The sequence below is a fragment of the Pseudoalteromonas sp. BSi20495 genome, assembly GCF_000241185.1.
GTDB lineage: Bacteria > Pseudomonadota > Gammaproteobacteria > Enterobacterales > Alteromonadaceae > Pseudoalteromonas > Pseudoalteromonas fuliginea.
The window spans coordinates 1-106,916 of sequence record NZ_BADY01000111.1; the positions used below are offsets into that span (position 1 = coordinate 1).

The window sequence follows — 106,916 nt, forward strand, 5'->3', positions numbered from 1 at the left end:
ATATTAAATAACACCGTTTAAAATAAAAACCTCAAGGCACAAAAAAGCGCGAGTAAAACTCACGCTTAAATCATTTAAATTGAACTATCAACACCTTTTCGCTTCACTGACAGCTCAACGCGATTATTAATCACCTTTTACTTCTAGATTAATAAACTTAACGAGCTCTTCAGGTTGCCCTACTAGCATCATAATGTGTTGATTAACTTCCATCATGGTTTTACCTTCAGGTAATTTTGCAGATACGCTAAATGAATTCAAACCTTTAGCAAAGCTAGTTAAAGCCTCAGCTATGTCTTGCGTTACGGGAGCTTGTTGTAACTGCTGCTGTAGCATAAGTTCCATTTTCTCTAACGTCATGCCTTGCTTTTCAAGCTCACTTGATAATAAATCTTTTAGCTTACCTTGATTATTTAAGGCAAAACTAACATTGCGCGGCTCCAGTTTGCTCATTGCTTGCATAACAAGTGTTTGCTGCTGTAACTCTTGCTCGTAAGTCAGAGGTTGATTACCGGCTTCTTGTTGCGCCTTACTAATAGCCAATGACGCATCCATTAATGCTTTTGAATTAGCTAAGCCCATATCCATATTAAAACTAACAATATCTTTTGCATCTAATTTAACAACCACATCACTGTTGCCCGACTGTTCATCGTAATCAAGCGATGAGTGTAAGTCATAGCTTGCCGATGCTAACATTTCGTTCGTATCTGCTGGTAATTTTGCGGCAAAGTCTTTATCAAACTGGAAGCTTTTTACATCAAACGATGTATGAGGCGAAATATTATCCGGATCGTAACCCGTTATTTCAATACTTTGAATCTTAGCAACATTGTCACCCTCAGGGCTTATTACTTCCATATTTGTTATTTCTACGCTTTTTGAAATAACACTTGCTGATAAACCAGCATATTTAAATATAGCGCCCGTTTGCTCACTTACTAAAGCAAGTTGCTTATCTACTTCTGCACGCACTTCTTGTGTTGCTACGTAATTTGCATAACTTACACCACCAACACCTGCTGCAACAATAGCCGCAACTATAACTAATTTTTTCATGTTATCTCCTTATTTAATTCTTAATATAAAATGCTCTTAACTCAAGAGTAACACTGATGAACATTACCGGTTAAGCGTTTTTGCTGGCTAGTTAATTAAACTAAGTAACTCATGCACTGTTTTTACTGGGGTAATTTTAGCACCCAACCCTTCCATGGATTTATGATAATTACGAAATGGAATAAATATTTCAGTAAAACCATGTTGTGCTGCTTCTTTAACGCGCGGTACACCACTATCAATTGGACGTACATCGCCGTTCAAGCTAAGTTCCCCCATAATACACGTGGTACGAGGTACAACAAATTCATTTAAACTACTAAGTAATGCGGTAACTAACGCCAAATCAATACAGGTTTCTGATTCATCAATTCTTAAACCACCTACTATATTGAAAAACGTATCGTGAAATATTTTAGTTTTAGTGTGCTTGCGCAATATACCGGTCAGCATTTTTATACGATTCATATTTAAACCAACGCAAACACGCTGCGGAAATTCCGCCTCAGTTTCGGTGGTTAAACATTGAATTTCGAGTAATAAATTACGATTTCCTTTACGAATACAAGTAATTGTAGACCCAGGTGAATCGGTGGTTGAACCCGATAAAAATATTTCGCTTGGGTTATCAACACTTAACATACCGCGTTCGCACATTTTAAAAATGCCCACAGTATCAATATCACCAAAGCGATTTTTATTGGCTCGCAAAGTACGAATTTGCCCATCGTTGGTGTCAATATGTAAAAGCGCATCCACTATATGCACCAAGGTCTGCGGGCCAGCTATTTCGTTATTCTTATTTACATGAGCAATAATGAACATGGTTACATCATTTTGCTTACAATATTGAGTCAATGCTTGTGCGGCACTCTTTACTTGCGAAGGCGAGCCTGGGCTACCATTAGCGGTATCGGTTACAACAGCTTGAATAGAGTCGATTACAGCAAACTTAATTTTATTCTTCTCAAGCTCATCAATAATTGTTTCAACGCTTGTTTCTGAAAGTAAATAAAGTTCATCAGGGTTGTAGTTTAACTTTAAACGGTTAACCCTGTTTTTAAACTGTGATAAAGACTCCTCTGCCGTACAGTAAAGTGATGGCATACGCTGTGACATCCTAGCCACTAAATCAGACAGCAATGTAGTTTTACCAGCGCCAGGGTCGCCAGAGATTATATTAACCGACCCAGTTGTGACACCACCGCTTAATACACGATCGAGTTCGCCGATTTCAGTTAGCTGTTTTTCAGCCTCTGTTGTAGTAATGTCATTAATTTTTTTAGAGCCGCCACCAATACCACCAGCATAACCGCCTACACTTGCTCGCACTGCCGCTTTTTTACTGTGCCCTGCTGAAGGTTTAAATTCTGCTAATGTGTTCCATGCACCGCAGCGGCATTGACCTTGCCAACGTTGGTAGTTCATGCCACATTCAGTACAAACAAACTCTACTTTTGCCGCTTTTGCCATTAATAACCTTACCTACTATTCTTTAATTTTTAAAATGCTTACTATTAAATGATTATCTTGCCATTCCACGCTTTTTCTCAGCAACGATTTTTACCTGTGAAAAACCTAGCATCACAATCATTAAATACAATTCTGTTTTTATTCCCTGTAATTTAGGGCATACTTTTTGCTTTGAAATAATTTAAAGTAACTTGCCAACAAAATGGCATTTAACACATAATAACAAGAGCTAAACTGTAGTTACTCAAATAACCGTACCTATATTAATAACATAGAATGGTTTAACGTTTATTTTTTCTAATAAATAGACTCAACAGTATACCTACTTTTTCAATTAGACGGTGATGGTTTTATAAATGGCTGATGACATAATGCTCAAACACGAAGACCTCGTGAATGAGCTAAAACAATATTTAGGTAACACCAAGTTTGACATGATTTTCAAATCAAAAACGGCAGAGCTTACAAAGCCTGAACAATTTTTGATGAAAATGGAGATGTCACGCTTATCTCAGCCTGTTGCCCGATTTGTTGATTTACGCGGTTTAGTTACCGGACATGTAAAGCCCTATGAACACAATGGCAAACAGCATTTTATGGATGATACTGCCATTGAGGTTTTTGAAAAAGCTTTAGAACAACATGGTGAGTACACGTTAGCCGTTTACGAAGCAGTAATGAATACTGAGAATAATCATCGTGTGTTACAAAAAAAGGCTATAGAAAAGGCTGAATTACCAGAACTAAATGACTCGTTAGATACCGATGTCATTAAATTTGCCTCTTATGAGAGTCGCCGTGAAGAGCGGATGAACTACTCAATAAAAGTCACTATTGCCTACGATGACAAGAAAAACATTGCGGCAAGTACCTCTGACATTTCTCTTAGTGGCTGTAAAGTAAAGCTCGTTACCCGCCATATTTTAAAGAAAGGTCAACTCATCGCAATGCGTTTAGTCGGGCTTGAGCAAGACTTTGAGCTAGGCTTAAAAAACGGTATTCAATACGAAGTAGTGGCTGTGGAAAATATATCTCGTGAATACAACCACATTCGTTTAAAGCGTACTTATGTAGAAAATAATGAAGCATTTGATCGCTTTTTAAAGAGCTTTATTCATGGCAATAAACGCCGTTATAAAGTCAACCTTGATAACACTCTTGATGCTGTCGTTTCAAAAGGCTATGAGCAATATTACATTCCGCGAGTAACTTCTTTATATGTATTTTTAAGCAAAAAAGATGATCACTATTACCCAAGCTTGAGCTTAACAACAGAAAATAATATTTTTATTCAGCGCTATTTTACTGACGAAAGAGCAATCCCTTGCTTGTACAATGTACTCAATCACCAGCGTATAACCCAATTGCTAACGCAAACAACGGCCGTTAAAGAAGATTATCTATATACTTTTACGCATGTATCCTCAGGTAAAATTTACTATTATTCTGCAACACGTAGTGAACTTGAAAAAACGCCTGAGTTGAGCAGTTTATTTTTAAGTTTTGGCAGTCAAAAAGAAAGTTGGCAATGTTTTAAACTTCAAATCATGCCTACTCACCCAGACGATTCGTACATTCCACTTTCTTTACCCAATAGTGCTGGTGAAAACATTGAAAAGCTTAATAAGCCGCCTTCGCCTCGCGTTGAAGGGCTAGTAAAAGATGTAAAGTACATTGTTGTTTTAACAAGTATTGGTAATGCTGTAGAACAAGAGCAGTATAAAAAATTAAATTATGATAAAGCACTTGTTAATCAGCTTAAACATTTTGGTCATGCTAAACATCAAACACCACCTTATTTAGATATTGTTGCACTTGAATATGTAAATTTACGTTCGCATAAGCGCTATCTATATAAAACAGCAGCAAAAGTAACCTTAGGTGACATTACCTTTAGTGGCTACACGCGTGACTTTTCTGTAATGGGCTTACAACTTGAGTGCGAGCAACCCATCACCTTTAAAAAAGGTGACATTATTTTATTATCATTTCCTGACTTGCAAAAAATAACTAAAAAGCACCAACTTAGTGAATTAAAATATGAAGTAATGGCAATTGGTAAATCGTTTACTACCATTAACTTAAAAGCAAGTCGGGTATCTGACTTCCCTCATGCTGGCGTTACCTTTTTCACTCAGTTAATTGAAAACAACAAAGACAAACTTAAAGTATCTGAAGAAGCACCTAAAGTAGAAGGCTTATCTACCGCGCTTAGAAACATGGTTACAAAAAGCGTATGTCAATTTCCATTATACTTACATAAAGAAGCTGCTCATTTTAAAACGGGAGCCATTGGTTTTGGTTTATACGCTAGCCCGTTACATGTGATTTTACAAAACTTTGGGCTGCTGAGTAATAAAACAGACTTATCTAGTATATTGACCGATGAGCAAATAATTAATGTAATTTCGCCGCATATTAAAGATAGAAGCCGCCAAGATCCTCCTCTGGCATTTACAATCGCTATTAATTTTGATCCCCGCAAAGGAGATATCAAAGAGGCTATTACAAGCCAATGTGTTCTAGGTGAAGACTACAGCGGCTTTGAGAAACAAATTAGCCAAGGTATTAAATCGGATCTAATTTTTGTGATGCGTTTATATTTATCACGTACGGGACGTCCTGATACCGATTACTTATCTAACGAATTAAAATATGTAAGCCAATACGCTATGCATAAAGCAAAAGATTTGGAAAAAGCATTATGGTCTGTAGCAGGCGTAGGTGACGTAGTAGATATTACTGAAGAAGCGCTTAGCCACCTAGACCTCAATCAACAACAAATTGAGCAAATGGGACGTCGTAAACTTATTTGGTTAAACCGCTTACGTTAACCGGTTTAACCTAATCTATTTAAAAAGTAGGCTCTTCTCCCAACGGAATAGCCAACATATATAAAAGCTGTAGTAATGATCCTTGGCAAATAGCAGCTTGTGCCTGCTCAACTACCTTAGGTTTACCATGTACGGCAACACCTAGACCCGCTTTAGCCATCATGACTAAATCATTTGCACCATCACCGATAGCAACCGTTTGTATTTTTTCAAGTCCTAGCTTTTGCTGAAGCATCTCTAAAACAACCGCTTTTTGCTGTGCATCTACAATTGTACCCAGTACTTTACCCGTTAGTTTATCGCCTTCAAATTCAAGTACATTAGCGTGAACTTCATCTAAATGAATAAGCGCTTGTACACGTTCTGCAAACGGTACAAAACCACCAGATGCGATAGCTAAGTACCAGTTATGTTGTTTTAAAATTTGGCAAAGTACTTTAATACCTGGCATGAGTGGTAATGTATTTTTAAGCTCCTCAATTAAGCTTTTTTCAATACCAGCCAGTTTAGCGACACGTTGATTTAAGCTTTCGCTAAAGTCGAGTTTACCTGCCATCGCGAGTGCTGTAACCGACGCTACTTCGTCATACACATTAGCCAAACGCGCTATTTCATCAATACATTCAATGGTAATCGCCGTTGAGTCCATATCCATAACCAACAAACCAGGCTCATAAAGGTTAGGAGGTGTGGCTACTTGCACTAACTGGAAATCAAGCGTACTTGAAAACGTTTGAAGCTCTAACGGGTTTATAGCTTGCTCTGCATTTTGCGTATAAAAGCACAGTGCGGGGGCTAGCCCTAAATCAGGTTGGTACTGACATATAGCTGTAACTATTTGGTTATGCTTAGCTAAAAAATCAATAATGCTAGTCACATGGCTTGTGTTAAAGTCACCTGCAAATGCGATACTAAATAATCCCAGCTGTTTATTTGGAACATTATTAAGCGGTAAAAAAATACAATCCTGATAACTAAACCATTGATTTAAAGTTAACATTGATAATGATTGCTCAGTATTAAACTGTGCCATGCTCGTTTGCGCCATGAGATCTCCGTATTTATTTTTATTTTCCTGATATAAACTAATTGATGTAGGTATTATTAGCGCTAAATTCGCCATCAGGTGAGGTTTAAGGTTATAGTGCTAGTTGTAACATCAAATCAAAATCCTGTCAGCAGCATATACGGTGACTATGAAAAATAACCATCTTAAAAATCCTATATCGGCTTCTCAAAGAAAGCGGCTTGTGCGCCTGTTACTTGCGGCTGCCTGTTTTGTGTTGCTAAGTTGGGTTGCTGTTAGTAGCAGTTTCCAAAGCCACCAACTGCTTTATGATAGTGCCGATAGCACTGCAAAAAGTTTGACTAAGTTTATGGCTTTGAATGTAAAAACACCTTTAATCGAAAAAAACAAACCACAGCTAAATACAATTTGTAACGATATAAGCAAAGATGAATTTGTACTTTCGGCAACTATTTACGATCAACAAGGTATTTTAATAGCCAGTAGCGATAACTGGCAATCGCATCATATTTTTGGCCAACTTCCTGATTCAACACCAGGTATTAGCAAATTAAAAACCCCCTTTGTAGAGCCTGTGATAAGTGATGATGATCGTCCACTTGGGTTTGTGTCAGTTACGTATTTAACACGAGCAGCAATTGCCGACAGTCATAATCATTTTCATGATTTAGGTCGCCAAGTACTTTTAATGCTAGTGATTGCCTGCATTTTCACGTGGCAATTAGGGCGAGGCTTAAAACGTTGGCAGGTTAATCGCTACATGCAAAAAACATCTGAGCAAGAATCATAAAGTAGCTTAGCAAGCGTCTCTCTCTTACTGTGTGGCTTTAAATCACACAATGCATTAAATACATCGGGTATATGCAATGGCGTGTTAACTTCACCTTGATAGCCGCTTAAAGGCATTGAGGGAGAATCTGTTTCTAGCACTAAATTTTCTGGCTCGATAGCAGCAATAACGGCGCGTGTTTTTACTGCGCGCTCATAGGTAATAACACCACCTACTCCTAGCTTAAAGCCCTGTTTGATATAGTACTGCGCTTGTTGGATTGAACCTGAAAATGCATGAATCACTCCCCCATTTTTTGGCTTACAACGTTTAAACGATTGCGCAATTAAATCATGGCTTTGCCTATGATGCACAATGAGCGGCAAGTTAAGCTCGTTTGATAGCTCTATTTGCTGTTCAAATAAATAAGTTTGTTTGGATAGGTTTTCAATACTTCTATCAAGCCCACACTCACCAATGGCCACCAGCTGATGCGTATTTGTAGTTGCAAACTCAAATAATGCTTCTATGTGCGATTCTTTATGTTGCTCTAAAAAATAAGGGTGTAGCCCTGCCGCTATTTTTATACTTGGATAGGTTGCTTTGAGCTCTATGAGGGCATGCGATTGAGCAAGGGTAATGCCTGGCACAATAAACTGATTAACTCCCTTTGCTACACACTCTCTTATGAGAGATTCACGATTTGAATCAAACTCACTAAAATCGAGATGGCAATGAGAGTCAATAAATTGCACAGTTACTTACTCATCTATTTATTAAGGATTTAAGCGCGTAATTTGCCAGCTATTATCTGCTTGGCGCTGATATATAAAGCGGTCATGCAAACGATGCGCTCCACCTTGCCAAAACTCAATTTTAGTGGGCACTACACAATATCCGCCCCAAAAATCGGGAAGTGGAATTTCACCTTTAGCAAACTTGTTTTTCATATTGGCAAAGGTTTCCATTAGTACTTTACGTGATGACACCGGACGACTTTGCGCTGATGCCCACGCGGCTAATTGGCTTTCTTTAGGACGAGATAAAAAGTACTTTGCCACAGCAGAAGTTGGTAATGGTTTAGCCTCGCCATAAACAATAACTTGGCGCTCCATGTGATGCCACGGAAAATGCAAGGAAATTTTGTTATTACCTTTAAGCTCTTGCGCTTTACGCGAACCTGTATTGGTAAAAAACACAAAGCCGTTATCATCCAAATGCTTTAAAAGCACTATGCGCTGTGAAGGTTGACCGGTTTCATCAACAGTTGCTACAACCATCGCTGTTGGATCAGGTAATTGGCTTGCTACTGCATGCTTAAGCCATGTTTCAAACTGCTTAAACGGATCATCTTGCAAGTTATCTTCGCTTAACGCGTCTTGCAGGTATTCACGGCGGATATCTTCGAGTTTCATAACAAATCCTTTAAATAAAGCCTTAGAAAAGAGCTTAGAGTAGCGAGCTTAAAACATTAGATGTTGAGCAGTAACAAATATTAAGATTCAGGTGTATCGTTGGGTTTCGTTTCACTCAACCCAACCTACAACGTAAACTACACAACTCAGATATCTGCAAGTGTAGGAGTGCTAGCAAGGCGGTAAAACTATTTATGCCAAGGAGCATACGGTTTGTATGTGACTTAGGCTAAATAGTTTTACCAACGCAGCTAAAGCGAACTACACGCAGCAGATTACATTTGCTCCATGACTTCAATGCCTAGCAAATCTAATCCCGTTTCTAATGTTCTTGAAACCAAATTACACAACACTAAACGGCTATCGCGCACGCTTGGCTCTACGCCTTCTTTAAGTACTGGGCAGGCTTCGTAAAATGTCATGTATAAGCTTGCTAACTCATATAAGTAACCACATAGTACGTGCGGTGTTGCTTCGTTGATCATTAAATCAAGGACTTCTTCAAGCTGTAGTAGCTTAAGTGCTAGTGCTTTTTCTTGAGGCTCAACAATTGCAACATCTGAATTTAATGTAGTTGCATCAACGCCTGATTTACGGAAAATACTGCGTATACGTGTATAAGCATATTGTAAGTAAGGAGCGGTTGCACCTTCAAAGCTTAGCATGCTGTCCCAGTTAAAAATGTAATCGCTGGTGCGATGCTTAGAAAGATCGGCGTATTTAACTGCACCAATACCTACTTTACGGGCAATCTCGCTGCGATCGTTATCACTTAAATCAGACTCACGTTCAGCTAGTTTTGCGGCTGCACGGTTAATTGACTCTTCTAATAAATCAGCAAGTTTTACTGTGCCGCCAGTACGTGTTTTAAATGGTTTGTTATCGGCGCCCATCATGGTGCCAAACGGGCAAAACTCGTAGCTTGTTTCGTCTCGTAATAAACCAGCTTTACGCGCTGTTAGCTCTACTTGGTTAAAGTGTAGATTTTGACGTGCATCTACAAAAATTAAGATGCGATCAGCACCTAATTTATTTGAACGGTAGTCACATGCAGCTAAATCTGTTGTTGCATATAAAAAACCACCGCCAGATTTTTGTACGATAAACGCTGATGGCTCGCCATCTTTGTTGGCAAGCTCATCTAAAAATACCACTTGCGCGCCTTGCGACTCAACGGCAATATTTTTATCTTTAAGTAGGCTAATAATATCGTTAAGCTCTGCGTTATATGCGCTTTCAGCCATAATATCGGCTTGAGTAAGCGTTACATTTAAGCGCTTGTATACTTCTTCAGAGTGTTTAACTGAGGTGGCTATAAATAGTTTCCAAAGCTTTTCACAGTGCGTATCGCCGCCTTGTAGTTTAACAACATAGTCACGTGCTTTATCTGCAAAGCCTTCTTCATCGTCAAAACGTTTTTTAGCATCGCGATAAAAGGTTTCTAAATCAGCAAGTGCTACAGAATCTAAATCAACACCTTGGCTAATTTGATCTTCTAAATGCGCGATTAACATACCAAATTGCGTGCCCCAATCACCCATGTGATTTTGACGTACAACCGTATCGCCTCTAAATTCAAGCGCACGCACAATTGAGTCACCAATAATGGTTGAACGTAAATGGCCTACGTGCATTTCTTTAGCTAGGTTTGGTGATGAGTAATCAACAACCACTTTTTGTGGATTAGCATGCTCATTTACAGCAAGCTTTGCATCACTGTTAGCGGCTTGTACGCTTTGCGCTAAAAACTCAGGCTTTAAATGAATATTAATAAAACCTGGGCCTGCAATTTCAGTCTTTTGAGCAATATCGCTTACATCAAGGTTATCTATAATTTTTTGCGCAAGCTCACGTGGGTTGCTTTTCATTTTTTTAGCCGCGCCCATTGCTGCATTAATTTGGTAATCACCAAATTGTGGACGCGTGCTTTGCGTTACTGCCGGGTTTGTATCTTCAGGTAAGCCTGCACCAACCATAGCTGCAACGGCTTTTTCGATTAAAATAGTACGAATATTCATATTTTTTACCTTTGTAAGCCCGCCAAAGCAGACTTTCAGTTAACTGTAGTCAGTCGATTCTAGTTTTCGCGTGTATGGCTAAACGTTACTTCAGGGTAGCGCTCTACCGATAAGTTAAGATTTACACGGCTAGGCGCAATGTAAGTTAAGTTATCACCGCCATCGAGTGCTAAATTACTTTCGCACTTGCGCTTAAAGTCTTCAAACTTTTTCACATCATCGCTACTTACCCAACGCGCTGTATTTACGTTTACACCTTCGTAAATAGCATCTACGTTATATTCGGCTTTTAAGCGCGCTACAACTACATCAAACTGAAGTACACCTACCGCGCCCACAATTAAATCGTTGTTTATAAGCGGTCTAAATACTTGCACAGCACCTTCTTCAGAAAGCTGCACTAAGCCTTTTAATAATTGCTTTTGCTTAAGCGGATCGCGAAGACGAATACGGCGGAATAATTCAGGCGCAAAGTTAGGGATACCACTAAATTTAAGTTTTTCGCCTTGCGTGAATGTATCACCAATTTGAATAGTTCCGTGGTTATGCAAACCAATAATGTCGCCGGCGTAAGCGTCAGCTGCGCGCTCGCGGTCGCCCGCCATAAAGGTTACCGCATCAGAAATGCTCACTTGCTTGCCAATTCGCACGTGATTCATTTTCATGCCTTGGCTGTACTTACCCGATACAATACGCATAAATGCAATACGGTCACGGTGCTTTGGATCCATGTTGGCCTGAATTTTAAATACAAAACCAGTAAAGTTTTCTTCAGTTGCAACAATAAGTCTGTCTTCGGTTTCGCGTGGTAATGGCGTTGGCGCCCATTTAGTTAAACCATCTAACACGTGGTCAACACCAAAGTTACCAAGTGCTGTACCGTAATAAACTGGCGAAAGTTCACCGGCTAAAAACCGATCTAAATCAAATTCGTTTGATGCGCCAATAACAAGCTCAAGCTCATCGCGTAATTGCGCAGCTAAATCTTCACCAATGGCAATATCAAGCTCTGGGTTATCAAGACCTTTAATGGTACGAACTTCTTGAATCTTATGACCCTGACCTGTTTTGTATAAAACAGCTTCGTCATTATGAATGTGGTAAACACCTTTGAACTCTTTACCACAGCCAATTGGCCAAGTGATGGGGGCACAAGCAATATTTAGCTCTGTTTCAACTTCGTCCAGCACTTCCATTGGGTCGCGAATATCACGATCACATTTGTTCATAAAGGTAACAATAGGTGTGGTACGCAGGCGTGTAACTTCCATTAACTTGCGGGTACGGTCTTCTACACCTTTTGCTGCATCAATAACCATTAAACACGAATCTACCGCTGTTAATGTGCGGTAAGTATCTTCAGAGAAGTCTTCGTGCCCTGGAGTATCAAGTAAGTTAACAAGTGCGTTGTTATATGGAAACTGCATTACAGAGGTAGTAACAGATATACCACGCTCTTTTTCCATTTCCATCCAGTCAGACTTAGCATGCTGGTTAGAACCACGGCCTTTTACAGTACCAGCTCGTTGAATAGCTTGTCCGAATAACAATACTTTTTCGGTGATGGTTGTTTTACCAGCATCTGGGTGAGAGATGATAGCAAAGGTTCGTCGTTTATTAATTTCGCTAAGGAGATTTTGATCTGCCATTAAAAAGTTCTTTTAGTTTGTATACGGATATTATCCACTTTAAGTATGCTGAGCTTTCAAGGCTTAAATAATAACAATTGCATTAAATTAGTGATCTATTATAGCGATAAGTAAATAGTGTAATAACAAGGCGAAAATTATCACATAGAGTTGTTCTCTATGAATAATTTTTTAACCTAGTTAGTGAGTTATTCAATACGCTAGAATGATCATGTTTTTAATAAAATTGGTATAAAGCAACCTCGAAAGCTCAACACACCATCAGAAAAGCCCTAAATTGGCTCTTCACATGCGATCCGTTATGTTAATCGTAATTGAAGACTATTTTCGCTGATCTTGGCCTTATAAACAATCAATGGTTAGTTATTAACTGATCTTTTTATTAAAGGCTGTTGAGTTCTAAAATAAAATGCAAAGCTCGCCTCCCCATCCCCTTATTATTTTACGTAAGTTTCTTTGGTTGGTTACAGAAATTAGCCATCAAGACACCTACAGGCTTGTGTAATATAGCGGTTACGCATATTATTGATAAATTGCATGGAGGATAAGTAGTTTGGTCATGAAAACCAGTAAGTTAAGCATTCGATTATTATGGTATATAACGCCGCTTGTTATATTGCCTCTATTATTTTTAGGGGGCTTCACGCTCACGAATGTAACTAACTCCACTCAAAAACAAGCCGATCTAATAATGAGTCGTTTTGTTGAGCAACAACAACAAAAAGTATTTAACTATATAGACTCTTTTCACTCAACTACAAAGCTGCTCTCGACTTCTCCTGTACTGAGTGACTTTTTAGCAAATGATGTACGAGCTAATGGCAGTTATACACGCCAACTAGGTGCCTTAATGGATGTATTTGCCAGTTATAGCGAAGCCTACCCAGATATAGTCAGTATTAATTTAGTCTCTGCAAGCGGAAAAAGCGACGCTTATTATTCAAACAATCTGACTACAGCCCCTAAAAGCTATCCCTTTTTAAATAAAGTACTGCAAAGTAATTTAAGCCAGCAACAGTTCATGGATCAAAAATCAGACGGAACAACCAGTTTGTATTTTATTCAGCGAATTTATAGTGTTGACTACTATTTAAAACGCCCTCAACAGTTAGGCTTTATCGTTGTCCATGTTGAGCCTTCAATACTCAATACCAGTATTTTAGAGGCGCCTTATAACAATACACTTAATTTACTACTCACCAAAGATGGTAAAATTTTATTTAGTTCCGATTACAGTATGCGCGGCCAATACATTAGCGAATACGAACTAAACCGAATACATGATTTAGCTGATATTGGCACCTTGTCGACTATCGAACTATCAAGTATAGATAAAATAGAGCGCATGATTTTTGCGGTGCAAATGAGTGGCGGTTATTATTATGTTTCTACTATTCCTAAAGCTGTACTTTATCAATCTGGTAAGGCTATTAGTTTAATAACAGGCTTAATTGTTCTTATTTCGGTGATCACCCTGCCTATATTAATTTTTGTGGTTGTGCGTAACTTACTACTCAACCCTATCGAGTTATTAGGTGCAGCAAGCCACCGCGTTGGGGATGGTGATTTATCGGTGAATTTACCTGCGCATACAAATGATGAAGTAGGCATTTTATTTAACGATTTTAATCACATGGTTAACCAGATAAGACACTACCAACAACAGCTGGAAGATTATAAACATCACTTAGAAGATAAAGTAGAAAGCCGTACCAAAGCACTTGAAGCAATGAACAGCCAACTAGAGCTGGCGATTGCTCAAGCTGAACAAGCGAATCAACTTAAAAGTCGTTTTTTAGCAAATATGAGTCACGAAATACGTACACCGCTCACTGCTATTATGGGCTTTACAGAACAATTACTACACAACGATAAAATAGCGAACGATAAACAGCACCTCAGTACTATTTTACGAAATTCAAAACACTTGCTAGAACTAATCAATAACATTTTGGACTTATCTAAAATTGAGGCCGAAAAGCTTGCAGTAGATCAAGCGCCTATCAATGTAGTACAGCTCGTACATGATATTGAATCTATTATTGAACCCTTAGCAAAAGAGAAACAGCTTACTTTAAATATAAACTATGAATTACCACTGCCTCGTACCATATACAGTGATATTACGCGTTTAAAACAAATATTAATTAACGTTGCGAATAATGCAGTTAAATTTACAGAGCAAGGCAGCGTTTCTATTTGCGTACACTTTCATCAAAAAAGAAAAATGCTTGAATTTGTTGTCACAGACACCGGCATCGGAATGTCTGAAAATCAAATAAAGCGTGTATTTAAACCATTTGAGCAAGCTGATGCAACGACTACCCGTCGATTTGGCGGTACAGGGCTTGGTTTATGTATTTCCAAAAACTTGGCGCAACTACTCGGTGGTGACGTAGTACTAAAAAGTGAAATAGGTAAAGGAAGTAAGTTTTCTATTAGCGTGTCGTGTCATTTAACAGGCAGAAAACCCGCACTACAATTACTTACAGATAAAAGTCAATTAACGCCAGAAAGAGATCCACTACTATCGTTTGCAACCAACCACTTTGATGCCAATATTTTAGTGGCTGAAGACAACCCTGATAATCAATTACTAATAAAACTGCTTCTGCAAACGTGGGGCCTAGAACCCGATATAGCAAGTAATGGCGCACAAGCAGTAGAAATGGCGCTAGTTAACGACTATCAGTTAATTATTATGGATATGCAAATGCCAGTTATGGGCGGGTTAGAAGCAACTAGAATGCTACGCCACGCTGCGTACGACGGCCCTATCATCGCATTAACCGCAAACGTAATGAACCATGATATTGGCACTTATTTAGAGGCTGGTTGTGATAAAGCACTTGGTAAGCCGATTGATAAAGACGCATTAGAAAACGTACTCGTGAGTTATTTACACCTTGAAAAAGATAACCAAAATAAATGGGATAACTTATTAAAAAGTGAAAAATTCCAACAAATTGCAGACAACTACTTAGCTAATTTGCCGACTTACTTAGATGAAGTAAAAACATATCAACGTTCTGATGACTGGGAAGCACTACGAAATGTTGCCCACAGTATTAAAGGAAGTGCTGGGTGCTTTAACTTTGACGATATTTATCACAGCGCAGGCGCACTCGAAGATTCATTAAAAAGTGATAACAAAATAGTTCGCGATGATCTTATAGCCGACTTAATTACCGCTATTGAAAACTCTATAAATAATAAGCAAGTATAAACAACACATGCTCGCTGTTATTGGAAACCTAAACTTAATGCCATCCCCATTAAAATGGCATCTTCAAAGCCATTTTTAGCTGGGTTGTCGCTTGGGTAGTAGTTTTTACGCACTGACATTTCTATAAAGCCAGCGTACTCATACAGCGCAATTGCTCGCGTGTTAGATTCGCGTACCTCTAAAAATAAGTTTTCAGCGTTTTGTTGCTCACCGTATTCAATAAACTGAGCTAACAACTGCTTAGCAATGCCCTTGCCTTGATAACTTGGTGTTACGCAAATATCCATAAGCGTAAAATCAGGACCTGCTTTTTCACCAATATAAAAACCAACCATAGTCTCATTTTCAAACGCGGCTACATTAAAATAGCGCCCACCTAAACACGAACTCATTGTATTTAACGTCCACGGATGGCTATGGCATGCTGTTTCTATTGCCATTAATTGAGGTATTGCGGTTTCGTCTACTGGTTTAAAGTTTATCAAGGTGTTCACTCATTAAAGCCCATAAAGCGCGCTTATCGGCCGTGCTGAGCTGTGGTGTTGTAAGTACTAGCTGATCGTCATTTAATTGCATCTCAGCGCTTTGTACAACGCTGTTAATAGCAATTGGTAATGCTGCACGTTTAATATCTGCAAATAATTGTTCACAAAGCACTATAGGCTCAAGTACATTGTTTTTTGATGCAGTATCAGGAGCATGACTACTTGCCGCAACACTATCTATTAAAAGATTATCTGCAGGAAGGCTATCCGCTGGAAATTTATCGGCTGGTTTAAAGTGTTTATTTAATTCGAGGTTTTCAATACCAAAAACAGCTGCGTACCGTGAATGCATAACGACTCGATGAAATTAGTAAGTAAGGTAATATAAGAATTAATAAATACGATGTAAAGAAGAAATGGCAGGGGCGGAGAGACTCGAACTCCCAACCATCGGTTTTGGAGACCGCTGTTCTACCAATTGGAACTACGCCCCTGCAATGACGACGAATTATAGAGAAGTTTCGCCAAAGGTAAAGAGAAAAATCACACTTTTAGTTTAACTGCTTTTTAAATAAACAAAACGGCGAATTAGCATGCTAATCCGCCGTTTTTATAGTCACTTACCTAAACTAGGATAAGCCTTTATATATATCCATGCTCAGCATTTTTACTTTTATGCTACTCGTCGACGTTTTAGCTCAGCTTTGGCCCAGACTGAGGGTTCGACCATATAACAACGAAGCCCATGCTTCTCTTCAGTAGTAAGCGCGGTTAAGTTCAATTCTGTTCACTTTTCATACTCAATTTATTATCCACTTTTAAAGCGTATCAAGTCATAGTAAGTGGTGCATATTTTTGTTGTTAAAACTCATAACTCGCTTTTGCCCCAAAGTTATTTAACGCTCGTCGATATGACAATATCCTTACTATTTTTTTCTTATTATTTCTTAAGCGAAACTTTGTTGTTTATGCATGTACATGAAACCTTTCAGGTTGCTTAATAGCATCGGTAGTACGATCAATGCGAAGGCAATGTTAGATAAAGGGACGGCTAACCAAACACCATCGATACCTAGATATTTAGGCAAGATGAATAGGAAAGGAAACTGTATCAACATATTGCCGACGGAAACAAACAAGGCTTGTCCGCTTTTACCAACGGCGACGAAGTAGATGGACGCCATGAATAAGAAGCCATCTAAAAATAATGCCATTAAGTGTAAACGAATACCGTTTTTGCTTGCTTCAAATAATCCATCATTACCTGTGGTAAATATGCTAATAAAAACTTCTGGAAAAGCGTTAAACAGTATTACCAAAGCTATACCGGACCCAACGGTAACAGAAAAAGCCAGTATTACGGTTTCGCTAATGCGTTTGTATTGCTTGGCGCCTAAGTAGTAACTCACTGGTGGCTGCAACCCGCTCACTAAGCCTTCAGCGAAGAAGTAGTAACAGCTAGCTAAGTAGCCAACAATCGCGAAAGCGGCTAACTGCGTATTGCCTCCGTAGGCCATAAATTGCATGTTATGGAACGTCATGACGAAGCTGAAGTAGATAAACATAATTAAGTTTGACGACCCTAATTGCACGATACGAATTGCGATGAGCTTATCAAGTTGTTTAAACGATAGTTTGGTTTTAGCTTTTGACGACATAAAGTAACGTAAACACAATATACAAGTGGCTAATTGAGCAATTAAGGTAGCAATAGCAGCGCCTTTTAGTCCCATATCAAGATGGCCTAAGAAAACATAGTCCAAGACAGTATTAGTCAAGGCACCAACAATAATGAAGACCGTCGCAAAGTTTGGACTATCGTCGTTTCGAACTAACATCGGCATAGCACTGGCACCAACCGAAATAAGCGCCCCGAACGACATGATCTGCACATACCCCCAACTCTTCTCTAAGGTTACGCCGCTCGCACCTTGAATATTGAGCAGACTCGGACCAAAAACGATAAACACAACTGTGGCCAATAAGCCGATCAAAATAATCAAGAAAAGCGCTGTGATGAGTGTTGCTTGAGTGGCTACGAGGTTATTCTCGCCACGATATTTAGACAATACGCTGCCGCCTCCCATACCAACAAGCAAACCAAAGCCCATGATTAAACCAAGCAATGGAATTGCCATGTTGATACCTGCAAGTCCGTTTGCACCAACATAGTGACCAACGAAGAAACCATCAATGATCTGATATAGACCACTGACTAACATAGCGACGATGGAAGGAATGGCAAAACGCCAAAACATGCCTGCGACTGATTGTGACGGTTGAACTTGTTGGGCAGCTTGCACTTAAATATCCAGAAGGTAATAATGCAGGCATAATATATTTATTTGAGATATAAGAAAGTTAGTTACCATCCGCTTAAAGGATGGATTGAAAAGGTTAACTAGCCGCTAAATGGCCGTTTAGGAGATAGGAATGAATTGGACATTGGATCAATTACTGGCTTTTGTTACCGCCGCCGAGCAGGGTTCTTTTTCTGCAGCGGCAAGGCAATTACAAAAGGCACAATCGCGAATTAGTAGCGCCATAGCCAATTTAGAATTGGATTTAGGGTTTGAGTTATTTGATCGCAGCTCTAAATTCCCCGTATTAACGCCTCTGGGTAAAGAGATGCTTCCCGAAGCGCGAGCTGTGCTTAACCAATGCCTTCGATTAGATTCAAGAGCACTTACAGCTGCAAACAAAGAGCCAATTTCGTTACGAATAGCCCTCGATGAAGCCTTGCCACTGGAAACCATCCACTCTATTTTTTCTCAAGTAGGCGATTTGTTTCCTAATACTCATTTGGTTATTACCAATGGCTCACAAGACGACATTACCAATGCGATTGTTAATCAAAATGCTGACATTGGTTTTATGATTAGCAACAGTGCTTTGCCAACCAAATTATCCTTACATTCTCTAGGGTATTTTAGAAAAATCCTGATTGTCGGTAAAAAGCACGTTCTCGCTAAAGAAGATGTATTGACTCTTGCGCAACTACAACAATATCGTCAGTTCGTACTCTGCAACCGCTCAGGAGAAAACCGTGAAAATGCCCTAAGCCCTGATCATTGGGATTTAGACAGTTATTATTTGATTTGTGAATTGGTAACGCAGAATCAAGGCTGGGCCATCGTGCCTGAGCATATCGCCAAGGCGCATTGGTTTTTTGAACAAATAAAAATAGCTCAAGCCGACTTCTTAACGGAACAATTAATTGAAATAGGCATAGTAAAACGACTCGATAGCCCAAACAATAAATTAACAGATTGGATTACTGAGCAAATGCGCCACTTAATGAACAACCACGCTATATAATATCTTCATGCGCAATCGAAAGGCTCTGACATTACATTTTGAATTATAGAAAAAAGTGTCTCAGCATTTATTCAGTGATGTTCCGAATAAAAACAAAAAAAGTCCGCAATTACACGGACTTAATTAAGATTTAATGCTTATTAATGCCAGATATTTCAGGCCTAAAAATTATTCCCATTCGATAGTTGCAGGTGGTTTACCTGAAATATCGTAAACAACACGAGAAATACCATCAATTTCGTTAATGATACGGTTTGAAACCACACCTAAGAACTCATACGGTAAATGTGACCAGCGCGCTGTCATAAAGTCGATTGTTTCCACACAACGAAGTGATACAACCCAATCGTACTTACGTGCATCGCCCATAACCCCTACCGATTTAACCGGTAAGAATACAGTAAACGCTTGGCTTACTTTATGGTAAAGCTCTGCTTTGTGTAGCTCTTCGATGAAAATCGCATCGGCGCGGCGTAATAAATCACAGTATTCTTTTTTGATTTCGCCAAGTACACGCACACCTAAACCTGGTCCAGGGAAAGGATGACGGTAAAGCATGTCGTACGGTAAACCTAGTTCTAGGCCAATTTTACGTACTTCATCTTTGAATAATTCACGTAATGGCTCAACAAGGCCCATTTTCATGTCATCTGGTAATCCGCCCACATTGTGGTGAGATTTAATAACATGCGCTTTGCCTGTAGCAGATGCCGCTGATTCAATTACATCTGGGTAAATTGTACCTTGCGCTAACCATTTTGCATTTTTAAGCTTTTTGGCTTGCTCATCAAACACATTAATAAACGTGTGACCAATGGCTTTACGTTTATCTTCTGGGTCTGATTTACCCGCTAGATCATTTAAAAACTGCTCTTCAGCTTCAACTTTAACAATGTTTAAGCCAAATTTATTACCAAACATGTCCATTACTTGTTGGCCTTCGTTTAAACGAAGTAACCCATTATCAACAAATACACATGTTAGCCTTTCGCCAATTGCACGGTGAATAAGCATAGCCACAACCGATGAATCAACACCACCAGAGAGGCCTAAAATAACTTCGTCATCGCCAACTGTTTCTTTAATACGCTCGATAGCATCATCGATAATTTTTGCAGCAGTCCACAATTTTTCACAGCCACAAATATCAATAGCAAAACGCTCTAATAAGCGCTGACCTTGATGCGTATGTGTTACTTCTGGGTGAAACTGTACACCGTAAAAACGTTTTTCTTCGTTAGACATTGCAGCATGTGGACAAGTAGATGTTTTAGCTGTTGTTGCAAAACCAGCTGGAATATCCATTACTTTGTCGCCATGGCTCATCCATACGTCGAGTATGCCGTTGCCGCCATCGGTAATGCTGTCTTCAATTGCATCAAATAATGCACAGCTGCCTACTTTTTCTACTTGTGCGTAACCAAACTCTTTTTTATCAGAGCTGTGGACACTTCCGCCAAGTTGAGCTGCCATTGTTTGCATACCGTAGCAAATACCTAGCACAGGCACGCCTGCATTAAATACATACTCAGGAGCGCGCGGGCTGTTTTCAAGTGTTGTTGATTCTGGGCCACCAGAAAGAATGATACCTTGTGGGTTAAACTCGCGGATTTGCTCTTCAGTCACATCCCATGCCCACAGTTCACAGTAAACACCAATTTCGCGTATACGGCGCGCGATTAGTTGAGTGTATTGTGAACCAAAGTCTAAAATGAGAATTCGTGAATCGTGAATATCTTTGCTCATGGAGTATCTCGTAAAGTAGATGCTAATGCTAAATGCCGCTTTGAATACCAATTTTATTAAACATTACTAATTCTTGCAGGCTAAATAACTCTCTAACCACGTTAAAAACTTCTTATTTAGAAGAAACTAAAAGTCGAAGTTTTTGCCTCGTTATTGAGCCATTTATCTGTCGCAATAATTGACCACTTTATTAATGCAATTGGTATTTATATAAACGACTAAAAAGAGGGCTTGCAAAGCAAGCCCAGTATATTAAATTAATTACGCTGCTTAACCTAAGCGGTAATTTGGTGCTTCTTTAGTGATTTGCACATCATGAACGTGCGACTCACCCATACCTGCTGAAGTAACACGTACAAATTGTGGTTTTGTATTTAGCTCTTCAATTGTTGCACAACCCGTTAAGCCCATAGCGCTTCGTAGGCCGCCCACTTGCTGATGAATAATTGTTGCAATAGGGCCTTTGTAAGCTACGCGACCTTCAATACCTTCAGGTACTAACTTGTCTGCTTCGTTTGATTTTTGGAAGTAACGATCTGATGAACCTTCTTTTTGATCCATCGCGCCCAATGAGCCCATACCACGGTAAGATTTGTAATAACGGCCTTGGTACAATTCAACTTCACCTGGTGCTTCTTCAGTACCAGCAAGAAGAGAACCCACCATTACACACGATGCACCAGCAACAAGTGCTTTAACAATATCACCAGAAAAACGAATGCCACCATCAGCAATAACAGGAATGTCGCGACCTTTTAAGCCTTCAACAGCATCTGAAATAGCGGTAATTTGTGGAACGCCACAACCGGTAACAATACGTGTAGTACAGATAGAACCTGGGCCGATACCTACTTTAACTGCATCCGCTCCCGCATCAGCTAGTGCAATCGCACCTTCAGCTGTTGCAATGTTACCTGCAATAATTTGTAAGTCTGGGTACTCTTTACGCGTTTTAGTAACACGGTCAATAACGCCTTGAGAGTGACCATGCGATGTATCGATAAGTAAAACATCAATACCCGCTTCAACTAATGCAGCAATACGCTCATCAGTACCCGCGCCAACACTTACAGCAGCACCTACACGTAAACGACCTTGGTCGTCTTTACATGCGTCAGGTTTGTCTTGGGCTTTTTGATAATCTTTTACTGTGATCATGCCTTTGAGTTTAAATTCATCATCAACAACAAGGATTTTTTCAATGCGGTGTTCGTGCATTAAGCCTAAAATTTCTTCGCGTGCTGCGCCTTCTTTAACGGTAACAAGCTTTTCTTTTTTAGTCATAACGGTAGAAACAGGCTGTTCAAGCTTAGTTTCAAAACGCATATCACGGCTAGTAACAATGCCTACAAGTACATTATTGCTGTCGGTAACCGGAAAGCCTGAAAAACCTTTTTCGTGCGAAAGCTCAACTGCATCAGCAATTGTTAAATCGGCAGTAACCGTTACAGGGTAAGAAACAATACCTGCTTCGTAGGTTTTAACTTTACGTACGTTTTTCGCTTGTTCTTCGATAGTCATGTTTTTATGAATAAAACCAAGACCACCCTCTTGCGCAAGGGCAATAGCTAAACGAGCTTCTGTAACAGTATCCATAGATGCTGAAATAAGCGGCAAGTTAAGTTTGATACCACGCGTTAAGCGAGTTGAAATGTTTGCCGTGTGTGGCAAAACAGTAGAATGACCAGGTACTAAAAGTACGTCATCAAAGGTAAGAGCTTCTTTAGCGATTCTAAGCATTTTGGCAACTTCTCACATGTGGAACTACGATAAGGAATTGCGGCCAAATTTTAACAGCGTTGTTGGCATGAGTAAATAATATTTCGTAAATATTTATGATAAACTTACCTTATAACTTGCCTCATAAATAGTTTTAGGTTGTTTTTTATGTTTTCGAAGCCTTCGCAGACGGTTTACACCGTGTCACGCCTTAATAGAGAAATTCGCACATTACTTGAGCAAGGCTTTGCCTCATTAGTATTAACAGGCGAAATTTCTAATTTCATTACCCCTGCATCCGGTCATTGGTATTTTTCGCTAAAAGACGATAAAGCACAAATTAAAGCCGCAATGTGGCGCGGCAACAACCGCAACCAAAGCTACCGCCCTGCAAATGGCGCGCAAGTTACAGTAAAAGCGCGTGTATCACTTTATGAACCTCGCGGTGACTACCAGCTTATTGTTGAGCATATGGAACCGGCCGGCGAAGGTCAGCTAAAACAAGAATTCGATGCACTTAAAATGCGTTTGGCCGCCGAAGGATTATTTAGCTCTGCTCACAAGCAGCCATTACCGCAAAATATTAATCGTATTGGTGTTATTACCTCAGCAACCGGCGCTGCTATAAAAGATATTTTAACGGTACTTAAACGCCGTGCGCCGCAATTAGAAGTCATTATTTACCCTGCGATGGTGCAAGGCAAAGAAGCACACCTACATTTAATTAATCAAATTGAATTAGCTAATGCTCGTGATGAAGTAGACGTACTTATTTTAGGACGAGGCGGCGGATCACTTGAAGATTTATGGTGTTTTAATCACGAACAGCTCGCCCGCGCTATTTTCAAAAGTGAATTACCCATAGTAAGTGCGGTAGGCCACGAAATAGATACCACTATTAGCGACTATGTTGCCGATGTTCGTGCAGCAACCCCATCAGCGGCAGCTGAGCTTGTAAGCCCAAATACGCAAGAATTACACAACAAAGTAACACAATTAGTTAATCGTTTATCTAACGCGTTTAAGCACGGCATTGCCGACAAGCGCGCATTAGCAACGCAGTTACAACACCGCCTTAATTTATGTCATCCACGCAATCAGCTTAATCAAAAAACGCAACGTTTGGATGAGCTAAGCATTGCACTGCAACAAGCTATGCGTAATCGCTTATACCAGCAAGAACGCACACTTAATAACTTAACGCCGCGTTTAATGCGCCAATCGCCTGACAAAAAACTCGCTACAGCAAACCATATACTCACGCAATTACACGCAAGACTAAACCAAGCTATACAGCATCAATTGCAGCAAGCAAATAACAACTTGGCACTACAGGCAAGTAAATTAGATTCGGTAAGTCCGCTAAATGTTTTAGCACGCGGTTACAGCATTACAAAAAATGAAAAAATAAAGTGGTTAAGTCAGTAAGTGATGTGAAAGCCGGTGATGCACTTATTACCGAACTTGTTGATGGTGTTATACATTCTAAAGTAGTGAGCTAGCACGCTTAACTAAAATAGGAGCACTTACTCTTTGGTGCTCACTATAAATTCTATTCGCTCGTCGTTTGAGCTTGATGAGGTGATTTTAAACTGTTGCCACCAAGGTGTCGTTGCCAACTTATCATTAAGTTCACGCCACTGTGCATGGCCTTGTTCATTATTCTTATCGGCTAGTAATTCAAATTTACAGATAGTTTGTTTACAAGTTAAATAGCTTAGCTGCGCCGTATTACTTAAATCACTGATGATTAAAAAGTCAGTAAGTGCCGTTTCTATTTCGAAGCTCCACTGCGTATTTTCACTTTCACTATCAAATTTTTCATCAAGCTGCTTAGCAAAATCAGTGCCTTCTAAGCGAGTTCGCTTTAACTGCTGCTGAGCAACTTTCAGCTGTTTTGTAGCTACTGACAATTCGTTATTTAGCGCACTTATTTTCGTAATGTACTCTTTTTCCAGCGGTTGTTGAAGTGCTTTAGTTGTAGTGTTTATAGGTGATTTTTGAACTGATTTATTACCGCTTACTTCAATAATAACATCTTGGCTAGCATGTATAAATTGAGCCGTTTTATCGTTAAACGGTTCATACAAATGCAAAAAGTAACCACTTGTTAATCCTACCCCCACAAAAAAGCTGAGTATCATTGCAAATAAGTTACTTTTATATGGCATTTATTTTCGCCTACTTTTATAGCATTGCACTTGTATGTGAAGCATTTTCAGGCTCAGGATTTGCTAAAAAGTTTTGGTTCATACTTTGCGCCGGACACTCACAATCCGGTCGACCAATAATTTTAGCGGGTACGCCAACAGCGGTTGTGTGTGCTGGAACATTGCTAAGTACAACAGAGCCTGCACCAATTCGTGCGCCCTCGCCCACTTCAATATTACCAAGTACTTTAGCACCAGCGCCTATTAACACACCGGCTCTAATTTTAGGATGACGATCCCCCTGCTCATTACCCGTACCGCCAAGCGTTACAGATTGCAAAATTGATACGTTATCTTCTATTACCGCTGTTTCACCAATAACAATACCGGTTGCATGGTCAAACATAATACCTTTACCCACTTTACATGCTGGGTGAATATCAACCCCAAACACTTCAGATGTTCGGCTTTGTACAAAGCGCGCTAACTCTTTACGGTTTTGTTGCCATAAGCAATTTGCTAAACGGTGCGCTTGAATAGCATGAAAACCCTTTAAGTTTAATATCACCGTAAGGTAAGTTTCGGCTGCGGGATCTCTGTCTTTTACCGCTTTAATATCCTCAGCTACATAAGTAAGCATACGATCGCACTTTACAAATGCTTGATCGAACAACTCACGAATAGTAAACGCAGATACCACCGCGTCCGCCAATTTATTAGCAACAATAAAGCTCAATGCTGAACCCAAACACTCATGATTCAAAATACATGAATACACATGACTCGCTAAAAGAGGTTCACGGGTTACGACTTCATTTGCTTCACTACGAAGCTGTTGCCAAATTTCATGACGCATAATACTGCACTGCCTTAAATTGATATAAAAGAGCCTTTTATCAAGTCTAACGGATTTAAAGCCTAAGGTGTTAACCCCTTAGTTATTTGTTCTGGTTATTAGGTATAACCGTTTATTAAGTTTCATTATTAAATAACCTGAACTGTGGATGATAAATCTATCTCGAGCAGCTATTTTCAGCGCTAACTGCGTTGAATTTACTGAAAATCTCTGGCTAGAGAAAATAAATTTAAATACCACCATGATTCAATACGCTAGTAAATCTCTTAACCAGAGTTCAGGTTAAATAATAAAAAAGCCCCAATACTTTAAGCATTGAGGCTTTTTCTAACACTTAAAAACCACTTAAATTATTGAAATACTTTATCGACTTTCATCACTTCAATATTTTTTACAGGAATTGCTAATTTATAATCAGCAATTACTTTATCCTCAGCAACCAACTCAGCAGGTTTATTCGTGTTGTAAACCATTGGCGATGTTTGCTGCGATGCTAAACGTTTTTGCATATCAGCGCCGTCACCAGTAATAAATACATAGTGAACATTGTCTGTTTGTAAGTTTTCTTTAATAACGCGATTTACATCAGCAAGCGTTAGCGTTTTAAGTTTGTTAGTTACGTAACTTACAAAGCTATCTGTGTTGTAAAATTCGCTATCAAGCGCGTAACCTAATTGGCGGTTTTGACTTGCCACCATTTGCGGCACAAAGTTAATTAAAAAGTTACGCGTTGCTTCAAAGTCGTCTTCGCTCATACCATTTTTAATGAGCTTATCTAGTTCAAACAAGGCGGTACGTGTTGCAAAGTGCGCATCGTTATTAGAGCGAAGCGGGCGTAACCACACTTGAAATATTTGCTCTGAGCGCCCTAGGTTTGCATCTGGCTTGGTTTGAAACATACCACGTGGAAAGTATTCAATGTATGCGTAATCGCCATAGTTCATGCCGCGAGTTTCACGAATGCGCTCATATAAAAAGCTGTTAGAACTACGGTGCTCACCAAAGTACGAACGCACAAGCCAAAGGGTTGTCCAGTCTTCGCTACTTCTTATTGTATCAATAGGGAAACCAAATGATACCGCAGTCGATTGCGCTGACTTTTCTACAATAGTTGCATGATGACCTTTAAGCGCTGGCGCATCAGGAATACTTAAACGGCTTTGCTCACCTTTTGGTAGCGTTGCAAAGTCGCTCATCATTTTAGCTTTAAGTTTTGCAGGCACAGCCCCAATTAAGCCAACCGTGAGTTTAGATTGCGTAAGCTCGCTGTTATAAAACGCTTTAACATCATCTAGCGTCAGCGCTTCTAAATCCGAAATATCACCATAGTTGTAGCTTTCGTAAGGGTGATTTTTGTAAAGCGCACTGTATAGCACTTCTTTGCCTAGCTCTTCATCGTTAGATGCTTTTAAGCCTGACTTAATGCCATCGATCATTTCTTTTTTAAGGCGTTTAAAGTCGTCATCTCTAAAGCCTGGATTTAATAATTGATCGCTCACAAGTGTATACCACTGCGCTGCATTGTCTTTATGAATACGCCCTTGAAATGACAGCATTTCTTTATCTATTTGATAGCCAAAGCTACCCGCAAGCGGATAAAGTGCTTTTTGAATATCTTTATAGCTTGTCGCCTCTGAGCCACCTTGTGCAAGCATAGCCGCAGTTAACGCAGCAACACCTTTTTTGCCTTGTGGGTCGGCAGCCGCACCGGTATTGAATAAAAAGTTAACATCGATTAATGGCGAGCCATTGGTTTTATCAAGTACTTTAAATGCAGGCTTCGCAGGTGCTTGTTCAAGCTTTGCAGTAAGCGCATTTAAATCAACTTCTTGCTCAAAACCTGGGGCTTTATCAAGTGCCGACATTGTTAATGTGGTACGTGCGTTATCAGTAAAGTATTTATTAGCAACGGCTTTAATATCTGCGCTGGTGATGTTATCTGCCGATTTATACAGCTGGTTTATAACCTCAGGATCGCGCTCAAAATGCATGTAGCTGGCAAGGGTTGATGCAATCGCTTGCGACGAATCTAAGCCATTAATAAAGCTGTACTTAAGGTTCGATTTTAAATCACTTAGCTTTTGCTCATCAACAAGCTCAGTGCGTGCTTTTGCATAAGTGCGGTTAATAGCATCGCGTGCAGTGGCTAAATCATCTGCGTTTTCTACTTTAACAAATACGTGTAATAAACCCGGATCTTTAGTCTCTGGGTTATAGGTAAACATTTGGCTGGCAATTTGTTTGTCGACCACTAGCTCTTGATATAAATCTGAATTACTAGAAAAATAAAGCTGTGAGATTAAATCAAGTGCTGCTCTGTCTTTTTTAGCAGGCTCCCACGCAGCGCCTTTGTACGATACAAGTAACCAATGCCCTGGTAGCGCTTCATCTTGCTGGTGCAAATATTTTGGTGCTTGTTGAACAGGTTCTGCTTTAATGTCAGCAACATAGTTACCCTTTTTCCAGCTGCCCCAATGCTTTTTAACCATTGCCATTGTTGCTTGTGGGTCTACATCGCCCACGATGACAAGTGACACATACTCAGGCTTATAAAACTTAGCAAAAAATTCTTTACCGTAGGCCATTTGATCTGGCATGGCTTCTATGTCTTTAAAAAAGCCCATAGTGGTGTGTTTATACGTGTGCTTATCAAACGCTTCTTCGCGTACAGCGCTTAATAATTTACGAATTGGGCTCGCGTTGTTTTTTAAGTACTCACCTTTTACCGTTTGTGCTTCTGTTCTAAATTGCTCTTCGGTGTAGGTTAAATTTTGAAAAATATCAGCTTCAAGCTCAAGTACTTTATCAAGGTGCTGCTTTGAAAAGTTTAAATGGTAATTTGTGTAATCATTTGTTGTATAAGCGCGGTTATCAACACCTGAATTTTTTAATATGTCTGAGTAAACATCTTCAGGGTATTTTTGTGAGCCTTTAAACATCATGTGTTCAAAAAAATGAGCAAAACCTGTTTTGCCCTCTTCAACTTCGTTACGCGACCCAACCGATACCGGAATTTGCAGCGACACTACATCAGGGTAATCGGTTTTAACAACCATGACACGTAAGCCGTTTTCTAGTTCTTCAATTAAGTAATCTTGTGAAAAAACACGATCATCAGCTTTATTTACTTGTTCTTGTTGTGCTGTTGTTTGCGTGCTTTGGTTTTGTTGCATGGCGCAACCTGTTAACGCCAGCGATACCGCTAAGCTGGTTGCTAATAATTTAAATTTCATTGTTGTCCCTTTTTAAATTGAGCAAATTTGTTGTCAGATGTATTACTAACTCACCCTCGATTATGCCCCAAAGCCAATAAATATAAGACCCCCAAGGGGATTTATTATGTAAACAACTGTGTCAATTATAAATTATGGGAACAAGCCCTATGAATAAACATCATGTTAGTTGAAAAACTTTCATTAAATAAATCTATCTAGACGTCTAAATGGCTGCTATATTAAATCCATCAAAACAAACTTAGCTGGAATGAGGATTATGGCTTTATCACTAAAAGAGAAGATAGTGGACACCAATCAAGGTGTTTATCTTATTGGTACTACCCCGCCTAAAATTGGCACCGATAAAGCGCAATTAAAAACCATTGCAGAAAAGCTATTAGGTCGCTTACACGAAATTGAATACGACGGCGTGATAATTTACGACATTCAAGACGAAAGCAGCCGAACTAACCAAGACCGCCCATTTGCGTTTAAACAAACCGTTGATCCGCGTGAATACAGCCATTTACTTCGTAATTTATCTGCACAAGATGTGATTACTTATAAAAGTGTGGCGCAGCGTGGCGTAGGCGAATTTAAAGATTGGCTAAGTGAAACTAAAAACGACTACGATTTACAAAATGTTGTTTTAGTAGGTAGCCCATCATCGATAGGCGATATAAAGCTAAGCCTGCCAGATGCGTATAAAGCGATGGCTGAGCAATCCGATGATTTCTTTTTAGGTGGCGTTACGATTGCCGAGCGCCATTCAAGTAAACGAAATGAGCACGAACGATTAATAGAAAAAACAGCACAAGGTTGTCAGTTTTTTATATCGCAAGCTGTTTACGATGCACAAGCTACTATAGAGCTAATCACTAGCTACGCACGTACTTGTAAAGCACAGGGTATTACACCTCAACGTATTATATTAACGTTTACCCCGTGCGGCGGCGAAAAAACCTTAGAGTTTATGCAATGGTTGGGTATCTCAGTGCCAGAGGCAACTAAATGGCGCATGCTTGATGCAGACAATACATTAAGTGAATCCGTCCGTATTTGCCGCGAAAACCTCGACTTAATACTTAAAAGCTGTGCGCACCTAGACGTGCCACTGGGCTTAAATATTGAAAGCTTAACAAACCGTAAAGAAGAAATTGACGCGTCAATTAACTTATACCGTTTATTAAAAGCCATTATGGAATTAAACCTTGCGGAAAAGCTAATAGCTTAAAGGCTAGGTAAGAGCTAATTAACACCCTTCTTGGCGAGCCTCATGGCTTGCTTTTTTATGTCCGTTCTTTGAAAAATTAATTAATAAATACAAGTAAAGATTTGCAGCTTAAGCTATCAATGAAAGCTATTTTTGGTTATTACTCTCAAGCCTTTTTAAGGCAACCCCATCGATGAGCACATAACACCAAAAATTATTCCCTCATTAGATATAAATCTAATGCTAGGGAACGTTTCAAATAAGCTTATTATTGCTAAGGAAAAAATAAAACCTATCGCAGAAAAAACTAGCCAAGTTTGTGTGGCATGAACCTCCTTTTATAATTGTGCTTTTTTAGCGAGCTTATACGCTTGTTTATTTTTATACATTGCCTGGTCTGCATCATTTAATAGTTTTTCAAATGACTGCCTTTGTTTGTCAGTAAAGCTATAACCAATACTGAGCGATAAATCGCAAACGTCTTCTTTGAGTAAGGCTTTTGAATACTCAGTCGAAATTTTATCCATAATGTAGCCAATCTTACTTTTATCGCTTACTTGCATTACCACAACAAACTCATCACCTCCGATACGCCCGACTATATCAGCATCTCTTAAATGGGTTTTTAGCGTATCTGCCAATATAATTAAGGCTTTGTCACCCACTTCATGACCAAAGGTGTCATTTAATTTTTTAAAGTCGTTTATATCAATAAATAAACAACATACATCAAAACCTAAGCGTAGCGCTAAATTAAGCTTTTGCTGAGCGAGTAAACTAAGTGCTCGGCGGTTATAGATATTAGTTAGCGCATCGAGCATGGCTATTTCGCGCATTTGTTCATAACTATAAATAAGCGCTAAGTCGTCTTCAATTAAATCGCGTAGTTGTTCTATAAGCTCAAAATATTCATTGGTATAAGTTGTTTTTTTAGTGTCTTTTAAGCATAGCGTGCCAAATACTTCGCCTTCAGGCCAATGGATTGGTAAACCTAAGTAGGATTCAACACCATCTTCAACAACCTCAGGTAGAGTGTTCCATGCATCATTATTACATGCATTATTAACGTATAAGGTATTGTTATTCTCTGCTACGTACTTACAAAAAAGAGGTGTTTGGGGGGGAAGGATAGGATTGGTCTCAAAGTTAGAGCCACCTTCGTTATTTCTAATAACAACGCGATAGCCTTTGCTTGTCGCCTGAACTATATAACCTGACGGGGCTGAAAAAAGCCCCGTTATAAGGTCGATTGTTTTTTGCCATTTATGCAAAGATATTTGGCCATCAATACCAGAAAATGCCCATTGATCGATTTCAAACATTACTTTACCTCAGCTACTTATTAGCCCCAGTATAGGCAATAAAACAAAGGAAAAGCTATTATTTACGACGCCTACTTGGCTCTCTTTTACCGGTAATACGCTTTTTATCGCGATCTTTTCGCGACTTGTTGGTGTTTTTACGATTATCTTTTGGCTTTTTATTAGGATCTGGCTCGTAGCCTTCTAACCACTGCGGTGTTAGACGCGTATCGAGTAGTACTTCAATTTCTTCTAGCAGCCATTGCTCATCAAGACTTACCAGCGACATAGCAAGTCCTTGTTCACCAGCACGACCTGTACGGCCAATACGGTGCACGTAATCCTCGGCAATGTAAGGTAGTTCAAAGTTAATTACGTATCTAAGTGTAGAAATATCTAAACCACGCGCAGCTACATCGGTTGCAACAAGTACGCGCGTAATACCTTCTTTAAAGTTTTGCAATGCACGGTCGCGTGCGCCTTGCGATTTGTCGCCATGGATTGATTCGGTTTTTAAACCGTCTTTACACATTTCTTTAGCAAGCTGATCAGCCATTTGTTTTGTGCGAGTAAAAATAAGCACTTGGCGCCAGTTTTTCATGCCTATCATGTGCGATACAAGTTCGCGCTTACGATCCTCATCTACAGCGTAAATAACTTGCTCTACTTCCACTGCGGCTGAGTTACGTTTATCAACTTCAATTAGCTCTGGATTTTTAAGTAGTTTTTTACTGAGTTCAAACACGCTGTCATCAAACGTAGCTGAAAATAGCAAAGTTTGGCGATCGCCCGGGATATGTCGCAATATACGTCTAATTTCATCAATAAATCCCATATCAAGCATGCGGTCAGCTTCGTCAAACACTAAAGAGTCTACGCTTGAAAGTACCACACTGCCTTTAACTATATGATCGAGCAGACGCCCTGGTGTGGCCACGATAACTTGTGCTGTTTTAAGTGCTTTTATTTGAGGGCCAATACTTGCGCCACCATAGGCTAAAGCGCCATTGATATGAGTGCCTTGTGCGTACTTTTCAAAGCTTGCAAATACTTGCTGAGCAAGCTCACGGGTTGGCGTTAAAATGACTACACGTGCAAGGCCTTGCTCATCTTTTTTAGGGGTATTTAAAAGCTTATGTAACAGCGGTAAAACAAAGGCGGCTGTTTTACCCGTACCTGTTTGCGCGCTGCCCATTACATCACTTCCGGCTAAAATAGGCGGAATGGTTTTAATCTGAATTGCGGTAGGTTGAGTGTAATTATTTTGCTCAATCGCTGTTAATAATAACGGGTCGAGATTAAGTGATGAGAACGTAGTGGCAGACATAGGCTTAGCTTTAAAATAACAAAGAGCGCTATTGTACGCATATTACTGTACTGCGTAAATTAACCAGCCCAGAAAAGTATTTAATCGTGATTGCTCTTTTTAGCTTTAGCGCTAAAACAATAAAAAAGGCGCTAAATCACCGTTGTATTTAGCGCCTTTTATAATTTGCTGTAGCTTTAAGCTGGCTTTAGTGTCGCTTTACGTTCGTTGTAAAACGCGATTAAATCGTCAACTGTTGCTTGGCAGTATTCGCGAATACCCGAAACCACCATGTGCTTTTCACCACTGCCCACTTTAACGCCGTTTTCTAACAGGTTAAAACGTAGTGTAATTTTTCCGCGCTTACCAGTGTACTCAAAGCTTGGCTCTGCAAATTCAAGTATTGGCGCTGTTATATCAAGGTTATCAAGATTAATAAGCATTGATTCGTAAATTACCATCGGACGAGCAGGGTTTATCATTACCTCTTGCTTGCCCATTAATGGGATAATTACATGCGGAAAAGTAGTACCAGAAAACTCAACATAATTTTTTATTAGACTATTAGTTAGTGCTGGGCATTGGCTGGTTTTACCGCTGCGCTTTACCTTTAAAATAACTTTTTCGCCATTGGTAACATCAAACTCATCGGCTCCCTCAGGGAAGTTAAGTTTGGTGTTTTCATCAACCATACCAGCAAAAGTAAATTCCATTTGTTCACTAATACCGTAGCGGTCTAGTACCAATGAAAAAAGTAAGTCTCCTGGCGCGCAAAACTTTTTGGCATCTTTGTCATGAAGTGGATTGTAATCATCAGCAACGCATTTAGCGAATCGACAACCCTGCTCACGAGAGATAGAAACATAATCAGCATGCTGCTGAAAAAAAGGACTTAACATAGTGTGTTCACTGCTTAAACTGCTTATAACCTGTCCATACTACCAGAAAAAAAATACTGAGAGGTCGAATCTGTTAGATTAGTTACTAAATAAAACAGAGCAATAAAAAACAATGACCTTTTATTTATTAGCGCTATCAATTATATGTGTTTTTCCGTACTGCAAAATATCAATAATGCGACAACCCCTTTGGCACTACTTACTAGCTTTAGGTGTTGTAAGAAAGAAATTAGCTGGACAGCCACTTTAACTGTACTAAGAGACGGTGTTTTATGGGAAGCGCCAAAAGTTATAAATTAACTATTAACGCCATAGTCTCTTGTTATGAATTTTCGTGCTTCCAGTTTAGATATTTACAAAGCCCTTCCAAGTCAGGAAATAAAGTATGGCTGTTAACACCGTGCCTATCTAATGCTTTTAGCATTGTTTTAAAATGGCAAGGATCTGACTGTCTGTAAAATGTGCTTTTTTCATAATTTTCTCCTGTGTTTACAATAAGAGAAAATTCTACGTTTGGCATCTATTATTTTTCGGGGGGATTACCAATACAGCCTAATCGCTTACTGTATTGTCGTCGCCCTATGGGGCTATCTATTTTTACTTTCATTTTGTCTACATAGCTCAGCTTTTTGCGTGATTCATTATTTATAAACTGCACCTGTCGCCCTGTTTTAATAGGCGGCTTTCGCATACATTGCTGTTGTAGCGGGCACGCTTTACAGTCTTTTAAGTAACCGCAGAATCGCGTGTATTGCTGATTGTGACTTTTTACATTTATACCACTTCGCCACATATCATTACCTGCTGGGCAGCGGCATGTTTGGGTTGCTTCATCATAATGAAAATCGTCTGAGGTAAATAATCGTGGCTTGCCTTTACTGCGTTTTAATCGACGCTTTTCTTGCTCTGTTTCGTATGTTTCGCTGTCTTTAAACAGCGGATTTCGTTTTCTAAACTGATTATCCGCAATGTAGGTATCGAACCCGCTTTTCGCCATATATTCAAGGTTCACTTCGCTGTTAAACCCACTGTCTGCGGTGAATTTGATGGTGTGTTTATCTGCCATTTTTTCTGTATTGAGTTTAGCGAGTTGTTGTTTTAACTGCGTAACAGCTGGCTGCAGAGTTTGTTGTTCGCCCACCGAACCCCACGCTTGTGCTTGCAGAATGACCTGATGTTTATCGTCATTAATCGCGATGCCGTTGTAGCCTTGAATTGTCCCTTTTGAGGTCGTCATCTTCGCGCTATCAGGGTCAGTGATATTACTTTTAACAGGCTTGCCTTTACTGCCTGTTTTCTCTTCGTGAGTGGCTAAAAACTCGGTGATTTTATCTGCACTTTTATCTAGCTTTTCTTTTTGTTTTAAATCCTGAGTTATCAATTCTTCGCCCAGTCCATCTTGTGATTGGTGGCGTTCAATAATACGTTTGCTTGCGCGTTCTAGTTTTGCTTTTTTGCGACCTAACTCATCGAATGTGCCACTCCACTCTTTACTCGCATTGGACTTTAATTTACACCCATCAATGGCAAACATGTTGCGGCCTATCAAGTCTTCCTCATCACATATCATCAGCACTTGCGTAAAAATCGGTTTAATCTGTTCATGCATTTTAGCAACGAAGCCTGCTATTGATGTGTAATGCGGCTGGATATCTCCCGACACACTCATAAATAAAATGTTCGTCTCACACGCTTTAGCAATTCGACGGCTACTGATCAAACCATGTGCATAGCCCAGTAAAATAATCTTTAGCATTACCGAAGGTGGATACGCCGCCGCGCCCGTTTTGTCATTGTTGTACCACGCGTCAAACCCCGATAAATCGAGTTTATTTTCGACAATATAACAAAGGGCATACTCAAAAGTGCCAGGCAGAATTTGCTCAGCGAAATTGATAGGAATGAATTTATTTTGACAAGATAAGTCAGGCTTGTAGTTAGCCATAACAGTTTACCGTGGGTGAATAATATCTATTAGATCACAGCGAACAGATGGATTCAAGGTTAAAAAGCAACCAACCAAGAATAGTTGTGTATGTTCCTAAAAAGAGTAATTCTACAGCCTCAACGCCCAATTAACAGGCAAAAAATTGTTGGCTAAAATAAGTGAACGTAGTGAACAAAAAGCCAACTGTTTTTTGTCCTTGTTGAATTTCTTGTGTACGCCCGACATGGGCATTGACTTATGAGGTGAAAGTCCTCTGTAGGAAGATCACCGTTTAAATAACACACTGTTATTAAACGATAACTACTAGCGAATGGCAAGGGCTAAATCGCGAGAGATAGTCTGGAGGAAGCCGCTAGCAAATCCGTGAGCTGATGAACAAAAACATCATATGAGGCGTAGGCTGGAGACGAGCTAGCACAAGATAGCGAAGTCATGTGATCTAACGGCCACCGTAAATGATGCAGTTGTGCAGAGAAAGTCGATGCACCTTATTCGGGGAGATCTGATAAACACGCATCCGCGCTAACGCTTGGAGATTACCAGTTAGGGGCTGGTTGATCAACCCTTGGCGCTCTGGTTGCTGCGACCTACAGCGAGCGAAATAGCAGTAAACAAGCGTTAGTTTAGACGCGCTTTATCGAGTAATCGCTAGAGTGATTTATCAGAAGTCAGCAGACGGCATAGTAGCCAAACGCCCATCGTAATGGAAGGGACATGGTGAAGGCCTGAACATCTTAACCAGAGGAGATACTACAAATGAACTTGAATTCACATAGATCACCGTGTTGTGATAGTGATGAACAGCGTTCGACTGTGAATAATACCTCGAATCATGACCTGATGGCAAGGGTACTGAGCAACCATAATATTGGCACTGCATGGCAACATGTTAAGCGCAATAAAGGGGCTGCGGGTATTGATAATATGAGTATTGAGGAATTTAATCACTTCGCTAAGTTACATTGGCGGGGTATTAAACAACAATTACTTAACGGCACTTATCAACCCTTGCCAGTCAAACGCGTGATAATACCCAAACCTGATGGCGGTGAGCGAATGCTTGGGATCCCCTCTGTTATCGACAGAGTGATCCAACAAGCCATTGCTCAAGTGATCAGCCCTTATTTTGAGCCTCAATTTTCACCGCATAGTTATGGTTATCGAGCTCATAAAAGAGCCAGTCAAGCAGTGAACCATGTTCAATCTTGTGTTAAACAAGGCTATAAAACAGCGGTTGATATCGACTTGTCTAAGTTCTTTGATGAAGTAGACCATGACATGCTGATGAATCGTGTTGGCCGTAAAATCAAAGACAAAGCACTCATGCGCCTACTCGGTAAATACTTACGAGCGGGAATAGCAGAGCGTGAAACCGGTCTGTGGTTTGAGTCAACCAAAGGTGTCCCTCAAGGTGGGCCATTATCCCCTTTAATTTCCAATATTTTACTCGATGAATTAGATAAGAAGCTAACCTACAAACACCTTCAATCTGCACGTTACGCTGATGACATAATCATTTTAGTAAAAACGAAAAGCGAAGGACTCATAATCCAACGGGAAATTACTGCGTTTATCACTCAGCGATTAAAACTCAAAGTGAATGAATCGAAAAGTCGAGTCGGTCCAGTATCAGGCTCGAAATTTCTTGGGTTTACCTTCCGCTACGCTCAAGTGCAGATCCACGAACAGGCGCTAAAGAAATTTAAAGCAAGTGTAAGAGAACTCACTAACCGCAACTGGGGGATCTCAATGACCCTACAAATTCATAAACTCACGCAGTATTTACGTGGCTGGGGACACTATTACCTAATAGCCAACACTTATCAGTTAACGGTGGATTTAGATCATTGGATCCGCCGTAGGATAAGAATGTGCTACTGGCGGCAATGGCGTAAACCACGCACGAAAGTACGCAGTTTAATAAAACTGGGTGTTAGCGAACGACTCGCCATAGCCTGTGGTATCACCAGTAAAGGGCCTTGTCGAAGCTCAAAAACAAAAGGAATTAACATTGCGCTAGGCAATGACTATTTAGCATCACAAGGTTTAGTGTCATTGAGAGATATTTGGATCGGTATTCATTACGGGAGATGAGCCGCCCATTGCACTTCCTGTCAATAAAAAGCGCATGATGGGTGGTGTGGGGGCTGGAGGTTAGAGACCTCCGACTACCCGATTAAAGTGCTACTCTTTATTGCCAAAATATAACGGGGAGCTGCCCCCAGAAAACCAATACTAAAACTAATTGTACCGATATCAAAATTGCCGCAACATCCAATTTAATTAGTTTACTCTGTAATTTTACTCTTAGAGAAATCCATAAAGAAAATAACAGTGTTAGTGGCAAAATTCCTGAAAGAAAAGCCAAGGAAACACTTGCCGCTGTAATATCACCAAATTGTAGAAAGGATTGCTGAACATAGAGGTATACAGGAAAGCTGAACAATAGTAGGTTTATAAATCCCCATTTTATTCGAACGAAGCTTTCTTTGTCTCGTTTAATGACCCTAATTAATCCGACTAAAAATATATAAAACAGTCCTATTAGACCAAAGCTTAAGCTTAACCAATAAAGTACCAATGCTATAATTGAAACTTGCTTAAACGTTTTAAGACCATCACTAAGAAACAATCTCCTCTCACTATCCCAATAGAAAACATGGGAAGCTTGTGTCCTGTTAACATCTCTAAATAAGTGATCGCCAACTTGAATTAAGCGCCTATCGGCATTTTGCAATGACTTCATTAGAAGGTGCTCGTTTGATTGTTCTAACCAAATAAAATTGAAAAGCATATCAATGAATTCAAATTCTGCCATGTTATTTGGGGATGGTAGATAAATGCCCTCCAACTTTGACAACCCTGTTCCCTTACCCGTGCTCTCTGCAATAGACGCTGACGCCACGCTTAGTTTATTGATAAATAATTTATTAAACTTTTCATAGTCGGCAGTTTCGTTATCCGTGTTAGCGGCGTAAAAAAATCCCTTTTTTTCATCTGGAAAAAGGCAAATATAGGCTCTAAATCCAAATGTTGTACCCGGATGACACATGCCAAGCACGTTATGCCGATCTCTATTAGCAAACGCAAGCCCATGCCCAATATTCAGGCCTTCTATATGAGCTTTAGTGTTGAAAGGATTAGTAAGCATTTTCATATGCTCAGGTTTTACAAAATTTTGACCATTTACTTTGCCTTCATTCAAAATAAAATTCATAAACTTAGCCATGTCAGGGGCGGTAGTTGTGAATTGTCCCGCAGGTCTAAGATAGCTAGACACAGCAATTTGAGTAACATTATTTTCATGATAGCCCATCGCTAATAAAGGATCGGCGTACTGACCTTGTTGGCTGATAAACTCAAAGCTACTGTCATACATTTCTAAAGGGGCTAAAAGGTTGTCATCGAGGAACTCTTCATAACGCTGGTTGGTTACAGCTTCTATAACCATTGCAAGTAATGTATATCCCATATTGGAATATGAGTATTGCGTTCCTGGTTCAGTTCTAATCTTTAATAAGTTTTGTCTGCTTGATTCAAAAGCTTTTCCAAGTGGCGTATTTGGCAAAGGTTTAGTGCTTAGTAACTGCCACATCCTGATATTGTCTAATCCAGCAGTATGATCGAGTAAGTTTTTGACCTTGATAGGTGAACGATGATGCCAAACATTGTCGAAGTTCAATCCTGGCAATAGTGCTTCAATATTGCTATCTAATGAGAGTCTTCCTTCAAATATTAAATGGAGAACGCCCATTGCCAGAACCGATTTGGTAACTGAGCCTACATGCATTTTTTGTGCAGGCATCATATGTTCAAGTTTTGAAATATTTGCATATCCAACACTACCAACCTCAACATGCCCCTTTGAAATTGTTGACCAAGATAATCCTACAATATCTTCAGTGTCGATAGTATTTTGGATTTCGGTTTCAATATGAGTATCGCTTTCGGCATAAGCAATATTTAATGAAAACAAAACTAAAAATAATGATAAGAACTTTGGATGCATCAACTTCTCAGTATACGACTAGCGCTTTAACGCCAAAATAACAGGCTAAGTAATGGTTGGCTAAAATTGTGTAGCGAAGCGAAACGTAGCCAACTGTTACGTGTCCTTGTTGATTTTCTTGTTATGTTTCGATTTACATATCAGGTAATTTAACTTCACTAAACCTCATAGCACCAAGATTTCCTTGTGAATCTAACTTTCCACGCTTTACCAAAGATTTTATTCTTTCCGCATAAAAAAGATCTGGCAAATTAAATGAATCAAGTTCATTTTGCATTGATATGCCTATAACACGCGCTACTTTCCGAAATTTAGACCTAGTGTTCGATAACAAAAATCCGTCAATTTTATCTAATTCATCCGGAGATAACTTCGAACAAACCTCTGCTTGCTCTGCTGTCAAAGGCGGATCTAAACTAATTTTAATTTCTGTTTTTAAGTCTGGAAATTGGTGGTAAATTTGTTCCTGAAATTCTCTAATTAGACCTATAGTTCGACCTAAGCCACCAACACTATACCTAATATCTCGTTCTTTTGATGTGAAATAAGCTTGTTCCATAACTTGCTCTATCAAACGAATAGATTGATTCAGTTGCTCATTCATAACTTCATCGGCTGACACGAAATACTCCTAGAAACATAACAATTTTGTCTACGACATTTGTCGTTTTATAAACCGACAAATGTCCATATTACAATGCATTTATCTTAACCATCAAATAAACATATGTAAACAATTGGTTAAATGAAAATTATTTTTAATCAGTGCAAAAATACACCAAAATGGTGGAGATCAGTAATATTGGACAAAACAACAATCACTGTCTGTATTCACAGCATTTATTAACCTAGGCAACCAACTAAATTGATAACAAAAGACGGTGTTACTAATAACAAGTACTGCTTTGGAAGTTGCTTTTTATAGGCTGACCAAGATCAAATTTTAATTTCATACACGTAAGTACTGCCTAGCTACTTATCGCTCATTACTGTCTGTTTAATAAGATAAGCCTGTTCATTAAATCTATAAACACACACCAACGATGACAGTACCGATTAGTGAAAATATAATGGTTTATTAATACAAAATTGCACGTTATTGTTTAGTACTTAACACTAGAAAATGATAAATAAATGGCTTTTTATATTCTGGCATTGTCAATATTATGCGTTTTTTCTCGCTGCAATATTCTTATAATACGACAACCCCTTTGGCACTACTTAGTAGCTTTAAGTGTTGTAAGTGCTTATGCTGAAGGTTATATAAATTTATATGCTCTGCTGAGCACTGGGCTTTACGTTGTTTTATACTACTGTGCGCTAAATACAAAGCGGGCAATAATACGCACTATATTAGGTACTGTTTTTGTTATTACCTCATTAGCATTAGCACTTCATTGGGTGCCTGGTTTTAGTAACCTCCCTATTGTTATAAACGAGCGTATTACCAGCGATGCGATTACTTTTACCCTTTATGCTAATTTTGATAAAGCTATGGCTGGGTTATTTCTTTGTGCTTACTTTTTTTCAAACTTAGATTCAAATAAAAGGCCTTTAAAAGCAGACTCTAATAAAGCGGGTCAATTAAACGTTAAACAACCCATTTTAATAGTTATTGCTACTGTTTTAGCTACGCTCATAGCGGCTTTAATGCTTGGACTTGTAAGCTTTAACCCAAAAGTGCCCGACTTTTGGTTAGCCTTTATTGCTATTAATCTTTTATTTACCTGTGTTGCCGAGGAAGCTTTATTTCGAGGTTTACTACAAACTAAGCTTAGCCAAATTATTACACCAACCCGTTTAGCGTTACTTGCTCCTTTAATTACGGCTGGTATTTTTGCTTTGGCACATTTTGCAGGGGGCATTAACTATGTGCTGGTCTCGTTTATAGCAGGCTTAGGATACGGCTATATTTTTTATAAAACGCAGCGTTTAGAATGGGCTATTTTATGCCATTGGTTAGTGAACGTTTGCCACTTCTTTTTGTTTACTTACCCTATGCTCAGTGATGTTTAAGTTACTTACAAAAACAAACAATTTATTAACCTACAAGCCTTGCGCGTATTAAATTAAATAAGTATCTTTATTCCCTAACAAAATTAATAAATTGATGGATCAATTAGATGTGCTACGAATAATAATAACCTTAAGCTTACTCATTATTTTAGCGGGCTGTTCTGGAGCTCGCTTTCACACCAATATAACTAAAGATATTTTAGCAGATCAAGTCAGTACTCGTGTTGCTAGAGGAGATCTTCAGCAGTTTTATAGTGATCAAGAAGCGCACGAGAGCGGCGCTAAACTTTTAGGTAGAGTTGAAGGGCAGTTCTGTATTAACAAAAATCATGATACTAAGCCTAATATTAGCTATAACCGTGCTAAGTCTCACGCCATTGACGCGCTTAAAAATGATACTATGAATAGAGGCGGGAATGCTTTTACTATTAACTCTTGTAGCGAAACGTCTGTATCGTATTGCGACCTATCTGTTTTATGCACCGGACAGGCCTACGACTATTAATAAATTATATATTAAGCGCAAAGCTCAGTAGTACGCGCTTTCCAGACTCGATTTTAGATACGCTGTGTTCGTACTTATCGGGTCTAAACAAATACACACGATTAAATAAATTTATAATGCATTTTGAGCATTTAAATACCCCACCTGTTTTAGGTTGCTCTAATACAAAATTGAGCTTGTAATAGCGCCCTTGCTGCACGGGATCAATATGGTTCATTACGCTGTGATTAGTTGGGTAAGTAACAAGGTTTATCGAGAATGTATTACTGCTAAAAATAGCTTTGTTTTTAACGGTTGCAATCATACTGCCTCCTATGAGTTTATATGCCTTATTGTAGCATTTAGTAAATTATGAATACTTAGGCTAAACAATATCAAAATACGATGTCATATAGCTAAACAGCCTGAAACAAAAAAGCCGAGCTTAGTAAAGCTCGGCTTTTAAAAGTACATTGTTTAGCAATTATGAACTTGGGTATTCGCGGTACGCACGCTCTATATTTTTAGCCTGCTTTTTAGAAATACCTAAATGAGCAAGGGCTACACGTAAACGAGCACGTGATAAGTCAGAGCCTAATATTTCCATTGCATCAAGCACTGACGTACTTGATGTTTTGCCTGTAATTGCGACAAAAATTGGCTCTAAAAAGTCTTTAATTTTAAGCTCGTGGAATGTTGCCACTTCTTTTGCAATTGCAAAAATAGCTGGCTTTTCAAAGCTACGTAAACCTTCAAGCTGCCATACAAAAAATTGCAGCGCTTGGCGAATCACGTTTTCGTCTGCTTTGCCGGCTGTTAATAGCGCAGGATCGTAAGTTGGAATACCACCTACAAAGTGCCCTGCAAGCTCAACCATATCCGACAGCGTATTAATACGTGTTTTAACTTCTGGTAATATTTTAGCGAGCATTTCGCCGTTAAACTTCCAATCAACAAAGCGCTGAATTAACTGCTCGTCGGTTAGGTTTTCGCGGATCCACATGCCGTTTAACCAGCTTAATTTATCTACGTCGAATACTGGACCACCAAGCGATACGCGCTTCATGTCGAAGTTTTCAATCATCTCATTAAGTGTGAACTTTTCACGCTCATCAGGCATTGACCAACCCATACGACCTAAGTAGTTAAGTACGGCTTCTGGCAGGTAACCCATTTCTTTATAGTAATTAATAGATGTTGGGTTTTTACGCTTAGACAGCTTTGATTTATCTGGGTTACGTAGTAATGGTAAGTGACCAAGTACTGGCGCTTCCCAACCAAAATCTTCGTAAAGTTTTAATAACTTAGGTGCTGAGTTAATCCATTCTTCACCACGGAAAATATGGCTAATTTGCATGTGGTGGTCGTCAACTACGTTCGCTAAAAAGTACGTTGGGAAACCATCTGCTTTTAATAACACTTGCATGTCTACGTTTTCCCACGGGATCTCAATTTCATCACGTAGGTAGTCGTTAAACTTAAATGTGCCTTCGCTTGGGATTTTCATACGTATAACGTAAGGTTTGCCTGCCGCTAAGTTTGCTTTAATTTCTTCATCTGTGTGGTTTAAACCACGACCGTCGTATTTAGGGCGCAAGCCTTCTGCCATTTGCTCTTCACGCATTTGATCAAGCTCTTCGCTTGTTGCAAAGCAGTAAAACGCTTTGCCATCGTCAACTAACTGATGCGCGTATTTTTTATATAAATCGCTACGCTCAGATTGACGGTAAGGACCAAATTCGCCACCCACATCAGGACCATGATCCCACTCAAGCCCTAACCAACGTAGGCTATCCATAATCGCAAGTTCAGACTCTGGCGTGCTACGTACTTGGTCTGTATCTTCTATACGAAGTACAAATTCACCGCCTTGTTGTTTAGCAAAACAGTAGTTAAATAAGGCGATATAAGCGGTGCCAAGATGCGGGTCACCAGTTGGCGACGGGGCAACACGGGTGCGAATTGTCATGGTATATTCTCTTTAAATAAGTGAGATAATAAAAGTGGTTTATGCAGCTACTTTGTTTAAGTAAGCAATAATATCGTTTGATTCATACAGCCATTGTACTTGGCCGTTTTGCTCTATACGCAGGCAAGGCACTTTAACTTTACCGCCTTGCTCTAGTAGCTCTTGACGATATTGCTCATTGTCTTTTGCATCACGCGTTTCTATGTTTAAGCCTTCGCGTTTAATGGCGCGACGTACTTTTACACAAAACGGGCATGCTTTAAATTGATACAGTTTAAATTGTGAGGTTTGCAGATCAAGCTGTGCTTGCTCGTCGCTTGCGCGCTTTTTACTGCGAGGAGTAAATACAAAATTAAAAAATAAGATTATACAACCTAAAAACCAACGAACTAATTTCATGTTCTGTGCTCTGCTTACAACAATTTAAGGAGCCAGATTTTAGCACAAATTTACAATCAAAAAAGTGTAATACTGCGAGAATTACACCCAAGTAATTTAATTTACTAAAAGTGCTTCTATAGCAATACCATATCATCCCTATGAAGTACTTCTGCGCCACTATCGTAATCAAGTAATTGGCCTATTTGACTAGAATGAGCACCCTTTATTTTATTTACCTCGGTACTACTAAAGCGCGTTAAGCCCCGTGCAATCACTTGATTTTTATTATCTATTAAATCAATTAAATCACCGCGTTCAAAACGTCCAAATGCATTAGTAACGCCTTTAGCAAGTAAGCTTGCGCCTTTATTTTGCAGCGCTGCAATAGCACCTGTATCTATAACAATTTGGCCGGTACTTTTAGGCCCAGCGAGTAGCCATTTTTTACGGCCATCTTTTGGGGCGGTGAGTTTTAAAAAGCGTGTACCAGGTAACTCGTCACTCATACATTTTAAAATAACGTTTTTACCTGCGCCTTTAGCAATAATAACTTCAACGCCTGCGCGCCTTGCAATGTCAGCGGCTTGCAGTTTAGTCGCCATGCCGCCAGTACCTAAATTTGTGCCACTGCCACCAGCAAGTTGGCGCAGTTCATCGTTTATATGTGTTACTTCGCCAATGAGGGTGGCATCGGCGTTTGTGCGCGGATCGCTGGTAAATAACCCTTCTTGATCGGTAAGTAGCAGTAACTTATTAGCATTAGCCAAAATAGCGACAAGTGCCGATAAATTATCGTTGTCGCCTACTTTTATTTCGCTGGTTGCGACTGCGTCATTTTCGTTAATGATGGGTACAACGTCGTAATTTAATAACGCATTGAGTGTATCGCGGGCATTAAGGTAGCGCTCTCTGTCGTCTACATCGGCGCGAGTAAGTAGCATTTGCCCTACGTTTACACCGTATAAAGCAAATAGGCTCTGCCAAATATGAATAAGTTGACCTTGTCCAATTGCAGCAAGCATTTGTTTATCAATTAAGCTTCTGCCACAGGGTTTTAATAGTTGTTCGCGCCCAGCAGCAACCGCGCCGCTCGATACTAAAATAACGTGATGACCCTGCTTTTTAAGCTCGCAGCATTGGCGTACTAATTCAACCATATGTGCTTTGTCTAGTTTATCGGTGCCGCCAGTAAGTACGCTTGTACCAAGCTTTACAACTATTACCTGTTCCCTTTGCATGTGCTTTTTACTACTGATTAATTAAAGATGAATTAATTTATACCAGCTCGGTATTTTTGAACAAGTTAAAAATATTCATGCTAGGATCTGATTTTATTAAATTATGTAAATTACTCTCTATGCCTGCCAGTTTATGTCTAATTATTGCCACCTTTTTATGGGGCAGCTCTTTTATCGCGCTTAAATACGCCATTGCTATTTACGACCCTGCATTGGTGATATTTTTACGCATGCTCACCACGTTAGTTTTGTCGCTTTGTTTATGGCGCTACGTTATTCGGTTTGAGTACTTAAAAGGTGACTGGAAGTATTTAGTGGGTATGTCGCTTGCTGAGCCTTGCTTATACTTTTTATTTGAAGGCCATGCAATGGAATACACATCAGCCTCGCAGGCCGGTGTTATTGTCTCTTGCTTGCCTATTATTATTGCGCTACTTGCCTTTTTATTGCTTAAAGAATACATAAGTAAATCCATCGTGGTCGGCTTTACGCTGTGTATTGGCGGCAGTATTTTACTTACGCTTCTTTCACCAAGTACCGACCAAGCACCTAATCCGTTACTGGGTAACTTTTTAGAGCTTATGGCTATGGTGTGCGCTGCATTTTATACCGTAAGTATTAAACATTTAGCTGATCGCTACTCGCCTCTTACTTTAATTGCGTTGCAAGGTATTAGCGGCAGCTTATTTTTTGCGCCGTTTTTATTTTTTATCGACCTACCAAGCGAAAACCAACACGACTTAACTGCGCTTATGAGCATTTTGTATTTAGGCTCGTGTGTAACCCTTGGCGGCTACGGTATGTACAACTATGCAATTAGTAAGGTATCGGTATTAACCGCTGCTGCGTACTCTAATTTAATTCCTATTTTTACACTTATTTTGTCAGCTATTATTTTGGGCGAAGTGCTCAACGTTTGGCAATGGCTGAGCATATTTGTGGTATTTATTGGCGTAATGATAAGCCAGCGCCATCAAGAACTCGTGGTTGATATACCGCTTAGCGAATCGGGCGAAGACATTTGCGCAGATACAAGCAATCTTAAATCAGTACCCGAGGCAAGCGAATCAAAAGGGTAACAGGTAAGCAAATACAGCCCAGGTGTTTGTAAAAATGAGTTTTGGGATTGATGAATAACCTCAATCCCCGTTACCTTATAATTTTGTATCACCCCATTTTGCAGTTGCAAAGTAAACGCCTCCCCCACTTTTGCGTTTTGTAAAAATGCAAAGTGGGTGTCGTTATGCCCTGCTATTAGCGCGCCCTTTTCGTTTCCAAATTCTTTTCCGCCCAGCTCCCCTGCGGGTAAAAATTGGCTAGGCGCAAACGCTAAGTTACGGCCACTCGCTCCAGCCAATACACTTAATGTTTTATTATGACTTGGCCAATCAAGCTTTGCAGTAACGTAGCTGTCGGCGTAATACCACGGTTTTACTTTAGTGCCGGGTGATTTAAGCGCCTCTTGCCATGCTTGCTCAATTAATACTTGAGCAAGCCACGCTTTTGCCTGCATATAAGCGCCGTGACCAAATAATCCAAGCCCAGCTATTAGTAAGCCCACGCTTAGCCACTTTTTCATTTACGTGCCCTGCTTAATTTAAGCCCTCGATTTATTTTAAGCGCGCTAAATCCCAATAATAAAATACAGCCTAGTAATATATGTAACCTGCTTTGCCCATCGGTTTGCGGTAAACGCATTGCCATACCTTGTGGTAATGCATTAGTAGCTTGCGCCGTTTGCTCTGCCACTTCTTTTATTTGAGTTTGTTCAATCGCTATAAAAGCAGTAAACGGACTAAGTAATTGATGAGTAAGCGCAAGCTCCTGTACTTCATCTTTAACTGTACTTTGCTCGTTGTATAAAAGTAATGACTTGATTTTTTGGCGCGCCCACAGTTTTGCTATACCTTGAGCGCTTGAACTATTTTGTGTACTTAATTTAATACTTAAAGGCCCTTGTGCTGTTTGCCCAGCAAGTACCACATTTTTAGCATTATTAAGTTTTATAGCGACCATGATAGGCTCGCCAAAATATAAATCAGGTAGTGGTGATGGCCAAAAATCTAAGCTGTTACCGCTTTCATCGCTTAGCGCCAAATTAGTAATAGCCGGATGTGCTAGCTTATCAAACAACTGCTGCATTTTAGGTTGCACCTCGCTTGTGCTGCCTATAAACGTGAATGAGCCTTTACCTATATCTGCTGCTCGGCGCATAAAAAAGCTGTTAGGTGCGCTGCCAATACCCACTGTAAATAAGCGGCTATCGCCTAACTTACTTTGAATATTTTTAAATAATGCATCTTCATTACTTACGCTACCATCAGTTAAAAATACAACTTGGCGTACAAAACCATCAAACTGGCTGCCATCAAGTACGGCATTAAGCGCACCTTGTATTTCAGTGCCGCCGTCGGCCTCTAGGCTATAAATAAATCGCTCCGCACGGCGTAAATTAAAGTCACTGGCTATAAGTGGTTTATCGCTCATTGGAGTTACTATGTTGTCAAAACCAATAATATTAAAGCTGTCGTCGCTATCGAGTAATGAAAGTGCATAAAACAACGCTTTTTTAGCTTGCTCCATAGATTGCCCATGCATAGAGCCTGACGTATCAACTACAAATACCATTTCGCGAGGTAAGCGTTGAGTTTGTGTAAAATGATCCCCCGGTGGCATTAGCATAGCAAGCCCGTATCGGTCACCATTTTCAAACTGCTGAGTAAAAAATGCGGCTTGAGCCTGCTCTTTTTGCAGCGGTTTAAACTCAAGTACAAAATCGCGATTAACTGCATTTGTTTCATTTAACGCTATTTTATATTGTCCAAACGCGGTGTTTTGCACATCAACATTGTGAAATTTAGAATTGATATCCACCAGCTCTAAGCCTACGTCTATATTAATGTTTAAGCTAAATTGGCTGCTTGGTACGTTATCATTTTGAGTACTGCTTTTAATACTGTAAACAGGGCTTAACCATCCCGTTGGGAGTGAGTTAACGTGCGCTTGATTTTGAGTATTAACCTCAACCTCACCACTAATCGCGTGATAACGCGGTGTAATGGTAGTAGGAAACCTAATAGCAAATGTGCCGCTGCTGTAATCAATTATTTCTTGATACTCAAGCTCAATAATCACTTGCTCACCGGGGCCAATATTCGCCACATTCGTAATAAACATATTCGCACGTTGTTGGCGAACTAAAGCCGCTTGCTTACCTGCTTTTTTAGCCTCCTCGTATTTCTTTTCGGCTTCCACTTTTTTATCAATTTGGCCTTTAATGACTCGCTCACCTATACGCATCGTCATGGCATGTACGGCGCTTTCATCAGGCAATGGAAAAACATAGCGCGCATTAACCGCAAACGGGTTTTCGTTTTGATAGGTTTGCGTTACTACAACATGATTAATTAGGCCGGTTAAGATCATATTGGCGTCGCTTTTTAATATTATTGCTGGGCCTGCTGGCGCCCCATTGCTATCAAAAAGTTCTAACTTAGGTGATTGCGCTTGGCTTTTAAAGCTCGCTAACAGCACAATCGCTATGAATATAAAAATGCTTACTTTAGTAAGCATTTTGGTTGGTTTACTCAACATAAAATCACTCCATCGAACGCTTAGCTTTACTTAGATTCAGTTAGATTTAGTTACTCGCCGTTTGGCCATTTACTGGATTCATTGAGCGAGTGGTAAGCGTTACGCGTCTATCAAAAAAGTTATCTTCCACCGTGTTGCTGTTAGCCAATGTTTGCTGCTCGCCAAATGCCTGCGTACTTAAGCGTTTGTGGCTCACACCGTGTTTTATTAAGTAGCTTTGCACGGCATTTACACGTGCTTTAGAAAGTAAAAGATTGGCTTGCTCATCGCCACGCTGATCGGCAAAGCCACTTAAATCAAGTGCGAGTTGTGGTTGGTTGTTTAACAAGGTAACCAGTTGGTCTAACTGCAGTGCAAAATGCGGGGCAATAACACTTGAACCTGTTTTAAATTGCACCGTCATCGCCAATAAGTTATTAATTTGAACTTGAGTTAACTGCTCATTTTGATTGGCAAGTACTTCTAACTGTTGCTCTAACATATTATTGTGGTTAAGCACGTGTTGGTAATCGCTGGTTTTTTCTTTCATAACCGTAATTGCATGCTCTTGCTCTGCAATTTTGTTATCAGCTACTTTTGAATCACCTATTAAACCACCGGCAAATGCCCCAATAAACGCACCAATTGGCCCGCCCACTACGCCGCCAATAATAGCGCCTGCACCTAGCCCAATAGCCGTTTCTTTATGGGCTTCTTTTGATGGCGTGTTAGATGTTGAGGCAATTGCTGGAGTACAAAAACTAGCAACGAGTGTTAACGCAATTAATGTCTTCTTCATGATTTGATCCTTAAACTTACTTTTTAATTTGTGATGTTTTGTTTTGATGAGTGTATTAAAACAAGCTCAAGTGGCAGCAAAGGGGATCAAAAATGGCAAACTGCTGAGCAATTGTGGCAAAAAAATGGCAATTGCCTTTTTAACCTTACTTAGCTTAAAAACTTCGATATAGTGCACAACAGAGCCGATAGGATAATGATTAAAATGAAAAAAATAGCCATCGTTGAAGATGAACCCGCAATCCGCGAAAACTACATAGAAATGCTGAGCGCACAGGGCTACCAAGTAAGTGGCTTTGAAAATCGCGCCAGCGCTGAAGCTGCATTTAAAAATGCTCTACCCGATTTAGCCATTGTTGATATTGGCTTAGGCCATGAAATAGATGGTGGATTTTTACTGTGCCAAACATTGCGATCGCTTTCTAAAACACTGCCTATTATTTTTTTAACCGCCCGCGATAGCGAAATAGATACCGTATGCGGCCTACGCATGGGCGCAGACGACTACTTAACAAAAGACATAAGCTTGGCTCACTTGGCTGCACGTATTGGTGCGCTGTTTCGCCGCATGGAAGCACTTGAACAACCTGCTGATGCAAACGCCCTCATAACACGCGGGCAGTTAACACTCGACACGCAACGTATGCAGGTATTTTGGCAACAACAATTAGTTGATTTAACCGTAACCGAATTTTGGATGCTGCATTCACTCGCCCAGCGACCTGGCCATGTTAAAAGCCGTAACGATTTAATGAACGATGCAAAAATTTATGTAGACGACAGCACTATTACTTCACACGTAAAACGTATTCGTAAAAAGTTTATAGCACTCGATAGCACCTTTGATTGTATAGATACCGTGTATGGCATGGGCTATCGGTGGGAACAACACTAATGCTACGATTTGGTCTGCGCAGTAAATTTATATTGCTTTCATGTTTTTTGTTTTTGCTGCCGTGGCTTGGCTACGAGTACGTATGGGAAATGGAAAAGTTTTTACGCCAAGGCCAAGAAAAAACCCTCGTAGGCACTACTCGCGCACTTGCCACTGCACTACATGAACGCCCTGCATTATTTGACGAGCAAACCAACTTTTTAGACCAAGTAGTAAAAGGCCGCGATTTATACGCTTATAATCTTAAAAACCCTATTCAGCTAGATGGTAAACTTAACGATTGGGACAGCTACCAACCGCTATTTTGGCATTACGACAAGCGCTACTTACAAAAAACAGATAACAAACATCAAGCCCGTGACTTATCGTTTGATCATATGGTGGGAAAATTTGATAACTACTTATACGCCGTATTTAAAGTCACCGACAATACCCTTATTTATCGCGCTAAAAATAGCTTAAGTATTACCAATAACGATTATTTACAAATTGGCTTAAAAACACCTGACGGCCAATTTAATACCTATATAATTGCGCCACGCCAAGATGGCTGGGTTAATGCGTTTGATGCAAAAACCAAAGCCCCTTTTACAAAAATTCAGGGCTATTTTGAAAGTACCGAATCAGGTTATAACGTAGAGCTGCGCTTTCCAATTAGCATGCTGGGCAACAAACTTGGCTTTGCTATTGTTGACATAGATAGTAAAGAGGCACTGCTCGAGCCTAAAATAATGTCGACCTCAAACTTAAATAACCCAAACGATTTAGGCTCAGTATTAGTCCCTTCTCCAGAAATTAGCCGTATTTTAAAAGGCATGGGCCACAGTGGTAGCCGCATTTGGGTGGTCGATAACCATCATCGCGTACTTGCGCAATCGGGTACTATTCAAAATGCAGATGGCGTATGGGCTGATGGGCTTGCTAACCAAGCACCTGAAACTTGGTGGCAGCGCTTTGAGCAAAATTACTTACACCCAATTTACTATAAAATATTAACGCGCCCCGAAAATGAGTTTTTAGATACCCTTCACGATGTAGCTTCTATGCAGGGCACACATTTAGCGAAAGCATTAAAAGGACAACCTGCATCGTCTTGGCGCTTAACTCCCGACAGCAAAGCCGTTATTTTATCGGCCGCTTACCCTATTTGGATTCAAGACCAAGTAATTGGCGCGGTAATAGCAGAGGAAACCACAAACGGCGTACGTACGCTGCGTAACAAATCGCTCGAAAAACTCTTTAACGTTATTTTAGCTGTGATGCTAATTGGTACTGTCACCTTGTTCTTTTTTGCCTCACGCATATCGAACCGAATTAGGCGGCTGCGCGATACCGCTGAGCAAGCAATTGATGCACAAGGGCGTGTTACCGGCAGTATTAATTACAGCGATGCTAACGATGAAATTGGCGACCTGTCTCGTAGTTTTTCAAACATTGTGAGCCGACTTGGTGGCTATACCGATTACTTAGAAAATATGTCGTCACGGTTGTCGCATGAGCTGCGCACGCCGGTTGCCGTAGTGCGCTCATCACTCGAAAACTTACAAAGCTTGCCACAAAACGAGCAGAGCCAAAAATACCTCGACCGCGCCAGTGAAGGCGTTGAACGCTTAGGTAAAATAATAACCACCATGAGTGAAGCTACTCGCCTTGAGCAAAGTATTCAAAGCAACGAGCCTGAGCCTTTTGATTTACAAAAAGTAATAAATGGCTGCATGCAAGGCTATCAGCTTACTTACCCACACCAGTTATTTACGCTTGATGTATGCCAAAACAAATTACCTATGCAAGGTGCACCGGAGTTTATAGCCCAGCTGCTTGATAAGCTTATCAATAACGCGATGGAGTTTAGTGAAGCCAATACGGCGATTAATGTGAGCCTTATGCAAACTGAAAATAAAGCAATATTAACTGTGAGAAACACAGGCCCCGCGTTACCAGAAGGACTCACTGAGCATATTTTTGACTCTATGGTGTCAGTACGTAGCCAGCAAATGCAGCAACAGCCACATTTGGGGTTAGGGCTTTATATTGTAAGGCTGGTGTGCGATTACCATAAAGGCAGCGTAACTGCGCAAAACAACGAACAAGCCGATGGTGTCGTATTTACCGTAACACTGCCGTTAGTAAATGGTTAAGGCTGTATTTATACCGTTATATTTATAGCCACAGCACTATATGCAAATAGTAAGTACGTAATAAATTAAGCTGTATATTTTTAGTTAAAAAGAGTTAATTTAATTTACCTTAACTCCATATAAATTAACAAACAAACCCCTCTCACCCCTTAAAACCTGCCGATTACAATTTAGTACAACTTCATATGTAACTATTCACTTTTAATTCAGTCGAACGACCATACCCTAGTTGCTTATTGAGGAGATTACTTTATGAAAGAATTACTAGAACGTGAAGAGCTAGACTTTATTTTTGACCTATATAGGCCATCTAAAAAGCCTAAATCTGAAAATGTAAAACCAAAGAACGCTAATTATAAAGAACTTCGAAAACCCGACATACCTAAAAACGAAGGCGTGTCACACTATTTAATTTAACTCAGCCTAACGTTGTTAAGCTTCCAATTTCTCGCTTTGTAAAAATGCTTTAATGCAGTTTATTTCTGCTAGTTTTACTTCTTCGCCTATTTCAGGGCCTTTTTTGCCATTTTTAAGCGCATCTTGCACTACTTGCTTCTTATCCATTTTTTGCAGCTCAGTATGAATTGCTCGCAGTTTAGCTGCTTGCGGGTATGGCTTATCAACCAATGTTTCACCACGGCCTTGCGCATCACATTGGCACGCTTGAGTAAACGCTATAAAACGATTCGGATGCACCAAAGCATTTAAGTTAGTCACGATTAGCTTGTGAACGGTTTGCGGCCTTAACTGATCAATTGTGTGGCAAAGGGTGTGATTATCACTGGTGAGTACACCAACATCGCGAAAGCGATTAGGCACTTTTAAGCGCTCACAAAACGCCTCAATAATTGCAACACCTTCGCGTTCGTGCCCACGTAAGTTTCCATACTTTTTAAAACTAAGCGCCTTACCAAAGTCATGAGTCAGCGCTGCAAAACGAGTTTCCAAATCAAAATTTAAATCTGCGGCGCGTCTAAGTACCAACATAGTATGCACAAATACATCCCCTTCAGGATGATGGTTTGCTGGCTGCGGTACATTAACCATGCGCTCAAGCTCTGGAAAAATACCCAAGCCTTGCAATGCTTCAAAATAAAGCTCAGGGTGCTTTTCACCCAGTGCTTTTTCTGTTTCAAGCCACACGCGCTCAGGTACTAAATGATTTAGCTCACCTTTATTTTTAAGCTCGCGCATCAATGCATACGTACTTGGGTGAATACGCCAATCGCTGCCATAGCGCGCTAAAAAACGGGCAATACGCAGTACCCGTACAGGGTCTTCTACAAATGCAGCGGTGGTATGGCGCAGTATTTTATTTTGTAAGTCTGTTTGGCCATTAAACGGGTCAATAATATTACCGTGTTCATCAAGCGCCATTGAATTTATAGTTAAATCGCGTCTTGCTAAATCTTCTTCGAGCGTAACGGTTGGGCTGGCATCAACCACAAAGCCAGTATAGCCTTTGCCACTTTTACGCTCTGTGCGCCCTAGTGCATATTCTTCTTTTGTTTTTGGGTGTAAATAAACCGGAAAGTCGCTACCTATTGGCACAAAACCAAGCGACTGCATTGTATCAGGCGTTTCACCAATCACTACATAGTCGTTATCTTTTGATTTTATATTTAGCAGTTTGTCGCGCACTGCACCGCCAACGAGGTAAACTTGTTTTAAGTTACTTTTCACTTTATTCCCAATAACACTTGCCCAATTGTTTGACGCTAATCATATCATTAATTAAAAAATTCTGCGGTATTTGCCAAGCCTAAACAAGCTCATTACAATGGCGCATTATTTTTAGCTATAGCCTCATAATTAATGAAAAGCCATTCATCAAAAAAAGAACTCATGTTACTACCCATTTTATTAGTGGTTATTTTAATGTGCGTAGCAGGTCACTTTTTACTACAAGCAAACTTTCAAGACAGTAATGTGGTTGAATACATGTTGGCAGCATTGCCGTTTGCTATGTTTGGATTGGTTATTGTGGCGTTTAAAATGGCGGCTAAGAGTGAAAAAGAAGAACAAGAGGAATAACTGATTTTTCGTGGCGTAATTAGCGAAGGATAGGTCATGCCTTATCCTTCGGTGTAAAAACGAGATTCCAATCCAACCTAACACTTCATTATTTATGAGCCATGGGGATATATTGCAATGTCAAAAGAGTACTTAAAAGAGCATCGGCTAGGCGAAGTCATCGCACTAATTCAGGTCTTAGCATTCCATCGACATACAAGTCGTAGTGAAGAAGGCTTAATTGAAGAACTAAAACTAATTCCAAGGTCTGCGAATTCTTGGGTGGAGCTATCAAAATCCCACCCTGAGCTATTTCGTGTTAGAGATGAGGAAGATAAAATAAATAGGGTCTCTTTAGTATCTCGTTACGTAGCATCTTACGAAACCAAAAATGGTAAGAGAATACGTGAGCGATTAGAGCCGAGTTTAGTGCAAAAATTAATAGAAGTTGCTATTGAAATTCATGATAGGCAGGTTTCAAACTTTGAGCGATGGAAGGTTATAGTCCCACTACTAGTAGCATGTATTAGTGCAACGGCTGTCATAACTGCAACTCTAATGAAGATAGCTAATTAACAGATAACAACACACGCTGATGAGCACTAAAACTTATTTTCCACCGCAGATTTTAGTAGCGTTGTTCCGTTATTTTTCAATGCAGTAAGGAAGCTGATTCATCATAGGGCGTATGTATTTTCAAGCACCTAAATAATATTCACTTAAATGCCAATGTTTTGAAAGTAAACAAGATACACAGCCTAAAAAAACACACAAAGAAAGTAAAGCCACTCCCTCTCAACCTAACCACTCAAACACCAGTAACAGCCTTTAAACGGCAGTTAAAATAGCACCAAACCTCCTTTTAATATTTCACCTGAAATTGAAGTAACCGATTGAACCAAAACAGGAACTCAGCTATGGTTTGTTTATCAATAACAAATAAATTTGAAACTTATTGATATGCTTTTTCTGCTACGGTCACTTTTTCTAAGTAATGTCTCGATTCAGCTCTAGAGTGCTTAGTTGTGAGTATTTTATAAAACTGGCTCGACGTTAGTTGGTTAATTTTTGAAAATGCGATTGTTCTATTTGAATTAAATATTTTTAGTACATTGCCCGCGCCACCGTTATATGAAGAAATCATGGCGTAATGTTGGTTTTGTTTGGTTTGTATTTTATTTAAATAGCTATTTTTTAGTACACTTAAATACGCACTGCCAATATCTATATTTCTTTTAGGATCAAACAATACTTCTTTACTGGGCTCCCCTGGTATTTTCTTTATTTTTTGATAGACGTCTCTTCCTGCGCGCGATGGAATTATTTGCATTAATCCATACGCATTTGAAGAGCTTACTGCGTAAGGGTTAAAGTGACTCTCTGTTTCAATAATACCGTAGATAAGCGACGCAGATATTTGGTATTTCTTTGCCGCAGCCAAAACATACTCACTGTATTTTTGCTTTCGTAAGTGAGCGTTTTGTTCTACCAGAGGAAAAGATACCGATGTAATTGAATGACCATCACTACGTTTTTTTTGTACCTTAGTGTCTACTAAGTAACGAGCAAAACGATTTGCCCGCCATTGGTATTTTATGGGGAGCCCGTCTTCATCAAGCACTTGTTGATACAAAAAAGGTTCATCCCCTAAAATAGGCGATTCACTGGTAAAAATGTCTGTTTTATGTGGATCACTTGAGGTTAATAATGTCATTACAATTGCTTGAGTTAGAAGCGAGTTGGTATTTTTAGTGGCTATGGTTTCGACCTGTACCATATTACGGTCAAAATCAATAACAGCGCGTGCTTGGTAATCATTGCTGTATTTTACATATTTTCTGCGTGTTGGTTGCTGAGTATTTTTTTTACCCCATTTACGACTAACTACACTTTCTAACGTTGCTAATAGCTGACTAACGCTCCCCACTTGCTGCTTAATTGAGCGCTGCGTTTTTTTTACTTGTTTTTCAATTGCTTTAACATCGGTGGGATTGTTTTTTACTTGTTTTGCAAGTTTATTGAGATCCCTTACTGGCGCTAAGTGCGATATTGACTCGCAACCGGTCAATAATAGAATAAACACTAAGAAGCCATACTTTTTCACAACTTATCCCTATCTGTTTTTTAAGTAACACTATAAAATATTTAGCTAAAACTAATTTATGGCAGCCTACTTAGGGCCAACTTTATATTCAATTAGCTATTGTTCAAACTAATAGCAAAGCATTTATGTTACTCATTCGTTGAAAATCAATTAAATAATGGGTGATGTAATTGATTAATATTAGATTGTTCCGATAGACTTTTAGTAAATAACAGTTTTTTATGTAAAGGGATCATAGAAAAAGGCTCTGAATCTAAAATAGAGATTGTTGGGACATACAAAATATCGGTCAATAGTTTTTTCCCAATATTAAAACGTTTTATTGAATCCCCTGCTTTATCACCACTTTTAAAATAAACTTCATGGTTATGTATACTCCAGCCATAGCGGGTACCAAACTGTTTTCTATCGAGCAGTTTTACAGGCATATGAGGTTCATTTATATCAACCTTATATAACTCCTTTTTATTATCTACATATACGAGTATTTTATCACTATCCATATAGCCAAAACGTCCATTATTATCTGTTACTTTTTTTGTCATAAGCGTATTAGTATCTAATAAATAGAGTTCACGTTTTCCAGCTACATTTAACCTTATTACAAGATCTTTGTTATTAGGATGCCAAGTAGGGCGACCAAACTTATCTAATGTAATATTTAAGCGATTGATTTTTTTTGTTACTGAATTATAAACATAAATTTCATTTTCACTCTTACTAATTGCACTCGCAAATACTAATTTCTTACCATTATTAGACCAAAGGGGATATTTAGCATTCTTTTTTAAATTAGTAAGCTGCCTGCGATTACTGCCATAAATATCAGATAGCCACACTTCGTAATAACCACTTTCATTTGATAGATAGGCTAGCTCTTGGGATACCTCTGAATAAGTAGGGTATTTATTGCTAAACTCAGATTCAATAACGGGATAAATACTAGTACCAACCGATGTAGAAAGATCGTAACCCGCTATATAGTAAGTTTCTCGGCGCTTTTGGTAAAATAGACTGCCGTCTGCAGAAAAGCTAGGAAAGCCAAACCCAGATATATTTAAAGGTGTTTGCTTCAAGGTTTTTAAATTAAGTATAAACCCTGAATGCTTATCTGCTTTTTGACTTCCAAAGACAAGCAAATCGTTACTTTTATGCCAGGTCATCCCCTCAATATCATTATGCTTAAATGTAACTTGCTGAGCAGCTTTGGTTTTTAAGTTTACTATAAATATATTTTCGCTAGTATTACTTGCACGCCTTGCTACGGCAACGTATTCACCATTAGGAGAAAAAGCAATATCACGTTCTCTGTATGCGCAATTGTCTTGACAACTAAACCGCTCAGGCTTTGCTTGATTATTATTTAAATTTAAAAAGTAAATGCCGTCTTCTATATCTCCTGTCACTTTAGAATTAAAAGCGAGCGTCCTTCCATCTGATGACATTGCAATATATTTAACTCCAGTTGTAACTGGACAAGTAGCTAGTTTAGTTTCCTTCTTACTAATTAGTTCAAACTTTATAACAAAGCACTTAGAGGCAGTTGTAGATAAAAAATAAATATATTGTTGATCAAGGCTCCAAACAGCTCGACTATAGGATGCATTAGTAATAGTAAGCTGTATAGGTGGCACTTGAGGTGCAGCTAACTCTTTTAAATATAAGTGACGCCCTGCATTATTAGCCCATATATAAATCACTTTTTTACCATCCGGTGAAGGTGAAACAAATAATTCACTACCAGGGTCTTTAGTTATTTGCGTAACAGTGGCATTAGCTGCCTTTTTAGGCGCTAAGTAAAAAGAAAGTAAGCCTATGATTATAGTTATTAAAAATAGTGTGGTTAACCAAGGTATAGCATTAGATTTGTCGTTTTTACTTGAAAGGGAAGGAGCTTGTTCTACGTTAACGGCTTGTGGTTTAACTAATAACTTATAACCTCGCTTGCGTATTGTTTCTATTACACAAATTTCATTATTAGGATATTTAAAACATTGCCTTATTTGCCAAATGGTATTAGTAAGTGCTTTTTCCCCTACGAGTTCATTATTCCCCCAAACATGCTCAATTAATTCAGCGCGAGAAACAACACGAGGGTAATGTAAAACCAAATAGCAAAGTACCTCTGTTACTTTTGGTTGAATTGATTGCTTATTTTTAGTGTTGATTAAAATAGCATCTTCTTGAGGCAGCACAGTATAGGGACCCAGAAAAAAAGGCTGTTCAACATTCATAATGAAATACTTACCTTACTATTTTATTTAAAATACAAACAATTACATCTAAAACAATATTTCACTGTTTACGAGTTATTATTTTATTCTACATGAGTTAAGTAATTAAAACACAAATGTTGGATAGGTGAATGCTGGTTTTTAATTTAGTCACGATGAATTATTGACTATTCCAATAAAAATAAAAAAGAGCAAGTAATCCGCCCCTTATATTAAGCTTAATTTAATGCTAAACGTTTGCCTGATAAAGTGCCTCGACTAAATAGACCATTTTCTATAAATAAAATTTCTCCGTACTCACCATTTTTAATACTGCTATCGATTGCGATCACCTTACCTTGGTAGCGCGCCTCTATTCGTTTTTGAGAGGTGTGTCCCACCACTATATTTTTAATTTCAAAATGTTGTAGCAACAAATCGATTTCTATATCTGTTGCACCATCATCTTTAAAATATCCGCGATACCAAATAGGCCCGTTCTTTTTGTGTAATTCTTTTGCAAAGCCCTCTCTAGGGTTATCTAGCTCAACTTTAACTAAATTTTGTTTAAAAACTGTGTTTATCGATTGCAATGACACTGCACTTTTAGCAAAGTCGGGGTGAAAACCCCCATGAGCAAATAAATAATCATCTATTTTTACTAACACCGCTTTGCTCCGTAACCAACGACCAAGAATAGTGTGCTTATTAAATAAACTAACAAATTCTACATCAAGTAACTTTGCCGTGCGGACATATTTAGCATGCAGGTAACGTAAGTCGTTATTCAGTACCATAACCTCATGATTACCTAATAATAAATGCAAAGAGCCACCAGCTTGCTTAGCTTGTTGCTCAAGTTCAAAAATAAACCATAGAATTTCAGTTACTTTATCACCACGATCAAATATATCTCCGGTAATCACAAAATGGCCATCACCATAGCTCCACTTGCCTTCATTATTTATAATTTTGTTATTGGTTAATAATTGCATCATTAAATCAAACTGTCCGTGCAAATCACTTAGAGCCGCTATTTTAGAAACTCCAGTAAATTCAATTAGATCCTCAGTAAACTCAAGGGTGTTTACCTCTGCTGTTAAACCGCACTGAGAAAAATAAATAGGTATGCTTTTAAATTCTGTTGCTTGGTGTTTCGCCTGATCGTTACAAATCCAAGCTATGTCTAATACAGAGTTACTTTCAGCAATATAAGGACCGTCTTTTAGTACAAAAAACTCATTAATTGTTGTTTGTTGATTTTTTGTGTACAAGTCATATTCAAAAAATGCATATAGCCCAGAACATACTAATAAAGGCAGTAGTAAAAAAAGTATATGTTTCATATTTAACCTTAAGAAAACCACATCCTTGTGGCAAAAACTTAAATAAAGCTATCGTCGATTAAAATGAATATTCAGCTTTTATAAAACCAAATCGACCAACACCACCACCGTAACCACTGTAGTAGTTACCAGTGCTTGTGTGGAACGAACCGTTATTGTCAAATATATTATTAATACCGCCTGATATTTTCAAACGAGAGTTTTTATCCATTTTCATTGAATACGAGGCTGAAATATCGTGTCGTAGGTAGGTTCCGTAATTTTGGAAGTACAATGGCTCTGGGTTTTCAATACACCCGCTATCACCCGTATTACAAAGGACCTTATTATCAGCTACAGCATCCAGATAATCGCTAACATCTTCATCAGTCTCTAGCTCATCTTTGAATCCCCCCAAGTATTTAACTTTCCAGCGTACACTTAACTCATCAAGCTTCCATCGAAGTGAAACCGAACCTTTATCTTGAGATGTATAATAACCTGCATAATTTAAGGTCTCTAAACCATCGTTACCTTCATAAGTCGTTGACTGCTCAATAACATGATTAAAATCACCTTTTAGTGTTAAAGAACCGTAATCATTTAGATCAATTTTTTGTGAAAATGTTATATCAACCCCACGCGCACTTTCTTCGTTTAAGTTATATACACGTTGGATAATTTTAGTTATCTGGCCTTCACTGTTTCGTGTAATATCGTTACAAAATGCATTGTCGGTGCCATAACTTAGGCTTGAGTTATAGCATTGCTCTAATATTTCTTCGTTAGGGATTTCTCCAAGCGCATCTTCAATTGAAATGTCGTAGTAATCTATCGCGAGGTTGAAGCCTATTAAAAAGTCAGGCGCCATTGTGATTCCAAACGTGTAAGAATCTGATGTCTCAACATTTACATTTGAATTACCTGCATTTGGAGAGTAACTATTGTTCTCATCTGCCAACTCAAATGCTTCATCCTCAGAGATTAAAGTAGCAAGAGTTGGATCTAATCGACAATTTGCATGGCCAACTTCTGTTGAGGTAGCTGTTACACCTTCGCATATGTCATCAAAGCTATCAAAGTCACCTCGAGGAGGTGAATAAAGATCACTGATACTTGGCGCACGCTGTGAACGTGAATAGTTAGCTCTAATGCCATAACCTTCAACGGGTATCCACATAAAACCAAGCTTATAACTGGCTACGTTGTCTAAACTATCGACGCTGTATTGTGCTAACCGTAATGACGTTTCGACTGAAAGTGACTTAGCAAAAGTTACTTCTCTGAGTAGCGGTATACTAAATTCACTAAATATTTCAAACACATCCATTGATTCATTAAACTCAGGAATTGTATTCCAAGTGATCCCCCCCACTTTTAGCTCTTCGCTGGTTTGTAAATCAACAGTGTCTTTGCGGTACTCACCTCCAAATACAGCTGATACATTACCCGCTGGTAGCTTAAATAAATCCCCTGTCATGTAACCTAAAAGATTATATTGCTCAATATAGGTATTAATTGTTGGACTACTGCGTATCCAATCGGCCATTTCTGGTGTAATTGAACCTTCGCCAAATATATTTAATGCAACACAACCATCTGCACGTGCTTGCTCATCTTTACATTGAATAGTACCATCTTCGAGTTGCTCTGCTTGCAAAGCTTGGTTTACTTTGACTATATTTAGTTCGTTATTACGATGCTGTTCTTGATGAAATTTACCAAAGCCTACCGACATATCCCATTCCCACTCATCATTAAAAGCGGTTCCCTGTAAACCAGCCCAAGTACGAAGGGTTGTACGATTATTTTCGGTTGTAATATTACCTACTTCACCAAAACGTCTATCCCAATAAATACGATCTTTATATGGATTAGTATCAATCATCTCCTGGGGAACATAAGGGTTATCTATTGGAATATATCCAGGTCGAATATCATCTAAAGCATCGCCAGTTTCTGCATCAAAAGTTGGTACATAGGCACTTTCATAATCGTCTTCTGGTGACTTATTATTGAAAGAACTAGTAAGGCTTAACTGAACTTGAGCATATGCTGTTAGTGAGTCGTTAATATCGTAATTAAGTTTTACGGCAGTGCTAAATTTATCATTTGGTATTTTGAGCGCAACATACTCATTTGAATTAATACCGTAACGCTCTTCGTTACCTTTCCAATCATCACGTAACGTTTGCCCATCGTACCAAAATTGAGTGTCATTATTACTAGACTCTAAAAATACGCCTCCTAGAGTTCCATCACTTTTGCTTGCCCAATCGGCGGGTGTTTGATCACGCATACATACATCATCGCCATCTGCATTTTGCATTGTGTTACACATAAGCGAGCTGTCGTAGCCATGAACATCTTCTAATTGGGCACGTTTTCTATCTGAGTAACTTAATCCAAATTCACGGTCCCAACTAGAGCTAACAAAGACGTAACCTTTATCATCATCAAATGAAGTACCGTAATCCATATCAATCGTGAATTCTTTTGCACCGCCTTCAAACGACTCCCCTGTTCGACCGCTTAAACTAAAGCCTTCTTTATCAGTTTGCGTAATTATATTAACCACACCTGATACCGCATCTGCACCATAAGTTGCAGATGCGCCACCGGTAATAACTTCAACGCGCTGCACCATACCACTAGGGATCGTACTTAAACTTACTTTATTACCACTGTAACTATTTGAAACAACACGACGCCCATCAATCAATGTTAACGTCCTACTAGCACCCAAACCGCGTAAATTAACGGTAGAAAGCCCGGTACCCGAAACTAATGACTGACTATTAGTATTACTAATATCTTCAGTTAATGAAGGAATACCATCAACTAAAATATCAGCTAACGATCCCACACCTGTATCAGCAATATCTTCACGAGTCATAACAACTAGTGGTGTAGGAACACTAAAACTATCACGTCTTAAACGAGATCCTGTTATAACAATTTTTTCTACTTTTTCTTTGGTTTTGGCCACTTCTTTAGCTAACGTTGTATTTGTTTGTGGTCCAACATCAATATTTTCTTGTGCTATCACTTGCTGAGAAAAACTTGCAGTGATCGCGATTACTAATAGGCATTTTCTTGTTGATAAAGTGTTCACACGCTTCCCTTTATGAATGTTTTTAATATTTATGTCATTATTTTTAAGTTAAAACAGTTCAATTTATTAATTATTTTATTTGTTACTTATAATTAAATAAATGTTAATTAAATAGCAATCACCTTAACCTCCTTTATGTCACTTCTTTATATCTTTTTAAAGTCTATTCATTTAAAAACAATAACTTAAAATATTACATAAAGCATGCAATCACATACCGTAGTTAGCTTTCATTGAAACACACTGTTTTCTAACCGTATGTATGGCGCGCTTTATTAGGTGGCACGCTTTTTACTTTGCCACAGATTATTGGCATCTAATTAGGTGAGGTTGATGATGAACTTTAAGAGTGATTGCACTTTTTCTATGTATTTTTACAACTTGGATCATGCAAAAATAAAAGAGTACCCACATCAGGCAGATACAATTAATTATTAGCTTTTGAAAGATATAAATATCGTGCGGAAGGAGAAATGTTGCAATATAGGTGTCATTAAAAGTTAGTTTCATTGCTTTGCTTTTAGCAAAACATGTCTTTATGTCGCTTTAATCTCACAAAAAAAGCAGCGTTAATAACAAGCTGCTCCGATACTCATAAGTCATTACAATATATGGTAGCCAAACCAATCTGGCTTTATGGTTTGTGCTTCACCGCTGGGGGTTAACTTTATATTCAATTGGCTGTCGAGTAAATCAATGGCAAAGCAATCGTCTACATCATGTAAATCATCTTTATGAATATGGCTAAGCCCTGCAAGTAAATCGTTTTTAGCACGCTCTTTAGCTTCATGGCTACTGCTTGCAACATACAGTGCAAAGTCGTGTTGCTCAGCCATAGAATCACTTCGGTAAGCGCCTAAATTTACAAAATAGAGTTGTTTATTTTGCTCCACATAGCTCTCGACTACTTCTACTTTAAAACCATCTATATGATTAATTGCCATGTAGCTATCCATGTGAACATTACTTCTGTCGCCTACCCACTGGCTTTTTAACTTTGAGTAGGTTTGTTCTATATTCTCCCCTACAACAAAACGAATATCATGCATTTCTATATGGCAACCCTGAATTCGCCCCCCTAAATACACCATAAATAACTGCATTTGCTTCTCTTTATAAATTATCTACATCAATATTATGTTTTTTAATCAGTTTATAAAAGTCTGAACGGTTACGTTTGGCAAGCTTAGCGCCTTCAGCTACGTTACCACCAGCCATTTTTAAAGTGTTAATTACATAGTCGCGCTCAAACTCTTTTTTAGCGTCGTTTAGTGATAATGGTTCTACGTTTTTTTCATTACTATTTAGCGCAGCTAACACTAAGTGCTCTGAAATAACATCGCTTGGCGTTAATGCTACAACCTGCTCTACTACGTTTTGTAATTGGCGGATATTACCTGGCCAATCGTAACGTACAAGTGCATGCATAGCATCGCTTGCAAAGTGTTTTTCATTTTGGTTCATGCGCTTAGCAATGCTTGCACTAAAATGTTGTGCTAATAAGCTTATATCTTCGCGGCGTTCACACAGTGGCGGTAATTTTAAATTAACTACGTTTAAGCGATAGTATAAATCTTCTCTAAATTGCTGGTTTAAAATAGCTTCAGGAAGATTTTTGTGTGTTGCCGATACAATACGCACATCTATTGCTATCTCTTCTTGAAAACCTACTGGGCGAATTGTTTTTTCTTGTAATACGCGCAGTAACTTAACCTGCAAGTTAAGCGGCATATCGCCTATTTCGTCTAAAAATAACGTGCCACCCTGTGCTTGTTGAAACAAGCCTTGGTGATCTTTAATTGCACCCGTAAACGAGCCTTTTTTATGACCAAATAATTCGGATTCTAAAAGCTCCCCCGGTACAGCGCCGCAGTTAATTGCAACAAAAGGGCCACCGCTTACATGACTATGCTGATGAATCGCCTGTGCGAGTAATTCTTTACCAGTACCACTAGCCCCCGAAATAAGTACATTAACTTGCGTTGGCCCAAGTAGTTTTACTTGCTCTAACAAGTGCAGCATTGCACCACTGCGCGTAACTATATTACTTTTAGGTGCAGCTTCATCAGCGTTAACACCGTGAATTTCAATTGCTTTAGCAAGGCTGTCAAATAGCTCATCTTTATCTACAGGTTTAGTTATGAATGCAAAAATGCCCTGCTTAGTTGCCTCTACTGCATCAGGAATTGAGCCGTGCGCTGTCATCATAATGACAGGTAATGCTGGGTAGCGGCTTTGCAGCTGACGATGCAGTGCCATACCATCCATTTCATCCATGCGTAAGTCGGTTATTACGGCATCAAACACTTGGCTTTTAAGTATTTGTAGTGCGGTTAAGCCGCTTTCACAGGTTGTCACTTCGTATCCTTTTGATTCAATACGAATAGCGAGCAGTTTTAATAAGCTAGCGTCGTCGTCAACGAGTAATACTTTTGCACTTTGCACTTTAGTTGCTGCCATCGTTACTGCTCCTTCGTTTCTTCTCGTAGTAAAAGTTGCTGCTCAATCGTAGCTAACGATGAGAGGGTTTCTTGCATTTTATTATTAAGTGCTTGCTGCTCTTTTTTAGCATTTATTTGCATAGTTACTTGCTGCTTTTGAAGCCATAAATATTGCTTTATGTCATCAGGCCAAAAGTAAGCAAGATCGAGTTTTAGCAACTTAGTCATTACCGTATTTGGATCATCATTTATGTTTAAGCACATAAATTTAAAAAAGCGTTTAAGCTCGTTTTCACCTGTAAAAACATCTTTGTTAGGTACCAATTTAAATCCGCCACACTGATTAGCGTGCCATGCAATAACTTGCTCTGCAGGAGGATAGCTTGGTTCAATTTTTGGTCTAGGTTTTGGACTAGGGTTACTGTTTTTGTCGTTCGTTTTTTTTGTATCGACCACAGGTGCAGGTGTAATTGACACACGCTCTTTTTGCCCATTATTAATTTCACAACCTGATATAACCATGCTACTAAGCACACATAAAATAGCGATTAAACGCAAGCGCATGTTAATTAACTCCTAGACTTTTTGTTATGGGAATTTTAATTGAAAACCGGCAACCATGTGGCTCGTTATGCTCAACAGTAAGTGTACCTCTTAGCTGTTCAACAGACTCTTTTACAATAGTTAAGCCCAGCCCACTGCCTTGCAGCGTAACATTTTTACTGTGTTTACCTTGATAAAATGCGCTGAAAATTTGAGTTTTTTCTTGCTCTTTAATACCGCACCCTTTATCAAGTACAACGATACAAAGCTGGTTTTGCTCAAGCGCTAAATTAATAGTAACGCTTTGCTTATTATCTGAAAATTTTAAGCCATTTGAAATAAGCTGAATTAAAATCATCTCAATAAGCTCACTAGGTAAAGCAAGCGGTTTGTTAGGTAAAGTGTTTTGCCACTGCAGAGCTTGCTCACGCGCACTTAAGCGATGCTCAAAATGGCTATTAATTTTATTAATAAGAAGACTAAACTCAACTTCACTTAAGCTGTCTTTACTGGTGCGAATCGCATTATAACTCAGCAGGCTGTCAATCATTGTGCGAAGGCGCACCATAGATTGGCTAATAAGCTCAAGCACTGCTTTTTGCTCAGCGGTAATTGGGCCTACTATTTCATCAGTTAATAAGTCAGTGCCTTCAACCATTGAAGCAAGGGGCGTTTTTAGCTCATGGGTAACATGGCGTAAAAAAGTATCTTTTTGCTGCTCAAGCATATGAAGTTGCTCTTGCACCCATTGGAGCTTTTCTCCTAGCTCAACAAGCTCAGCTGAACCTTTCACAGATATTTTTTGCTGCCAATGCCCCTGCCCTAGCTTATCAATAACCGTAGTTAACCCTTTTAGTCGCCCACTTATACGCCATAAAAAACCACCACCAACAATTAAAGTAAGCGGAATAAGTGCCACCAGCCAGTTTATAAATGACGCTTGCAGGCTTGTAAGCTCATTTTGGTTATTGGTAATTTGCGCTTCGTTTTTATCACGTAACCATAAAGTAAGCTCAGCAACTAAATCGCTCACTGGCACAAATAGCTCAGCTTGTTGTTGTTTTTGCTCAACGAGTTTTACATGCGCGGTTTGTAAGGTGGTATATAAGCGTTGCCATTGGTGAATATACTCTTTATTCGTGTTTACAAATTTGAGTTCATCAATGCTTTGTAGGGATGATTGCCATTTATCGACAATGAGCTTATCAAGCGATTCACTTTTTAATACCCAGTTTTGCCTAGTGGCGCGCTCAAGGCTGTTGAGCTCTTGTTTTAGAGTATTAAACGATTTGGTAACTTGATAGTTGTTACTCACGATACTTTGAGTAACCGCTAATTGCTTGTTAAGCGCATTTAAAAATACAATCACCACTATAGAAAGCGGGAGTAACGAAAGCAGCATACTCATTGCAAATTGCCCAATTAAATTAGGCCGCCAGTTAAGCATTGCTTGGTATTTTTTAGCTATGGTTGCTGGCATTTCGTTTAGTCCTTTTAAGTTAAGCGTTCTATTATTAAGTGCTTACCTTATACACTAGCTGAACCAGCAATTATATTTAATACGATTAACAGCCAGCGCTACAAAAACAATGTGTCGCCAAATAGAGACAGCGTAACTCGTTGATTTTAATAAACTCCCTTTCACTCCCACCAAATAATGTTGCAAAAGGCGCACAAAAATTACAATAAACCCAGTAAAAACTTCTCATTGGCTTAAAGCAAAAATAATAACCAATTGAAAAATAACAATAATTATTATTGGCACCATTTTTGTAACAGGAGTTATAGCTTTAATCAATAAGGAAATAATTATGAACAAACGCATTTTAGTAATTTCATCATTACTGACTTTAGGCTTTTTCGGCGCTAATGCACACGCAATGGACGTTCACGCGACTTTTAACGAACTTGATAAAGACAGTAACGGCACATTAAGTGAAGCCGAAGCAGGTGAAGATGCTGTGTTACACGAGAATTTTTCTCAAATTGATACTAATCAAGATGGGCAATTGTCGCTAGATGAATTCAAAAAATTTATTCAATAAACTCATTTAATAAGGAACGTGATTATGAAACAACTTATCGCCGCTTTTTCATTAATGTTTTTAGCAATTAGTGCCACCGTAATTGCATCGCCAACAAATGTGCGTTTTGCCCACTTAGATAAAGATATGAATGGACAAATATCAATTATCGAAGCCAAGCAAGACAAAGAAGTAATGAAGCAATTTACCGATTTAGACGAAAACGATGATGAAGTAATTTCTAAGACAGAGTTTAAAAGCTTTAAGCCTTAACAAGTTAAGTTTTGCTTAAGCTTTTATCTAGTAGAGTGAACTAAAGCATTTGCCATAATCCCTGAGGGAGTGTGTAAAAGGATTTAATGTTGGGATTTAAATTATGGCAAGTGCTTTCCCCGCTTCTACTAAATTGTTTATAACCTAAATAACCTGAACTCTGGTTAATAAATCTATCTCAAGCAGCTATTCCCAGCGCTGACTGCGTTGAATTTACTTGTAATAGGCCAGATGTGTTAGCTAACCTCTCAACCAGATTACAGGTTAAATAATCTTTTGGAAGAAATACCATGAGGATACTTTCCTTTGTTACAAGCATCTTAATACTATCAAGCTTTGACGCCCTAGCACTTGATGTTAAGCAACGCTTTTCCCATCTCGATACTAACAAAAATGGTTATTTAACCCATGATGAACTTGAACCTCAACCACAATTATTGAGCACATTTTTGATATGGGATAAAGATCAAGATAACCAAATTTCATTAATCGAATTTAAAAATTATCTAACCAATAACCTCTACTGAGTATTTCCTATGAAAAAAATACGCTATATGGCACTTTTTGCATTCAGCACTTTTTGCACTCTAAGTTTTGCCGCAAGCAATAATATTGTTGAACAATTTAATAAATTTGATAGAAACCAAGATGGCTTTTTAACACGTGGCGAAGCATCAATAGACCCTGCTCTTTGGTCTCGATTTTCAAGCTATGATCAAGATAAAGATGGTAAGCTAACATTAAATGAATACGGTTTATACGCGAGTAAATAATTGTTAACTCTTAAGCTAGGTAGGTATCACTAACTAGCTTTAGTTTACTTCGTCCCCCAACCATCTCATCATATTGGTATTATAAAAATGATTTTGTTAGTGTTGATTCACTAACAATAAAAAATAATGCCTTATGCTACTCAAAAAACTAATCAAACCACTCATACTAGCCAGCCTTTGCGCAAGTTCTAGCTACACTCTTGCACAAACAAAAGTAATTTATAACGCCAATGGTTACACCCCTTTATACAAAGGCGAAGTACAGCAGTTTTCTACCCTTGTCATTAAAGATGGCAAGGTAGTAAAAGTAGGTGGCGATACACTAAAAAATAGCTACCCAGACGCCAAGCTCATTGATGTACAAGGTAGCACCTTATTACCAGGCTTAATTGATGCTCATGGCCATGTTATTGGCCTGGGAGATAACTTATCGCAGCTTGATGTACGTGGTGCAAAATCGGTTGATGAAGTCACAAATAAACTAAAAATATTTGCCAATAACAAACAAGGTTGGATTATAGGGCGAGGTTGGAACCAAGAGCTTTGGGCTGATACCCGCTTCCCAACAGCTAAAGATTTAGACAAAGTAGTTAATGATCGTCCAGTTGTGCTTTCACGTGTAGATAGCCACGCTATTTGGGCAAATTCAAAAGCGCTCGAACTTGCAGGTATTACCGCCCAAACAAAAGCACCTGAAGGCGGTGAAATAATTAAAGACGAATTTGGCAATCCTACCGGCATATTTGTAGATAAAGCAGAATCGCTAATTACCCAGCATATGCCAGAAGCTTCCAAGCAAGATATAAGCGATTCGCTTGATGCAGCAGGAAAGCATTTATTAAGTTTAGGTATTACCTCTACCCATGATGCTGGCATTGATAAAGCAACGTGGGAAGTTTACAAAGAACGCAGTGAGCTAGGAAATTTACCTGTGCGTATTGTGGCCATGTTAAGTGGCGCTAGCCCCGACTTAAACACAATGCTTAAAGCAGGGCGATACCAAGACGCAAACAGTTTCATGTCAATCCGCAGTGTTAAAGTATACGCCGATGGTGCACTTGGATCTCGTGGCGCAGCTCTTATTGAAGATTATGCAGACCGTACAGGCCATCATGGATTAATGCTAGAGACACAAGAAAAACTCGAAGCACTCTTTACGCAAAGCTTTAAGCGCGGTTTTAGCGCTCACACCCATGCTATTGGCGATAAAGCAAATAAAGTGGTACTTGATGCTTATGAGAAGGTGTTTAAAAAAACGGGAGGGATATTGCTTCGTAACCGTATAGAACATGCGCAAATTGTAACGCTTGAAGACATTCCTCGCTTTAAAAAGTTAAAGATAATCCCATCAATGCAACCAGTGCATGCTACATCAGATATGCATATGGCAGAGCAACGCTTAACTGAAAAACAACTAAGCGGTGCCTACGCTTGGCAATCTTTTTTACAGCAAGGATCTATTATTGCGGCTGGGTCGGACTACCCTGTAGAACTCGCTAATCCATTCTATGGGTTATATTCAGCCATTACACGCATGGACCACAATCAATTACCTAAAAATGGTTGGCGTGCAAGTGAAGTATTAAGTAGAGAAGATGCATTACGTGCATTTACTTTAGGCGGTGCGTATGCCGCACATCAAGAGTTTAAAATTGGTAGCTTAGAACAAGGTAAATGGGCTGACTTTATTTTAGTAGACAAAGATTACTTTAAAATACCTGTTGATGAGATTTATGAAACGAATGTGTTGCAAACATGGATAGCAGGAATAAAGCTGTACGAAAAAGAAAAAAATATTATCGATAAATAAAACCTATAAAGGGTTAACGCAAGTTAACCCTTTATAGTTACAGCGTAGTATTTTAGCTTTTAGGCGCTTCAACTTTTGGCTGACGATATATTTTTATAATGTGATATAAATTTACGAGCGACAATAAGCCGTTGGTAAAAATCACAGGTACTGCACCAATGGCAACACCATATGCAGTAAATACAATACAACCAAACATGTTGTACCAGCGTAGTTTTACTACATCAGTCATTGTTAACGATGCAACCAATAAAGCTGACGCAATATAACCTAAATATTCCCAACTCAATTGTTCTCTCCCAGCCTTTAGGTTAGCATTACACTACTGCTAGCTTATGACATTTATAAGTATTGCAAAGTAACAACAAAATAAAAAAGCTAACTTACTTAAAAAACCTGAAAAAGTTTGCCGGAAAATACCAGCAACTTCTTAAATCATTACACGGGAAATGAAGGTAAAATAATACTCTTAGCAAAGCTAATAGTATTAGTAGCAAGTTAGCGTAAATTCTTAGTGTCTTAATGCTATCGTCATTAAGATGTAATAAATAGGACAAATGTCCGAAGAGCACATTGATGTTTCAATACCATTTTTCTAGTTACCTTGTTGATCAGCTTTTAACCTTTGCCGGTAGTAGCTATCAACAATCAAAAAAAGAAGTTCTGATCCATCAAGATCAGCCTTTAAGCAAGCTTGTGCTTGTACGCAGTGGCACTGTGTCGTTTAGTTACGATGTAGGAAATGGACGACGCCTGCTGTTAGGACAATTGGATTGTAACAACACCCTTATTGGTGAAATAGAAGCGCTAAATAATAATCCGTGTATTTATACGGTCACGTGTTTTAGTGATGTAACCTATAACCTTATTGAATTAAGGCATTGGCGCGCGCTGCTGCTTGAAAAACCAGAACTGAGTTTATACACAGCGCAGACTATAGCGGCTAAATTTCAAGAAAATCAAAAAATCAATCTAGATAAGCTATTACTACCGCTAAGCTACAACATAGCTAAAGATTGTTTACTAAGAGCCGAAAACAACAACCCTACACTGCTTAGAGCTTACCCTACGGTAAATGCAGAAGCCGAACGTTTTGCAACAACTGAGAGAGCTTACAGACGGGTTGTTACAGAACTTGTAGAAAAAGGCTTAGTGCTTAGAAGTAACGATGGTTTGCAAGCGGTTGATATACCCAAACTAAGTGAATACGTAGACAGCTTTGCTCAGCTTTAAGGTTTTTGATTAATTGGCTTGGCTGGTTAAATAATTAGTAAAACGTTATCCATAAAAAAACTATTTAAGACCTTACAACATTCAGTTAAAAATTTGATATGAGTCGCGATTATCAGATTTTTAATCTGACAATGTTAGAATGTGCGTGCTTGTACAGCAAATAATCCCCCAATTCGCTTAATTAAGAGATCTATTTTGAGATAAGAAAATACTGTCGATAACTGGCCTATTGCAAGTAAATTCAACGCAGTTAGCGCTAAAAATTGCTGCTCGAGATGGATTTATTATCCAGAGTTCAGGTTATTTAAATATTTCAAAAAAATTGCTCCACTGTATACCTTAAACAGCATTGCAATTAAATCGTGTTTTAATAGTCAACATTAATACCAATCCGTATAAACCTTTAAATAATCTAAACGCACTGGTATTACTTACTTTAGCTAAACATGTCTTTCACATCGTCAAGCATATCGTTGTATTCATCACTCGAGAACAGATCCATGGAAGGGATAACCCCTTTTTCTATATACACTTGTAAAGCAGCTGACTTATCAGAAACCTGGAGTGTTCCCTCTAAAATAGCGCCAATACGAATGAAATCGACATAACTTATTTGTTCTAACTTATAACTCGGATCAGCCCAACTTAAAGCGACATTAGAAAATTCTTCAGGAAACTCCCAAGCACGCATGATAGAAGAACCAATTTTCCCACTAAGCTTTTGAATTGCATGAGCTAAAAAGCTCGGGTTAGCAAATACTTCAGGATGACGCTCAGCTTCAGTTAAAATAGGTAACACGCCAATGTTATAAACCAATGCAGCTAGAGTGATTGAATCGCGATTTAATGAAGTATGTTTATTATTTTTTAAGTAAAACTCCATAAGTGTTATTGAATGACTCGCAACCGTTAATGTTTTTTGCCAAGCTTTGCCCATGTAGCCTTTAATTATCTCGTTATTAGATACAAATAATTGCTCCATAGCCATTGCTGTTGCAATATTTTTAATTTGACGAAGTCCAATACGTGTCACTGCTTGTTGTAAATTGGATACTTTTACAGAGCGCCCCATAATCGCACTATTAGCTACTTTTATCATACGAGCAGAAAGCGCGGGGTCTTGTGATATCACATCTGCCATTTGCATCAAATTGACATCAGAGTTATCAGCAGCTTGGCGAACCTTTACAGCAACTTCAGGTAATGTAGGTAAAACGAGTGTATCGTTATTTATTCTATCGACTAAAATTGTTAATAATGCATTTTCTGTAGACATAGATCTGTCATCCTTTTGTTCTTCGATTGCAATGCAACTGCAAACTTCGACAATTAATTTTTGTAATTTTCATAGTACAATTAGTATTGTCTAACTTACCGTTAAAGTTAAGAAAATTATAGAAGTTTATTCCTTATTCTATGTCTTTTATCGCAAGGGCTTGTCTTACAACGCCTAACACTTGCTATTTACCATTTAGTTTTGCTTTAATGCAGTCACTATAAGCAAACGTTTATATGTATTTAGCTACTTAGCTGGTGCATAAAAATTATTAAACTTACTTTTCAAACAGGCAACATAATGATCTTAAATAAAATTAGCCAAGCAATTATGCTCTCTGGTGTCGTTTTTCTTAGTGCATGTTCTGAACAAGCGCCGTCTTCTACCGACAACACAGCCGTAGAGCTTGCTCAAAAAAGCAGTGCACAATCAGGCCCTAAGCTTATTAATGCAGATAAACAACGTTTAGATATTTACACCGACTTTAGTCTGCAAAGTGATTTATCACACCTGAGCGACAACCAACGAGCGATGGTTGCAAAGCTTATTGACGCTTCAAAAGTAATGGATGAGTTATTTTGGAAACAAGCATTTGGTGATAATAAAGATGCTTTTTTAGCAAAGCTAAGTGACGAAAAAGTACGTCAATTTGCCGATATAAACTATGGCCCATGGGATCGTTTAAATGGCGATAAAGCATTTTTATCCAGCTATAAAGAAAAGCCACTTGGTGCACAGTTTTACCCTGCTGACATAACCAAAGAAGAATTAAATAATGCAGACGTAAAAGACAAAACAGGGCTTTATTCTGTAATTAAGCGTGACGAGCAAGGTAAGCTTTATAGCGTACCCTACTCAAAAGAATACGCTGCAGAACTTGCAAAAGCAGCTGATCTTTTGCGCGAAGCCAGTAAGCTCGCCGATGACAAAGAATTTGCTAGTTACTTAAATCTTCGAGCTGATGCTCTGCAAAAAGATGACTTCCAAGTCTCTGACTTTGCATGGATGGACATGAAAAATAACCCTATTGATGTGGTTATTGGTCCTATAGAAACTTATGAAGATCAGTTATTTGGTTACCGCGCTGCTTATGAATCTTATGTATTAATTAAAGATTTAAAATGGAGTGAACGCCTAGCTAAATTTGCAGCATTTTTACCTGAGCTTCAAAAAGACTTACCCGTTGATGCTAAGTACAAACAAGAAGTACCAGGCTCTGACGCCGACCTAAATGCATATGATGTTGTTTACTACGCTGGGCATTCAAACGCGGGTAGTAAAACAATCGCAATTAACTTACCAAACGATGAACAAGTGCAGCTAGAAAAAGGAACTCGTCGTCTACAACTTAAAAATGCGATGCGTGCTAAATTTGATAAAATTTTAGTGCCAATTTCAGAGCAGCTAATTGTACCAGAGCAGCGTAAACACATTACTTTTGATGCATTTTTTGCCAATACGATGTTCCATGAAGTGGCTCACGGTTTAGGTATTAAAAATACAATCACAGGTAAAGGCACTGTTCGTCAATCACTACAAGAACACGCAAGTGCACTTGAAGAAGGTAAAGCCGATATTTTAGGTCTATACATGATTGAACAGTTACTTAAAAAAGGCGAAATTACTGAAGGCACTATTGAAGATTATTACACGACCTTCATGGCAGGTATATTCCGCTCAGTTCGTTTTGGAGCATCAAGCGCGCATGGTAAAGCAAATATGATCCGCTTTAACTTTTTTGCTCAAGAAGGTGCTTTTTCTAAAAATGAAGCAGGCTTATACCGCGTTAATATGGAAAAAATGAGCATTGCAATGGCCAAGCTTTCTCGCTTAATTTTAACCTTACAAGGTGATGGCGATTACGAAAAAGTAGATCAACTAATTGCAACGCATGGCGACATTAAAGAAGAACTAGCTAAAGACTTAGATAAACTAAGCAAAGCAAATATTCCTGTAGATGTAACGTTTAAACAGGGTAAAAAAGTACTAGGGCTTAAGTAAGTTTAGTTAAACTTAGCTAAACCCTAAAAAAGCGTTGCAGCTTAAAACTGCAGCGCTTTTTTTAACTCTGTAATTTGTAGTTCGGTATACGGCACTGCAGGGTGCTTACCCCAAATCGGCGCAGGCCAAGCAGCATCAGTCGTAAAACGTGCAATATGATGAATATGTAATTGCGGAACTACATTACCTAAAGCCGCTATGTTTAATTTATCAGGTTTAAATACATCCATTAATAATTTACTTAGCTTGGCTGACTCATTTAAATACACAATTTGATCACTCTCAGATAAATCAATTATCTCTTTTAAGTTTGCTTGCCTAGGTACTAATACAAACCACGGATACAGGCTGTCGTTTAATAAAAGTACCTTACATAATGGCCAATCGGCAAGCTCTATGCAGTCACGTTTAAGCTCCGGCGCTAGTTTAAATTCAGGGTTAGTCATTGTTATGTCCTACTTTGTCTTTAATAATTGCCACTTTATAGCATTTAGTTGCAGTTGCACACGCTTGGCTTTACCATTCAAAGCAATATTTATAAAAGCGAAGGCAACCTTGTGCTAAAAAAAATAAAACATCTTTCACTGGCCCTGCCATTAATGGTTGGCACCCTTGCTGTTCAAGCAAAACCTTTATCGCTGGAGCGTATTTTTGACGATCCAAGCTTGTCGGGTAAATCACCTGTGCAACTTAAATTTTCGCCTGACGGCAGCCGTGTGACTTATTTGCAAGGTAAAAGCGATGACTACAATCGCTACGATTTATGGGAATACAACCTAAAAGATAACACCAATCGTGTGCTAGTTGATTCGGCAAAGTTATTTTCAGGCCCAGAAAATCTATCAGATGAAGAAAAAGCACGCCGCGAACGCCAACGTATTTTTGGTAAAGGCATACTTGAATACAAATGGTCTAAAGACGGTAAAGCACTTTTGTTCCCACTCAATGGCGACCTTTATTATTACGATTTAGCCTCAGCTAAAAGTAAAAAATTAACCGACACTGAAACATTTGAAACCGATGCACGCTTTTCACCTAAAGGTAACTACGTATCGTTTATTCGAGAGCAAAACCTATTCGCTTTAGAGCTTGAATCAGGTAAAGAAATTCAGCTTAGTAAAGATGGCGGCGGCGTAATTAAAAACGGCATGGCCGAATTTGTTGCTCAAGAAGAAATGAGCCGCATGACAGGTTACTGGTGGTCAGGTGATGAAACTAAAATTGCCTATACCCGCGTTGACGAAACCCCAGTAAAAGAAGCTATCCGTAACGAAATTTACGCTGATGAAGTTAAATTATTTAACCAGCGCTACCCGTTTACAGGTACCGATAACGTAAAAATTCAACTCGGTGTGGTTAAGCTAAACGATCAAAAAGTAGATTGGATTGATTTAGGTAAAGATGAAGACATTTATATCGCGCGTGCTAAATGGCTAAAAGATGGCAATACATTGTCGTACCAATGGCAAAATCGCTCGCAACATAAATTAGAGCTGCATTTTTATAACAGCGAAACTAAAGTCCAAAAAGTAGCATTAACCGAAAACAGCGAAACGTGGATTAACCTACATTTTGATCTTGCGTTTTTAAAAGACAAAAAACATTTTGTATGGGCATCTGAGCGCGACGGTTTTAAACACTTATATCTGTATCGCACAAACGGTCAACTTGTTCGTCAACTTACCTCTGGTGATTGGGCTGTTGATAGCTTAAAAGGCATTGATGAGAAAAAAGGCATTGTGTACTTTGCCGGCCGAAAAGATACACCGCTTGAAAGCCATTTATACAGCGCCCCCTTATTTAAGAAAGGCGATGCCAAACGTATCACCGAAAAAGGTCAGTACCATAATGTTGTGCTAGCAAAAGACAATAAAACCTTTATCGATAATAGCTCGTCTGATAATAAACCAAACTCAGCAGCACTTCGTAAAGTAAACGGAGAATTTATTACCTGGCTTGAAGAAAATAAGCTAGATAGTAGCCACCCCCTTACTCCTTATTTAAGCGACTTAACAAAACCAGAATACGGCACAATTAAAGCCGATGATGGCCAAGTTATGCATTACCGTTTATTTAAGCCTAGCACCATTGCTGATGGCAAAAAGCACCCTGTTATTGTTAACGTATACGGCGGCCCGCATGCTCAGCGAGTAACGAATAGCTGGCGCAGTAAAAACTTGTACTTTCAGTACATGGCGCAACAAGGTTATGTCATTTTTCAACTGGATAACCGTGGTTCGTACAACCGTGGTAAAAAGTTTGAAGATGCTATTTATAAACATTTAGGTGTGGTTGAAGTTGCCGATCAAATTAAAGGCGTAGAGTTTTTACGTACACTTGATTACGTAGACCCACAACGCATAGGTGTTTATGGCCACAGCTACGGCGGCTACATGGCGCTTATGACTATGTTTAAAGCGGGCGATTACTTTCAAGCCGGCGTATCAGGTGCTCCAGTAACCGATTGGGCTCTATACGATACGCATTACACAGAGCGTTATTTAGGTCACCCCGATACAAATGCTAAAGGCTATGAAGACAGCGCAGTATTTCCATATGCAGATGGCTTAAAAGGCCCATTAATGATTTATCATGGTATGGCTGACGACAACGTATTGTTTACGCATTCCACTAAATTATTTAAACAACTGCAAGATAACGAAAAACAGTTTGAAATGATGACCTACCCTGGCTCTAAACACAGCCTACGTGGGAAACAAGTGCAAACACACTTACATCAAACCATAACAAACTTCTTTAATCGTCATTTTGATGTTAAATAGATGAGTTAATATTAAAGGTAGACTAAAGGCTGATTGAAAAATCAGCCTTTTTTTGTTTTATTAGCGGCTAAGCCTAGATTAAATACACTTTTTAGCTACGCTTATTCTAAGCACTTAATAGTGCAAACTCATAAAGGATAAATGTATGCTTAATCTTCGTCGTTTTAGTATTTTCCAGCGTTTTGCCATTTTAGTAGGTATTGTTATTTTTGGCTTAATTGTATTGAGTATTTCGAGCTTAACTCATCAATACAATGCCCTTAAGAACGAACAATACCTTAAAACACAAAATGTAGTAGAAACCGCGTATAGCATAATCGATCACTTTTATGAGCTTGAACAAAATAAAGCGCTTACGCAAAAACAAGCTCAATCCCAAGCGATACAAACTATTCGTGCACTTAGATACGATGAAACTAATTATTTTTGGATTAATAACTACCAACCAGAAATGGTAATGCACCCCATAAAACCAGCACTTGAAGGCAAAAGCCTAATCAATAATAAAGATCCCGACGGGAAAGCACTATTTGTTGATATGGTAAATATAGTGAAAAAAGATGGCGAGGGTTTTATACCTTATAAATGGCCAAAACCAGGTAAAGATAAACCCGTTGAAAAAATTGCATTTGTTAAAGGATTTAATCAGTGGCAATGGATTGTTGGCTCTGGTGTTTACCTTGATTCAATTGATACCGCATTTTCAGAACAACGAAACCTAATTATTCTCAATGCTGTTGTAATGATATTAGCCATTATTTTACTTAGCTATTTTATTGGCAAAAGTATTCTTATCCCAACACGTCTTGCAGCCGATATGATGAAAGATATTTCTCAAGGCGAAGGCGATTTAACGCGAACTTTAAATGAAGAAGGCAACGATGAGATTTCTGAGCTTTCTAAATCATTTAATTCCTTTATATCAAAAATGCGTGAATCACTTACTAATGTTTCACAAAGTGTACGAGACGTTAATGAGCACGTTCATACTGTTGACGAATCAAGTAAAACAAGTCAATCGTTCATCGAATTACAAAACGACAGCTCTACTCAAGTTGCCGCCGCAATGGAGCAAATGACTCACCAAATACATGATGTAAGCCGTAATGCGGAAGCCGCAGAACAGGCTGCTAATGATGCAGCTAAAAATGCATCTACTGGTAAAAATGTTGTAGCTAAAACAATCACAGCCATAGAAACCCTTTCTAGCAATATAGAAACAGTGAGCCGTGTAACGGAAGATCTAGCTAACGAAAGCCATAATATAGGTTCTGTACTCGATGTTATTAGAAGTATTTCGGAGCAGACCAACTTACTTGCACTTAACGCTGCAATTGAGGCCGCTCGAGCAGGTGAGCACGGCCGAGGCTTTGCCGTTGTTGCCGACGAAGTGCGCACACTAGCGAGTCGTACGGGGAAAAGTACTGATGAAATTCAATCAATGATCACCAAGCTGCAAGAAGGTACTAAAGCAGCTGTTGAAGCCGTAAAAGCGAGCCAAACACTTTCCGTATCAACGGTTGATCAAGCATCATCTGCCAACACGTCACTTAACGAAATTGAAAGACTTGTATCAGTAATAACTGAAATGAACAGTCAAATAGCGCGTGCTACTGAACAGCAAACATCTGCAGCCGATGAAGTTAATTTACGTATTAATGACCTATCACATTCAACTGAACAGTCGTTAAGCAATACAAAACAACTTACCGATGCTAGTGATAAACTAAAACAAAGCAGCTCGGAGTTATCCAATGTTGTTAACCGCTTTAAGCTATAGTTTAAATATTGAACTCAGAATAAAAATCAGCCTCGAATCACATTTTAAATAGTGTAAATTAAAAGCCCCAAATTATGGTTCATAATTTGGGGCTTTTATTTATATATTGAGGCCTGCTTATCTTTCCAGATTAAATTTTCAGCTGTATGTTTGGTAATTAAGTAAAGCAGTGCCTATTTATGGTATCTGGTTATTCTTCATAAATGACAAACATACTCTACCCTTTGGCCTCATCCTACGTTACATATATAAGTAACGCAGGAGCAACTACCTAACCCACTAGGTTAAAAATTTCGAGTCGTGATCAAACCGCCATTGGGTATAACAAATTTTAATCCACAAAGGTCAACAGGCCTTAAATTTTATAAACAGTAACGAGCAAACAAGCTAGTTACTGATGCCGCAGTTGGCTTACCGTGCTGCCAATCACCACCTTCAACGCCACTACCCGCAATATCCATATGTACGTAAGGTAGAGGCTGTGCAGAGTCGTTACCGTGCTTATCTAGCCCACCAACAATAGCCATAAATGCCATTGGGAACTGATGCCCACGCGCAGTAACTGCAGATGCCGCGTTATTGCTAGATAAAACATCGTCAGCCAGCGTGCGTGGTTTAATAAAATCATAATCTTCACGGCGTGAGCGCGACACTTCTGCGCCATCGGCCCACAAATCTCCAAGGTCAGCTATTTGACGTGAAACACCAGCACTACGAGCTGGGCCATTTTCAACATACGCACCGTATGGACCCATTGCGCGAGCTGCATGACCCGTTAATGTAGCTACAGTAAATAACGTTGGATTAACCTCAGTTTTAGCTAAATCTTTCATTTCGCTAAGCAGGTCGCCCATTGCTAAACGCCCTTCTGCATCGGTATTACCAATACGTACACGAACACCTTCACGGCTAGTAATAATTTCATCTGGCACAAAACAATCTGAGCCAATAGAGTTACGAACAACAGCTAAGTACGATACCACTTTAACGCCTTTAGGCTGATAATCAGCAACGGCTTTCATAAAGCCCGCAACAGAAGCTGCGCCGCCTTTATCACGGCTCATGCCTGCCATATGGCCGCCTACTTTTAAATCGGCTCCACCTGTATCGTATACAAGGCCTTTACCAACAAACATTAGGGTACGAGTAATTTCACCCTCTGGTACATATTCAAGCTTAACAACACGTGGGTGATGGCGCTCAACTGCATACGATGCGCGAGCAACTGTACTTAACATTGGGTAATTTTTATCAATAGCTGCAATATCATCGATTATATCAACCGCAATGTTTGAGCCTTTAAATAAATCAACACAGTAATCTGCAAAGCGCGGTGGAGCCATACGTTCAGGTTCAGTACCGCATAAATCACGCGCAGCATATTGACCAGCAGCAATTGCATTAACGGCTTTAATTGTTTGCTCGCTAGCACCAACTAAACCAATACTTGCTATCGGTTCAATACCTTCACCATGAAACTCACGCGCTTCTAATGGCTGCCATAATGCTTGGCAAGCACCTAAATAAGCAACTTCTAAAGCATGCTGATAACGGCTATCGCCATTTAAATTTGGTAAAAATAATGCTGGGTTGATACAACCCGATGCCTTCGCTTCGTTGATTGCAAGTTTAGCTGCATCAAAATAACGGCGCACATCGTCATAATCTCTGTTTAGCGGACCGGTTGGCGCAAGTACTACGCGCTTATTTTCAATCACTAATAAAACAACTTGCTTACCAATGCGAGAATCTACTTTTGATTGTGCTAAAACAGCATCACGTAGCGAATTATTTGGTAATTGAGAAAAGTCATCACTAATAATGATTAATGCATCATGTGATGCGGATTCAAGGCTAGCACTTACTGGCTGAGCCAACACGGCTTTTGGATATGCCATAAATAAAGGTCCTGTTAAAAAACATAAGCCCCTATTATCGTCGATTTGAATATTGAAGACCAGCAAGCTGCGATAAGTGTTTAGTTTAATCCACTTTTTAGTGGCAACTTGCAATTACAGGCTTTACAGCTTAATCGAGAATACTAAGTTGGAAGTTTTGATCTGGTTGATTTTTTATGCCCACCCCAATACCTAAAAGCCTGACCGGTTGCTGCACACCTCGCTGGAAAGCTTTAGTAAGTAGTTGTGTAAAAACCTCAGTATTTAATTGGTGATAAGCCTGATCCGCAGAGGTTACTATAAAATTCGCAAATTTAACTTTAACGCTCAGTTTATTAATCCGATTTTGTAATTGTTGTTTTTCCAAGCGCACCTTTAACTCATCTAACAACGTAGGCAACTGTTCGAGGCATTCTTGTAAGCTGGTTTTGTTATACTCATAGGTATGCTCAACACTTAGCGACTTTCTAATACGATTAGTAGATACCTTACCGACATACTCACCTGCACATTTTTGGTAAAGCGATACGCCAAAATTACCTACATGCTGTTGCATCCAATTTACGCCTTTTTCGCGTACATCTTTACCTGTATATAATCCTTTTAAATTGAGTTTTTCGAGCGTTACTTTACCGACACCCGGAATTTTACCCAGAGGTAACTGTGCTAAAAAATCATCCACCTCATCAGGTAATACAACAAACTGACCGTTAGGCTTGTTTTCATCACTCGCTATTTTGGCAATAAATTTAATAGGTGCAATACCAGCGGATGCAGTAAGCCCTGTAGCATTATAAATATCAGCTCTTATTTGCTGCGCAATAAGCGTAGCACTGCCTTTACAAACGCTACTATCAGTTACATCAAGATAAGCTTCGTCAAGAGAGAGTGGTTCAATTAAGTTAGTGTAACGATTAAATACTTCACGTATTTGATTTGAAGCTTCTTTATAAACAGCCATGCGCCCAGGTACAATAACTAAATCAGGGCATAATTGTTTTGCATGATAATTAGACATAGCTGAGCGCACGCCATACTCTCTGGCAATGTAGTTGGCTGTAGAAAGTACACCTCTGCGACTATTGCCACCAATAGCAAGCGGCACATTGGCCAGCTTAGGATTATCGCGCATCTCAACTGCCGCATAAAAGCAGTCCATATCTATATGAATAAACTTTTTCATCACCATTACAACACTGTTTATTTATACAGCCATTATTGTTTAATCATTATTAATAAGCAAGCTCCTAAACTCTGATTAATCGATTTATTATAGTGGGTTCAAGTTTAATAAACTCGTCATACATAAAAACAGCGCACTAATTACCTTGAGGTCATATCGTCATATTGATAATCTAGTGCTTTAAAATAAAGAGTTAAAGTGCATGCAAACGTTTAAAGATCAGCACCCTATTCATACTGACATTACTGTAGCGTGGGCCGATATGGATGCCCTTCAACACGTAAACAATGTGGTTTACTTGCGTTACTTTGAAATAGCCAGAATCGACTTTTTAAATAAAATAAACTTATTTGATACAATTAGCCCAAGCGGCATCGGCCCTGTTATAAGCGAAAATAATATTCGTTATAAGCGCCCTGTTACTTTTCCAGATACCCTTACTGTAGGCGTCACTATTTCTGACATTAAAACAGACCGATTTATGATGAATTATACAGTATTTAGTCACGCACAAAATGCCATAACCACAACCGGTAATTCGAAAGTGGTTATGTTTGATTTTGAAACAGGTCAAAAAGCCCCTATTTCAGAGCCTCTTTTATCGGCTTTAATTAGCTACGCTCAAGACGAGCAATAAGGAAATTTTATGCAATACAGTCCACTAGGAAGCAGTGGTGTTAATGTTTCAAGAGTATGTCTAGGTAGTATGACTTGGGGAATGCAAAATACCCAAAATGATGCTGATGAACAAATAGCCTACGCACTTGCTCAAGGCGTAAACTTTATTGATACAGCCGAAATGTACGCAGTTCCTCCATCACCCGATACCTATGGTAAAACTGAACAAATTATTGGTAACTGGCTCTCTCGTAACCAACAAAAGCGCGATAAAATTGTACTTGCAACCAAAATTGCTGGTAACGGCTTAGCATGGGTTCGCGATGGCGGTAATATTACTCGCCAAACTGTTATAGAGGCGGTTGATGAATCACTAAAACGCTTGCAAACTGACTACATAGATTTATACCAATTACATTGGCCAAACCGCTCTACCCCACACTTTGGTAGACAATGGCCAGGTATGCTTAAATTTACCGACGTAAATACACAAGAACAGCAAGCTAGTATGCTGGATATTTTAGAAGGTTTAAACGATTGTGTTAAAGCAGGTAAAATCAAGCACTGTGGTTTATCTGACGACACACCTTGGGGAATAAGCCAATTTTTAAACCTGTCAAAAGAGCATAATTTGCCGCGCATAGTATCTATTCAAAACGAGTTTAGCTTAGCGCATACCAAAGATTGGCCGTATCTAATAGAGCAATGTGTTCACGAAGATATTGCCTACTTACCTTGGTCGCCTTTAGCGGCAGGTTTATTAACGGGTAAATACTTAAATGGTGCTCGGCCAGAAGGCTCTCGCTGGACCTTTATGCAACGTAACGGTATTTTTAGAGATACACCAAACGCAGAGCAAGCAACCAAACAGTATGTTGAACTTGCGCATGATCACAATATTTCCCCTGCTCAACTAGCTCTTGCATGGTGTAATCAAGTAAACGGTGTAACGTCTTCAATTATTGGCGCAACAAATATGGCGCAATTAAAAGAAGATATTGATGCATTTGATATCACGCTAAGTGACGACGTACTTACAAGTATCGATGTTATTTTTAGAAACAATCCAATGCCCTATTAATACAAACCTAAACAGGTAACTAAATCACGTTTAATTACCTGTTTAATTGTCCAGTTAACTTACACTCCATTGCTGCTCAAGTAAGCATTGCTCATTAGCGTAAAGTCTTACTGTGAACACACTTTCGGCAATCACTTCACCTACGCCTGACGGCGTACCTGTCATAACCACATCACCATCTTCTAGGCTCATAAATTCACTAATTTCGTGTAAAATTGAGTCAGGGTTATGCAGCATAAAATGAGTATCGCCTTGCTGAATTACTTCATTATTAATTTTAAGTTCAAATGTAAAATGCTTCATCGCATCGGTTAGCTCTACAAAATCACTTAAAATAACCGAGCCATTAAATGCTTTAGCGCGCTCCCAAGGTAGCCCTTTATTTTTTAATTTACTTTGCACGGTACGCTTAGTTAAATCAAGGCCGAGTCCAACACCTGCAAATTTTTTATTTTTAATTACAAAACATAACTCGGTTTCGTAATGCAGCGTATCGCCGTTATGAGCTGCAAATAGCGTATTAGTAATCGCGCTATTTGGTTTGTTAAATAACACCATTTGATCTGGCGTTTCGTTGTTTAGCTCTGCAATGTGTGCGGTGTAGTTACGGCCAACACAGACTATTTTTGTTGGCGTTAATTCTTCAGATACTAGCTTTATTGAATTCATATAAATAATGTCTCAGTTATTGGGCCTGTTGACCTTTCAGGATTAAAATTTGTTCAATCTAGGGGCTATTTAATCGCGGCGCGAGGTTTGTAACCTAGTGGGCTAAGTAAAAACCGAGCAACAAAGAGTAAATAGCCCCTGGGCAGAACCCTTCGGGCAGCACATATTTGGCATTTGTGCTACGTTATCGCCTATTTATGGGGAATAACCACACTACACAGGCTCTGCCTTGCCTAAACACCAAACATACTGCTGCAAATTTAACCTCTAAAGATAAACAGGCCCTAACTAATAAGCGTTTCAAGTAAGCTCAAATTAATAGGTTTAAGTAAAACTCGGTCAATATTTAAATCTTTTATTTCTCTAGGATTAGGCTCTGCGCCACTTACAATCACTAAACGTAATTCAGGGTATCGTTCATTAATTTGCTGGCCTAAATCAATGCCACGCCCATCAGGTAAGTGCATATCTAACAATACTTTATTAAATTGCTGATCGTGATTGAGTATTTGTAAACATTGCGCGCAACTCGATGCAATCACGGTCTCTACACCTAAACTTTCTAAAAGTAGTTGCGTAATTTGCGCAGCATCGTGGTCATCTTCAACAAGTAAAAAACGCTGTTTCTTCTCGGTTAAACTTTTACTACTATTTATATTTTTAGGTTGTGGTGCGCTTTCAGGCGCCACTAAGTAATCTTGTAAACACTGGTACAAAACTACACTGTCAACTGGTTTGGGGATTACATCGTTAAAACCAAGGGCTGCCAATTCCTCTCGAATGCCTTTCATCGTTGCCGCTGTAAGCGCAATTATTGGGCCTTTATAGCCCATTTTTCTAAGCTCTATAGTCGCTTCCTTGCCACCCATTACAGGCATATGAATATCAATAAAAATAATATCATATGGAGCTTTGTAAGCATCCGCAATACGCACTTTTTCAAGCGCTTGTTGCCCATGCTCCGCATAATCAACCCTTGCACCACAAGTACTAATCATGTGGCCAACCAACATGCGTAAATCGCGTAAATCATCTACCACTAATACACGTCCATGCACCTTACAAGGTGCTGATTTACTTTGTAATTGTGGGGCACTGCTAAAATTAAGTACCTGTCGTTCTACTCCGCTAATATCGCCCGGATACACAGAAATAGTAAATGTAGAGCCTTTGCCAATTTCGGAGTCTAAACTAATGCTTCCTTGCATACGCGCTAATAACTCAGCGCATATTGCCAAACCAAGACCAGCACCACCAACAGAGCGCGATTCTACATCGGCAATTTGCTCAAACGGTTTAAAAATCAGTTCTTGTTTTTCAGGGGCAATGCCCATACCTGAGTCTTTAATGCTAAAAAATAGCATTTCGCGCTCATCAACCCACTGTGTCCACGCATTAACAACTATTTCGCCTTTATCGGTAAATTTAACCGCATTATTTATTAAATTTATTAAAATTTGACGCACCCTTGTTGCATCTAGTTGTGCAACCAAAGGTAATGGCTGATTTGATTCAAAGCGAAGCGTAAGGCCTTTATCGAGCACAGACACACGCATTAATGTGTATACATCAGCAAGCATGCTATCGAGATTAACTTCACTTAGGGTCAGCTCTAGTTTATCGGCAGCTATTTTAGATAAATCGAGTACATCGTTTAACAAGCTCAATAAGTGCTTACCGTTTCGATAAATAACACCTAGCTCATTTTCTGCTTGCTGACTAAAGTCGCTCTGCATTAAGAGTTCGGTGTACCCTAAAATGGACGATAGAGGGGTACGTAATTCGTGGCTCAAATGAGCTAAAAAGCGATCTTTTGAGCGATTTTCGGCTTCGGCTTTTAAACGCTCTACTCGCTCGCCTTCAACATCTTTACGAGCAAGTGCATAACGAATAGCGCGTGCAAAACGGCTCGAGCTCATTTCTGTTTTTATTAAGTAATCTACTGCACCAGCATCAAGCGCCGCTGAATCTAATTCGTCGTTTGACTGCCCAGTAAGCATAATAATGGGTCCGCTAAAGCCATTCGCAATGGCTTCTTTTAATACATCTAATCCATTAGATGCACCTAGGCGGTAATCAAGCAGGCAAATGTCATGCTCATTTTTACTAAGCGTTTCAATTGCCTGCTCTGGGGAGCTAATCCATTGAATGTTAAACGTGTGTGAATCCAATTGGTCTAAATAGTCGCAGGTGAGTATGTAATCATCTTCATCATCTTCTACAAGCAGCAACTGAGTCACTTTATCTAACATAAAATCTCCTTTAATCGTTAAAAGTTGTCGGCAGCTCTACAAACTCTACCCAATACTTTCCTAGCGTTTTCATTAGCTCAACCAAGCCATCAAACGTCACCGGTTTGGTTATATACGATGCAGCGCCTAAGTTGTAACCTTTAACCATGTCCTCTTCTTGTTTAGACGTAGTTAGAATAACAACCGGAATACCTTTCAAGTTGGGATTTGATTTAATGGCCTCAAGTGCCTCACGGCCATCCATTCTTGGCATATTTAAATCAAGCAATATAAGTCCTGGTCGTGGCGACACAGCTTTATCTTCAAATTTACCTCTGCGCTCTAAATATTCAAGTAGCTCAACACCATCTTCAACAAAGTGAAGCTCGTTAAGTACACGACTTTCAGCAAGGGCATCTTGTGTTAGCAAACGATCATCTTCATCATCATCAGCCATTAAAATAGTAATCGGTTTTACTTTTGAATAGGGCATTTAAGCCTCTCCTTGCAATGTGAAAAGCGCAGCTTCCACAGGTAGTTTTATAACGAAGGTAGCACCTTCACCGTCTTTACTTTGGGCTGTAATTGTTCCACCGTGACGCTCTACAATACGCCGACATACAGAAAGACCAATACCTGTCCCTTTGTATTGTGAACGACCATGTAAACGCTGAAATGGAACAAATATCTTGTCGGCATAGTCTTGTGAAAAACCAATGCCATTATCTTTTATAGTAATAACTTGGAAACTTAAATGCGTATTATGATCAGCACTAAAAATATCCTCATGCACATAACTAATCTTTATGTGTGGGCTTACATCCGGATGCCTAAATTTAACCGCATTCGACAATAGATTTAAAAATAGTTGCTGCATTTGGCTTTTATCAGCCTGAATAACCGGCAAGTCTTCTACATCTACTCGTGCATTAGACTCTTTTATCGCAATTTCTAAATCACTTAATATATCGCTTACCACTTCGTTTAAATTTGTATCAGCGAAGTCTTTACCGCGCGTTGTAATGCGTGAAAACTCTAATAGATCGTTAATTAAGTTAGACATGCGTTGCGCCGCATTTTTCATACGGCCAATATAATCCATCCCTTTTTCACCCAGTTCATCTTTAAACATGGTTTCGAGGCGGTCGCTAAAGGCTTGAATTTTTCGAAGCGGCTCTTGTAAATCATGACTTGCCACAAAAGCAAACTCTTCAAGTTCCCGGTTACTTCGGCTTAACTCATCAGAATACAGGGTTAACTCTTGCGTACGCTCAGACACTTTACCTGCTAATGTTTCATTTTGATTTTCAAGTTCTAGCCTATATTGCGCCGCGTTTCTTAAATTAAGTCTGGTCATAATAAACATACCAATAATAAGCAAAGCACTTGTTATGGCTGTAATGGCAAAGGTAATTTTTGCCTCATTTTTTATTTTTGCTAATTTCGAAAAGTGACTCACCTTAAAGAGTAATTCACGGTCTTGAATTTCATTAATATGTTCACGAATTTGCTTATATAGGTCTCTACCGCTATGTGTGTTAACTATATTTAACGCACGTCGTTCTTTATCATCTAATGCAAGATTAACTGTTTTCTTTAATTCACGTATTTTACGCTCAACAAGCAGTAACAACTCAGCAATTCGCTCGGCTTGACCATCAATTTCAGAACGAAGTGACTTTACATGATTAGTTTGTGCTTCTAACTGCCCAATAGCATCATAATACGGTGTTAAATAATCATCTTCTTCTGTTAATAAATAGCCACGCTGCCCAGACTCAGCTTGCACTATTGACAAATGCAGTTGCTCAATTGCCGTCGTTAGCATGCTAGTGTTGTCTAAACTCTTCTGGGTTTGCGTTAACCCCTGAATAGTATTTAACGCCAAAAAAGCATTACCCACAATAATACTTAGTACTACGACTATAAAAGCGGCCCATGTAACATTCGCTTTACCTTGCTGTTTTTGCTTGCTCATAGATGTTTAAATGCCTTAGTTGAATTTACTAACCGTTATTATGCTCTGTAATATTTTGTAAACTCTCACTGCACTGCTGACAGTTTAAAATTATTTTATCTAGGGCCTCGAGTGCCTTTTGTTTGGGCATATCGTTTTCCAACACTAATTTAATTAGCTCCGCATTCATTGAGATTCTATTTAACGGGGCTCTTGCATCATGAACTAATTTATTAAGCATTATGGCTTCGTTATTTTCTTCAGACACTCTATTTCCTTTTATTTAACCTGAACTTAAATTACTTGTATTCACCAATCCCACCGTACGCATTAAGGCGGTTATAAAGTGTTTTTGTACTAATACCCAGCATTTGGGCTGCAAGCGTTTTATTACCTTGTACTTTATCAAGCGTGGCATGAATAAGTTCTTTTTCGACTTCTTCGATTGTTTGCCCTGCCGATACCTGCTTTTCAGCGGTTTTATTATTGACCCGAGAAAAAGGTGACTCTAAATTATCAGGCAGTGTAATTTCACTTGATTGCGGATCGCTCATAATAAATGCACGATGTATCGCATGGCGAATTTCACGAACGTTACCCGGCCATTCATAATTTTGCAGCTCTTTTAACTGTTCACTCTTCCAACTAAATGAAGTGCCATTTTCATCATTCAGTTGCTCTAAAAAAGCTTTAGCTAAAAGGGGAATATCTTCTTTACGATCGCGAAGTGGCGGTATATCGATAGGAAAAACAGCCAGCCTAAAATAAATATCTTCACGAATTACATTATTTTGCGCTAAATCTATAAGCGAGCGATTCGTCGCCGAAATAACTCGGCAATTGGTGGGTATCTCTTTATTTCCACCAACACGCGTTACTTTTTTAGTTTCAAGTACACGCAATAAATTTGGCTGCATATCAATCGGCATTTCAGTTACTTCATCTAAAAATAAAGTACCGTCGTTAGATTGTTCAAACACACCTTCCTTGCGCGCTATAGCACCGGTAAATGCGCCTTTTTCATGGCCAAATAATTCGCTACCAATTAACTCTTTTGAAAGCGCACCACAGTTACTTGCAACTAATGGACCTTCGCACTGGCTAGCGTTATGGATAGCCTGAGCAACCACTTCTTTACCTGCGCCACTTTCTCCCATTAGCATCACGTTAGCATTTGTTTTAGCAACACGTTCAATCATGGTGTAGAGTTTTTGCATTGGCTCTGATTCACCGATTAAGCTACCAAAGTGGCGCGTAATACCACTGGGTTTTACTTTTTTAGCTGTTTTTTTAGGCCCATTTAAAACCAGCTCTAAGTCTTCTCGCTGTAATGGTTTTAATAAATGCCCAACATTAGGCTCACACATTTCAGCTAAAATCCCCTTAACTGAAGGATGGCCCGATATAAGTGTAATTTTTGGAGATTGACCAATCATTTTCAAATGATCAAGTAGGTGTAAACCGCTGCCGTCAGGTAACATAAAATCAAGCAGCACATGGTCAAAAGTATTATTTTCAAACCATTGGTGTGCTTCTTTTAAACTGGTTGCGGTGTTTATATTATGGCCGAGGAATTCGACTATGTGGCAAACAACGTCACTAAACTCAACGTCATCATCAACTAAAAGTATGTTTAACATGATAAATCCCTATGCTTTTTTATTATTCTACGCACCTTAAATACAAATTTAAAGTCACGCCTAGAATCTAATAACCCGAATTAACTTAAGTGATTCACTGCGTTTATATTACCAACTCAATATTTACGTATGCTTAAAAAAATCGATCACTAGGCGTGGTAATATTTCAAGATTGAATTTTTTTAATCTCGAAAAAGGAACACACCCTAAAAAATAATTAAAATCGTTTCTATTTATACAATGGTAGCAACTGTTATCATTACAAACTTAAAAAGGAGACGAAATGCAGCAATTAAAAACCTTGATTCACTCTGGTATTAATATTAATGAAGGCACTATTTTTACCCGCTTAACAGCCCGTGCCATTGTTACTAAAAATAATAAAATACTTTTAATGTATACAAATCGTTATGAAGACTACAGCCTGCCAGGCGGTGGAGTAGATGACGGCGAAAGTATTGAACAAGGCTTAATACGTGAGCTAAGCGAGGAAACCGGTGCACAACAAATAAGTGTAGTTAAAGCTTTTGGACTCTACGAAGAATATCGCCCTTGGTATAAAGAGGACTTTGATATTATCCATATCAAATCGTATTGCTACGTCTGTAATATTGCCGACGAGCTGGGTAAAACACAACTAGAGCATTACGAACAGCAAAATGGAATGACCGCTAAATGGGTTAATATTAGCGATGCAATCGCACACAACGAACGCACGTTAGCAAATAGTGAAAAGCAAGGGTTATCGATCCTTCGTGAAACCTATTTACTCAAAAAGATTGCTAAACAACTTTTTTAATTACGACTCACGCTTAATTACTTATACGCCCTTTTACCTGCGTAGCTAACATGCGTTCAACTATTTACAGCTACGCATTTATACAGACCATTTTTGCATTAATATTTGTGTAATCTGAGCTGCGCTAATGTTCTCTCTTGGAATGTATTTTTGACCACACCACAAAGGTGAAAAGCCACTACCACCTAGCAATTCAACCCTACTTCTTAAAGCCGTTATTGCAATACTTGCGTAAGGAAATGGTGGCACATGTGCAGGTATTGCACCAAGCTCTTGCATAACGCGATTACAAACGCCTCTCGCAGCACGACCTGAAAACAACGTAGTAAGCGCGGTACTATCTTTTTGTTGAGCTAAAATAGCATCACGATGAAGCTTTGACGTAGTTGCCTCATTACAGAGTAAATACGCACTGCCAACTTGTACGCCTGATGCGCCTAATGTTTGCATATTTGCTACATCATCCTCAGTTGCAATTCCACCAGCAGCAATTATAGGAACTGATACGTGCGCAACGCATTCTTGCACTAGTTCAGCCGTACTTTTATGCAAACTTAAATCCATAGATAAAAAATGACCACGGTGTCCGCCCGCTTCTAAGCCCTGGGCAATAACAGCATCTGCACCATTATCAGCAAGCCATTTAGCCTCCTCAACAGTTGTTGCGGTAGAAATGACTTTTGTTCCCCAACTTTTAATTTGTTCAAGCAAAGAAGGCGCAGGTAAACCAAAATGAAAACTCACCACGGCAGGTTTATAAGGCGCAATAATATCGATAACACTTTGATTTATTGGCTGTCGAGAAGCTTCGTCCGTTAAACTACTTTCAGCAATCGCGTATTCATTAAAATAAGGGGCTAATAATGAATGCCATTGTTGTTTTTGCAGCTTGGTATATTGCAAGGTTGAATGGCAAAAAAAGTTAAGATTATAAGGTTTACTGGTTGAGCGGCTAAGCAACTCTAGCTGTTCGATAAGCTGCTGATTAGAAAGCATCGCACATGGTAATGAGCCAAGCCCACCAGCCTCACAAACACTCGCAGCTAAGTTGGCATCTTGCACACCTGCCATAGGCGCTTGTATTAGCGCAACTGAAATATCAAAAAGTGTCCGTATCATTTTATTCTCCATGTAATTTTTTCTGCAACTTGCATTATTTACAGAACATATCAGAAAACTAACTAAATAAAAAATAAGCACACTCACAAATAAAAAATAAAAAGCTATAAATAACAAAAGGTTACACTTGATTTATATTTTTAAATAGTTGGTGTTCGTTTTGCACTACTACCTATACATAATTAGTAAGGAGATATAAATGAGTAACACAGTTAAAACGATTAATCCCGCAACTGAGCAAACCATTGAAACCTATACACTGCTTTCTCAAAAAGAAGCGGAGCAGGAAATAGAAAAATCTCACGAAACATATTTAAAATGGCGCTTAACGTCATTCGCTGAACGCGCGAAATATTTAAATAACTTAGCATCACTTTTTGAAGAGCAAAAAGAAGCGATTGCAAAACTTATGACCGAAGAAATGGGCAAGGTGTACAAGCAAGGCTTACAAGAGGTTGAGCTGTGCGCAGGCATTTGTCGTTATACTGCTGAAAACGGCCCACAAGTACTTGCCGATGAAGATCGCGAGATGGATGGCGGCCGTGCAATCATTAGCTACCAACCAACGGGTGTACTACTGGGTATTCAACCGTGGAACTTCCCGCTTTATCAGGTAATTCGTTACAGCGCCGCTAACATCATGGCAGGTAACACAACCGTATTAAAGCATGCTGGTAACGTATTTGGCATGGCTGAAAAAATTGAAGCGCTATTTAAGCAAGCCGGTTTCCCAGAGTACTGCTTCAACAACTTACTCATCGACGGTAAAACCGCCAGCTCACTCATTGCTCACGAGGCAATTAGCGGCGTAACCTTTACGGGTAGTGATGCCACAGGTAAAAAAGTAGCTGAAGAAGCGGGTAAACACGCTAAAAAAACAGTGTTAGAACTGGGCAGCAACGACGCTTACTTAGTACTCGATGACGCCGATTTAGAGCTTGCAGTTAAAACCTGTGTAACCGGGCGCATGATCAACAATGGCGAAACATGTGTTTCAGCTAAACGTTATGTTGTTGTTGAGTCACTTTACGATGACTTTAAAGCGCAAATAAAAGAGCAGTTTGAAGCCATGAAAATGGGCGACCCAATGGCAGACGACACAGACTTAGGCCCAATGGCACGTGAAGACTTACGCGACGGCATTCACGACCAAGTAATGGAATCAGTAAAAGCAGGTGCAAATATAGTAACAGGCGGCGAAATACCATCGCAAACGGGTTACTACTACCCACCAACGCTACTTGATGATTTATCGCCAGGTATGCCGGCCTACGACGACGAATTATTTGGCCCTGTCGCTTCGCTTATTAAAGCCAAAGACAACGACGACGCGATGCGAATCGCCAACGATTCTCGCTATGGCTTAGGCGGTGGTATTTTCTCAAAAGATGAGAAAAAAGCGATTGAACTCGCTAAAAAGCACTTCGACACCGGCATGATCAATATCAATGGTTATGGTTTAGCACAACCTAATCTACCATTTGGTGGCGTTAAAGGCAGTGGCTATGGCCGAGAACACGGCGGCTTTGGTATGCGTGAATTCGTAAATGTTAAAAGCATTATGATTGCCAGCTAATTTAGCTGCATAAATGAAATAAGTGTTTAAATACAGATTTTTAATATGTGTTTAAAATACAAAAATTACTAAGCCTAAAAGTGGGTAACCGCTTTTAGGCTTTTTATTTATAGCTTTTAGAAGATTGCTTTTAGAAAGTAATTTTTAGAAGGCAGTACTTAGCTTTTAGTAAGAGATAGTACCGAGTTTTAGATATATTCGTAGGTGCGATTTTACATCGCGCTTTTGAGAATTAAATATCCTTCAAAATAAAAAGTTACAAACTAACCATTGCTACTTCATTAAATTTTAATAATTTAAAACTCAATTCACAATTTAGCTTATTTAATAAAAATGTAAGCACGCTACTTTTGTCGCTATTTTAAATTACGCTTACAAACCTGTTAAGCCGTGTATTTAAAGACATAAACATAGCGAATACTATGAAAGAAAATACCCTATGATGCTCTTCAAATAGTTTAAGTCCGTAAAGCCCGATAAACTTTATTAACCACAGAGCCAACAACTTATTGTAGTAGCTAATACTAAACGGATAGACTTAATCTGACAGGCAACAATGAGCGAAAAGCGGGCATTCGTCTTGCTTATAATTTAGCCTGATAGGAACGATTTTGTCCTCTAACATCATCAACCGCAGTGGTAGTTTAAATTCAAAAAGCATAATTTTTGCTATTTTGATTACTTGTTTACAAAGGTAATTATTAATGGAATGATTATGATCAGTGATATAAGTCGTTTGGGATGTTCTAAACACCTAAATTAAGACAAAAAATTTAAGCCTGCATCATCTAAGGAGTATTTATGAAATCAAGGGATTTATATACTAGGCACGATCTTATCGCTAGTAATTATACTATTACAGAACTTTCAAATGATAAGTTTTTACACCAATTCACCCCAAGTACAACTGATACTACTTATCAATTTGAAGCCAATGGTAGCCCTATAATTGTTGAAGGTGAAAGGTACAATATTGGTTTCTTTGTCGATGAGAATAATAACAATATAATAGAGTTATCTGCATTATCGAAAACATCAGAAGTTAACCCTATGTTTAGCTACGCTTATTCTCTTCAGTTAGCACGTGAAGACCATCTAGTAGAAAAAGAAAAAAATGATACTAGAGTTTCGCATAATGCAACTGATGGGTATTATTGGGGGAAAAAATATGCTTGGAGAATGTTCGGCACAGTAATCTCTGATAATGCATTTTTCAAATACTTAAAAGAAATAAATCATCCAACTGTCCCTTGTGTTACTAATAACCCTGATATGGCATATTCAAGTGATCCTTCAACAGCTTATAAAGAGGAAGGCCTAGAAGATGCTATGAGAAATTTAATATCGACAGCGGAAAGAGTCACACCTGCTTACTTCAAATCTCCTCTTTATTCAAAGAAGTTTTCTATTAAGGGAATTAAAGCTATCACAGATAAAAAGTAAACGTTACAGATGGTCAATATTCTGATTGTTCACTCATAGCACTTTGGCGAAGTTAGACTGTGAGCGATAAGCGGTCATTGATTTAGCAATGATATAATAGTTAATTTATTGGTTAAATTGTTATTTGCAAATATATTCAAGGAAATGAACTCAACATGCATATTTTTCTTTTTAACTATGCTTACAGATAATAGAAAGCTTGGCGATAGTAATATCTTAGGTGGTGCATTAGAGCTGTATAGAGTAGACAAATGAACGTGACATCGGCAAAAACATATTCGATTCGCGCATTATTAAATTGTTATAAGTCTGTGTTCATAATCAGCAGCATTCTCGCTAAATCCAAAACTGAGTTTGGCTCGGTTATACAATTATATTAGTAAATTCAAAAAGGTATTGAAATGGATAATTTGATAACAATTGGTTTAATCGCAGTAGCTATTCTGGCTGTTTTAGGGCTTGGAATAAGAGTTGTAATCAACTTTAAATCTGGAAATAAAAGCACCATTAAAAATGTACAAGCTTACGGCGACGTTGTGGGTCGAGACAAGGTTCAAAAGTAGATGTTTAGTTGGCTCAGAAATATAAATGCGGGCGGAGATGTTATTGGGCGAGACAAGATAACGACTATCTTACCAGCTCCTACACAGATGGATATGCTGTCTAAAAAGTACGTTGAAGAAAAATCAAATCAACAACTGACTTATGTGATTATTGATGAGCTGACTCACTATAGTAATGAAAAGTACGATATTCGAGATTTGACTCAAAAACTTGAAGATGCTGGGTTTGGTTATTTAATTGAGATCGGAGAGGAGCTAAAGGAAGAGGTTAGTAAGTTAATTATCCGGAATCAACATTACAAATCTGCTCAGAAGATCATTACTTATTTATTGGCTGAAGTGGAGTCGATATTTAACGCAAATATTAAAAGTAAGTTACTTGATGTAAAAGAAGAAACAACATTGAAGCTGCTTTTAAGAACACATCTCGAGAAGGAAATTCAAGCTCATCTAGGTGATAATGTTTTGGAGATTTTCAATCGTCAAATCAATGGAATGGTCTATTTCCTTACAGGAAATTGCCACTTGGAGTGGAAGTGATGCTTTTATATAATAAAGCTCTGGATGCAAACCATACAATGCTACGTATGGCAGCATTACTAATTTCTTGGAAGGCTGAAAGTTTAGATAGTGATGCTCTAAGGTTATTTGATTTCTTGGTAGCAAATCCTGCACACATTCAAAAACTGTCTGTACCAAGAGGTAAGTTTACCGATAAGAATGAGTTCAAAAGTTACAAAAACCGATATCAGAATTTTGATCCAAAAAGTCTCTTCAATGCGATGAAAGAGATACATTATCTTGCTATTGAACGTTTTGTTGAACTCGGGGTTTTTCAATCAGATAACAACTCTTCGAAATATAATGTCTTTCTCGAAAAAATTCCAGAAGGGTTAAAGAAGTTAGCTAAATCAAAAGAAAACAGCATATCTAACCAGGCAATTGATTTCATCGTAGAAAATTTAACATCGATTTCAATTACAGGTTCTGATGGATTAAAAAAAATAACTAGTTTAATGGATTATAAATACGATGTTAATTAAACCTACATTGAAGGTTGAGAGGCTTCATGTCAAAAGAGGCTCTATAATTACTTTTGATGAAGACTTTCATCATGGTGTTAATGTGTTATTTGGAAAAAATGGTTCTGGCAAAACTTCCGTAATTCAACTTTTAATGTATGGGCTTGGATATGAAGTTCCAAACTGGAAAGAGGAAGCGGGTCTCTGTGACAATATTTATGTGGAGATAAAAGTCAATGGCAGTCCCGTAACCATTAGACGTAAAAACAATGGCTTAGATAAGCAATCAATGGATTTTTGTTTTTCGGATATGGATACGGCATTCGTCTCTCCTCATACAAATTGGTTTAATTATCCGTATGCAATAGGAAGCAAACCTAGTTTTTCTCAACAAATGTTTGACGTACTTGGCTTACCCGAAGCAAAAGCAGATGCAAACAATAACAATGTAACCCTGCATCAAATATATCGACTTATTTATGCAGATCAATCTAACACCTCCAGCGCCATATTTAACAATGAGCCGTTCGATTCTGCATTTAAAAGGGAATCTGTAGGTAAATACTTATTAGGCTTATATGACAACGAGCTTTATGACGCAAAGATAAAGCTTATTGAAGAAGAAAAGAATCTACACAAGATAGTTGCAAAGCTTCAGGCAATTCAGTCGGTTGTTGGGAAAACTTCTTTCGGTGAGGATATCGGAACCATTGAAGAGCAGAAAAAAAATATATTAAAGAAAATAGCCTCTATTAATGTCGAAATTATAGTGATTAAAGAGAAATCTTTGATTTCATACAGTTCTGATAGAAAAGAAACGGAATCCTCAGCAAAAGATAGCGTCGCAATTCGGAACAAATTGCTAGAGGTAGAAACTGAAATTCAACAATTGAATTACGATATACTTGATTCTGAAGAGTTCTTATCTGAGCTTATTGACAAGCGGTGCGCATTAAGAGACTCAATTGAAGTTGGAAGTTTAATTGATGGATTCAAATTTTCATCGTGTCCAAGTTGCCATAAATCACTCAAAGAAAAAGCTAAGGACTGCTGTGTCTTATGTGGTGAGATGAAAGAGCCAATGGGCAGTACAAATAGTCTCCTAAGAATGAAGAATGAAATAGAAATCCAGCTTCGTGAATCTGACAGATTATTGGAAAAGAAAAAACAAAAACTAATTGAGCATACAACTAAGCGAAAAGAATTAAGAACCTCGTTCAGGAAACAAGTTAGCAAAGTTACTGCAATTATGACCTCTGTCGATGCCAGTAAAGAAAAGCAACTGTTTGATCTTTACAGACAAATAGGTGAGTACGAAGAAAAACTTCAAACATTAGATAAGATTGCTGAACTTCATCAGTCTTTGCTCGAGTTGCGAGATGATAGAGACACTGTTCAGTCTGCAGTTAACAAGCTTAGAGACAAAATCGAGTTGATAGGAAAACAAATATTTAAGCGTGAGCCTGAAATCTTAGCGCTTATATCCGAGAAGCTTTGTGAGTTACTTCGAAAAGATAATGGTTCAGAAAAAGAATTCAAAAATGCAGAGTACGCAGAGTTTGATTTTGCTGCTAACAGTGTATCTGTGAATGGAAAAACAGCTTTTTCAGAAAGTGGAATAGTTCTGTTAAATAACGCGTTTCATGTCGCTTTATTGATGGTCTCACTTGAAAAAAAATATGTACGTATCCCCCGATTTTTGGTACTCGATGGCATTGAAAATGGCGGAATGGAAGATGACCGCTCACAGAACTTTCAAAAAGTCGTAGTTCAAGCTCTATCCAGTTACAAAGTCGATTTTCAGTTGGTATTTGCGACAAAAAATATTGATGGAAGTTTAAAATCAAAGGACTATATGGTTGGTGATGAATATAGTGAATCAAACAAGAGCCTTAAATCTTTCAGTTAGATTTTCTATATCTGAGTGCAGAAGAATAGCGGGTTATAAAAAGCCAGAGGGGGGAATTTTTGACTTTAAATATCATGTTTATCACCGTCCGCAAATGGCACTTTTGCGAAGTTCGGCTGTGAGCGGTAAGCCGTCACTCTGGTGAGTTGTCATTAGCTTGGCAATATTAAGAGGAAAGTGTCCTCTGATAAAGTTGTTATAAGTTTAGGGAGTTTTATGCTAGACGGAAAGAGACCATCAGAAGATGGTAGGTTTTCTTTTGAAATAAAAAGATCTCCTGTGTCACTTCAAGCGAAGTCTGATAGAAGATCAGAATTTAAAGAATTTGTGGTTGAAGAGTTAAAGTCAGTTAGTTTTTTACTTTCGGGTGACGTGAAGATTTCAATTGAATGGTATAGCCATGAGCAAAAAAGGTATGAAACCACTGCGTCTGCCGATATAGACAATATAATAAAGCCATTGTTAGATTCTTTATGTGGACCGGATGGCATTATGATCGATGATAATCAAGTTCAGTCTATTGGCTGCAACTGGTTTGATTACGACGATATAGAAAATGAAAAATTAGTAGTAGTTGTGGAGTTTTCTCCTTCAGATTTTGTTCTTAAAGAGGGGCTTTTTTTTGTAAATGTACATCAGCATCTTTATATGCCGCTATGGGAATCATTAGACAAAAAAGCACAAAAGCTTATGGCTGAAAGTTTCGTTAAAATGATAGAAATAAGGGAACAGATGGTTGCAGCCGGTATCGATTATTATCAAGCAAAAGCTGTAATGTCAGTTCAGCGTGTTTTCCATAAAGGGCGACTAGATGGTTTCGTTTTAAAAGACAAATCAGAATTGGATAAATAAACTTATAACAAAGCGTTACCACTGTCTGCAATTGGCACTTTCTAGCCACTCGACAACATAAACGTGGTAGTCGTGTTGTTGCTAGCCAATTCATTATTTTTGTCGGATGGCGTGGCTTCGCCACTTATCCGACCTACACTGCCTAATAGCTATCACTTCTCCTCAAACCTTGGCACTTTTCGCTTATCTGCTTTACTCATGGCAAGCTCTTGAATTTCTTCTTGCTTAAGTTCATCGGATTTAGTTTCTAATGATTGCTGATTAGCGTTTTCGTAGATAAGCTCAGTGAGTAGCGCAAAGTGATCAGACCCATATTTAGCTAGGCGCTTAATACGCTTTACTTTAAAACCTGGGCTGTGAAATAAGTGATCGAGTGGCCAGCGCATAAAAAAGTAACTTGCATGAAAAGTATTATAAAAACCTCGGCCTTTTCGAGGGTCTAAAAAGCCACTTATTTGCATAAACAAACGGGTGCTGCGCGACCAAGCTACATCATTTAAATCACCGGCAACTATGGTAGGTCGTGTTGGGTTTTTAAGCGCTTTAGCGACCATTATTAGCTCCGAATCGCGCGGACGCGATGAGTCTTCCTCTGTCGGGCTTGGTGGTGCGGGGTGAATAAAGTGCCCTTGCATTTGCAGGCCTTCATCGTTTTCAAACAAAATATGAATTGAGGGAATATCTTTTTCTATTAGCTCACATATTTGTGCATCGAGTATTTTAAACTTGCTGTATAAGTGCATGCCGTAACGATTGTCTTTAGAGCATTCTATGTAATATGGGTAATTTTTTTTAATGACTGATAATTTATTTTCCCACCAGCTATCGCTCTCAAGCGTAATGAGTAGGTCGGGTTGATGCTCATCAACAAGGCTAATTAACTGCTCACTTTTATGGTTCGACATAAGTACATTTGCCGACATAATTCGTATGCTATGGTCGATGTGCTTAGGTGCGCTTTGCACTTCTTTTTTAGCAAGCCACGTATACGGGTAAATCCATTTACCTTGTAAAATCATTATAAGTAATGAGGTTAAGGCTATAAATACATAGCCTATTGCGCTACTTTGCCATAATAAAAATAACGAAGTAACAGTGACTAAACTGGCAATATAAAACACTTGTAAGCGCACAAAGTCGCAACTACGCACCAAATAGTGTTGGCTGTAAGACATAGGTAACAAGGTAACCAGTAAAAAAAAGCCGATGATGATAGCCAGCGCAATGAGCATTTTAATATCCTTATAAGTTAACTTAGTGAATTTAATAACTGGGATTAATTTACGAGTTTAACAAACGGGTATGAACAACGAATGAAATTGCCAGCCATTAAAATTTAAGCTAACTCATCGCTGTTTATATTGTGTTTTACAGTGACTACGCATAATAGCAGGGTCACGTAATTTTAAGTGTTTTGTTTTGCGACCAGCATGGCGTTTACGCCAAACTTTAAAACTGCCTTTTGAAACGTTGTCTCGCATAAAAACCACCAATTGCGGGTATTTTAATCCGTATAACTGCTCTATTGCCTCGTAAGGGGTTCTGTCTTCCCACGCCATTTCTATAATTCGTGATTGTTGCTCTGTATTAAACATTTAGATTTGCTCAAATTGTGTTAATACGCTTTTTATATTTACTTAGATCAGTACAGTTAAACGCACCAGACTGGATAATCAAACATAATCTTCTACACTAATAAAAAAACTGGGTTTTGGCTTAATGCGTGTAATTTTCTTTTTTATAATTTTATATTCAACACCGTTATTTGCATCGCAAAATAAAATCATACGCTGTGTTACTACTCACTACCCCCCTTTTACAATATATGACACTAACACCGAAACATTTACTGGTTTAGATATTGAATATTTAAGGTTTATTGAGCACAACCTAGAATTAAATATTGAACTAGTGCATTTACCTTGGGCACGTGTTCAAAAAGAAATGAAAAAAGATAACTTTGACTGTTATTTTTCATTAGGCAATAATCCAGAGCGTGCTAAATACTTAGACTTTACAACGGTGCCGCTGCATATAACTAAATTTGGCTTGTTTACGATTAACGATCAAAACGTTATTAATAATAATTTATCTCAAGCTGCAATATCAATGCTCAGAGGCGTTGATTTACCAGTAGAAATTGCCAAAAAGTACGCAATAGATTCAAATAATATAATGCGTTCACTTTCTAGCGAAGACACGTTTAAGCTCCTTAAAAAAGGGCGAGTGCAGTACGCTATTACAAATTACCAAGCTGGCCTTTGGTACACACAACCTTTCAAAAACATCACCTCTATTGAATTAAATGAATTTCAACTTCCTGTGTATATCGCATTTAAATTTGGAGTCATTGATACACATAAAGTCGATCAGCAAATTAAAGCTTTTCAAGCAAAGCGACTTAACAAAAACGATGACTAAATGCGTTTATCTTTATTTTATGTTCCTAAAAAAAATATCTTTAGGTGTATGATATAAACCTATCTACATAGAAATTATAAGATCTAAGCAATGTTTACAAAACTACCAAAGTGGGTTGAATATGGCGCGTTTACACTCGCATTTATAGCGGGCATAGTAAACGCTGTAGGCTTATTAGGATTTGAGCACCAGGCTATTTCGCATGTATCTGGCTCTGTTACTTTACTTGGTATTAAAGCAATAACTAATCCCAGTACTGCCTTATTGTTACTTTCAATAATTGTTAGCTTTATGTTGGGTTCGGCACTGTCGGGCTTTTTGCTCTCTGGTGGCTCATTAAAACTTGGTCGTCATTACGACACTTTGCTTTTTATTGAAGGATTGCTACTACTTGCGAGTGCTTATTTACTCAAAAACACATTCGTTTACGGCATTGTTTTAACGTCTGCTGCGTGTGGGTTACAAAATGCGCTAGCAACTAATTACAGTGGCGCAGTAGTTCGTACCACACACTTAACCGGTATTTTTACTGACCTTGGTTTAATGCTAGGTAAAGCGCTTAAAGGTGAGCAATTTGATACCCGTAAAGGCGTTATGTTTTTACTCATTATTGCAGGCTTTTTACTAGGCGGTATAACCGGCTACGTTTTATTTAAGCATTACTTAGTGCTGGCTTTGGTGTTTCCTGCTGTGGCTTGTTTTGTTTTATCAATTACGTATCGGGTTTATAGGTTACGTACGCTTTAACGCAACAAGTTTAAATGCATATTAAAACCGCATATTATAGAGGCAATGCAATATAGATTACTTTCAAGGAATGTATGAAACCTTATTTTTTGCCGCTGATATTACCCTTTAGCCACGCTGCGTTTGCCAATAATCAAAACAACGATGCAATAGAAACAATAACAACTACGGCATCACGTATTGAAGCGCTATCTACCCCACTCCCTTTATCAATAAGCGCACTCAGCGAAGCGCAGCTAAATAGCATAGCGCCTACCCATATTGAAGAAGCCCTACAACGTGTAGCGGGTGCTAATATTCAACGCGGAAATGGCCAAGAATATTTACCCGCATTGCGCTCTCCGGTACTTTCGGGCGCAGGCGCATGTGGTGGCATATTAACCTTAGAAGATGGTATACCACTGAGAGCCGCTGGGTTTTGTAACATAAACGAGTTATTTGAAGCGCACAGCGAAATGGCGCAGCGTATTGAAGTGCTAAAAGGCCCTGGCTCTGCACTTTATGGCTCAAACGCTGTGCATGGTGTTATTAATGTAATAACGCCCGACACTACTCAAGGCGGTGGTTTAGTTGGTTTAGACTATGGCTCGTACGGCTATACCCGCTACAAATTACGTGCAGGACAAGATTACGGCAAAAGCGGTATCGGCATTAACGCAAGTGTTACCGATGATAGCGGTTACCGCGACGACGAAAGCGTAGAGCAACAAAAAGTAAATATTCGCCATCGCTATTCAAATAATAATTTATTACTTACCTCAGGCCTTACTTACACAAATCTTGATCAGCAAACGGCTGGATTTATTACAGGCTTTGAAAGCTATAAAAACGAAGACCTCGCGCAAAAAAACTTTGACCCTGACGCATTTAGAAAAGCACGTGCATTTAGAGCATGGAGCAATGCAACATGGCAATTAAATAACGATGATGTGCTCTCTACTACGTTATATTTTCGCGACCAAAGCATGGACTTTTTTAAGCACTTTTTACCCGGCACACCGCTTGAAACAAACAGCCAAACAGGTTTTGGCATACAATCGCTTTATCAACATAATTTACAAAGTAATATAAAAATAAACCTAGGGCTTGATGGCGAATACACGCAAGCCGACTTTACTCAAAGCCAAAATGCCCCCACTCAAGGTTCTGCATTTTTAGTGGCTACAGTGCCACAAGGTAAGCATTACGATTACGATGTAAACGCCACGCTTTATGCCCCTTTTGCATCGCTTGATTGGCAATTAAATAAGTGGTTACTTACCGCAGGTGTGCGCTACGAGCATATGCAGTACGACTACACCAATAATATGCTAGCAGGTAGAACAAAAGACGATGGCACAGAATGCGGCTTTGGTGGTTGCCGATACAGCCGCCCAGCAAGCGCTAAAAATAGCTTTAGTAATTTATCGCCAAAGCTTGGGGTTAGTTATCAGTACAATACAAATAACACGCTTTATGCAAACTTTTCTCGCGGTTATAGAGCGCCACAAGCGGCTGAGCTATACCAATTACAACGCGAGCAAACTACTGCAAATTTAAGCGCCGAAATAGCGAATAACGCAGAGCTGGGTATTAAAGGGATTTACGAAAAACTACGTTATGGCGTGTCGGTTTACGCTATGAGTAAACACAATACGATTTACCGCGATAGTGACTTTTTTACGGTAAATAATGGCAGCTCTCGCCATCGTGGTATTGAGCTTGAGCTTGACTACCAGCTCACTAAGTCGCTTGCGCTTAACTTTGCAGGCACTCACGCAAAGCATACTTATACTAACAACCAAATACTTAACGGTTTAAATATAAACGGCAACGACATAGATACCGCGCCGCGTAATATTGCTAATCTCGATTTAACATGGCAGGCATTAAACAACGCGCAATTTGCTTTGCAGTGGCACCGCGTTGGTAACTACTACACCGACCCAGAAAACTTAAATAAATACCAAGGGCATGATGTTTTAAGCCTACGCGCACAGTGGCAAGTTACTAATAACCTTGAAGTGCTTGCCCGCATTATTAACTTAACTGATGAGGCTTATGCGGAGCGCGCCGATTACACCAGTTTTACCGGCGACAGATACTTCCCTGGCAAACCACGTAACGCCATGCTTTCGGCAAATTATACGTGGTAATGCTTATTTAAAGACTAGGGTCTGTTGATCTTTCAAGGTTGAATTTGCAGCAGTCTGTTTGGTATTTAGGCAAGGCAGAGCCTATGCAGTGTGGTTATTCCCCATAAATAGGCGATAACGTAGCATTAATACCAAACAGGCGCTGCCCAAAGGGTTCTGCCTAGGAGCTATTTACTCTTTGTTGCTCGGTTTTTACTTATTCTTACATGGATGTAAGCC

Annotated in this window: 87 protein-coding genes, 1 tRNA gene and 1 pseudogene; 37 read left to right on the plus strand and 52 right to left on the minus strand. The window is 38.9% G+C overall.

Annotated features, from left to right (window positions below; genetic code table 11):
* Nucleotides 1–126 precede the first annotated feature (126 nt).
* Nucleotides 127–1,059: a hypothetical protein gene (locus P20495_RS06650; RefSeq protein WP_008137433.1), complete on the minus strand. Its 933-nt coding sequence runs from the start codon at nt 1,057–1,059 to the stop codon at nt 127–129.
* Nucleotides 1,060–1,146: 87 nt separating this feature from the next.
* Entirely contained in the window at nt 1,147–2,532 is a 1,386-nt protein-coding gene (radA, locus tag P20495_RS06645) for a DNA repair protein RadA (RefSeq protein ID WP_008137434.1), read from the minus strand.
* A 356-nt stretch (nt 2,533–2,888) separates the two neighbouring features.
* Between radA and P20495_RS06640 the strand changes: the two genes are divergently transcribed.
* Entirely contained in the window at nt 2,889–5,366 is a 2,478-nt protein-coding gene (locus tag P20495_RS06640) for a PilZ domain-containing protein (protein WP_008137436.1), read from the plus strand.
* A 19-nt stretch (nt 5,367–5,385) separates the two neighbouring features.
* Here the strand turns inward: P20495_RS06640 and serB are convergent, their stop codons facing one another.
* Nucleotides 5,386–6,414 carry a phosphoserine phosphatase SerB gene (gene serB, locus P20495_RS06635; protein ID WP_008137438.1) on the minus strand — a complete coding sequence of 343 codons (1,029 nt, stop codon included), beginning with the start codon at nt 6,412–6,414 and terminating at the stop codon, nt 5,386–5,388.
* Between the two features lie 148 nt (nt 6,415–6,562).
* On the opposite strand from serB, the gene P20495_RS06630 reads away from it, so the two are divergent.
* Nucleotides 6,563–7,183 (plus strand): AhpA/YtjB family protein, encoded by a 621-nt coding sequence (locus tag P20495_RS06630; RefSeq protein ID WP_008137440.1) that lies wholly within the window; start codon nt 6,563–6,565, stop codon nt 7,181–7,183.
* Here P20495_RS06630 and P20495_RS06625 read toward each other — a convergent pair.
* From P20495_RS06625 to prfC, 4 genes are all read right to left on the minus strand, one after another.
* Nucleotides 7,150–7,917 carry a TatD family hydrolase gene (locus tag P20495_RS06625; protein ID WP_008137441.1) on the minus strand — a complete coding sequence of 256 codons (768 nt, stop codon included), beginning with the start codon at nt 7,915–7,917 and terminating at the stop codon, nt 7,150–7,152. The genes P20495_RS06630 and P20495_RS06625 overlap by 34 nt on opposite strands.
* 21 nt (nt 7,918–7,938) lie before the next feature.
* On the minus strand, nt 7,939–8,577 hold the full coding sequence (gene pdxH, locus P20495_RS06620; RefSeq protein WP_008137444.1) for a pyridoxamine 5'-phosphate oxidase: 639 nt from the start codon (nt 8,575–8,577) through the stop codon (nt 7,939–7,941).
* A gap of 275 nt (nt 8,578–8,852) precedes the next feature.
* Complete coding sequence (gene argS, locus P20495_RS06615; RefSeq protein ID WP_008137446.1) at nt 8,853–10,595, minus strand: arginine--tRNA ligase; 1,743 nt, start codon at nt 10,593–10,595, stop codon at nt 8,853–8,855.
* 59 nt (nt 10,596–10,654) lie between these two features.
* Nucleotides 10,655–12,244 carry a peptide chain release factor 3 gene (gene prfC / locus P20495_RS06610; protein ID WP_008137448.1) on the minus strand — a complete coding sequence of 530 codons (1,590 nt, stop codon included), beginning with the start codon at nt 12,242–12,244 and terminating at the stop codon, nt 10,655–10,657.
* 559 nt (nt 12,245–12,803) lie between these two features.
* Between prfC and P20495_RS06605 the strand changes: the two genes are divergently transcribed.
* Nucleotides 12,804–15,470, plus strand: a complete 2,667-nt coding sequence (locus P20495_RS06605) for a hybrid sensor histidine kinase/response regulator (protein WP_008137449.1) — start codon at nt 12,804–12,806, stop codon at nt 15,468–15,470.
* A 17-nt stretch (nt 15,471–15,487) separates the two neighbouring features.
* On the opposite strand, the gene rimI is transcribed toward P20495_RS06605, so the two are convergent.
* The 4 genes from rimI to P20495_RS06585 all read right to left on the minus strand — a co-directional run bounded on the left by rimI (nt 15,488) and on the right by P20495_RS06585 (nt 18,258).
* Entirely contained in the window at nt 15,488–15,955 is a 468-nt protein-coding gene (rimI, locus tag P20495_RS06600) for a ribosomal protein S18-alanine N-acetyltransferase (protein ID WP_007377815.1), read from the minus strand.
* Complete coding sequence (locus P20495_RS06595) at nt 15,942–16,307, minus strand: hypothetical protein (protein WP_008137451.1); 366 nt, start codon at nt 16,305–16,307, stop codon at nt 15,942–15,944. Before P20495_RS06595 ends, rimI begins: the two co-directional genes overlap by 14 nt.
* A gap of 65 nt (nt 16,308–16,372) precedes the next feature.
* Nucleotides 16,373–16,449 (minus strand) — tRNA-Trp (locus tag P20495_RS06590).
* Nucleotides 16,450–16,902: 453 nt separating this feature from the next.
* Nucleotides 16,903–18,258 carry an MATE family efflux transporter gene (locus P20495_RS06585; protein ID WP_008137454.1) on the minus strand — a complete coding sequence of 452 codons (1,356 nt, stop codon included), beginning with the start codon at nt 18,256–18,258 and terminating at the stop codon, nt 16,903–16,905.
* A 130-nt stretch (nt 18,259–18,388) separates the two neighbouring features.
* On the opposite strand from P20495_RS06585, the gene P20495_RS06580 reads away from it, so the two are divergent.
* Nucleotides 18,389–19,273, plus strand: coding sequence for a LysR family transcriptional regulator (locus P20495_RS06580; RefSeq protein ID WP_008137456.1), 885 nt, complete (start codon nt 18,389–18,391; stop codon nt 19,271–19,273).
* A gap of 168 nt (nt 19,274–19,441) precedes the next feature.
* Here P20495_RS06580 and guaA read toward each other — a convergent pair whose 3' ends face one another.
* Together guaA and guaB are read right to left on the minus strand one after the other, a co-directional pair.
* Nucleotides 19,442–21,019, minus strand: coding sequence for a glutamine-hydrolyzing GMP synthase (gene guaA, locus P20495_RS06575; protein ID WP_008137457.1), 1,578 nt, complete (start codon nt 21,017–21,019; stop codon nt 19,442–19,444).
* A 270-nt stretch (nt 21,020–21,289) separates the two neighbouring features.
* Nucleotides 21,290–22,759, minus strand: coding sequence for an IMP dehydrogenase (gene guaB, locus P20495_RS06570; protein ID WP_007377818.1), 1,470 nt, complete (start codon nt 22,757–22,759; stop codon nt 21,290–21,292).
* 147 nt (nt 22,760–22,906) lie between these two features.
* On the opposite strand from guaB, the pseudogene xseA reads away from it, so the two are divergent.
* Nucleotides 22,907–24,240, plus strand: a pseudogene (gene xseA / locus P20495_RS06565) (exodeoxyribonuclease VII large subunit).
* 24 nt (nt 24,241–24,264) lie between these two features.
* Here xseA and P20495_RS06560 read toward each other — a convergent pair.
* The 3 genes from P20495_RS06560 to P20495_RS06550 all read right to left on the minus strand — a co-directional run bounded on the left by P20495_RS06560 (nt 24,265) and on the right by P20495_RS06550 (nt 28,977).
* Nucleotides 24,265–24,909 carry a hypothetical protein gene (locus tag P20495_RS06560; RefSeq protein WP_007377820.1) on the minus strand — a complete coding sequence of 215 codons (645 nt, stop codon included), beginning with the start codon at nt 24,907–24,909 and terminating at the stop codon, nt 24,265–24,267.
* Between the two features lie 16 nt (nt 24,910–24,925).
* A complete protein-coding gene (gene cysE / locus P20495_RS06555) occupies nt 24,926–25,744 on the minus strand; it encodes a serine O-acetyltransferase (RefSeq protein WP_007377821.1) in 819 nt (272 codons plus the stop codon).
* A gap of 350 nt (nt 25,745–26,094) precedes the next feature.
* Nucleotides 26,095–28,977, minus strand: a complete 2,883-nt coding sequence (locus tag P20495_RS06550; protein WP_008137464.1) for a pitrilysin family protein — start codon at nt 28,975–28,977, stop codon at nt 26,095–26,097.
* A gap of 259 nt (nt 28,978–29,236) precedes the next feature.
* Here P20495_RS06550 and P20495_RS06545 point away from each other — a divergent pair, with 259 nt between their 5' ends.
* Complete coding sequence (locus tag P20495_RS06545) at nt 29,237–30,193, plus strand: methylenetetrahydrofolate reductase (protein WP_021032136.1); 957 nt, start codon at nt 29,237–29,239, stop codon at nt 30,191–30,193.
* A gap of 317 nt (nt 30,194–30,510) precedes the next feature.
* On the opposite strand, the gene P20495_RS06540 is transcribed toward P20495_RS06545, so the two are convergent.
* The 4 genes from P20495_RS06540 to P20495_RS06520 all read right to left on the minus strand — a co-directional run bounded on the left by P20495_RS06540 (nt 30,511) and on the right by P20495_RS06520 (nt 35,623).
* Nucleotides 30,511–31,494: a sensor domain-containing diguanylate cyclase gene (locus P20495_RS06540; RefSeq protein ID WP_008137467.1), complete on the minus strand. Its 984-nt coding sequence runs from the start codon at nt 31,492–31,494 to the stop codon at nt 30,511–30,513.
* Between the two features lie 58 nt (nt 31,495–31,552).
* Nucleotides 31,553–32,800 (minus strand): DEAD/DEAH box helicase, encoded by a 1,248-nt coding sequence (locus tag P20495_RS06535; protein WP_008137469.1) that lies wholly within the window; start codon nt 32,798–32,800, stop codon nt 31,553–31,555.
* 176 nt (nt 32,801–32,976) lie between these two features.
* The gene (locus P20495_RS06530; RefSeq protein ID WP_008137471.1) at nt 32,977–33,678 is read right to left on the minus strand and encodes a DUF3581 domain-containing protein; all 702 of its coding nucleotides are present in this window, start codon (nt 33,676–33,678) and stop codon (nt 32,977–32,979) included.
* Nucleotides 33,679–34,201: 523 nt separating this feature from the next.
* Nucleotides 34,202–35,623 carry a transposase gene (locus tag P20495_RS06520; RefSeq protein ID WP_008137476.1) on the minus strand — a complete coding sequence of 474 codons (1,422 nt, stop codon included), beginning with the start codon at nt 35,621–35,623 and terminating at the stop codon, nt 34,202–34,204.
* Between the two features lie 759 nt (nt 35,624–36,382).
* Between P20495_RS06520 and ltrA the strand changes: the two genes are divergently transcribed.
* Nucleotides 36,383–37,720, plus strand: coding sequence for a group II intron reverse transcriptase/maturase (ltrA, locus tag P20495_RS06515; protein ID WP_033016111.1), 1,338 nt, complete (start codon nt 36,383–36,385; stop codon nt 37,718–37,720).
* Between the two features lie 97 nt (nt 37,721–37,817).
* Here ltrA and P20495_RS06510 read toward each other — a convergent pair whose 3' ends face one another.
* On the minus strand, nt 37,818–39,635 hold the full coding sequence (locus P20495_RS06510) for a serine hydrolase (protein WP_008137480.1): 1,818 nt from the start codon (nt 39,633–39,635) through the stop codon (nt 37,818–37,820).
* A 133-nt stretch (nt 39,636–39,768) separates the two neighbouring features.
* Nucleotides 39,769–40,257, minus strand: coding sequence for a DUF3658 domain-containing protein (locus P20495_RS06505; RefSeq protein ID WP_008137482.1), 489 nt, complete (start codon nt 40,255–40,257; stop codon nt 39,769–39,771).
* Nucleotides 40,258–40,769: 512 nt separating this feature from the next.
* Between P20495_RS06505 and P20495_RS06500 the strand changes: the two genes are divergently transcribed.
* Nucleotides 40,770–41,651: a CPBP family intramembrane glutamic endopeptidase gene (locus P20495_RS06500; protein WP_008137484.1), complete on the plus strand. Its 882-nt coding sequence runs from the start codon at nt 40,770–40,772 to the stop codon at nt 41,649–41,651.
* A 109-nt stretch (nt 41,652–41,760) separates the two neighbouring features.
* Nucleotides 41,761–42,156, plus strand: a complete 396-nt coding sequence (locus P20495_RS06495) for a hypothetical protein (RefSeq protein WP_033016118.1) — start codon at nt 41,761–41,763, stop codon at nt 42,154–42,156.
* 4 nt (nt 42,157–42,160) lie between these two features.
* Here the strand turns inward: P20495_RS06495 and P20495_RS06490 are convergent, their stop codons facing one another.
* The 4 genes from P20495_RS06490 to proB all read right to left on the minus strand — a co-directional run bounded on the left by P20495_RS06490 (nt 42,161) and on the right by proB (nt 45,723).
* Complete coding sequence (locus tag P20495_RS06490) at nt 42,161–42,460, minus strand: hypothetical protein (protein ID WP_007377003.1); 300 nt, start codon at nt 42,458–42,460, stop codon at nt 42,161–42,163.
* A gap of 159 nt (nt 42,461–42,619) precedes the next feature.
* Complete coding sequence (gene gltX / locus P20495_RS06485) at nt 42,620–44,104, minus strand: glutamate--tRNA ligase (protein ID WP_008137490.1); 1,485 nt, start codon at nt 44,102–44,104, stop codon at nt 42,620–42,622.
* Between the two features lie 39 nt (nt 44,105–44,143).
* Nucleotides 44,144–44,503: a glutaredoxin domain-containing protein gene (locus tag P20495_RS06480; protein ID WP_007377005.1), complete on the minus strand. Its 360-nt coding sequence runs from the start codon at nt 44,501–44,503 to the stop codon at nt 44,144–44,146.
* A 116-nt stretch (nt 44,504–44,619) separates the two neighbouring features.
* The gene (gene proB, locus P20495_RS06475) at nt 44,620–45,723 is read right to left on the minus strand and encodes a glutamate 5-kinase (protein ID WP_007377006.1); all 1,104 of its coding nucleotides are present in this window, start codon (nt 45,721–45,723) and stop codon (nt 44,620–44,622) included.
* A gap of 119 nt (nt 45,724–45,842) precedes the next feature.
* Between proB and P20495_RS06470 the strand changes: the two genes are divergently transcribed.
* Nucleotides 45,843–46,802: a DMT family transporter gene (locus tag P20495_RS06470; RefSeq protein WP_008137492.1), complete on the plus strand. Its 960-nt coding sequence runs from the start codon at nt 45,843–45,845 to the stop codon at nt 46,800–46,802.
* On the opposite strand, the gene P20495_RS21655 is transcribed toward P20495_RS06470, so the two are convergent.
* Genes P20495_RS21655 through pdsO form a run of 3 tightly spaced genes read right to left on the minus strand, consistent with a single transcriptional unit; the run spans nt 46,697 to nt 50,095 of the window.
* A complete protein-coding gene (locus P20495_RS21655) occupies nt 46,697–47,302 on the minus strand; it encodes a class GN sortase (RefSeq protein ID WP_083829692.1) in 606 nt (201 codons plus the stop codon). The genes P20495_RS06470 and P20495_RS21655 overlap by 106 nt on opposite strands.
* Complete coding sequence (locus P20495_RS06465; protein WP_008137495.1) at nt 47,299–49,317, minus strand: marine proteobacterial sortase target protein; 2,019 nt, start codon at nt 49,315–49,317, stop codon at nt 47,299–47,301. Before P20495_RS06465 ends, P20495_RS21655 begins: the two co-directional genes overlap by 4 nt.
* 46 nt (nt 49,318–49,363) lie before the next feature.
* A complete protein-coding gene (pdsO, locus tag P20495_RS06460) occupies nt 49,364–50,095 on the minus strand; it encodes a sortase-associated OmpA-like protein PdsO (RefSeq protein ID WP_008137498.1) in 732 nt (243 codons plus the stop codon).
* A 204-nt stretch (nt 50,096–50,299) separates the two neighbouring features.
* Between pdsO and pdsR the strand changes: the two genes are divergently transcribed.
* From pdsR to P20495_RS22215, 3 genes are all read left to right on the plus strand, one after another.
* The gene (pdsR, locus tag P20495_RS06455) at nt 50,300–50,989 is read left to right on the plus strand and encodes a proteobacterial dedicated sortase system response regulator (protein ID WP_008137501.1); all 690 of its coding nucleotides are present in this window, start codon (nt 50,300–50,302) and stop codon (nt 50,987–50,989) included.
* Entirely contained in the window at nt 50,989–53,127 is a 2,139-nt protein-coding gene (gene pdsS / locus P20495_RS06450) for a proteobacterial dedicated sortase system histidine kinase (RefSeq protein WP_008137503.1), read from the plus strand. The genes pdsR and pdsS overlap by 1 nt, the downstream gene beginning before the upstream one ends.
* Before the next feature lie 252 nt (nt 53,128–53,379).
* Nucleotides 53,380–53,544, plus strand: a complete 165-nt coding sequence (locus P20495_RS22215; protein WP_002961633.1) for a hypothetical protein — start codon at nt 53,380–53,382, stop codon at nt 53,542–53,544.
* 15 nt (nt 53,545–53,559) lie between these two features.
* On the opposite strand, the gene P20495_RS06445 is transcribed toward P20495_RS22215, so the two are convergent.
* A complete protein-coding gene (locus P20495_RS06445; RefSeq protein WP_008137506.1) occupies nt 53,560–54,810 on the minus strand; it encodes a multifunctional CCA addition/repair protein in 1,251 nt (416 codons plus the stop codon).
* Nucleotides 54,811–54,942: 132 nt separating this feature from the next.
* On the opposite strand from P20495_RS06445, the gene P20495_RS06440 reads away from it, so the two are divergent.
* Complete coding sequence (locus P20495_RS06440) at nt 54,943–55,161, plus strand: hypothetical protein (RefSeq protein WP_033016113.1); 219 nt, start codon at nt 54,943–54,945, stop codon at nt 55,159–55,161.
* A gap of 117 nt (nt 55,162–55,278) precedes the next feature.
* Entirely contained in the window at nt 55,279–55,716 is a 438-nt protein-coding gene (locus tag P20495_RS06435) for a hypothetical protein (protein ID WP_008137509.1), read from the plus strand.
* A gap of 376 nt (nt 55,717–56,092) precedes the next feature.
* On the opposite strand, the gene P20495_RS06430 is transcribed toward P20495_RS06435, so the two are convergent.
* The 8 genes from P20495_RS06430 to P20495_RS06395 all read right to left on the minus strand — a co-directional run bounded on the left by P20495_RS06430 (nt 56,093) and on the right by P20495_RS06395 (nt 68,361).
* The gene (locus tag P20495_RS06430) at nt 56,093–57,244 is read right to left on the minus strand and encodes a murein transglycosylase domain-containing protein (protein ID WP_008137511.1); all 1,152 of its coding nucleotides are present in this window, start codon (nt 57,242–57,244) and stop codon (nt 56,093–56,095) included.
* 146 nt (nt 57,245–57,390) lie between these two features.
* Nucleotides 57,391–59,478: a winged helix-turn-helix domain-containing protein gene (locus P20495_RS06425; RefSeq protein WP_008137513.1), complete on the minus strand. Its 2,088-nt coding sequence runs from the start codon at nt 59,476–59,478 to the stop codon at nt 57,391–57,393.
* Between the two features lie 218 nt (nt 59,479–59,696).
* Nucleotides 59,697–60,803, minus strand: a complete 1,107-nt coding sequence (locus P20495_RS06420; RefSeq protein WP_008137515.1) for a metallophosphoesterase — start codon at nt 60,801–60,803, stop codon at nt 59,697–59,699.
* A gap of 58 nt (nt 60,804–60,861) precedes the next feature.
* Nucleotides 60,862–63,897: a TonB-dependent receptor domain-containing protein gene (locus P20495_RS06415; RefSeq protein WP_008137516.1), complete on the minus strand. Its 3,036-nt coding sequence runs from the start codon at nt 63,895–63,897 to the stop codon at nt 60,862–60,864.
* Nucleotides 63,898–64,499: 602 nt separating this feature from the next.
* Complete coding sequence (locus P20495_RS06410) at nt 64,500–65,000, minus strand: DUF1543 domain-containing protein (RefSeq protein WP_007377016.1); 501 nt, start codon at nt 64,998–65,000, stop codon at nt 64,500–64,502.
* Between the two features lie 10 nt (nt 65,001–65,010).
* Nucleotides 65,011–66,357: a sigma 54-interacting transcriptional regulator gene (locus tag P20495_RS06405; RefSeq protein ID WP_008137518.1), complete on the minus strand. Its 1,347-nt coding sequence runs from the start codon at nt 66,355–66,357 to the stop codon at nt 65,011–65,013.
* Between the two features lie 2 nt (nt 66,358–66,359).
* Nucleotides 66,360–66,902: a hypothetical protein gene (locus tag P20495_RS06400; protein WP_007377018.1), complete on the minus strand. Its 543-nt coding sequence runs from the start codon at nt 66,900–66,902 to the stop codon at nt 66,360–66,362.
* Nucleotide 66,903: 1 nt separating this feature from the next.
* Nucleotides 66,904–68,361, minus strand: coding sequence for a sensor histidine kinase KdpD (locus P20495_RS06395; RefSeq protein WP_007377019.1), 1,458 nt, complete (start codon nt 68,359–68,361; stop codon nt 66,904–66,906).
* A 331-nt stretch (nt 68,362–68,692) separates the two neighbouring features.
* Here P20495_RS06395 and P20495_RS06390 point away from each other — a divergent pair, with 331 nt between their 5' ends.
* The 5 genes from P20495_RS06390 to P20495_RS06375 all read left to right on the plus strand — a co-directional run bounded on the left by P20495_RS06390 (nt 68,693) and on the right by P20495_RS06375 (nt 71,761).
* A complete protein-coding gene (locus P20495_RS06390; RefSeq protein WP_008137522.1) occupies nt 68,693–68,926 on the plus strand; it encodes an EF-hand domain-containing protein in 234 nt (77 codons plus the stop codon).
* 24 nt (nt 68,927–68,950) lie between these two features.
* A complete protein-coding gene (locus tag P20495_RS06385) occupies nt 68,951–69,178 on the plus strand; it encodes a hypothetical protein (RefSeq protein ID WP_008137524.1) in 228 nt (75 codons plus the stop codon).
* 290 nt (nt 69,179–69,468) lie between these two features.
* Nucleotides 69,469–69,705: a calcium dependent protein gene (locus P20495_RS20805; RefSeq protein WP_033016114.1), complete on the plus strand. Its 237-nt coding sequence runs from the start codon at nt 69,469–69,471 to the stop codon at nt 69,703–69,705.
* Between the two features lie 9 nt (nt 69,706–69,714).
* Nucleotides 69,715–69,951, plus strand: coding sequence for a calcium-binding protein (locus P20495_RS06380; RefSeq protein WP_007377023.1), 237 nt, complete (start codon nt 69,715–69,717; stop codon nt 69,949–69,951).
* A 133-nt stretch (nt 69,952–70,084) separates the two neighbouring features.
* Nucleotides 70,085–71,761: an amidohydrolase gene (locus P20495_RS06375; RefSeq protein ID WP_008137526.1), complete on the plus strand. Its 1,677-nt coding sequence runs from the start codon at nt 70,085–70,087 to the stop codon at nt 71,759–71,761.
* A gap of 52 nt (nt 71,762–71,813) precedes the next feature.
* Here P20495_RS06375 and P20495_RS06370 read toward each other — a convergent pair whose 3' ends face one another.
* The gene (locus P20495_RS06370) at nt 71,814–72,050 is read right to left on the minus strand and encodes a YgjV family protein (RefSeq protein ID WP_007377025.1); all 237 of its coding nucleotides are present in this window, start codon (nt 72,048–72,050) and stop codon (nt 71,814–71,816) included.
* A 287-nt stretch (nt 72,051–72,337) separates the two neighbouring features.
* Here P20495_RS06370 and P20495_RS06365 point away from each other — a divergent pair, with 287 nt between their 5' ends.
* Entirely contained in the window at nt 72,338–72,994 is a 657-nt protein-coding gene (locus P20495_RS06365) for a Crp/Fnr family transcriptional regulator (protein WP_002962665.1), read from the plus strand.
* A 436-nt stretch (nt 72,995–73,430) separates the two neighbouring features.
* On the opposite strand, the gene P20495_RS06360 is transcribed toward P20495_RS06365, so the two are convergent.
* Nucleotides 73,431–74,270, minus strand: coding sequence for an HDOD domain-containing protein (locus P20495_RS06360; protein WP_007377026.1), 840 nt, complete (start codon nt 74,268–74,270; stop codon nt 73,431–73,433).
* A gap of 300 nt (nt 74,271–74,570) precedes the next feature.
* On the opposite strand from P20495_RS06360, the gene P20495_RS06355 reads away from it, so the two are divergent.
* Complete coding sequence (locus P20495_RS06355; protein ID WP_008137530.1) at nt 74,571–76,271, plus strand: hypothetical protein; 1,701 nt, start codon at nt 74,571–74,573, stop codon at nt 76,269–76,271.
* 41 nt (nt 76,272–76,312) lie between these two features.
* On the opposite strand, the gene P20495_RS06350 is transcribed toward P20495_RS06355, so the two are convergent.
* Nucleotides 76,313–76,717, minus strand: coding sequence for an HIT domain-containing protein (locus P20495_RS06350; RefSeq protein WP_008137532.1), 405 nt, complete (start codon nt 76,715–76,717; stop codon nt 76,313–76,315).
* A 111-nt stretch (nt 76,718–76,828) separates the two neighbouring features.
* Between P20495_RS06350 and P20495_RS06345 the strand changes: the two genes are divergently transcribed.
* Together P20495_RS06345 and P20495_RS06340 are read left to right on the plus strand one after the other, a co-directional pair.
* Nucleotides 76,829–79,054 carry a S9 family peptidase gene (locus tag P20495_RS06345; RefSeq protein WP_033016119.1) on the plus strand — a complete coding sequence of 742 codons (2,226 nt, stop codon included), beginning with the start codon at nt 76,829–76,831 and terminating at the stop codon, nt 79,052–79,054.
* 145 nt (nt 79,055–79,199) lie between these two features.
* Complete coding sequence (locus tag P20495_RS06340) at nt 79,200–80,834, plus strand: methyl-accepting chemotaxis protein (protein ID WP_008137536.1); 1,635 nt, start codon at nt 79,200–79,202, stop codon at nt 80,832–80,834.
* Between the two features lie 362 nt (nt 80,835–81,196).
* On the opposite strand, the gene P20495_RS06335 is transcribed toward P20495_RS06340, so the two are convergent.
* Together P20495_RS06335 and dinB are read right to left on the minus strand one after the other, a co-directional pair.
* Nucleotides 81,197–82,732 carry a leucyl aminopeptidase family protein gene (locus P20495_RS06335; RefSeq protein WP_008137538.1) on the minus strand — a complete coding sequence of 512 codons (1,536 nt, stop codon included), beginning with the start codon at nt 82,730–82,732 and terminating at the stop codon, nt 81,197–81,199.
* Nucleotides 82,733–82,862: 130 nt separating this feature from the next.
* A complete protein-coding gene (gene dinB, locus P20495_RS06330; RefSeq protein WP_033016120.1) occupies nt 82,863–83,915 on the minus strand; it encodes a DNA polymerase IV in 1,053 nt (350 codons plus the stop codon).
* Between the two features lie 202 nt (nt 83,916–84,117).
* Between dinB and P20495_RS06325 the strand changes: the two genes are divergently transcribed.
* Together P20495_RS06325 and P20495_RS06320 are read left to right on the plus strand one after the other, a co-directional pair.
* On the plus strand, nt 84,118–84,552 hold the full coding sequence (locus tag P20495_RS06325) for a thioesterase family protein (RefSeq protein WP_008137540.1): 435 nt from the start codon (nt 84,118–84,120) through the stop codon (nt 84,550–84,552).
* Between the two features lie 9 nt (nt 84,553–84,561).
* The gene (locus P20495_RS06320; RefSeq protein WP_008137542.1) at nt 84,562–85,614 is read left to right on the plus strand and encodes an aldo/keto reductase; all 1,053 of its coding nucleotides are present in this window, start codon (nt 84,562–84,564) and stop codon (nt 85,612–85,614) included.
* A gap of 54 nt (nt 85,615–85,668) precedes the next feature.
* Here P20495_RS06320 and P20495_RS06315 read toward each other — a convergent pair whose 3' ends face one another.
* The 6 genes from P20495_RS06315 to P20495_RS06290 form a co-directional block, all read right to left on the minus strand.
* On the minus strand, nt 85,669–86,283 hold the full coding sequence (locus P20495_RS06315; RefSeq protein WP_007377035.1) for a fumarylacetoacetate hydrolase family protein: 615 nt from the start codon (nt 86,281–86,283) through the stop codon (nt 85,669–85,671).
* Between the two features lie 284 nt (nt 86,284–86,567).
* Nucleotides 86,568–88,535, minus strand: a complete 1,968-nt coding sequence (locus P20495_RS06310) for a hybrid sensor histidine kinase/response regulator (protein ID WP_008137545.1) — start codon at nt 88,533–88,535, stop codon at nt 86,568–86,570.
* 10 nt (nt 88,536–88,545) lie between these two features.
* On the minus strand, nt 88,546–89,007 hold the full coding sequence (locus P20495_RS06305) for a response regulator (protein WP_007377037.1): 462 nt from the start codon (nt 89,005–89,007) through the stop codon (nt 88,546–88,548).
* Nucleotides 89,008–90,492, minus strand: coding sequence for an ATP-binding protein (locus P20495_RS06300; RefSeq protein WP_008137547.1), 1,485 nt, complete (start codon nt 90,490–90,492; stop codon nt 89,008–89,010).
* A 28-nt stretch (nt 90,493–90,520) separates the two neighbouring features.
* Nucleotides 90,521–90,712 (minus strand): histidine kinase, encoded by a 192-nt coding sequence (locus tag P20495_RS06295; RefSeq protein ID WP_033016122.1) that lies wholly within the window; start codon nt 90,710–90,712, stop codon nt 90,521–90,523.
* Between the two features lie 58 nt (nt 90,713–90,770).
* Complete coding sequence (locus P20495_RS06290) at nt 90,771–92,111, minus strand: sigma-54 dependent transcriptional regulator (RefSeq protein ID WP_007377040.1); 1,341 nt, start codon at nt 92,109–92,111, stop codon at nt 90,771–90,773.
* A gap of 283 nt (nt 92,112–92,394) precedes the next feature.
* On the opposite strand from P20495_RS06290, the gene P20495_RS06285 reads away from it, so the two are divergent.
* Nucleotides 92,395–92,910, plus strand: coding sequence for an NUDIX hydrolase (locus P20495_RS06285; protein ID WP_008137549.1), 516 nt, complete (start codon nt 92,395–92,397; stop codon nt 92,908–92,910).
* Nucleotides 92,911–92,988: 78 nt separating this feature from the next.
* Here P20495_RS06285 and P20495_RS06280 read toward each other — a convergent pair whose 3' ends face one another.
* Nucleotides 92,989–94,029, minus strand: coding sequence for a nitronate monooxygenase family protein (locus tag P20495_RS06280; protein ID WP_008137551.1), 1,041 nt, complete (start codon nt 94,027–94,029; stop codon nt 92,989–92,991).
* Between the two features lie 199 nt (nt 94,030–94,228).
* Between P20495_RS06280 and P20495_RS06275 the strand changes: the two genes are divergently transcribed.
* From P20495_RS06275 to P20495_RS06250, 7 genes are all read left to right on the plus strand, one after another.
* A complete protein-coding gene (locus P20495_RS06275; RefSeq protein WP_008137552.1) occupies nt 94,229–95,605 on the plus strand; it encodes an NAD-dependent succinate-semialdehyde dehydrogenase in 1,377 nt (458 codons plus the stop codon).
* Between the two features lie 801 nt (nt 95,606–96,406).
* A complete protein-coding gene (locus tag P20495_RS06270) occupies nt 96,407–97,048 on the plus strand; it encodes a hypothetical protein (protein ID WP_008137554.1) in 642 nt (213 codons plus the stop codon).
* A gap of 401 nt (nt 97,049–97,449) precedes the next feature.
* Nucleotides 97,450–97,611 carry a hypothetical protein gene (locus P20495_RS22130; RefSeq protein ID WP_008137556.1) on the plus strand — a complete coding sequence of 54 codons (162 nt, stop codon included), beginning with the start codon at nt 97,450–97,452 and terminating at the stop codon, nt 97,609–97,611.
* Nucleotides 97,612–98,151 (plus strand): ABC-three component system protein, encoded by a 540-nt coding sequence (locus tag P20495_RS06265; RefSeq protein ID WP_008137557.1) that lies wholly within the window; start codon nt 97,612–97,614, stop codon nt 98,149–98,151. It begins immediately after the preceding gene.
* On the plus strand, nt 98,151–98,654 hold the full coding sequence (locus P20495_RS06260) for an ABC-three component system middle component 5 (RefSeq protein ID WP_008137559.1): 504 nt from the start codon (nt 98,151–98,153) through the stop codon (nt 98,652–98,654). The genes P20495_RS06265 and P20495_RS06260 overlap by 1 nt, the downstream gene beginning before the upstream one ends.
* The gene (locus P20495_RS06255; protein ID WP_008137561.1) at nt 98,644–100,542 is read left to right on the plus strand and encodes an AAA family ATPase; all 1,899 of its coding nucleotides are present in this window, start codon (nt 98,644–98,646) and stop codon (nt 100,540–100,542) included. The genes P20495_RS06260 and P20495_RS06255 overlap by 11 nt, the downstream gene beginning before the upstream one ends.
* A 216-nt stretch (nt 100,543–100,758) precedes the next feature.
* Complete coding sequence (locus P20495_RS06250; RefSeq protein ID WP_008137562.1) at nt 100,759–101,394, plus strand: RusA family crossover junction endodeoxyribonuclease; 636 nt, start codon at nt 100,759–100,761, stop codon at nt 101,392–101,394.
* 152 nt (nt 101,395–101,546) lie between these two features.
* Here the strand turns inward: P20495_RS06250 and P20495_RS06245 are convergent, their stop codons facing one another.
* Nucleotides 101,547–102,626 carry an endonuclease/exonuclease/phosphatase family protein gene (locus tag P20495_RS06245; RefSeq protein WP_008137564.1) on the minus strand — a complete coding sequence of 360 codons (1,080 nt, stop codon included), beginning with the start codon at nt 102,624–102,626 and terminating at the stop codon, nt 101,547–101,549.
* A 114-nt stretch (nt 102,627–102,740) separates the two neighbouring features.
* Complete coding sequence (locus P20495_RS06240) at nt 102,741–102,989, minus strand: TIGR03643 family protein (protein ID WP_008137566.1); 249 nt, start codon at nt 102,987–102,989, stop codon at nt 102,741–102,743.
* A gap of 124 nt (nt 102,990–103,113) precedes the next feature.
* Here P20495_RS06240 and P20495_RS06235 point away from each other — a divergent pair, with 124 nt between their 5' ends.
* From P20495_RS06235 to P20495_RS06225, 3 genes are all read left to right on the plus strand, one after another.
* Nucleotides 103,114–103,815: an ABC transporter substrate-binding protein gene (locus P20495_RS06235; protein ID WP_007377049.1), complete on the plus strand. Its 702-nt coding sequence runs from the start codon at nt 103,114–103,116 to the stop codon at nt 103,813–103,815.
* 90 nt (nt 103,816–103,905) lie between these two features.
* Nucleotides 103,906–104,562 carry a YoaK family protein gene (locus P20495_RS06230; protein ID WP_007377050.1) on the plus strand — a complete coding sequence of 219 codons (657 nt, stop codon included), beginning with the start codon at nt 103,906–103,908 and terminating at the stop codon, nt 104,560–104,562.
* A gap of 74 nt (nt 104,563–104,636) precedes the next feature.
* Entirely contained in the window at nt 104,637–106,697 is a 2,061-nt protein-coding gene (locus P20495_RS06225) for a TonB-dependent receptor (RefSeq protein ID WP_008137569.1), read from the plus strand.
* Nucleotides 106,698–106,916: the final 219 nt, after the last annotated feature.

Excerpts from the sequence above, each read along its gene's own strand:
- P20495_RS06650 (WP_008137433.1), bottom strand. The coding sequence starts at position 1,059 with ATGAAAAAATTAGTTATAGTTGCGGCTATTGTTGCAGCAGGTGTTGGT.
- radA (WP_008137434.1), bottom strand. The coding sequence starts at position 2,532 with ATGGCAAAAGCGGCAAAAGTAGAGTTTGTTTGTACTGAATGTGGCATG.
- P20495_RS06640 (WP_008137436.1), top strand. The coding sequence starts at position 2,889 with ATGGCTGATGACATAATGCTCAAACACGAAGACCTCGTGAATGAGCTA.
- serB (WP_008137438.1), bottom strand. The coding sequence starts at position 6,414 with ATGGCGCAAACGAGCATGGCACAGTTTAATACTGAGCAATCATTATCA.
- P20495_RS06630 (WP_008137440.1), top strand. The coding sequence starts at position 6,563 with ATGAAAAATAACCATCTTAAAAATCCTATATCGGCTTCTCAAAGAAAG.
- pdxH (WP_008137444.1), bottom strand. The coding sequence starts at position 8,577 with ATGAAACTCGAAGATATCCGCCGTGAATACCTGCAAGACGCGTTAAGC.
- argS (WP_008137446.1), bottom strand. The coding sequence starts at position 10,595 with ATGAATATTCGTACTATTTTAATCGAAAAAGCCGTTGCAGCTATGGTT.
- prfC (WP_008137448.1), bottom strand. The coding sequence starts at position 12,244 with ATGGCAGATCAAAATCTCCTTAGCGAAATTAATAAACGACGAACCTTT.
- P20495_RS06605 (WP_008137449.1), top strand. The coding sequence starts at position 12,804 with ATGAAAACCAGTAAGTTAAGCATTCGATTATTATGGTATATAACGCCG.
- P20495_RS06595 (WP_008137451.1), bottom strand. The coding sequence starts at position 16,307 with ATGCATTCACGGTACGCAGCTGTTTTTGGTATTGAAAACCTCGAATTA.
- P20495_RS06580 (WP_008137456.1), top strand. The coding sequence starts at position 18,389 with ATGAATTGGACATTGGATCAATTACTGGCTTTTGTTACCGCCGCCGAG.
- guaA (WP_008137457.1), bottom strand. The coding sequence starts at position 21,019 with ATGAGCAAAGATATTCACGATTCACGAATTCTCATTTTAGACTTTGGT.
- guaB (WP_007377818.1), bottom strand. The coding sequence starts at position 22,759 with ATGCTTAGAATCGCTAAAGAAGCTCTTACCTTTGATGACGTACTTTTA.
- P20495_RS06560 (WP_007377820.1), bottom strand. The coding sequence starts at position 24,909 with ATGCCATATAAAAGTAACTTATTTGCAATGATACTCAGCTTTTTTGTG.
- cysE (WP_007377821.1), bottom strand. The coding sequence starts at position 25,744 with ATGCGTCATGAAATTTGGCAACAGCTTCGTAGTGAAGCAAATGAAGTC.
- P20495_RS06550 (WP_008137464.1), bottom strand. The coding sequence starts at position 28,977 with ATGAAATTTAAATTATTAGCAACCAGCTTAGCGGTATCGCTGGCGTTA.
- P20495_RS06545 (WP_021032136.1), top strand. The coding sequence starts at position 29,237 with ATGGCTTTATCACTAAAAGAGAAGATAGTGGACACCAATCAAGGTGTT.
- P20495_RS06540 (WP_008137467.1), bottom strand. The coding sequence starts at position 31,494 with ATGTTTGAAATCGATCAATGGGCATTTTCTGGTATTGATGGCCAAATA.
- P20495_RS06535 (WP_008137469.1), bottom strand. The coding sequence starts at position 32,800 with ATGTCTGCCACTACGTTCTCATCACTTAATCTCGACCCGTTATTATTA.
- P20495_RS06530 (WP_008137471.1), bottom strand. The coding sequence starts at position 33,678 with ATGTTAAGTCCTTTTTTTCAGCAGCATGCTGATTATGTTTCTATCTCT.
- P20495_RS06520 (WP_008137476.1), bottom strand. The coding sequence starts at position 35,623 with ATGGCTAACTACAAGCCTGACTTATCTTGTCAAAATAAATTCATTCCT.
- ltrA (WP_033016111.1), top strand. The coding sequence starts at position 36,383 with ATGAACTTGAATTCACATAGATCACCGTGTTGTGATAGTGATGAACAG.
- P20495_RS06510 (WP_008137480.1), bottom strand. The coding sequence starts at position 39,635 with ATGCATCCAAAGTTCTTATCATTATTTTTAGTTTTGTTTTCATTAAAT.
- P20495_RS06500 (WP_008137484.1), top strand. The coding sequence starts at position 40,770 with ATGGCTTTTTATATTCTGGCATTGTCAATATTATGCGTTTTTTCTCGC.
- P20495_RS06490 (WP_007377003.1), bottom strand. The coding sequence starts at position 42,460 with ATGATTGCAACCGTTAAAAACAAAGCTATTTTTAGCAGTAATACATTC.
- gltX (WP_008137490.1), bottom strand. The coding sequence starts at position 44,104 with ATGACAATTCGCACCCGTGTTGCCCCGTCGCCAACTGGTGACCCGCAT.
- P20495_RS06480 (WP_007377005.1), bottom strand. The coding sequence starts at position 44,503 with ATGAAATTAGTTCGTTGGTTTTTAGGTTGTATAATCTTATTTTTTAAT.
- proB (WP_007377006.1), bottom strand. The coding sequence starts at position 45,723 with ATGCAAAGGGAACAGGTAATAGTTGTAAAGCTTGGTACAAGCGTACTT.
- P20495_RS06470 (WP_008137492.1), top strand. The coding sequence starts at position 45,843 with ATGCCTGCCAGTTTATGTCTAATTATTGCCACCTTTTTATGGGGCAGC.
- P20495_RS21655 (WP_083829692.1), bottom strand. The coding sequence starts at position 47,302 with ATGAAAAAGTGGCTAAGCGTGGGCTTACTAATAGCTGGGCTTGGATTA.
- P20495_RS06465 (WP_008137495.1), bottom strand. The coding sequence starts at position 49,317 with ATGTTGAGTAAACCAACCAAAATGCTTACTAAAGTAAGCATTTTTATA.
- pdsO (WP_008137498.1), bottom strand. The coding sequence starts at position 50,095 with ATGAAGAAGACATTAATTGCGTTAACACTCGTTGCTAGTTTTTGTACT.
- pdsR (WP_008137501.1), top strand. The coding sequence starts at position 50,300 with ATGAAAAAAATAGCCATCGTTGAAGATGAACCCGCAATCCGCGAAAAC.
- pdsS (WP_008137503.1), top strand. The coding sequence starts at position 50,989 with ATGCTACGATTTGGTCTGCGCAGTAAATTTATATTGCTTTCATGTTTT.
- P20495_RS22215 (WP_002961633.1), top strand. The coding sequence starts at position 53,380 with ATGAAAGAATTACTAGAACGTGAAGAGCTAGACTTTATTTTTGACCTA.
- P20495_RS06440 (WP_033016113.1), top strand. The coding sequence starts at position 54,943 with ATGAAAAGCCATTCATCAAAAAAAGAACTCATGTTACTACCCATTTTA.
- P20495_RS06435 (WP_008137509.1), top strand. The coding sequence starts at position 55,279 with ATGTCAAAAGAGTACTTAAAAGAGCATCGGCTAGGCGAAGTCATCGCA.
- P20495_RS06425 (WP_008137513.1), bottom strand. The coding sequence starts at position 59,478 with ATGAATGTTGAACAGCCTTTTTTTCTGGGTCCCTATACTGTGCTGCCT.
- P20495_RS06420 (WP_008137515.1), bottom strand. The coding sequence starts at position 60,803 with ATGAAACATATACTTTTTTTACTACTGCCTTTATTAGTATGTTCTGGG.
- P20495_RS06410 (WP_007377016.1), bottom strand. The coding sequence starts at position 65,000 with ATGCAGTTATTTATGGTGTATTTAGGGGGGCGAATTCAGGGTTGCCAT.
- P20495_RS06405 (WP_008137518.1), bottom strand. The coding sequence starts at position 66,357 with ATGGCAGCAACTAAAGTGCAAAGTGCAAAAGTATTACTCGTTGACGAC.
- P20495_RS06400 (WP_007377018.1), bottom strand. The coding sequence starts at position 66,902 with ATGCGCTTGCGTTTAATCGCTATTTTATGTGTGCTTAGTAGCATGGTT.
- P20495_RS06395 (WP_007377019.1), bottom strand. The coding sequence starts at position 68,361 with ATGCCAGCAACCATAGCTAAAAAATACCAAGCAATGCTTAACTGGCGG.
- P20495_RS06390 (WP_008137522.1), top strand. The coding sequence starts at position 68,693 with ATGAACAAACGCATTTTAGTAATTTCATCATTACTGACTTTAGGCTTT.
- P20495_RS06385 (WP_008137524.1), top strand. The coding sequence starts at position 68,951 with ATGAAACAACTTATCGCCGCTTTTTCATTAATGTTTTTAGCAATTAGT.
- P20495_RS20805 (WP_033016114.1), top strand. The coding sequence starts at position 69,469 with ATGAGGATACTTTCCTTTGTTACAAGCATCTTAATACTATCAAGCTTT.
- P20495_RS06380 (WP_007377023.1), top strand. The coding sequence starts at position 69,715 with ATGAAAAAAATACGCTATATGGCACTTTTTGCATTCAGCACTTTTTGC.
- P20495_RS06375 (WP_008137526.1), top strand. The coding sequence starts at position 70,085 with ATGCTACTCAAAAAACTAATCAAACCACTCATACTAGCCAGCCTTTGC.
- P20495_RS06365 (WP_002962665.1), top strand. The coding sequence starts at position 72,338 with ATGTTTCAATACCATTTTTCTAGTTACCTTGTTGATCAGCTTTTAACC.
- P20495_RS06360 (WP_007377026.1), bottom strand. The coding sequence starts at position 74,270 with ATGTCTACAGAAAATGCATTATTAACAATTTTAGTCGATAGAATAAAT.
- P20495_RS06355 (WP_008137530.1), top strand. The coding sequence starts at position 74,571 with ATGATCTTAAATAAAATTAGCCAAGCAATTATGCTCTCTGGTGTCGTT.
- P20495_RS06350 (WP_008137532.1), bottom strand. The coding sequence starts at position 76,717 with ATGACTAACCCTGAATTTAAACTAGCGCCGGAGCTTAAACGTGACTGC.
- P20495_RS06340 (WP_008137536.1), top strand. The coding sequence starts at position 79,200 with ATGCTTAATCTTCGTCGTTTTAGTATTTTCCAGCGTTTTGCCATTTTA.
- P20495_RS06335 (WP_008137538.1), bottom strand. The coding sequence starts at position 82,732 with ATGGCATATCCAAAAGCCGTGTTGGCTCAGCCAGTAAGTGCTAGCCTT.
- dinB (WP_033016120.1), bottom strand. The coding sequence starts at position 83,915 with ATGAAAAAGTTTATTCATATAGATATGGACTGCTTTTATGCGGCAGTT.
- P20495_RS06325 (WP_008137540.1), top strand. The coding sequence starts at position 84,118 with ATGCAAACGTTTAAAGATCAGCACCCTATTCATACTGACATTACTGTA.
- P20495_RS06320 (WP_008137542.1), top strand. The coding sequence starts at position 84,562 with ATGCAATACAGTCCACTAGGAAGCAGTGGTGTTAATGTTTCAAGAGTA.
- P20495_RS06315 (WP_007377035.1), bottom strand. The coding sequence starts at position 86,283 with ATGAATTCAATAAAGCTAGTATCTGAAGAATTAACGCCAACAAAAATA.
- P20495_RS06310 (WP_008137545.1), bottom strand. The coding sequence starts at position 88,535 with ATGTTAGATAAAGTGACTCAGTTGCTGCTTGTAGAAGATGATGAAGAT.
- P20495_RS06305 (WP_007377037.1), bottom strand. The coding sequence starts at position 89,007 with ATGCCCTATTCAAAAGTAAAACCGATTACTATTTTAATGGCTGATGAT.
- P20495_RS06300 (WP_008137547.1), bottom strand. The coding sequence starts at position 90,492 with ATGAGCAAGCAAAAACAGCAAGGTAAAGCGAATGTTACATGGGCCGCT.
- P20495_RS06295 (WP_033016122.1), bottom strand. The coding sequence starts at position 90,712 with ATGCTTAATAAATTAGTTCATGATGCAAGAGCCCCGTTAAATAGAATC.
- P20495_RS06290 (WP_007377040.1), bottom strand. The coding sequence starts at position 92,111 with ATGTTAAACATACTTTTAGTTGATGATGACGTTGAGTTTAGTGACGTT.
- P20495_RS06285 (WP_008137549.1), top strand. The coding sequence starts at position 92,395 with ATGCAGCAATTAAAAACCTTGATTCACTCTGGTATTAATATTAATGAA.
- P20495_RS06280 (WP_008137551.1), bottom strand. The coding sequence starts at position 94,029 with ATGATACGGACACTTTTTGATATTTCAGTTGCGCTAATACAAGCGCCT.
- P20495_RS06275 (WP_008137552.1), top strand. The coding sequence starts at position 94,229 with ATGAGTAACACAGTTAAAACGATTAATCCCGCAACTGAGCAAACCATT.
- P20495_RS06270 (WP_008137554.1), top strand. The coding sequence starts at position 96,407 with ATGAAATCAAGGGATTTATATACTAGGCACGATCTTATCGCTAGTAAT.
- P20495_RS22130 (WP_008137556.1), top strand. The coding sequence starts at position 97,450 with ATGGATAATTTGATAACAATTGGTTTAATCGCAGTAGCTATTCTGGCT.
- P20495_RS06265 (WP_008137557.1), top strand. The coding sequence starts at position 97,612 with ATGTTTAGTTGGCTCAGAAATATAAATGCGGGCGGAGATGTTATTGGG.
- P20495_RS06260 (WP_008137559.1), top strand. The coding sequence starts at position 98,151 with ATGCTTTTATATAATAAAGCTCTGGATGCAAACCATACAATGCTACGT.
- P20495_RS06255 (WP_008137561.1), top strand. The coding sequence starts at position 98,644 with ATGTTAATTAAACCTACATTGAAGGTTGAGAGGCTTCATGTCAAAAGA.
- P20495_RS06250 (WP_008137562.1), top strand. The coding sequence starts at position 100,759 with ATGCTAGACGGAAAGAGACCATCAGAAGATGGTAGGTTTTCTTTTGAA.
- P20495_RS06245 (WP_008137564.1), bottom strand. The coding sequence starts at position 102,626 with ATGCTCATTGCGCTGGCTATCATCATCGGCTTTTTTTTACTGGTTACC.
- P20495_RS06240 (WP_008137566.1), bottom strand. The coding sequence starts at position 102,989 with ATGTTTAATACAGAGCAACAATCACGAATTATAGAAATGGCGTGGGAA.
- P20495_RS06235 (WP_007377049.1), top strand. The coding sequence starts at position 103,114 with ATGCGTGTAATTTTCTTTTTTATAATTTTATATTCAACACCGTTATTT.
- P20495_RS06230 (WP_007377050.1), top strand. The coding sequence starts at position 103,906 with ATGTTTACAAAACTACCAAAGTGGGTTGAATATGGCGCGTTTACACTC.
- P20495_RS06225 (WP_008137569.1), top strand. The coding sequence starts at position 104,637 with ATGAAACCTTATTTTTTGCCGCTGATATTACCCTTTAGCCACGCTGCG.